73 protein-coding genes and 4 tRNA genes (2 of these 77 cut by a window edge) are annotated in these 115,343 nt (G+C 41.2%); 39 read left to right on the top strand and 38 right to left on the bottom strand.

Annotated features, from left to right (window positions below; translation table 11 throughout):
* Both ACEXOE_RS07290 and ACEXOE_RS07285 read left to right on the top strand, forming a co-directional pair.
* On the top strand, positions 1-228 hold the final stretch of the coding sequence (locus ACEXOE_RS07290; protein ID WP_394748080.1) for a DUF4199 domain-containing protein. 312 nt of this gene lie to the left of the window's left edge; the window shows 228 of its 540 coding nt (coding positions 313-540); its start codon lies beyond the left edge, outside the window; it ends in the stop codon at positions 226-228.
* A gap of 72 nt (positions 229-300) precedes the next feature.
* Positions 301-1,131, top strand: coding sequence for an MBL fold metallo-hydrolase (locus ACEXOE_RS07285; RefSeq protein ID WP_394748079.1), 831 nt, complete (start codon positions 301-303; stop codon positions 1,129-1,131).
* Positions 1,132-1,153: 22 nt separating this feature from the next.
* Here the strand turns inward: ACEXOE_RS07285 and ACEXOE_RS07280 are convergent, their stop codons facing one another.
* From ACEXOE_RS07280 to ACEXOE_RS07270, 3 genes are all read right to left on the bottom strand, one after another.
* Positions 1,154-2,395 (bottom strand): S41 family peptidase, encoded by a 1,242-nt coding sequence (locus ACEXOE_RS07280; protein WP_394748078.1) that lies wholly within the window; start codon positions 2,393-2,395, stop codon positions 1,154-1,156.
* Between the two features lie 23 nt (positions 2,396-2,418).
* Positions 2,419-2,916 (bottom strand): DUF2911 domain-containing protein, encoded by a 498-nt coding sequence (locus ACEXOE_RS07275; protein WP_394748077.1) that lies wholly within the window; start codon positions 2,914-2,916, stop codon positions 2,419-2,421.
* A 156-nt stretch (positions 2,917-3,072) separates the two neighbouring features.
* Entirely contained in the window at positions 3,073-4,191 is a 1,119-nt protein-coding gene (locus ACEXOE_RS07270) for a helix-turn-helix domain-containing protein (protein WP_394748076.1), read from the bottom strand.
* Positions 4,192-4,312: 121 nt separating this feature from the next.
* On the opposite strand from ACEXOE_RS07270, the gene ACEXOE_RS07265 reads away from it, so the two are divergent.
* Genes ACEXOE_RS07265 through ACEXOE_RS07255 form a run of 3 tightly spaced genes read left to right on the top strand, consistent with a single transcriptional unit; the run spans position 4,313 to position 5,363 of the window.
* Positions 4,313-4,834 (top strand): rhodanese-like domain-containing protein, encoded by a 522-nt coding sequence (locus ACEXOE_RS07265; RefSeq protein WP_394748075.1) that lies wholly within the window; start codon positions 4,313-4,315, stop codon positions 4,832-4,834.
* Positions 4,831-5,199 carry a rhodanese-like domain-containing protein gene (locus ACEXOE_RS07260; RefSeq protein WP_394748074.1) on the top strand — a complete coding sequence of 123 codons (369 nt, stop codon included), beginning with the start codon at positions 4,831-4,833 and terminating at the stop codon, positions 5,197-5,199. The genes ACEXOE_RS07265 and ACEXOE_RS07260 overlap by 4 nt, the downstream gene beginning before the upstream one ends.
* 14 nt (positions 5,200-5,213) lie before the next feature.
* Positions 5,214-5,363, top strand: coding sequence for a hypothetical protein (locus ACEXOE_RS07255; protein WP_394748073.1), 150 nt, complete (start codon positions 5,214-5,216; stop codon positions 5,361-5,363).
* An 85-nt stretch (positions 5,364-5,448) separates the two neighbouring features.
* Here ACEXOE_RS07255 and ACEXOE_RS07250 read toward each other — a convergent pair whose 3' ends face one another.
* The 9 genes from ACEXOE_RS07250 to ACEXOE_RS07210 all read right to left on the bottom strand — a co-directional run bounded on the left by ACEXOE_RS07250 (position 5,449) and on the right by ACEXOE_RS07210 (position 31,536).
* Positions 5,449-6,462, bottom strand: a complete 1,014-nt coding sequence (locus tag ACEXOE_RS07250) for a rhodanese-like domain-containing protein (protein WP_394748072.1) — start codon at positions 6,460-6,462, stop codon at positions 5,449-5,451.
* A gap of 464 nt (positions 6,463-6,926) precedes the next feature.
* Entirely contained in the window at positions 6,927-8,855 is a 1,929-nt protein-coding gene (locus tag ACEXOE_RS07245) for a hypothetical protein (protein WP_394748071.1), read from the bottom strand.
* 20 nt (positions 8,856-8,875) lie between these two features.
* Positions 8,876-15,772 (bottom strand): hypothetical protein, encoded by a 6,897-nt coding sequence (locus tag ACEXOE_RS07240; RefSeq protein ID WP_394748070.1) that lies wholly within the window; start codon positions 15,770-15,772, stop codon positions 8,876-8,878.
* Between the two features lie 17 nt (positions 15,773-15,789).
* Positions 15,790-19,098, bottom strand: a complete 3,309-nt coding sequence (locus ACEXOE_RS07235; protein ID WP_394748069.1) for a hypothetical protein — start codon at positions 19,096-19,098, stop codon at positions 15,790-15,792.
* 12 nt (positions 19,099-19,110) lie between these two features.
* On the bottom strand, positions 19,111-22,545 hold the full coding sequence (locus tag ACEXOE_RS07230) for a DUF6603 domain-containing protein (protein WP_394748068.1): 3,435 nt from the start codon (positions 22,543-22,545) through the stop codon (positions 19,111-19,113).
* Positions 22,546-22,547: 2 nt separating this feature from the next.
* Positions 22,548-24,554 carry a hypothetical protein gene (locus ACEXOE_RS07225; RefSeq protein WP_394748067.1) on the bottom strand — a complete coding sequence of 669 codons (2,007 nt, stop codon included), beginning with the start codon at positions 24,552-24,554 and terminating at the stop codon, positions 22,548-22,550.
* 62 nt (positions 24,555-24,616) lie between these two features.
* A complete protein-coding gene (locus ACEXOE_RS07220; RefSeq protein ID WP_394748066.1) occupies positions 24,617-25,594 on the bottom strand; it encodes a hypothetical protein in 978 nt (325 codons plus the stop codon).
* 24 nt (positions 25,595-25,618) lie between these two features.
* The gene (locus ACEXOE_RS07215) at positions 25,619-29,029 is read right to left on the bottom strand and encodes a DUF6603 domain-containing protein (protein ID WP_394748065.1); all 3,411 of its coding nucleotides are present in this window, start codon (positions 29,027-29,029) and stop codon (positions 25,619-25,621) included.
* Positions 29,026-31,536, bottom strand: coding sequence for a metallophosphoesterase family protein (locus tag ACEXOE_RS07210; protein ID WP_394748064.1), 2,511 nt, complete (start codon positions 31,534-31,536; stop codon positions 29,026-29,028). Before ACEXOE_RS07210 ends, ACEXOE_RS07215 begins: the two co-directional genes overlap by 4 nt.
* A gap of 426 nt (positions 31,537-31,962) precedes the next feature.
* Here ACEXOE_RS07210 and ACEXOE_RS07205 point away from each other — a divergent pair, with 426 nt between their 5' ends.
* The 5 genes from ACEXOE_RS07205 (at position 31,963) to ACEXOE_RS07185 (ending at position 35,805) form a co-directional block, all read left to right on the top strand.
* Positions 31,963-32,169: a YgaP family membrane protein gene (locus tag ACEXOE_RS07205; RefSeq protein WP_394748063.1), complete on the top strand. Its 207-nt coding sequence runs from the start codon at positions 31,963-31,965 to the stop codon at positions 32,167-32,169.
* Between the two features lie 264 nt (positions 32,170-32,433).
* A complete protein-coding gene (locus ACEXOE_RS07200) occupies positions 32,434-33,747 on the top strand; it encodes a cytochrome ubiquinol oxidase subunit I (protein ID WP_394748062.1) in 1,314 nt (437 codons plus the stop codon).
* Entirely contained in the window at positions 33,744-34,763 is a 1,020-nt protein-coding gene (locus ACEXOE_RS07195) for a cytochrome d ubiquinol oxidase subunit II (RefSeq protein ID WP_394748061.1), read from the top strand. Before ACEXOE_RS07200 ends, ACEXOE_RS07195 begins: the two co-directional genes overlap by 4 nt.
* Positions 34,764-34,830: 67 nt before the next feature.
* Positions 34,831-35,388, top strand: a complete 558-nt coding sequence (locus ACEXOE_RS07190; RefSeq protein WP_394748060.1) for a YeeE/YedE family protein — start codon at positions 34,831-34,833, stop codon at positions 35,386-35,388.
* A gap of 3 nt (positions 35,389-35,391) precedes the next feature.
* Positions 35,392-35,805 (top strand): YeeE/YedE family protein, encoded by a 414-nt coding sequence (locus ACEXOE_RS07185; RefSeq protein ID WP_394748059.1) that lies wholly within the window; start codon positions 35,392-35,394, stop codon positions 35,803-35,805.
* A gap of 30 nt (positions 35,806-35,835) precedes the next feature.
* Here ACEXOE_RS07185 and ACEXOE_RS07180 read toward each other — a convergent pair whose 3' ends face one another.
* Positions 35,836-36,063 carry a hypothetical protein gene (locus ACEXOE_RS07180; protein ID WP_394748058.1) on the bottom strand — a complete coding sequence of 76 codons (228 nt, stop codon included), beginning with the start codon at positions 36,061-36,063 and terminating at the stop codon, positions 35,836-35,838.
* A gap of 171 nt (positions 36,064-36,234) precedes the next feature.
* Between ACEXOE_RS07180 and dcm the strand changes: the two genes are divergently transcribed.
* Together dcm and ACEXOE_RS07170 are read left to right on the top strand one after the other, a co-directional pair.
* Positions 36,235-37,521 carry a DNA (cytosine-5-)-methyltransferase gene (gene dcm / locus ACEXOE_RS07175; RefSeq protein WP_394748057.1) on the top strand — a complete coding sequence of 429 codons (1,287 nt, stop codon included), beginning with the start codon at positions 36,235-36,237 and terminating at the stop codon, positions 37,519-37,521.
* Entirely contained in the window at positions 37,518-38,039 is a 522-nt protein-coding gene (locus ACEXOE_RS07170) for a hypothetical protein (protein WP_394748056.1), read from the top strand. The genes dcm and ACEXOE_RS07170 overlap by 4 nt, the downstream gene beginning before the upstream one ends.
* Positions 38,040-38,081: 42 nt before the next feature.
* On the opposite strand, the gene ACEXOE_RS07165 is transcribed toward ACEXOE_RS07170, so the two are convergent.
* Complete coding sequence (locus tag ACEXOE_RS07165) at positions 38,082-38,735, bottom strand: haloacid dehalogenase type II (RefSeq protein WP_394748055.1); 654 nt, start codon at positions 38,733-38,735, stop codon at positions 38,082-38,084.
* Between the two features lie 115 nt (positions 38,736-38,850).
* Here ACEXOE_RS07165 and ACEXOE_RS07160 point away from each other — a divergent pair, with 115 nt between their 5' ends.
* Positions 38,851-39,627: a DUF6503 family protein gene (locus tag ACEXOE_RS07160; RefSeq protein ID WP_394748054.1), complete on the top strand. Its 777-nt coding sequence runs from the start codon at positions 38,851-38,853 to the stop codon at positions 39,625-39,627.
* Positions 39,628-39,706: 79 nt separating this feature from the next.
* On the opposite strand, the gene ACEXOE_RS07155 is transcribed toward ACEXOE_RS07160, so the two are convergent.
* From ACEXOE_RS07155 to ACEXOE_RS07125, 7 genes are all read right to left on the bottom strand, one after another.
* A complete protein-coding gene (locus tag ACEXOE_RS07155) occupies positions 39,707-40,846 on the bottom strand; it encodes an ARPP-1 family domain-containing protein (RefSeq protein ID WP_394748053.1) in 1,140 nt (379 codons plus the stop codon).
* 129 nt (positions 40,847-40,975) lie between these two features.
* Positions 40,976-41,731 carry a LytR/AlgR family response regulator transcription factor gene (locus ACEXOE_RS07150; RefSeq protein WP_394748052.1) on the bottom strand — a complete coding sequence of 252 codons (756 nt, stop codon included), beginning with the start codon at positions 41,729-41,731 and terminating at the stop codon, positions 40,976-40,978.
* 1 nt (position 41,732) lies between these two features.
* Positions 41,733-44,747 (bottom strand): sensor histidine kinase, encoded by a 3,015-nt coding sequence (locus ACEXOE_RS07145; RefSeq protein WP_394748051.1) that lies wholly within the window; start codon positions 44,745-44,747, stop codon positions 41,733-41,735.
* A gap of 85 nt (positions 44,748-44,832) precedes the next feature.
* Positions 44,833-45,867: a hypothetical protein gene (locus tag ACEXOE_RS07140; RefSeq protein WP_394748050.1), complete on the bottom strand. Its 1,035-nt coding sequence runs from the start codon at positions 45,865-45,867 to the stop codon at positions 44,833-44,835.
* A 146-nt stretch (positions 45,868-46,013) separates the two neighbouring features.
* A complete protein-coding gene (locus tag ACEXOE_RS07135; protein WP_394748049.1) occupies positions 46,014-46,901 on the bottom strand; it encodes an SH3 domain-containing protein in 888 nt (295 codons plus the stop codon).
* Between the two features lie 69 nt (positions 46,902-46,970).
* A complete protein-coding gene (locus ACEXOE_RS07130; RefSeq protein ID WP_394748048.1) occupies positions 46,971-47,534 on the bottom strand; it encodes a hypothetical protein in 564 nt (187 codons plus the stop codon).
* 316 nt (positions 47,535-47,850) lie between these two features.
* Entirely contained in the window at positions 47,851-50,004 is a 2,154-nt protein-coding gene (locus ACEXOE_RS07125; RefSeq protein ID WP_394748047.1) for a VIT and vWA domain-containing protein, read from the bottom strand.
* A 271-nt stretch (positions 50,005-50,275) separates the two neighbouring features.
* Here ACEXOE_RS07125 and ACEXOE_RS07120 point away from each other — a divergent pair, with 271 nt between their 5' ends.
* The 9 genes from ACEXOE_RS07120 (at position 50,276) to ACEXOE_RS07080 (ending at position 57,779) form a co-directional block, all read left to right on the top strand.
* Positions 50,276-50,575 (top strand): hypothetical protein, encoded by a 300-nt coding sequence (locus ACEXOE_RS07120; RefSeq protein WP_394748046.1) that lies wholly within the window; start codon positions 50,276-50,278, stop codon positions 50,573-50,575.
* Between the two features lie 763 nt (positions 50,576-51,338).
* Positions 51,339-52,730, top strand: a complete 1,392-nt coding sequence (locus ACEXOE_RS07115; protein WP_394748045.1) for an RtcB family protein — start codon at positions 51,339-51,341, stop codon at positions 52,728-52,730.
* A gap of 4 nt (positions 52,731-52,734) precedes the next feature.
* Entirely contained in the window at positions 52,735-53,427 is a 693-nt protein-coding gene (prfH, locus tag ACEXOE_RS07110) for a peptide chain release factor H (RefSeq protein ID WP_394748044.1), read from the top strand.
* The gene (locus ACEXOE_RS07105; protein WP_394748043.1) at positions 53,418-53,972 is read left to right on the top strand and encodes a tetratricopeptide repeat protein; all 555 of its coding nucleotides are present in this window, start codon (positions 53,418-53,420) and stop codon (positions 53,970-53,972) included. The genes prfH and ACEXOE_RS07105 overlap by 10 nt, the downstream gene beginning before the upstream one ends.
* Positions 53,973-54,439: 467 nt before the next feature.
* A tRNA-Asp gene (locus ACEXOE_RS07100) sits at positions 54,440-54,512 on the top strand.
* 150 nt (positions 54,513-54,662) lie between these two features.
* Positions 54,663-54,744, top strand: a tRNA-Tyr gene (locus ACEXOE_RS07095).
* A 167-nt stretch (positions 54,745-54,911) separates the two neighbouring features.
* Positions 54,912-54,975: transfer RNA gene (locus ACEXOE_RS07090), tRNA-OTHER, on the top strand.
* 573 nt (positions 54,976-55,548) lie between these two features.
* On the top strand, positions 55,549-56,670 hold the full coding sequence (locus tag ACEXOE_RS07085; protein ID WP_394748042.1) for a slipin family protein: 1,122 nt from the start codon (positions 55,549-55,551) through the stop codon (positions 56,668-56,670).
* Positions 56,671-57,011: 341 nt separating this feature from the next.
* Positions 57,012-57,779, top strand: a complete 768-nt coding sequence (locus tag ACEXOE_RS07080; RefSeq protein WP_394748041.1) for a LysM peptidoglycan-binding domain-containing protein — start codon at positions 57,012-57,014, stop codon at positions 57,777-57,779.
* Between the two features lie 329 nt (positions 57,780-58,108).
* On the opposite strand, the gene ACEXOE_RS07075 is transcribed toward ACEXOE_RS07080, so the two are convergent.
* Complete coding sequence (locus ACEXOE_RS07075) at positions 58,109-58,864, bottom strand: sulfite exporter TauE/SafE family protein (RefSeq protein WP_394748040.1); 756 nt, start codon at positions 58,862-58,864, stop codon at positions 58,109-58,111.
* A gap of 75 nt (positions 58,865-58,939) precedes the next feature.
* Between ACEXOE_RS07075 and ACEXOE_RS07070 the strand changes: the two genes are divergently transcribed.
* Genes ACEXOE_RS07070 through ACEXOE_RS07060 form a run of 3 tightly spaced genes read left to right on the top strand, consistent with a single transcriptional unit; the run spans position 58,940 to position 63,920 of the window.
* Complete coding sequence (locus ACEXOE_RS07070; RefSeq protein ID WP_394748039.1) at positions 58,940-60,772, top strand: sodium:solute symporter family protein; 1,833 nt, start codon at positions 58,940-58,942, stop codon at positions 60,770-60,772.
* Positions 60,773-60,780: 8 nt separating this feature from the next.
* Entirely contained in the window at positions 60,781-61,869 is a 1,089-nt protein-coding gene (locus ACEXOE_RS07065; RefSeq protein ID WP_394748038.1) for an acyltransferase family protein, read from the top strand.
* 14 nt (positions 61,870-61,883) lie between these two features.
* Positions 61,884-63,920: a six-hairpin glycosidase-like protein gene (locus ACEXOE_RS07060; protein WP_394748037.1), complete on the top strand. Its 2,037-nt coding sequence runs from the start codon at positions 61,884-61,886 to the stop codon at positions 63,918-63,920.
* Here the strand turns inward: ACEXOE_RS07060 and ACEXOE_RS07055 are convergent.
* Positions 63,917-65,197, bottom strand: coding sequence for a POTRA domain-containing protein (locus ACEXOE_RS07055; protein WP_394748036.1), 1,281 nt, complete (start codon positions 65,195-65,197; stop codon positions 63,917-63,919). The genes ACEXOE_RS07060 and ACEXOE_RS07055 overlap by 4 nt on opposite strands.
* 263 nt (positions 65,198-65,460) lie before the next feature.
* On the opposite strand from ACEXOE_RS07055, the gene ACEXOE_RS07050 reads away from it, so the two are divergent.
* Positions 65,461-65,967 carry a hypothetical protein gene (locus ACEXOE_RS07050; RefSeq protein ID WP_394748035.1) on the top strand — a complete coding sequence of 169 codons (507 nt, stop codon included), beginning with the start codon at positions 65,461-65,463 and terminating at the stop codon, positions 65,965-65,967.
* Between the two features lie 5 nt (positions 65,968-65,972).
* Here ACEXOE_RS07050 and ACEXOE_RS07045 read toward each other — a convergent pair whose 3' ends face one another.
* Both ACEXOE_RS07045 and ACEXOE_RS07040 read right to left on the bottom strand, forming a co-directional pair.
* Positions 65,973-66,413: a GNAT family N-acetyltransferase gene (locus ACEXOE_RS07045; protein ID WP_394748034.1), complete on the bottom strand. Its 441-nt coding sequence runs from the start codon at positions 66,411-66,413 to the stop codon at positions 65,973-65,975.
* A gap of 37 nt (positions 66,414-66,450) precedes the next feature.
* Positions 66,451-66,882 carry an RpiB/LacA/LacB family sugar-phosphate isomerase gene (locus ACEXOE_RS07040; RefSeq protein ID WP_394748033.1) on the bottom strand — a complete coding sequence of 144 codons (432 nt, stop codon included), beginning with the start codon at positions 66,880-66,882 and terminating at the stop codon, positions 66,451-66,453.
* Positions 66,883-67,497: 615 nt separating this feature from the next.
* Here ACEXOE_RS07040 and rnr point away from each other — a divergent pair.
* The 3 genes from rnr to ACEXOE_RS07025 all read left to right on the top strand — a co-directional run bounded on the left by rnr (position 67,498) and on the right by ACEXOE_RS07025 (position 71,147).
* On the top strand, positions 67,498-69,684 hold the full coding sequence (rnr, locus tag ACEXOE_RS07035; RefSeq protein ID WP_394748032.1) for a ribonuclease R: 2,187 nt from the start codon (positions 67,498-67,500) through the stop codon (positions 69,682-69,684).
* 110 nt (positions 69,685-69,794) lie between these two features.
* The gene (locus ACEXOE_RS07030; RefSeq protein WP_394748031.1) at positions 69,795-70,478 is read left to right on the top strand and encodes a head GIN domain-containing protein; all 684 of its coding nucleotides are present in this window, start codon (positions 69,795-69,797) and stop codon (positions 70,476-70,478) included.
* Between the two features lie 9 nt (positions 70,479-70,487).
* Positions 70,488-71,147: a LysE family translocator gene (locus ACEXOE_RS07025; RefSeq protein ID WP_394748030.1), complete on the top strand. Its 660-nt coding sequence runs from the start codon at positions 70,488-70,490 to the stop codon at positions 71,145-71,147.
* A gap of 125 nt (positions 71,148-71,272) precedes the next feature.
* On the opposite strand, the gene ACEXOE_RS07020 is transcribed toward ACEXOE_RS07025, so the two are convergent.
* The 8 genes from ACEXOE_RS07020 to ACEXOE_RS06985 all read right to left on the bottom strand — a co-directional run bounded on the left by ACEXOE_RS07020 (position 71,273) and on the right by ACEXOE_RS06985 (position 96,966).
* Positions 71,273-71,899, bottom strand: coding sequence for a hypothetical protein (locus tag ACEXOE_RS07020; protein WP_394748029.1), 627 nt, complete (start codon positions 71,897-71,899; stop codon positions 71,273-71,275).
* Positions 71,896-72,615, bottom strand: coding sequence for a phytanoyl-CoA dioxygenase family protein (locus ACEXOE_RS07015; RefSeq protein WP_394748028.1), 720 nt, complete (start codon positions 72,613-72,615; stop codon positions 71,896-71,898). Before ACEXOE_RS07015 ends, ACEXOE_RS07020 begins: the two co-directional genes overlap by 4 nt.
* A gap of 130 nt (positions 72,616-72,745) precedes the next feature.
* Positions 72,746-72,816, bottom strand: a tRNA-Cys gene (locus ACEXOE_RS07010).
* Between the two features lie 49 nt (positions 72,817-72,865).
* Positions 72,866-73,225, bottom strand: coding sequence for a dihydroneopterin aldolase (gene folB, locus ACEXOE_RS07005; protein ID WP_394748027.1), 360 nt, complete (start codon positions 73,223-73,225; stop codon positions 72,866-72,868).
* Between the two features lie 136 nt (positions 73,226-73,361).
* Positions 73,362-74,312, bottom strand: coding sequence for a PorP/SprF family type IX secretion system membrane protein (locus tag ACEXOE_RS07000; RefSeq protein ID WP_394748026.1), 951 nt, complete (start codon positions 74,310-74,312; stop codon positions 73,362-73,364).
* A 29-nt stretch (positions 74,313-74,341) separates the two neighbouring features.
* Positions 74,342-92,419: a T9SS type B sorting domain-containing protein gene (locus tag ACEXOE_RS06995; protein WP_394748025.1), complete on the bottom strand. Its 18,078-nt coding sequence runs from the start codon at positions 92,417-92,419 to the stop codon at positions 74,342-74,344.
* Complete coding sequence (locus ACEXOE_RS06990; RefSeq protein WP_394748024.1) at positions 92,419-94,707, bottom strand: PorP/SprF family type IX secretion system membrane protein; 2,289 nt, start codon at positions 94,705-94,707, stop codon at positions 92,419-92,421. Before ACEXOE_RS06990 ends, ACEXOE_RS06995 begins: the two co-directional genes overlap by 1 nt.
* A gap of 6 nt (positions 94,708-94,713) precedes the next feature.
* A complete protein-coding gene (locus tag ACEXOE_RS06985; protein ID WP_394748023.1) occupies positions 94,714-96,966 on the bottom strand; it encodes a T9SS type B sorting domain-containing protein in 2,253 nt (750 codons plus the stop codon).
* 290 nt (positions 96,967-97,256) lie between these two features.
* On the opposite strand from ACEXOE_RS06985, the gene ACEXOE_RS06980 reads away from it, so the two are divergent.
* Entirely contained in the window at positions 97,257-98,942 is a 1,686-nt protein-coding gene (locus tag ACEXOE_RS06980; protein ID WP_394748022.1) for a glutamine--tRNA ligase/YqeY domain fusion protein, read from the top strand.
* 282 nt (positions 98,943-99,224) lie between these two features.
* Here the strand turns inward: ACEXOE_RS06980 and ACEXOE_RS06975 are convergent, their stop codons facing one another.
* Positions 99,225-100,145: an SPFH domain-containing protein gene (locus ACEXOE_RS06975; RefSeq protein WP_394748021.1), complete on the bottom strand. Its 921-nt coding sequence runs from the start codon at positions 100,143-100,145 to the stop codon at positions 99,225-99,227.
* 111 nt (positions 100,146-100,256) lie between these two features.
* Between ACEXOE_RS06975 and ACEXOE_RS06970 the strand changes: the two genes are divergently transcribed.
* Positions 100,257-100,604, top strand: a complete 348-nt coding sequence (locus ACEXOE_RS06970) for a n-acetylglutamate synthase (protein ID WP_394748020.1) — start codon at positions 100,257-100,259, stop codon at positions 100,602-100,604.
* Positions 100,605-100,625: 21 nt separating this feature from the next.
* On the opposite strand, the gene gltX is transcribed toward ACEXOE_RS06970, so the two are convergent.
* Positions 100,626-102,140: a glutamate--tRNA ligase gene (gltX, locus tag ACEXOE_RS06965; protein WP_394748019.1), complete on the bottom strand. Its 1,515-nt coding sequence runs from the start codon at positions 102,138-102,140 to the stop codon at positions 100,626-100,628.
* A gap of 116 nt (positions 102,141-102,256) precedes the next feature.
* A complete protein-coding gene (locus tag ACEXOE_RS06960; protein WP_394748501.1) occupies positions 102,257-103,297 on the bottom strand; it encodes an alkane 1-monooxygenase in 1,041 nt (346 codons plus the stop codon).
* Between the two features lie 86 nt (positions 103,298-103,383).
* On the opposite strand from ACEXOE_RS06960, the gene ACEXOE_RS06955 reads away from it, so the two are divergent.
* The 6 genes from ACEXOE_RS06955 (at position 103,384) to ACEXOE_RS06930 (ending at position 111,422) form a co-directional block, all read left to right on the top strand.
* Positions 103,384-106,839 carry a hypothetical protein gene (locus ACEXOE_RS06955; protein ID WP_394748018.1) on the top strand — a complete coding sequence of 1,152 codons (3,456 nt, stop codon included), beginning with the start codon at positions 103,384-103,386 and terminating at the stop codon, positions 106,837-106,839.
* Entirely contained in the window at positions 106,832-107,251 is a 420-nt protein-coding gene (ybeY, locus tag ACEXOE_RS06950) for an rRNA maturation RNase YbeY (RefSeq protein ID WP_394748017.1), read from the top strand. Before ACEXOE_RS06955 ends, ybeY begins: the two co-directional genes overlap by 8 nt.
* A 7-nt stretch (positions 107,252-107,258) precedes the next feature.
* Complete coding sequence (mnmG, locus tag ACEXOE_RS06945) at positions 107,259-109,127, top strand: tRNA uridine-5-carboxymethylaminomethyl(34) synthesis enzyme MnmG (RefSeq protein WP_394748016.1); 1,869 nt, start codon at positions 107,259-107,261, stop codon at positions 109,125-109,127.
* Between the two features lie 174 nt (positions 109,128-109,301).
* A complete protein-coding gene (locus ACEXOE_RS06940) occupies positions 109,302-109,850 on the top strand; it encodes a hypothetical protein (RefSeq protein ID WP_394748015.1) in 549 nt (182 codons plus the stop codon).
* Positions 109,828-110,655, top strand: a complete 828-nt coding sequence (locus ACEXOE_RS06935; RefSeq protein WP_394748014.1) for a class I SAM-dependent methyltransferase — start codon at positions 109,828-109,830, stop codon at positions 110,653-110,655. Before ACEXOE_RS06940 ends, ACEXOE_RS06935 begins: the two co-directional genes overlap by 23 nt.
* A 263-nt stretch (positions 110,656-110,918) precedes the next feature.
* Positions 110,919-111,422: an OmpH family outer membrane protein gene (locus tag ACEXOE_RS06930; RefSeq protein WP_394748013.1), complete on the top strand. Its 504-nt coding sequence runs from the start codon at positions 110,919-110,921 to the stop codon at positions 111,420-111,422.
* Positions 111,423-111,498: 76 nt separating this feature from the next.
* On the opposite strand, the gene ACEXOE_RS06925 is transcribed toward ACEXOE_RS06930, so the two are convergent.
* Positions 111,499-111,897: a DoxX family protein gene (locus tag ACEXOE_RS06925; protein ID WP_394748500.1), complete on the bottom strand. Its 399-nt coding sequence runs from the start codon at positions 111,895-111,897 to the stop codon at positions 111,499-111,501.
* Between the two features lie 42 nt (positions 111,898-111,939).
* Positions 111,940-113,091 carry a DNA polymerase III subunit gene (locus ACEXOE_RS06920; RefSeq protein WP_394748012.1) on the bottom strand — a complete coding sequence of 384 codons (1,152 nt, stop codon included), beginning with the start codon at positions 113,089-113,091 and terminating at the stop codon, positions 111,940-111,942.
* A gap of 125 nt (positions 113,092-113,216) precedes the next feature.
* On the opposite strand from ACEXOE_RS06920, the gene ACEXOE_RS06915 reads away from it, so the two are divergent.
* Positions 113,217-114,404: a phosphoglycerate kinase gene (locus ACEXOE_RS06915; protein WP_394748011.1), complete on the top strand. Its 1,188-nt coding sequence runs from the start codon at positions 113,217-113,219 to the stop codon at positions 114,402-114,404.
* Positions 114,405-114,527: 123 nt separating this feature from the next.
* Positions 114,528-115,343 carry the start of a lytic transglycosylase domain-containing protein gene (locus ACEXOE_RS06910; RefSeq protein WP_394748010.1) on the top strand. The gene runs 822 nt beyond the window's last position, so the window shows 816 of its 1,638 coding nt (coding positions 1-816); its start codon is at positions 114,528-114,530; the stop codon falls past the right edge of the window.

Below are 115,343 nucleotides of genomic sequence, written 5' to 3'. Positions count from 1 at the left end.
GATTATTATGCTACTTATTCTGAAGTTTTTCGTCCGGACCATGCCAGAAACCATCCCCAATTGAGCCCTGAAGAGGTAGATGCGGACGTCAAAGCCGGTTTGGCCTCAGCTTGGCAAGTAGCTATTGTAGCTCTTGTATCGACGACCCTTACAGCGACAGTACTAACACTTTGTTCGTATTGGATACTAAAAAAGACTGCTTTTTTAAGTCGATATAGAAAGGGTTAAAAATCTTAAAAGCTAAGGAAAACTGTATTTGATCTTGTAACTTTAAGGATAAACGTTTTATTCGAAAAAATTATGAGACTCCTTCTCTTTGTTATGCTATTTGTTATTGCTGGTCAAATCGTCAAAGCCCAAACAGCGACCCGGGAAATCACCAAAATTAAAGGAGATCTGTACCGATTTCAAAACAACGCCCATTACGCAGTTTTTCTTGTCACTAAAGATGGGGTCATCACTACAGATCCAATTGATGCAGAAGCCTCAAAATGGTTGAAATCGGAGATAAAAAAACGCTTTGATCAGCCTATAAAATATGTGATTTACAGTCACCACCATGACGATCATATTACGGGCGGCGAAGTCTTTGAAGATGCAACATTTGTGGGCCATGAATTGACCAAAAAGAACATTCAGGACAAAAAAATGGACGTGCCCTTGCCACAAGAAACTTTTACTGAGAAAAAAACCATTTCCTTGGGCGGAAAAAAAGTAGAATTGATCTACCCTGGGAAAAGTCATTCAGAAGATTGCATTGCCGTATACTTTCCTGAGGAAAAAACGGTCTTTGCCGTAGATTTCATTAGCGTGGACAGATTGCCCTATAGAACGTTGAACAATGCCTATGTCAGCGATTGGATAAGCGCTATCAAAACTGTGGAAAAACTAGACTTTGACATCATGGTGCCAGGCCATGGGAAGGTGGGCAATAAAAAAGACGTCAAGGAACACAGAATCTATTTAAAAGCCCTGTACCAACAAGTTAAAAATGCCTATGATCAAGGGCAGTCTTTGGTAGAAATGAAAAAGAAGATTCGGCTTAGGGCCTATAAAGATATGGGGCAATATGACAACTGGCGTGAAATGAATATTGAAGGGGTTTACAACTTTCTTATCTCCCAAAAATAATCTGGCGCAGCATATCGCTACGCTATTCCCTATTTTTAAAGGGATATGAACTTACCAACTCATGGATAAAACGATCATTGGCCGTTTTTTCCCTGGAAAGCTTAATATCCGGGACACATCCATTCCCTTCCAATTTTATACCGTTTAGGCGAACGGATTCTCCATTGGGATACATTAAAGTCATTCCTTTCTCCAAGCCCATACGATCTCCGTGCAACACCATCCCCAGGGATTTTGTGCCTACGATCAATCCTCTTTTGGTATCTTGAACGCAAATGGGAAAAATATCTGCGCCACTACCACTACGTTCGTCAATGAGTACCATAATTTCGCCTTGGTACAGGGTCGCGTTCCAACGATATTTAGGGGTAAATTCCCGACCTCGATACGCAATCAGCTCTTTTATGGTATATGGAAAACGACCGAATTTATTGACAAAGGCGTTGTGGTCTTTTCGATATACAAAATACTGACATACACGATCACTGGGAAGAATCATACTCAGCAGATGCCTTACATTGGTATCTAGTCCGCCTCCATTACTACGTAAATCCAAAACAATTCTTTCTGCATGTTGCGCTTTGGCAAAAAGTGAGGCGATATAATCGCGATCATAAACCCCTTTCCTAAAGGTATGCACTTTGATTACGGCCGTACTTTGGTTCAAAAAATAGAGCGTGTCCATGGAAAACAAAGGGTGTTTGAAATACCTTACCTTAACCTCCTTTTGTATACCTCCCCTTATCAATGAAATTACACTCTTCTCCGATATCTTGCCCCTTAGCTGCCTCGACGAGGGGATTGGATGTCCATTTTTAAGCAACAAGATATCCCCAGTACGCATGCCCGCTTGATCCGCTACACCCCCCTGAACGATTCGGGTTACAAAATACCCTTTATTGGTCTTCGTTACATTGGCGCCAAGGTTGACACCCAATCCTTGTTTTCGAACAAACATTTCGTCTGGCGTATTGATCCATAAATGTGATAGATTGTACTCGTTCAATACTGCTTTCATGGTTTTTACAAAGGAGCCAATATGTGTGGTGGTATCAATATAGCTTTTATGCCTGGCAATACGATCTTCAATATCTTGAAAGGTTTGATTAAAGGCATATCCCGATTTTTTCAATTTTTTAGAAAGCTGTTTTAACACCACTTCTTTTTCTTCCTTGCTGATGGCATCCGCATCTCGAAATCTTTGTTGGCAAGAGACTGTGCCAAAAAGGAAAAGAGCAAGGAGAACACTTCTACAACTGCTCATATAGACCATTTTTAAAGTATTTTTTAGTTAAGGTGTATAGGGAGTTCTATTTTTGTTTGATCCCACTGTAGGACCATAAGTAATTGCGAAGTTTCTTGGAACCCTATGGTGAACATTTCTACAATAGCTGTCGTGTTTTGTGGTGCAACGCCAGTAACGAGCACATCAAAATCCCTGTCCAGCGATACTTTGGAAGGGTCTTGCATCTTAATTCCCCAGAAATATTCCTTACTATTAAAAATAACTTCCCAATGGTCTTTTCCCGGAATCGTGTAAAGCGAATATTTCCCTGCAGGAAGCAATTTCCCATTGATTCGGATGTCCTTGTTGGTCTCAAAAGTAGTGGCTTCGTTTGCCCCTGTGCGCCATACCTTATTATAAGGCACTAATTTTCCAAAGACTTTTCTTCCCCGTTTGGACGGGCGATTGTAAAAAACAGATAACTGTGTGCCTCCTTCATCATAGATTACGGTATCTTCCGGACTGGCTTTCTTGGTTTCTGAAATCATATATCTAAACATGCCAAAGATTCCTAAAGCGGCTATAGCAATAAGAATAAGGGATCATTTTAAAATTTTTCTCATAGGATTGTTTTTGTGATCGATGAATAATTTAAAGCATCAAATAACAGCACAATTCCCATAAACAAGGGCTCAATGGATCAGATGAGACCTATTTTAATCTATTTTGTTTCGATTTCTGTATTGAGAAGGGGAAAAACCGGTTTCTTTTTTAAAAATCCGATTAAAGCTGGCCTTGGAACGGAAACCACAGTCGTAGGCGATTCCGATCAAAGAGAGGTTTTCATAGGTGCCCGAATCTATTTTCTCCTTTACCGCCGACACCCGATAATGATTGACGATATCATAAAAAGAAATCTTCATGTACCCATTGAGAAAAGCGGAAAGCTTCTTATCCGTAGTCGGAATTTCCTCCGCCAATTTTATCAAAGTCAACCCCTCATCCAGGTACATTTTCTTAGTATCCAGAAGATAAATCAAACGTTCCTTTAGTGCCAAAAGCTCCCTTTCATTTGTAGTGTAGAGAGGTGGATTTCCATTTTCCTTCAACAAAAAATCGGGCAATAGAATCTTGGACTGGTGGACGCCGTAGTAGCCTAAATAACCAATAAAAAGAATCAAGGCAACAATAGAAAGCACTCCTGAATTAAAACTGGTTACCCCTATACTATATTGATATAACTGTACGCCCAGATCAACACCAAGAATGATACTCCCTCCAATAAGGATATGCTGCACCCAACTTAAATCCTGTCCTGAAAGGGAAGCATAATTTGCTTTGATCTTGGTTCTAAATCGCATCAGCAAGTGGTAGGAAATGCCCAAGTAGAACAAGGTATATCCACTGGAGAGATTCCCAAAAAAAGGAAGATGTTTTGCATAGAATACCAAATAATTTGGCTTAGGGCTTTCATTTAGTATGTGCCATAATGTTGGAGCCGACACCCCCAAAACACAGATGATGGCCGGAATAAAATGTAGTACCCCGCCTTTAAATATGTTCTCTTTTTTAAGAAATAAGGCTTTTATGTAGAGATAAAGCAATGGTCCCAACACCCATCTAGCCACATCGTGCGGTATATAGGTGACATACCAGAGAATATCAATATTGTGGATATCGGCATAAAGACTGGCTATGATCAAAAAAAGAATTACGAAGAAAAAAACCATAATCCATTGTGGCACCTGTTTCTTTTGCTGTTTGAAAATCAAAAACAGTACAATTCCAGTAACCGTAAGACCGGAAGCTAAAATAAAATCTAAAAATAAGCGCATATGCAGGGACGCTATAGGAATTATAGTTCATACAAAACTAGAGAAAATCCCTTATGTAACTTCAGTTACTTTTAAAGATAATTAACATGGGTATCTTTGAATAACGTCTTATCTTTATACTATGCGGAAAAAAATACTTGCTGTAGTATTGATGCTTTGCTTGGGTGGTATCTCAACCGCAATGGCACAGCATAAAGTTAAGGATAGCATTTTTGACCAAATGCTTCAAAAATTATTGACCCATAATGTCAATGAATTGGGACCCACAGATATCCTGCCATTAGAAGATGTATTGCTCTTGGATGCCCGTGAAAAGGAGGAATATAATGTCAGCCATATCAAGGGAGCACTTTGGGTTGGGTATGATGATTTTAAAAAAACGCGTTTAAAGGCAATTCCAAAAAATAAAAAGATCGTGGTCTATTGTTCAGTGGGATATCGGAGCGAAAAAATTACTCAAAAACTCCTAAAGGCTGGTTATACCGATGTTTCTAACCTCTATGGAGGCATATTTGAATGGGTGAACCAAGGGCATCAGGTTGAAAATAAAGAAGGAGCAACGGCAAACGTGCACACCTTTGATGAAACATGGGCCAAATGGCTTTTAGTAGGCAATAAAATATATAAGACAGAGAAGCCATGAGAAAAGCATGCTTTATTTTCATTATGATCCTTGGGTTTTCCTGTAAACCCCAATCCAATTCCAAAACTACGGTTATTGACTTGGAAGCCTTTAAAGCTGCAGTTATTGGGAAAGACGTACAGCTAATTGACGTGCGCACAAGCCAAGAGTATAATGCAGGTCATATTGATAATGCCCTTCATATGGATATTTCCAATTTAGAGCAATTTGCCCAAAAATCCGAAAAGCTCAATAAGAACAAACCCGTTTACATCTATTGTCAGGCTGGGGTTCGCAGTCACAGGGCTAGTAAACAGCTGGAAAAAATGGGGTTTATAAGCATTTTTGACTTTAAGGGAGGCTATAGTGCCTGGAAAAAACAATGATAAAAACCGTGTAAATGACCGATAAAGAACAATATGAAGCCATTGCCAAAGAAATTCACAGTGAAACAAGCCCTGTGGGTATCGATGCCAAAAAAACGCATATCCTTATTCTTCAAAAACTCATTGCGATAGAAGAACGCTTGGCACGACTGGAGAACAAATAACGACCTTCTGTACGCAGTTAGTACTACGTGGCTCATTTCACCTGTTTGCGTTGTTCCTAGAAAAAGGGACTTCCTTCGGAAAATCTTAGTTCGGTAAAAGACTCGCTTGCTCTTCTATTGCTTTAATCATTTCATCAATATCGACCCTTGAAAAATGGAGTTTGATACTACTTTTAGAGGCATACACACGGTAGAGCGCACTATGGTCATAGTACGAAATTAGCAGTGTTACCAATGCTTTCCTATTCCCTTTCTCTAAGTACGTTAGGGCCTGTTCATAGTCTTTGGGAGATAATCGCGATTGTATTTTTTGCAGGCCCTGGAGTATCATGGCTTTATCTAAATGAGCATATTCCTCCATTAAATGTAGCACTCTGGCGGTCTTTGGAATTTCCAAATGGATGATTTTAGCATTTTGAAGCAGCGTATATATGGGCTTAGGCAGGTGGACAGTTCCAATAAAAGGACCTTCAGCTTCCGTAAAAATGGCTTGTGAAGGATCAAAATTTCTACATAATCCAAAGAGTTGATGCGAAAATTGCGTGGAAGTGGGTTGCCCAAACTTCTCATTTCGGCCAAACACAGATCCACGATGATTTGCCAGTCCCGATAAATTGACAACCTGTCTTCCCTTTGCTTTTAGGGCTTCCAAAAGCGCTGTTTTCCCAGAACCCGTCCAGCCCGATAAAACATACAATTCCGGGAATTGTAGCTTTTCAAAAAAGCCCTGTTGAAAGTGACAATATCCCTCATATCCTTTTTCCAAAAAATAAAGCTGCGTCCTGTAAGTATTCCACAATTCGGAAAAATAAAAAGAGCGTAATCCACCAGATTGGCAATAGATATAGGAAGGCGTATCCATAGATAAATAGGGTTTTATGGTGACCTTCCATTCCTCATAGTCTTGAATAAAGGATTTTACATCCCCCATAGGGGCCCCAGAACCAAATTGCTTTCTAAGTTTTTTTAGTTGAATAGGAAAGGGTAGATGTATGGCATCTGGAATATGGCCATCCATAAATGCTTCTTTTGTTCTAATGTCCAGTATTTTTATTTTTTTTGGACTCTTGATAAATGGTAGTACCTCCAAACTATGCATTGAAAAAAAAAATTTACTCGACAATCGAGATTTAAATGTTACAACTCTTGGGCCAAAACAAATTGATGAATTTTCCTTTAACGACTCTCGGACACTTCCTAAGGTAATTTGCTAAAAATAAAAGCTCCGATCTTTTAGGATCGGAGCTTTTATTTAATTTTTAAACCTGTTAAAAAGAGAATTTTAGCACTAATAAAGGTTTCTGAAGAAATCTGAGCTTCCACAACAGAAGAACTACGGGACTCCGCCCGAAGGACTGAAATGTGCCATCAATACATCATACACACAATAATACGAAGAGCGACTACTTATCAAATTTTATCTCAGGTGCTTTGCCTCTTATTGCCTCAATAACAACCGTGCTTTTAACACTGAACGACTCCACTAAATTATACCTTAAAATAACTAAAAATCAACGAATTATACAAGTATTTCCAGAAGATAATTGTTGTTTTTTACATTTTTTAAGCTTCTTTTTTCGATACAAACTCGGTATGGTCATATTGCAGGCCACTAGACCCCTCTCCTCTTCCTAAAGTTTTACGTCTTCCCTGCCAATTATAGGTCTTGCCAGAATACCATCGTGTACGTTGATGAGTACTGGTGAGGTGCACTCCCGACTTTGTAATTTCCTCTTCAATAACAAAATACGGTGCTTCCTGTTCTTCAGCAGTTTCGTTTACAAAAGGAGATACGGCCTGGGTCATGTCATTTTTCATACCATAGCCTAAAATCTGGGTTCTGGGTCTTACGGGCATATATCCTTCTTTCATAACTCTAGGCATAGACGCTCGTTGCAAGCGTACCTCCCTATGTTGTCCAGGAGAATGTACCGCCATAAAGGGAATCCAGTTTTCCGGTACAGAATTGCCCAAGGTATACTTTAGCATGGCTTCATCGGCAAGCTCAACCTCTTGGGTTTCCAGATCATTGGCCCGGTCCAACATTTCCTTCAAATTCCTTGCGGCCGCATCTCCCTCTTGGCCTTTGCCGATCATATTGGGAATAGTGGTCTCTACGGCCCAAACCAAGTTTGCCATCTCATCCCGAACAAAACGTACTTCTTCCAGAGGTTCGCTCTCCTGGACCCTAGCCACGGTAGGAGGAATAAACAATCGTGTATCTGCCGCAATGGGCAGGTTATTTTTTAATGTGGCTTCATCCTGTGTCTTCCTCGTGCTCAGATTGAACATGCCCCATCCGGACCAGTCTTCGTTCTCACCTTGATTGGCAGCTTGTACCAATGTTTGCTGACCAAATACGTCTTTTACCACGATTCCCTTAATTTTAGAAATACTGCCAACAGGCACACGATAAGGCATGGAAAACCAATCATTCCCATAAACCAAGGCAAATTCAGCAAGAATAATTTTGGCCACATCGGTCGTGGAGGCCGTTAAATTGCCCAAATCTACCTGCCCGTCTTCAAATTCCCACCATCGAGCGTTGGGCATTCCCGGAAACTGCACTTCTGTAGGTATTATGGTCAAGGTTTCCGTACTAATATGGGATTCCCGCTCTGCTGGATTCCCGCCTTGCATTTCATTGACATCCCCATCAATATCAAAGGTATACCAGTCTAAAGTTCCCGTATAATATTCTTCTGCAGTCAAAACCGTATTATCTCCACTTTCATTGGGGAGGGCACAACCAAATTGATACTCCAATTGGGAAGGGTTCCAGGCGCTTTCTGCTACGGCCACCACATCATATTTTTCTCTAAACCAAAGTTTATAGGCTTCCAAGCTGTCTTTTACAAAATTCCGATGCGTATTGTCCTGTGCCAAAAATGCGACCACCCCAGGAACTCCTGCGGCGCCACTAATAGCTTCATACAAGACCACCCCATCAAAAGCTCTTCCCTTCACACTATGAAAGAATTGTTCCAAATCTTTATTGGCCCTCAATTTTGCCTTTTGCACTTGTAATTTTGGGCTGTCATTGGGGTCAAGCTCGGGCAAGACCATGGGAAATCTTTGCAATAAAATAGCTAAATATTCACTTCTTGTATAACCTACATTGGGCAGGGCATGCCGATCTAAAAGTCGCATAAAATGCTTGCCCGACTGCACTCTGGACTTAAAATCCAGGCTATGGGTTTCCCGTTCTACCAAAGTTTCAATAGGCACCTCATCTCCATAAGCTCTAGGCGTTTGTCCTTTTTTCAATTGTAATTGACTGATTTTGGTGTTTTCTATTTGAATCTTGGCAAAAATTGCAGAACCGGTATCTTCTCCTTTAAATTCTCCAAACTGCCATTGACGGGTCAAGAACCAGAGTGGGTCCTGAATCCGTGCCTGTAAGGCTTGATCAAAATCCTCTTTTCGGGTACGCCCTTCCAATCGATTCCAAGCCCTGAAAGGTTCACAAGTTTTATAGTCTTTCCGTAACATAATACTTTATATCTCTTATTCTATTCTTCGTCTTTTAAATTATCCGCAAAATCCAGTACTACCTGTGTGCCCAGTGGATTTCTAAAATCATCACTTCCTATTTCCTCGCGTAGTTGCGGCGGTACTACCTCCGCCATAATGGCCGGAAGTGTTTGGGCAAAAAGTGTCTTTTCCAAATGATCGGGCTCTACTGCCCTGTTTTTAGCAAGATTGAGGGTATCCACCAAAGTCATCACTAAATCGTCCCATTCCCATTTTCCGGTTTCTTGGGGGGTCACGGCCAGTAGTACACTTTGAGGTGCTGTGGCATCTGGTTGATCATAGTGGAATGTTAAGCCCGTAGTGCTTTCCCGTTGTGGGATAATTTCAATCCATTCATCTATAATAAACCCTACTCTCGGACTTTCTGCTACACCCTGTACAAGGTGCTCCGCATGGAGCATTACCAAGGAAAGCTTATCTTCATCAGGTATATAGGATGTTGGATATTCTATCCCTAACCAGTAGTCGTTTTTCGTATGATCCACATGGTTTTCAAAAGGGAATTGAGCAGGTAGTGCATCGGGAAAATCCTGCCCCAAAGTATCACTGAGCATACCCGCCATCTCGGTCGCATACATTTTCTTGCGAACCCTTCCCAAACTCTGCAACCACTCTTCCATGGCCAGGCCGCTGGTATCATGCCGCAGTAATCCTTTCCCTTGTTCATGAAGCTCCCATTGCATTTTAATGGCATCAAAGTTCTCCAGGTCATATTGGGGAAGCACCGTAAATTGCTTTCCAAAAATGCGTTGTCCCATATCCCGATATACTTCCACTTTTCTGGATGCGGGGGCATCATCTGCAAGCCCCGCTTCCAATGATTTTGCCTCTGCCAAACGTTTTATGAGTTGCTTGGAAACAACCCCCAATTGCCGCAACTGATCTCTTCCAACAGCATCGTCCAATTCTATGACCGCATCCGGAATACTATTGGGGATTCCAAATTGGGAAGCTCTCAACAAAAGTTGGGGCATCTGATCCAATGCCGCAGGTGAAAAAGATAGCGTTTCTAAATCCGTATCGGTGGTCAAGGGGGTAATCAAAGCTGACACTTGATCGGATAATTGCTGCTGTTCCTGTAAAGCTATGCTAATCCTATCCTTTAATTCATCGGCATTTACCCCGCCGGGATTTTCTCTTTTGGGCTGCTCTGGAGGAAGTTGCAATTCGGTTGCCGTTAAAGGAATAGCATCGTTGAGCATTTCCAAAATTTGTTGCAACAGGGGTTGTATTTCGTAAAAAGAAACTATGGTATTGTCCCAGCCTGCATCCCTTTCCTTAAACTGCAAATGTAAGGGTACGGATAGGGGTAAATTCTGTTCTTTTCGCACAAAATAGGCAATTTGCTTATTTAAATCACTACTTCCCTCATGGGATGCACTGCCCAAGAGGTATAGAAAATCTATAGGTTGTAGTTTTAAATGGGCAACGGTTACCATTTCTTTTTTAGTGGTGTCCCCATCCATATAGCTAACCAGACATTGTATCTTTTGGGGATTCCCCATAAGCTCCCCCAACCAATTGTTCAAGGAAGGTTCGGCCAATGCCCTAGGCGTCATCTCAAAATCCCAGCCAGCGGGTTGCGCATCCTGCGCTGAGGCAATAGGATCTAAATTCATCGTCACTCGTTGTGTCACTACAGTTCCCGCACGTGGACTATCTATAATTTGAGGTATCGGTGGATTTTTGCCTTCGGCCAACGCATTCACCATGGCCGCTGCCCGTACATGGTTTCCTTGTACAATTTGATACACACTTTCGGACAATGCTAAATCTCCTAAAGCATCAAAGGCATTGGCCATACGGTCAATTTCCGCGATAATGACCCTTAGCTCATTATCACCCCCTCCATGGGTATTCACAAATGTTTTTAACCATTGCGGACATTGTGCAAAATTTCCATCGGTAAACAACTCGTACAAGGTCTTGTCTCCTTTGAAATCTATGCCATCCACAAAATCCTGTATGCGGTCTAAGAAGGTCATTCCATTGACCACTGTTGTCTCTCTAGCAGCACCATTGGCTTCCACTTCAACAGGAATGGTTAAGGGGAATTCTTTACGGAAGGGTTGTATAAATTTGTCCAATTCCGCTATGGCGTAACGATCATGAAGGCCTCTTTCAAATTGAAAGCCCAATACTGCCCCAACTTCCAGGCCGTTTTGAACCCCGCTCAATAGATTTAGGGCCATTCTAACCCTAGAGGAAGATAGGTTCACGGCCATGGTATTGGATAGGTCTTCCGAAGAGGAATTGGCACTGTATCCACTGCGCAATACGGCTGCCGCTATAGCCTGATTCAGGGAAGGCGCATGAATAAAGCCTTCATTATCGGCATCCGTATACACGGGTTCCCCTTTTGCGGTAAGGTCTTTTGGAACATCCGGAGCTTCCGCTCGCTCCCCGCCCGGACGAAGGTCCTCTACCCACCCAAAAGCACCCAAATGAATACCGCTTGCCTGGGAAGATCGTTGTTTTTCCAATCGTTCATTGCCCTGTCCGAGCATCCAGGCATCCAAGCGATAGGTACAGAGATCTAAATGTTCTTTCAACAAGCCATCCAAACTTGCTGTGGATAAGGTATTTAAATGTTTTAAGGCTTCCTGCACTTCTTTTATCCGATCAATGTAGGGAAGATGGGCTGCCTTACCGGAAAAACTATTGAAAAGGGAACTGGTATTCCCAGATACACTGAGACGCAAATAATCTGCCATGGACTTCTTATTGTCCGCAGGCCCCACATTTAAATGGTTGAACAAAGGTTTTCCTTCCAATTTAATATAGTCCAACCCATCCAAACGATCAATATCTTTCATGAGAAAAGTCCAACTGGACATATAGGTCATATGACCTTTTTTGGTATGGTATACAGAATATTTCTTTCTATTTCCAATTTCCCGGGCATAGGCTTCTGGGAAAAAGTCCTCTTTTTGCATCACTTTGAGCGCTGCCTCATTATATACCGACATCAATGACTGGCGCAATAGCAGAAACAGAAGGGATCTAGAAGGCAATTCGTCTGCCTGATTGGACGATAAAATCGTATACAAGTTACTTTTCAATAACCAATCAATATAGGTGTCCGTCTCACTTTCCGGTATGGGCGCCAAGGTATTTTGTTCGGAGAGCATTTCTCCATCGATCATCTCTCCATTCAAACGCACATGCTTGTCCAAGAATCGGGAAGTAAACAGGCGTGCACTCTCAAATTGACGTGCAATTCGTGAGGCTTTCAGGTTCTTCTGTGTGTCTTCATGACTGTTGGGAGACTGCTCATCGCTAAAATGGAATGAATTGTAGAAGTATCCTTCATCCAAAAACTTCTTAAAAAGTCCCAAAAGGGCGGATGGGCTGTATTCTTCATCTTTAAAGTTCACATTAAAATCCATATCGTCTCCAGAAGGTCCCCGCATAGCAATATTGACGCCGTATCTAAAGAAATACTCTACTGTAGTAGCATTTAAGCCCAACATTTCCATAAAATGTTGCTGGGGATTTTGATCTTTGACATTCCCCAAATGTTTCACGTTTCCGGCACGGATTAAAGACCAGAGAACGTCCATAAACTGTAGCAATTCATTTTTACGAATATTGTAGCGCAACTGCAGTTGATTTTCGATCGCCGAAGGATTCTCAAAATTAGCTTTGTTCAAGCTAGGTGGTACATCTTTATCGCCAGTATTGGTATATCTCAGTCTCGAAAAAGCTGTTGTGGTCAAAATTCCATAGGGTTGTGTCCCGATTCGAAGGGAAGGCAAATTCCCTCTCCCCAAAACATTTTCGGTGAAAAATTTACGGGTGCGGTCAATATTATCATAGGTGAAAACACTGTCCCATATGTCCGTCATGGTATGCCCAACAGTTGCATGCCAGAGGGCCTTGTTCATGGCTTTGGCATCCGAAATTTGACTTCCATCACTATGTTCCACATTTTGAAAGAACCTTGAACGTACTCCTAGTGCAGCGGCAAGGCGTTGTCCATCCGATATTTCAAAACCTTGAGCCCCATTGGAAAAGAGTTGTTGGCTCATTTCTATATGGAAACTGTCTTCATCATTATCATCCGCAGTATTATATCCGGCCTTACCTTCTTCGGTATTATTGGTGGGTGTTCCTTTTTTCAGCACACTCATCCCGTCTGGAGAAAACCTATGGTTCTCCAAAAGTTTTTCCAATTCATTTCGGGCCTTGGTAGGCGTGATATCTTTAATGCCGATCACCAATACTTTGTCAAAACCTTCTGCGGCTTCCTCAGTGGTCAGGGGAAGTGTAATTCCCATTCCCAATCTAACGGCCTCTTGATAATCGGTCATCCATAGCATTCCTTCATCTACTTGAAGATTTCCCTCTTCATCCAATTGAAAAACATCTTCTAAATCAAACTTCTTGGGATCAAGTCCCAATTGAAGGTTTTGGGGCACGGGTTTTCCGACAGCAATATGTTTATACTGACCCTTTTGAATTGTGATCGCCACAAAACGATCGGGTAAAGTTCTGGCATGGGGAGCCGTGGTCCAGTCTTCTTTCTTCGTAGCTACCCTGGGGAAGGTAAGGGGAATGGGCGTGGTTTCCGCATAATCTTTTGCGCTCAACGCCTTTATTTTGGAAAAATGCTCGCGAATCTGGGAGTAGGTCTCAAAAATGTTCTGCACTTGCATCAAGCTCGCATTATGCACATTCATTGCTTGTTGGTCCAACTTTGCAATGGCCTCTTGGATAAGGTATAAAATACCTTCTATTCGGCGTAAGGGCGTACTTGTTTTTTGTAAAAAATGCAGTTGCTCCTTAACTATGGTCTTTGCCTTGGTCAAAATCGCTTTAAGCTTGTTTTGAACCTGCGCCGTATCAATTTTATGTTCAATATCATCATAAGGATCGTCTATAGTCACTGCTTTTAGCATGCCGTGTACTTCCTTCAACTGCTGCACCAATCCAATTATGGTTTTGGAAGGTACATTTTGAAAAAAAGGACGTTTGTTTTTATAGCGATGTTCCCTGGGTTGTAGCTTTTTTGCGACCCATGCCGCTCTGCGTACCCCTAAAGCCAATCGTAAGCCGCGCCAAGCGGTAGTCTCCAAATCCTTCTCGCCACTAGCCATCCAATAATAGGTCCAAAAGTCTTTTCCCAATCGGATTTCATTCTCCGTAAGGCCTTCTTCATGCGTATGTACATGGATATCATCCGGGAAAATACGCAGCCAAAGCTCATTTTTTGTCTTGGTTGGGTTTACTAAAACCGGGGGGGTGCTGAAGCCTTCAGGAAGACCAGAAACACTGGGTAGTTCAACAAAGTCATTGGCCACCACGGCTTCCATTTCCGCTATACTTTTTTCCGTAGTCGGGCCTACGCTGGCTGCTATGCGCTTCAGAGTCTTTAGATCATTTCCCAGAGTGTTCTTATCCGCTTCGGGAAGTACGACATTCTTACGGGAAGCAATTTTAAACTGATTGCCCACTTGAATCACTTTGGCCGTAAATGCCTCTATTTCTTTTGAAGTTGCATTTCCATTTGCCAATCCTTCCGCCGCAATTTTCAATTCCTGTACCTCTTGATGTGAAGCAAGATAGAAATTGGTACTCTCCTTAATCTCTTGGGGGTTAAAATAGGTGAACTTTTTTGGGTTCTTGCTATTTAAGCCAGCAATGGCCCTTTTTGCCGTAGTATCTACAAAATTGACTGTAAGATTTATTCCAAAGCGCTGGCTGTTATTTGAACTTGGGTGTGTATTTACTTTGGTTTGGTATTGCTCCAGTAAAGGGTTCAAAGATCTCCAAAGTGATTGTATACGCTGTATCTGATCGGGTTGTGCGGATACCGCTTGATCGGTCATTTTTGCTAGGGATTTTACTCTAGCATCTAGTTTTTTTCTTGATTTTTTAACATCTTCATACCCTTTAAAATGATGTTCATTAAACCGTTTCAGGTCTACCATGGTCTGAATCCCCTTGAAATAAATTTCCTTGGCGCTGCTTTGCCTGTATTTTTCCAAGAGTCGCAATCTTGTTCGTATGATTCTTGAAAAATCTTGTGCTTCAGGAAGTATCTTGGTATGGATATTCAAATTCATACGCGTTAAGAATTTTTCCCAATTCCCATCTCTAAAAAAGGATGCCAAGCGTCTTGGAGCGCGCTCCATGTTTGAAGATATCTCTTGAAGCAGTTTTTCAATCTGATCTACTTGATTCTTTCGAACGGCCCTTAGCTCCTCAATAGCATTTTCTCCCAACGCATAAAAGGCTGTTATTTCTGCTAAGCTCGATGATAAATATTGATACAGTCGCTTTTTCATTCTAGGATTGGAATAGGGCATGTTTTTTCCTCCTATCGCACTCCATTTCCTATTAAAATAATGAAGCCTCTCTATAAAATTGCTTGCGGCCCGGTAGGTGTTGTCCTTTGTTTTTCCTAAGCCATCTATGCGCCGTTTAAGGGTAACCAAACCTCGTACCAATGCCAATTGCTGGGTTCTATGGGCTCGAATACGGCGGGCGGCACGGCCCCCTTCTTTCTGTGTAATCGTATGTTGTTGTTTGAGCCAATGTATTTCTTGAGCGGTCATTTTTTGGGCATTCTTCAAACCCAAATTTAAGGCCTTGAGCTGTGCTATTATCTTTACATACTTGTTTCGAACTTGCACAGGAGTCAATTGCCTTTCGCCCTCCAATAAGGAAATATTAATGTTGCCAAACAATTCCAAAAATTGTTCAAACGGACTTACAGGTTCCGAAAAAATCGATTTTTGGACCTTCATAAAACGGGTTTCCAAGCGCACGGGAAGCAACAAAAATGGGATGTTGTCCTTTTTTGTGTTTACCCGGGCCTTTATGCTATCCAATAAGGGGTCTGTATAGTTTGCGGTTATAGGAGTGCTCATTTTTTTAGTTTTTAGATTTACGGCAGCATTTCAGCGGCATGACGTGCAAAGATGACGGGGTTCTGGTATAAAATAGAGGCAAGATCGGCCGAATTGCTACCCCAAGTGGGGTCGGGTATGTCATCGAGCAAATCTGGATTTTCAAGCGCCAAATTCTTCTCAAAATTGATTTGATACTCTTCTAAAGTTTCCATCTCATCCACAAGATGTTCCCAGGCCAAGTCGTTCCAGCTATCCAAGGTTTCCTCCGTATTATTCTCTCCGGGCATCACCCGGTTTCCAAGGTCATCGGTAAAATCATCAAGTCCAAAAGTGATTTGTCCGGGACGTTCTTTGAATACAAAGAACCAACCCGCATCATCATTATTTACTGCGGCATTGTCATTCTGTACACGAATTCCTTTCGCTTCCTCTGCGTCCAGATCAAAGCCAAAAAGCATGATGTCTGGTTCCAATTCTGCAGAAAACAAAGGGAATTTGGTGTTCTCCGGGCTAATAGAACCTGGAAGTTCCCTGGCCTCACTGGGCTTATTGGGATGATACTTGGCTTTTTGGGCATAAACCATAGTGTTGGGGTATTTATTCAGGAGTTCCCCTCGAACGACCAATACAAGATTTGCGGGCTTGTCCTTAGCACTATGCGTTCCTAAAGCACCCTTCCAAGTATGCATTTTTTTGATGTCTAACTGAGAACTGCCCTCTTCAGCCAGAAGATTGTCCTTTACATTCCAAAATTGCCTGAAATAAGTGCCTCTTTTGTCGGTAGGGAATTCTCTCCATACCAATTCTCGCGCCATCTCATGATTTAATCCTGCCATATAAGCTTCAATAAAACGTTGATTGGACTCCAACAAAGTCAAAGAGTTATTGGGCAACTGGTCAATATTGGGAAGAATAAAATTTTGAGAAATCTTCCCTAGATACTCATAAACGGCTTCCGGAAACTCCGGATGTGCCATAATGGGCTTTAGCTTGGGAATAGGCACCAACTTTCCGTTGTCCCAGACTTTGATACGCCTACTGATCTTTCGTTCTACAGTACGTTTGGGGTCTAATTTTTGCCTTAAGTTGAGATAAACACTGTCCAGTTGGTTGATTATGGGCAATGTCTCTGGACCCTGCAATCCTGTAGCCTTTTCGCTTAAATTCCCATACATCTCCTGAAATGATTTCAGGTCCTGCGAAGAAGTGGCAGAGGAGAAACTCTCTTTTCCATTGTCCTCATCTTCCAAAGGACGGCTCACCTTAATGGATTCATAGAATTTTGAAGTAGAAGTCTCCCCAAAAACCTCTTTATAGCGAGCAATTTTTATAGAAATTTCTATGAATCCCAAATTATCTGCATTCTTCTGATACGTAAGAATATCGGTAATTACGCCTTCAACAAGGGTTTTTATGCCAGCCGACGGAACGGGGTCTGTGAGATTGTTGAGCGTATTCCTCAAACTGTTCCTGTTCAGCGTGTCCATGTCCGCTATTCCAACAATCCTAAAAAAAGTTTCTTGGGCAATATTCTTATCATCTGTCTGATAGTTCGTTACCGCATCGTCAATCGCGGCATCTACAGCAGCTAGGGTAAGGGTATTTTCCGGGGCTTTCTTAAGTCCTGCAGCCATGAGGGCAACGGAAGCATTATCTGCATTGAAATTCAGCAATAGGTTTTTTTGAAAGTCAATGGTGGGGTCGCTTAACTTGTTCATAATTTTATTCCCTTTTTTCCCTGGCCTTGTAAGACGTTTAAAAGCGGCACTTTTTGCCGCTAAAGGAACACGACTCTCCTCAAAATCGGTCTGTATGGTTTTTGTTCCCGTTTGGTTTAAAATACGCTTGTGAAAGGCCGAAGTTCTAGCCAGTCCTTTATCAAAAGTAGCCGAAGTAATATGTTTGTTGAAAAGGGCACGACTCGCCATTTTGGCCAATTCGGCCTCCCTTATTTTTTGATTGGCATCATTTACCTCCCCGATCTGCTGCCAAGCCCTGTGCATTAGATGCTCTTGTTTATCCTGTACGGTTTTAGTTCCCAATCCCGCAGTAGCGCGAAGTGTTGGGTTTTTGTTGAGGCTTTCGATCCATTTGGGATTCCGTTGTCCTCGCCTAGATCCCAATTTTTTGATCATGGCGTGATGTAAACCGTAGGTGGGGGGTACCAAAACCGGGTCTTCTTGTAGCGGTATACTGTAAAAAGGATTGTTCGTTAAATGCCCGCTAGCAGGATTCTTTTCTGTACTGTCATGGGAAAAATTAAGCAGTTGTTGAAGTCCTGTTTCAAAATCTTTGTCTCCTCCAGGTTTAGGCCATACATCTGGCTGCGCCCCGGGCGGTTTTAGCGCACCTTCCATTCCCAACGTTTTGGATTCTGAAACACCATCCAAAGCAAAGCCTGGGGATTGAATGTCCATGGCCATTTTACCAGAATCGTTCTCCATGACAATGGGCTCCAATACGGCCACTAAGCTTTCGAAATCTCCAAATTCTCCGGTATGAAAGGACCATTGATGGTATACCGGAAAATGTCCCGGTCGTGTTTGGGAAAAGGAAACTGTTCCATTCGCTTCCGTACGCCACGAAGGATCTTGCGCTTTTATTCCGGTGACGGCTTCTCCCAATCCGGCCAATCGCCCCGTTTCGAAGGCAGGAATCAAGAACGCACTATAAGCTGTTGATTTTACCAGTTTTCTAGGGCATAATAGCCTTGAAATACCATTGTCCGGGTCTTCTTCGAGCGAATTGTTCACTTCATCCGTAAGGGCATTGCCCTGATTATTTGACAGGGGCTGGTTCATTTGCACATGTCCCCACGCCCAAGTTTCCGTGTGCCTTGGAAAAACATGATCCTTGGCGGTATCATTGATAATCAATGCGGCCAAACCTTCCGGATTTTTCTGAAGCTCAAATTCAGTTTCCTTTAACACCAATAGGGTCAGCCATGGACGCAAACGTCTTGCAGAGAGTGGAGTATCGGTATCCGGATTTGCCGGGGTATAACGCCATAAAAAGTCCTCTTCATAAAAATCGATATAGACCAAACTATTGGCTTCAAAATTCGTGATATTCTTTCTGGGATTGGTCTGTACAATAGCGCGGTCGCTCAATCCAACAATATCACCTGGCCCTACCAAGTGTACATTCTTGCTAATGAAGGTCTCATTGACACTATCATCCTCAATACTGGTATCTTCTACAGTAACATCAACTTTCAAAGTTGCCCTAACAATGGCGTCGTCCAAACCTGTGCCACTTCTTCCAAGGGTGTCTTTCTCCTCAATTTTGGTGGACAGGCCTTGCCGCAACCAGGGCAGAAAGGAATAATGGGCTAAATCACTCATAATATCACTTTTTTATAGTACTTCTTCTAATTCATCTAAAGGAACTACTTGTAGTTTTCCTCGTAACGCTGGTTGTGCTACCAACAATTCTTTCAGGGCTTGATCAGCTTCCGATTGGCTTCCCCTATCAAAATGGGGCAATTGGATCTTTTGCAAATCATAGGTGTTCATAATACTGAAGGGAGGGTCTTCTAGGCTTACTTTGGCGAGATGCCCTTCTTTTTTCTCTCGCAGTTGTATGGATAGGGGCGATTTTCCTACAGCACCGCCTTTAGCCATGTTTCGGAACATTAGGGCATCATCTTCCCAAGTATCCAAACTATAGGGCGAATACAGTGCATAGGGCGTTTCGGATTCCCTGTCATAGTCCGAAACCCGTTGTTCGTAGTTCACCGGTCTGTTTATGGCATAATTCATATGCAGTGCATCTGTACTTTTTGTGCGTACACCACTATCTTCTTCCACATAGGAAGGAGAACTCAATTTGTCCTGATCCTCCATCTCCTTATAGCCGGCAGGAACAAAAGTGTCTTTTACCTTCTCAATTTCCATGATCGATCCTCCGATCCGTACTTGGGAAATGTTTACTCTTTTAATATCCTCTGGTCTGTGATTCCCATATTTGGAAATCAGCAAATCCAAGGGTACGATGGTTTGATTGATCTGTAGGGACCCCATGGATTGCATCAGTAGGGCGCCCTCTTCCATCTCCGCTTCTTTGAGGGACACCAAGAGGTTTTTATTGGTGGTAATGATAGCGGACCAATTGCTGGCTTCTGTAAGGGCATCCAATATTTTAGGAAGTATGGGAATCGTTGCCTCCATAACTTCCCTGCGTTCTCCCCAAGTTTCATTAAAACGCACTTTGATCTTGATAAATAAGACCTTAAAGGAAGCCGTTCCACTGGCCACCCAAGGAGTGGGGCCCTGCAATTCAAAATCCAATGTAATGGAAAAGAGGGTACTGCTTCCCAGTTTTACTTCAATTCCCGCACGGATACCGGCAATAAATCGGAATGGGGAAAATTGGAAAAGTACATCAAAACCAAAATAGCCGATGATACTGAATTTAGAGATCCTAAAGGAAAAATCAATGGCAGCCCCAAATTGTACCGTATTAGAGGTAATGGCAAAATAGCTGGTCAATACCAAGCTGGGGTTACCACTCAAAATACTTAGGGTAAGGCGCTTCATAACGCCTAGGTTGAGATGGGCCGGTGGATTGAAAGAAGGGTGGAAACCGCCTACAGAAAGTACAAAAGCCTTTTTTTCTCCCCAACTTAACCGTAAAGCCATATCCCCTTCCAAGGTAAAGGTGAGAATACGCGAACCTTCCAAACTAGCATCAAAAGAGAGTTCCCCTTTTTCAAAATCGATGACCCCAAGGAAGTTCACTTGTAGCTTTAAAATGGCGGCCTCCTCTGTGGGGATTACGGCCTTAATTACCCCTAAAATGGCAATTCTTACCGGATTGGCGAACTCTACCAAGAGGCCAAACTCTATGCTAATTAGTGTTGGGACACTCCAGGTAATCTTGGCCATAAGGCCAATGATGAATTGATCTTCCTTTGGGGGAAAAATGGCCCTAAGATCGGTGATGATCCTACTGATATTTTCCACCACATCCTCTGGGAACATAATATGATCGATGCCTCCTTGTCGTACCCCTTGTCGCAGCACCTCAACCTCTACTGTTCTGTGGATGCCGATCAAACCGCCAAGACCACTCAAAAAGAAGCCCATTCCCAAGACAATCCCAGGGGTAAACTGTACATTGATCATTAGTAGGAGGGAGAACCCTTTAGAGCCATCTGGCATTCGGGTAGTGATCAATCCTATGGCCGTGACCAACAGTGTTCCCTGAATTTCCAATTCCAAAGCCCCTCCATAACGTTCATTATCAGGGTCAAAGAAGAGATATCCTCCTCCTTTGACGATGCCGGTATCTAAGGAGAGCCCTATTCCTGTAGGGGGTTTAAAACCAACATCTAGATTGGCCACACCCAAATTTCCTTGTTCAAACTCCAATGCGGCTTTCAAGCCAATATTTTCAACTACACCAACAAAGGGCCCTAAAGTGACCTTCATATTCGCTCCCACGTTCAAATCAAACTGTTCTGCACCAGGACTCAAGCCAAGGGTCAATCCCTCAATAGCCAATGGGCCCAATTCGATATGGGTAGGGATATGAATATTAAACTGTGATCCCCCGGAAATACTAAATCCATGCAATAAGCTGATTTTAAAGGCCAAATGCGAATCGATCTGTACATTAACCCCAGAAAGTATCTGCTGTAAAAATCCATCGCCATCTCCTCCCTTGATTACCAATCGAATGACCTGAATTTCTCCCTCTATTCCCAAATCGAGATTCCCACCTGCATTGCCTATAAACCATTTTACGCCCAATCCCTTCAAGGAAAGGCGTGTGCCTTCCCTAGATCCAACGAGAATCAGTTCTTCCGACTTTTCCGGTTTCTCCCGAATCTGGATAGTGGCAAGATAATTTGCCGTAAGACCCAAAATGCCTTCCGCTTGGAACGGGGGTCTTAGGACAAGGCCAATACCTTTAATATCTGCGGTAGACTCAAATAATAGCTCTCCTTTATCGCATACATCGAATTGAAATTCCGCTGCGCCCATGAGATAAGGCAATAATGCGATTCCTCTTTTCTGGGGACCTTGAGCATCCACCGGAGAAAATGTAACCCCAAATTGAGCGTAGGTCTCCGCCGTAAATCCTTTTTGGAAAAAGGGAAATCGCAGTTCTTTCTGATTGGCTATCGTATTTCCCAGAAGTGCTTTGGTAGTCTCGGCTTGGGGATATAGCCCTCCTGGAAGTCCGGATGATTTCATCAAGCGCTCCAATCGGAATAAAAATTTGTCGGCATCAAAATCAGTTTCCCATTGGTAGACCTCATTAAAAATTTGTCGGGGATCGGTAAACAATACTCCAAATCGGTCCCAAAGGATGCTTCTACTCGGTTGTCCGGGCCCTGCTTCGGGTTCCCTTTCCACCAGCCCCAGAAGAAATAGGGTATCATGGAGTTGGGGTTTTTGCACCTCAAAATACTCCAACAGCAGAAAATCTGTCAAACGCCTTGGTAGATCGTTTATATTTGGAATACCTGCATTTCCATTGGATTTTATCTGCTCATTCAATTGCACAATGGCGTTCACCGTAGTGCCAAATCGTACGAGCACTTCGGCCAAGGCCACTACAATCTCTTCATCTTCCGTCGCCGCAACTAAGTTTTGTATGCCAGTAACGAGTTCTGTTACTTCTGTGGCCAAATCCGATAAAGCCGTACCAAAAGCTCCTTCTGGCAGCTCATACCCCAATTTGCGGAAAAATGCCACGGCCTTTTGAGGGCTATCTATAGACCGAATGGGAGCTATGGCAAGCCCTGCTTCGGTCAATATGGATTGTAATGCATCTTGTGGCATAATTATGTTTTTTCTATATTCTCCATATAATTTGGCATCGGTCCCACCGCAACAATGGTATCCGAAGGGTCATTTGCTAAAGCCGAAATGGCCCTATGATCTGAATGTGAGTCATCCAAAAGTGCGCTGGAAATAGCATTTGGAGTTGGCAACACCTCTTCCCACATTTCCCTTAAAAAAATTCGTAACGCATTGTCTTTTTCGCTGGTAAGCGCAAAAATTTGGTTACTGCGATAGTTTCGCTCAAAAAGAATCATTCCTGGCAGTCCGAACCTCAGATATAAGTGGTACTTCCCGTTAGGGCCATTTATATGTGTTTGTGCATTTGCTAACAATGATTTAATATGAGGGAGTCTATTGTCATCAATAAAATCTATAAGTTCAGTTTGAAATTGTCTAAGTTGATCGGCATCCAAATCGGATGGTGCATTATTGGGCACAACAGAAGCTGCTAATTGTTGCGAGATAGTTAAGAGTTCATCAAAAATAGGGCTCAGCGTATCCGAATCTGAAATTTCTCTGGTCAGGGAAGCCATATGCCCTGGCAAATCACTGCTGACAAAAGTTCCGAGGGCATTCAAGGTGCTCTCCCTAGGTTCACTTCCAGAAGGGACTCCAAAAATAGCTTTGATTCGGTTTATTGTATTCTTAAAATTCAAGGTGGAAATTCCATGCTGTTTTCCCTCACGAATTACAATGGAATTCGGAATAGTTGCCTGCCAATTCAGAAGGCAAAATTCCGCAGCCTTTTTGTTAAGAGCTGTATGCCACACATCAAAATAGGCGTCCGTATACAATATCACCTCTAGCCAGTCATCAAAAACACTTTTTATCGTTGTTCCCGAAATGTTCAAGCCATCATGTCCAGATATTCCATTGTTCAAGACTTCCTCTATGGCTGTAAAATCATCTAACAGGTTAAATCCTGTAGTAGGAAACTTTTGAAACCATCGTGGGCCACTTACATGAGGTATATTTGCTGCTCTTCCAAAAAACTCACCGACTGCCACCAGATAATCTCTATCTACACCTGCTCGACATCCGCGTATATCAATCCATGAAGAACTTGAAAAACGTCCTTGTACTTGTTCTAGGTTTCCTCTAAAGTTATTGTTAAGAGCAGTCATAGAACGTTCAAGAGTGCTGAACGTATCACTAGAAATATCTGTACTCCCTGGAGTAAAACCATAGTTAGCAAAAGAGAAACTACGAATGGCGTCACGAAGGAGGTTTAATTGTGCTATGGCGACATCTGGATAATTATCTCCATCAATTATATTTTGCCGACATAATTCTAAAATCTTCTCATAAATACTTATAAAAACGTTTTTACGGGAGGTATTTAAATTTGAACCATCCCTTTTAATAAAATTCCCCTGTACCACCATTGGAGTAAGTGCACAAAGGGTAAACCGAATCAAATCTTGCCTTGGATGGGACATATTGGTATATTCAAAGGGAACAAGCACCGCCTGATGTGTAGCATCTCCTAGTATATGCCCTAATACGATTTCAGCTATTTGTGATGCTGTTGCGCCTGTTCCAAAAAAATGAAATAATTGTATTTTAGTAAATAACCAAGCACCATCTCCTTGCAAAAATGCTCTCAATTCCGTTTTTTCAATATTTACTCTGGTATCTCCTTCTACCATAGGGGAAAGAATACCTTCAATTTCAGCATGAGCTATGATACGTATTCTGTTCAGTGGTTCAGTGCTCGCGGCTAACTGCGCAATCATATTCTCAATGGAACTGAAGCGCTTCAATCTTGCTCCTCTAAAACCGAAAAACTCGTGAAAATCTACAGCGCCCTGGACAGTGGGTTCCGCTCCCGGAATTATAAAAACCAAATCCGGAACGTGTTCCCTCAAGATTGTGATAGGCGGAGTTGGATCAGGTACAGGCACTGGTGTTGGATCACCTCCAGGATCTCCAGGTGCCGTATTAGGTGGTATGTCCATTATGGCAGCATTCTTTGCCGATTGTGTCCCTTTTGTTGATTTACACATAGTTTAGTTCAAATTCATTTTCTATAGGAATATGCGTTTTAACATCCCTCTATAATCCTTATTTAATGTACCACGGGTCCTTCTTTGTAATGTTTATTGATCCAAAAAGCCCGTGTCCCGGACATACCTTCCAAAACATCCGTAAAATTGGTCCCATTAAAATACCGATCGCGCAAGGCTTCCAAAATGCGTCCACATTGCACAATATTGCTCTTGGGAAAGCGCAGCAGATTGAACAAATCTATTTTTACATTTTCCTCCAACTGAGCTATGTTTTCTCTTAGTTCCTGTTCTGCCGCGGCTCGCTGACTCCCATTTTCGGGAAGTTCTGTCCAAGCCAAACCATTTTCAACGATCATCGCCAAAACTACCATTCGAATAGCGCAGACGCCCTTACCTCCCATACTCTGCCTAACAAAATCCTCAGTATCTCCATTGATCGATTCCGCCAGAGCTTCTGCATGGTTCTTTCGTTCATCTGGGCTTTGGGAAGCGATGCCTTCACAGGCCATGCTAAAAACAAAGCGCTTGAATCCATTTCCATTTTCCGGGTTTTGAAGAGCTACATTTTGATAATAGATATTATGATCGTTTACCAACTCCCTGGCCACATCGATATTCCCAATACCGGGGCCTGGTGCATTGGCCGCATCCTGGATCATACCTTCAAGTGCTTCATTGGTCTGTACTACCGCTTGATTTAACACTACCGTTCCCTTTATCGCAGCGCTATCGTCCAAAACCCTTACAGTAACCCTTAAATCTGCAGCAGAAGGTGGAGTATAGCTTATCTCACCAAATGAGGATTGCTGGTTTACCGTATCATCCCCATTTTGAAACTCCCATTCATACGAACTTACTTGACCCGCCAGTGTAGTATCTGTAACAAAAACCACGTATTGCTGAAGACGGTTCACGACAATCGGCGAGGAGAGGAAACTCACTAGGACCACTTTTCCATCGGCGGATTGGACAGCCTGTCCCAAATCTTCCGGGGATAAATCAAAAGGCAATCTACTTTCTGTTTTACGAACGGCCATTGACCTTATTTTTTCTTATACTATTTATTCTACCAATTCCAATTCATCCTCGGGCACTACCTGTAGTGTTCCTCTTAAACTGGGGTTGGCTCTTAACAAGCTTTTTAATCGATCATCTGCTTCAGCCTTGCTCCCCACGGTAAAATCTGTTTGTTTAGCCTTGACTAAATCCTTGGTATTTACAATGGTGTACCCCGGTTGTCCCAACTGTACCGATTTCCCGGTCAATACCTGTTTATTGGCCATATTCGTCCGCGACAATGGGGAATTTGCAATGGCTCCACCTTTAGACATTTTCCCAAAGAGCAATTGTTCATCTTGAAACAAGCCCAATTTTAGGGATTGTGACAACTCATAAGATTTTTCGGAAGCCCGATCAAAGTCAGAAGCCCTAACTTCATAGGTTACCGGGCGATTAATGGCGTATTCCATGGTCATGCTTTCCGTATCACTAAGCTGTACCCCATTTTTCTCTTCCACGAAAGAGGGTGATTTTAGCTTATCATCATCTTCCATATCCTTATAGTTGGATGGGGCAAAGCTGCCTTTGATCATCCGAAACGCCAAGGGAATCCCTGAAATATGCACAGCTTTTATGGTGGCCATGGAAATATCCTGCACCTTGTATTGCCCGTACTTGCTAACACCGACTTCAAAAGGCATTACCTTTTGCTGAATCCGCAGACTTCCCATAGGGGCCAGCCGTACCACGCCCTCCTGATCTTCCATTTCCTTAAGGCTTACCAATTGGAATCTACGTGCTGGCAATACTGCGGTCCAACTACTTTGATCTTCCAATTCCCGCATCATGGGTTGTAGCAATGAAACCGAAGTTTCGATACCATCGGCCTCGTTCCCCCAATTCTTATTGAAGCGTACTTTAAAAGAGAAGAACAGAATTTTAAACTTCGCCGTTCCCCTGGCCGACCATGGCTCGGGCCCTGCCAACTCAAATTCCAGACCAATGGCAAAAAGGGTACGACTTCCCAAACGCACTTCTATTCCGGCACGGATTCCAGCAATAAAGCGGAAAGGTGAAAATTGAAACAAGACATCGAAGCCCAGGTATCCAACGACCCTGAATTTTGAAATCTTAAACAAGAAATCTATCGCTGCACCAAATTGCACGGTATTGGAGGTAATGGCAAAATAATTGGTCAGCGTAAGTTTGGGGTTACCTGTCAAAAGGCTAAGGGTAATCCGTTTCATGTTCCCCAGGTTATACCGGGCAGGCGGTGTAAAAGAGGGATGGAACCCTCCTACGGAAAGCAGAAAATCTTTTTGTTCCCCCCAACTGATTCGCAAGGCCATATCACCTTCGAGGGTAAAGGCCAATAAACGCGAATTAAAGATACTGGCATCAAAAGAAAGTTCTTTGTTCTCAAAGTCTATAATGCCCAAAAAGTTTACCTGTAGAATAAGAACCGCTTTTTCCGGATCTGGCAGCGCCGCTTTGATCACTCCTAAAATGGCAAGGCGGACAGGGTTCTTAAACTCCACGACCAAGCCTAACTCGATAGTTAACAAGGTGGGAACGCCCCAATTGATCTTGGCCATTAATCCGATCACGAATTGATCTCTCTTCGGCGGGAAAATGGCTCTTAAATCACTAATGATCTGGGAAATATTGGCGATGACATTCTCCGGAAATAAAATGTGATCCAGAGTATTGTTTTTGATTCCCGCGCGTAGTGCTTCTACCTGTATACTTCTGTTATATCCTATAATAAGACCTATTCCACCCCAAGAAAAGCCCATCCCGAGCTGAATAGCCGGTTCAAACTCCAAACTCACCAGCAGCAACATGGAAAATCCTTTTTCACCATCTGGCAAGCGCGTGGTAATCAATCCTATGGCCGTTAAGACATATTTATCGAAAATTTTAAGCTGTAAAGCACCCGCATAACGCTCATTGTCCGGATCAAAGAACAAATACCCTCCTCCTTTAACGACCTTGGCATCCACAGAAATTCCCACCCCATTGGGCGGTTTAAATTTAACGGAACTGCCTCCCGCTTCCGTTTCATTGACCTTGGCCTCCAAACCTATTTGGTCTACTACCGCAACTACCGGACCTAATGTTACTGTAAAACCAATGGAGGTTTCCAGGGCAAACAAGGCTTGTTTTTCTTTATTTCCCGCTTTTATACCCAGCATTAAGGTATTTAATCGCAAGGGTCCCAAATCTTTATGGATCGGGAAGGTGAAAAAGAGTTTTGCCCCTCCTTCAATAAAAAACCCTTTCTTTTTGGAATAGCCTATCGCCAGATCAAATACTGTTTTTAAACCCTCTGGTGGAAGAATAGCAGAAAGAAAGCCATCACCTCCTTTAATCACTAAACTGTTCTTTTCGGTAAACAGTTTAAATTTATAGTCATCCTCTTCATTTCGTACAGAAACTTTGGCTTCACCTCCTATTTTGCCCAATTTAAAATGAGTGCCATTGGGATTTCCAAACAAAGGCTCCCCTTTATGCGTATAGACGAGCTTCATGCTTACCCCACCTCCCGTGGATCCGGGAACATTTCCTAAATCTCCTAACGAAAGAAGGATATCTGGGGCATCTACATCAATATCTAATTTAAATTTCTTGAGGAAGCTACTGGAGCTATTTTCAAATTTTGTGCTCAAGCCTCCCGAACCATTGATCCGAACCAACATTCCAGGGCCTCCATGGCTTCTAGGGACTGGCGCCAATGAAAAAACGAGTTCTCCTTTTACCTTATTTCCATTGCCATCATCGGTTTTTCCTTTTAAGGCAAAAGTCATGGCCGCCAAGGAAGCCGCATCGGCTATCGGGGAATTGGATTCGGGATCGGCTTCCCAACCGTGTTGGAAAGGCATTTTTAACCAAAAACCAAAAACACCCAATCCTAAAATTGGAAAAAGTAAGCCATTGGAAAAGTTTTGGACATGTTCTGGAGTATCCCAAGTAAATACACCATCATAAAGTGAGTTCAGATAGCCTCCACTATCCCCAAACATATTGTAAATGCCCCCATAATGTATAGCATGCTCTTGAACGATTCCCAAAGCTTCAAAAATAACATAGGCCCCAGGGTTCTGTACCCGCACATGCCCCAGTAGGAGCAAATTGAGCCAAGTGGCCAACATTTCATTCACGATTATGTCTGGATGCTCCGTCTTTACGGCCATGATGAAGGATTCCATGGCATCTACAATTTTTAGAATGTCCTCTAAAAGTTCATAGAATTTCTCTAAATCGGTGTCCTCGGTGTTTTCATCCCCAAAAGCAGCAACCTCATCAAAAATATTGGGAGGCAAATTAATATCCGGAGTAGCATTTCCTTCTCCTAAGGGATGGCCCAGCGTTCTTAAAAAGTCGCGTCTTAAGTGCTCATCTTCTGCCAGCGCCTTTACCGGTTCCAATATTTGGGAAAACCCTTTTCCCAGCTCGTGCAATACATTACTCATAAGGCTCTCGGTATTACGGGTTCCTGGGCATCGCTTGGCGTCAAGGCTGCTTCAAATTCCATATAAGGTTGGGGATCATTGGGCTGTGGTTCCTGGGGATGGTAAAAATAAAGTTGATGTTTTACCTTCAATGTAGTCCCCGTACCGGAAAATGTTACTTTGCCAATATTGGCATTCCAATTGATTCTTCTGGAAAAATTATTCTTGAAAAACTTCTCGTGACGCTGTAAAACTTTGGCGTATCCCATTCCGGCATCTGCAGGGTCAATATCGGTATCGCCAAAGGGGAGTTGTGCTTTGGTCGGACGGTCTTCATCGGCGCGTTCATCTAGTACGAATTCCAAGCGCCAAGACCAATCCGAAGGAACAGCAAGTTGTGTTCCTTCTGGCCAGCCGGAGGTAGGAAGCAGCACGGGATTATCATTTAAACGTACCCGCATCCCATGGGGTATTACCCTTCCATCGGGTACATCCACTTCCTCGATAAGGGTAGTGGCGTTCTTCCAACCTTTCCGTTCCATGGGAATATAAGCCTGTTCAAAGATCTTTTGACTGGTAGCATTGGGAAGAATACTGCGTTTCCAACCTTCAATCTCATTCTTTGCTCCGCTTGCCACTAATTGAACAAAATTGCTGGTTGTTGCTTCGTTTTTCTTCCAATATTCCATTTTAGTGGTAAATCCGTAATGCACATCTCCAGAGAGAAAGACTACTTTTTTAAAGGGCTGGAGGTGTGCTAGGAACTGTTCCAAGTTCTTTGGATTTAATCCCCATGCTTCCACATCGAAATCTTCGTGCCCTTTGATCAATTTTTCATCCGGTCCAGGTTTTTTAAAGTGATGTACCACATCTACAATGCGGGAAGCTATGGGTTGCAGGAGTTCTTCAAAAATTCCTAACCCTAAAACAGGTGCCGTTGCCACTACCAAGAGTACTTCGGCACCAGCCGTTGGAATAAGGGTTTGTGGTAGTTGTTCTAGCAATGAACTTAATTTAATCAGTCCAGGAGGGCTATATTTTCCTTTGAGTTCTCTTTGGGTTCTACTATCCAGTACCGCCGTATTGGTTGGACCACTTTTTACCGTAAAATGCCACTGTACCAAAGAATCGGCATTCGCAAGACCAAAAATAGTGTCCAAACGATCCCCAGGGGCCGCTACGGGTCCTTCGGCTGCGCTATTGGGGAAAAGAGCTTCTGCTTTTTCCAAAATTTCGGCACCAATACCACTTTCGTAGTACTTCGGCATATTGCCCCATGCCTGGAATAGGGCAAAGCTCAATAGTCCATTTCGCAAAACCCGTTTTCCAAAGGGAGCTGCCAATACATCGCTTCGCCATTGGGCGGTAAGATTCCAATCATCTGTGACCTCATGGTCATCGAACATCATATACACGGGAACATTGGCCAATAAACGCATCACTTTAGGCAGGGCTTTGGTGAACGCCTTTAAGTGTTCCTTTTCTTCCTTGAATTTTTCCTTTAAAGCATCTACTTTTTTTTGTCGTTTTTCTTGGCGTTCTGCGGGAGTGTCCTCTTCATCGTCATCCGAATCATCGTCTGCAGGAAGCTTGGAGAGGATTTCCGGCTTGGATGGTGCCGGTACTGGTTCGGTCAAGGCCAGGCTGTCCTCAGGAAGGTCCTCTGTCCACAATGCATTGGACCAATAAAACAGATACAAGGCACAATACTCTCCAAAAGAAAAGGCATGACAGCTTGCGGCCGTACTGGTGAAGTTTGCTGTTTTAAGCGTGGTTTTCATTCGCCTGGCCGTAGGAAGATTGCTTAAATTAACTTCGATATCCTCAGCAGCGCTCAGCGGCATTTTTTCATTTTTCCCCAAGAGCACCTTCCCGGCATCCGTTAGCATGGGTAATAAGGGCATTGCAATGTCATCTGCGTAGACTTGGTCTCCCGTAAGAAAAAGCTGGTGTGGCCTTTTGAAGGGATCTGTTCCTGCTTTTTTTATTAAAACGTCGATTCCCTGCATGGCATCCACATTTCCCAAACCGTGTGCCTTCCTGCATGAGGTATGCAAAATATTTAAATGATCTAGTGCAATGGGGGCTGTCACAAAATTGGGAAGTAATCTAGGCTGATATCCCAAAGCCAAATGTTTGGGGTGGGATGTTTTATCCTTCAACAAACCTAGGGATTTTAGGTCTTTGGTAGGACCATCACCAATAAAGATAAGGTTGTAGGAATATAAGGTTTGCGGTGTTAAGGCCACTTGGGTTTCTGGAATAGTAAGGGTTACCATAGCCAAATGTAAATGCGCTCCAATACGCTTGGTGGAAGTCGTTGCCGTATGTGTTGCTCCGCTATTGTCAAACAATCCGGAACCAGCTCCCGTATCTACAATACCCGGTGTGAGATGCAGGCCAATAGTGCTGGGTTTGGATAAGGCCACCCAAATACTCACACTATGCGGCTCTACCCTACGCAATATGGGTCCCGCTAAAATAAGCGGTAAGTTATTCACTCTATTTTCTAATGAAGTCCAAGGCATTTCTTCGATATATTAAACCGTATGTAATCCTTGGGGGAACTGAAGGGGGAAGATGTCGTATTCCAACGGCTCTCATTCTGCTTTTAGGAAAGCGACATATCGAAACTACGGAAACCAACTCATTTTCCTACAATATAAGTATAAAATGTAAGAATTGCCATAAAAATTGTATAAGTGGTACACTAATATATACACAATGCAAAAATATAATGTTGGCTACATTAACGAGGTGATTCAAATGAACATTTCGAGCCCTAAAATTTGCCTAAAAGCTTCAAAAACGTATTTCAATTCACAACCACATAGGCTTCAATCCAATGTAACCATTGTTACAAACCGCTCATTGCAAATAAATTACCTTTAAACTTTGGCGAAGCATTTTGCATTCCTCCAAATGAAATTGATAATCATTTAAACTCTTATCTTATGAAAAAGAATATGGGCGGCACAGACCGCATTGTGCGTATCATCCTCGCACTGATTGTTATAACACTGTACTTTACAAATGTTATAAGTGGCACTTTGGCCTACGTACTCCTGACCCTTTCCGGTGTTTTTGTTTTGACCAGCTTTATGAGTTTTTGTCCTTTATATTCCATTTTCGGATTAAATACCTGTAAAGTAAAAGAGTAATCGCACTCACTTTAGCAATTATTGGGAGCCATGCACTTTTAAGAGAATATCTCCGAAGAGAGGTATTTCCTCCGTTCACTTTTTCTCCCAATAAATAGCAAAAGCATGACAAGCTTCCAACGCCTGTCCATTAAAAAAGACAGGCGTTTTTTCGCTTATTTCGTTGTACGGTTTTCTGAAAAAAGGACGTTTTTATCACAGTTCTAGACGAAACTGAAATGGGCCTGTAGTACCTTTGTTGGTAATCGTTAAAAACGCAATGATATGGAAAACATAGACGCCGCCCGATTGCAAATGGCCTTCACGTTAATTTTCCATATTGTTTTTGCATGTATTGGCATGGTCATGCCCTTTTTTATGGTCGTAGCACATAAAAAATGGCTCAATACCCGAAACCCTATTTATCTTACCTTAACCAAATCCTGGCAGAAGGGGGTCGCTATTTTCTTTGTTACAGGGGCGGTCTCCGGAACGGCCTTATCTTTTGAATTGGGATTGTTATGGCCAGAATTTATGAAGCATGCCGGCCCAATAATCGGAATGCCCTTTTCATTGGAAGGCGCGGCTTTTTTTGTGGAAGCTATTGCGCTGGGTTTTTATTTGTACGGCTGGGGGAAAATCCCTGAAAAATTTCATTGGTATACAGGAATTGTTGTCGGTATTGCTGGAGTCAGCTCTGGTATCCTGGTCGTAGCTGCCAATGGCTGGATGAATGCGCCTACTGGTTTTGATTATGTTGATGGGAAATTTCTCAATATCGATCCCATAGCTGCCTTGTTGAACCCTGCTTGGTTTACACAAGCCTTACATATGACCTTGGCTGCATTCACGGCTACAGGCTTTGCGGTTGCCGGTATCCATGCCTACCAAGTCTTAAAAAAAAGAAACACGGAACTTCACAAAAAAGCTTTTAAAATTGCTATTGGTTTTGGAGCTATCGCCGCCATTTTACAACCTCTCAGCGGGGATCTTTCCGCCAAGGATATCGCGCAAAGACAACCGGTAAAGTTGGCTGCCATGGAAGCACATTACCATACTGATAAAGGGGTGCCCTTGTATATTGGCGGTATTGTAGATTCCGAAAAACAAGAGGTACATTATAAAATTGAAATTCCAAAGGCACTTTCTTTTCTTGCTTTTGGTGATTTTAATGCTCCTGTACAGGGTTTAAACGACTTTCCGGAAGAGTTGCGTCCTAATGTGCCTATCGTACATTATGCTTTTCAAATTATGATTAGCCTAGGAGGCATATTACTCCTTGCGGGCCTCTATTTTCTGATCACCAACTTCCGAAAACCGCAGTGGTATGATCGTGCTGGCTTCTGGCGGATTTTTGCTATTCTTGCTCCCATGGGGTTCATTGCATTGGAAGCGGGATGGATCGTTACCGAAGTGGGCCGACAACCCTGGATCATTCACAATATCATGAAAACCAAAGATGCGGTAACCCCCATGCCAGGGATCGTGTTCAGTTTCTACATGTACGTAGCCGTATACTCTTGCCTTGCCATTGCCGTCACCTGGCTCATGACGCGACAAATCCGAGCATTAAATGCTTCTAAAACCCTTACTCCATGATTTATGTAGTCCTATTTTTTTTGGGGTTTTCCCTTTTTCTTTATGTGTTGATGGCCGGTGCCGATTTTGGTGCGGGCATTCTTGAGTTGTTCTCCTCCAAAAAAAATCAATCGATTACCAAAAAAACAGCCTATAGGGTGATGGGACCCGTTTGGGAGGCCAATCATATCTGGATTATTATTTTAATTGTCATCTTATGGATCGGATTTCCTATCTATTACAATATCCTGGTCCTATCTTTACATATTCCCATTACTTTAATGCTCTTGGGCATAACGCTTCGTGGGGTTGCCTTTATTTTTAGGCATTATGATGTATATAAGGATCAATCGCAACGCATCTACGATTTTATGTTTAGATTGTCTAGTCTACTCACCCCAGTGTTCATTGGCCTTACGTTCGGCGCTGTGGTGAGTGGAGAAATTACCCGGGTATCCGAAGTATCGGAACTTAGCTTTGCCCAACTATATATAGCGCCTTGGTGGAATATATTTTCCTTACTCATAGGATTGTTTTTTACGGCCCTATGTGCGTTTCTCGCTTCTGTATTCTTGATTGGGGAGGCCTCTTCCGCTACCAAGAAATATTATATCAAAAAAGCCATCATAGCCCTAGTGGTTGTAGTTCTTTTAGGGTTTAGCAGCATCGTTTTTGGTTATTTTAGCCAGATTCCTTTTGTATTGGACTTTATTCAAAACCCCTATTGCATCCTTGCCGTCCTGTTTTCTGGAGTTTTATTGGTGCCTTTATGGCGAAGTATTCATCGAGGTCGAAGAATTTTAAGTCGGCTCTATGTGGGCGTGCAAGTAGTGCTGATTCTATTTGCCGCTCTAGCCACGAACTATCCTTATTTGATCTATACTACAGAAAATCAGATCAATATTCTAACACATACGGCTCCGGATAGTGTTATAAGCGTATTGGGTGTTTCCCTGCTTATTGGGGGCTTTGTTATTCTTCCCGGACTCTTTCACTTGTTGAAATCCTTTAAAATGATTAAAATTCTTGAACAATAAGGGTCTCTTGTAACAAAAGTTACGCCTAAATCCTTGAAAATATGTTTTTTTTGTAAAAAACGGATATATGGATTGGATTCTTGACCCTTGGCCCTGGTATGTTTCGGGCCCCATGATCGCACTGATCATGCTCCTCTTATTGATGGTTGGAAAGAATTTTGGAATGTCTTCTAACTTAAGAACACTCTGCACACTCTGTGGTGCAGATAAGCAATCTGATTTTTTTAAGTTCGACTGGAAGGCGCAACGCTGGAATTTGATTGTGGTTCTTGGTGCGATTATCGGTGGATATCTCGGGGCAACTTTTTTATCGCAAGAGGCCGTTGTTTCCCTACAAACCGAAACCATTACGAAACTGCAGGGTCTAGGATTCCATAGCGCTGGAGAGGCCTATATGCCCATAGAATTATACGGAATGGAAGCCTTTATGAATATTAAAAGTATTCTTGTACTGGCCATAGGCGGTTTTTTGGTCGGTTTTGGTGCCCGTTATGCAGGAGGTTGTACTTCGGGGCATGCTATTTCTGGTCTTAGCAATTTACAACTGCCTTCTTTAATTGCCGTTATTGGTTTTTTTGTTGGTGGTTTGATCATGGTACATTTCATTTATCCTTTTATCTTTTAAGTTATGCGCACTCTAGTTTATCTTCTTATTGGAATTGTTTTTGGCATTACCATGTTTAAATCCGAAGCAGCTTCCTGGTTCCGTATTTATGAGATGTTCCAATTCGATGCTTTCCATATGTACGGCATCATTGGTTCTGCTCTTTTTTTAGGAGTGATTTTAGTTCAACTCATCAAGAAATTTAAGTTGAAATCATTTTATGGGGAACAGATCAAATTTGCACCCAAAGCCAAAGGAGTTGCCCGATATGCTCTTGGCGGGGTTATTTTTGGGCTGGGTTGGGGATTGGCGGGTGCTTGTCCCGGACCTATGTTTACTTTGGTAGGAGCGGGCTTCCTTCCCATTCTTATTGGCTTGGTCTTTGCCATTTTAGGCACTTTTGTTTATGGGGTCTTAAAGGATAAATTGCCGCATTAAGGAAGCACCTAAACGTGTTTCCATATAGGTTTAGCTCTTTTCCCGATTTAGAAAATAGCCACGCAACATTAGCAAAAAATTGATGAAGTGCATCACAGCCAAAAACCAAAGTGAGGTCATTACACAAATTAGCGCAGCCAAAAGTTGACCCCCTGCCATTATGGTATATCCCTTAATGCTTTTGCGATTTAAAAGTTCAAAAGCCACCAAAATCAGAATGGCTGAAGCAATTTCAATGATTGTTTTATAGGGTTCCATGGATCTCCTGATGTTAAGCGACAATCAAATGGTCTCTCTTGTAGCATGAAAATTACAGCTTTTAGCATCAATTTGGGTAAAACATAGGATGAATATCGCTTTTAAGCTAAAGAATCAGAAGAAAAACTGCTATTTTAGACCTGAGCAATACCGTAGTCGAAGAAATTACATATGTCCATTAAAGTAGTAGAACTATTTGCCGGGGTTGGCGGCTTTAGGGTAGGCCTTGAAGGTTATCCCAAAAAAAAGGATGCCAAATATGAGGTATTATGGAGCAATCAATGGGAGCCAAGTACCAAAATACAACATGCCAGCAGCGTTTATAAAAATAGATGGCCAAGGGCCAATCATAGCGAAACCAACATTGAGGAAGTCGTGGAACACCAGTTTGAGCAGATTCCCGATCACGATCTTTTGGTTGGAGGCTTTCCCTGTCAAGATTACTCGGTGGCAACAACTTTAAAAAATGCGAAAGGATTACAAGGTAAAAAAGGAGTGCTTTGGTGGAGTATTGAAGCCATTCTGCGTAGAAAGAAAAAGAAGCCAAAATACCTCTTGTTGGAAAACGTAGATCGTCTGCTACAATCGCCTTCGCATCAGCGGGGCAGGGATTTTGCCATTATGCTATCTTCCCTAAACAATTTGGACTATGCGGTAGAATGGCGGGTCATTAATGCTGCTGAGTATGGCATGCCCCAGCGCAGAAAACGGATTTTCTTTCTGGCCTATCATAAAAGCACAGCGCTCTATAAAAAAATGGCATCCGCCAATGCCGAGGACTGGTTGGATCAGGAAGGTGTTTTTGCACAAACTTTTCCTATAAAAGAATTGACGGAAAGAATATTTGAAGGCGAAATAGGTTCTGATTTAGTAAGGGTCTCCAAAGATTTTAATAGCGACAAAAAATTAAGTCCTTTTAAAAATTCTGGTATAATGATCAATAGTCGATATGTAACGACCAAATCGTACCCAAAATATACCGGCCCCTTCACGACCCTAGAAGATATTTTAATTCCCTTAGACGAAGTTGCCACGGAATTTTTTATCTCCCAAGAAGCTATTGAAAAAGAAAAAGGGTGGAAGTACCTTAAAGGCGCTAAAAATGAACAACGTTACAATAAAACCCAAAACTTCTATTATAATTATGCCGAGGGAAGCATGACATTTCCCGATGCCCTGGATAAAGCATCCAGAACGATCATCACGGGAGAAGGTGGAAAATCACCTTCCCGATTTAAACATGTAGTGCTCCAAGAGGGCCAATATAGACGCCTTACCCCCATTGAACTGGAACGATTGAACATGTTCCCAGACGGCCATACCCAATTGGAGGGTATTTCTGATACCAAAAGAGCTTTTTTTATGGGCAACGCCTTGGTCGTAGGAATCGTAACAAAACTCGGAAAGGCGCTGCACAAGCATATCACTGTTGAAAAAGATAGCAAGAAACCGCTATGAATTGGAAATCTATCTTAGTCATCATATTACTTGTAGTACTCTTCATCTTCATTGTGTACTATCCGTTACAATTTGAGTTTTATGAAAACCTACAGGCAAAAAAATTGGCCGACTTTATATTTATTCCATTTTATGGCATCTTAGTCCTCTATGATTTGTATAAAAACATTGTACAGAAGGAAAGGAAATGGAAAAAATACTTTGTAGATTTTCTGAAAAGTACTGCCATTTTCTCCTTGGCGTATCTCCTTATCCTTCGCTGGTTCTTTTCCTGCTGCCTCTTAGTCCTCAATGCCGTCTTTGGGGAAAAAGAAACGGTAAAAGTTAGCGGTATTATCACCGAAATTGTTCAGCAAAAGGGAAGTGGGAAAGTTTTGGGAACCTATACCATAAATATTCAGGAAGGCGAAAAAAATTACTTTTTCCATTCCAAGGGAAAGGTGCTTAAAAATTATACCGAATACGAATATGTAGAACTACATATGAAAAAGGGTGTACTGAATCTGCTGTATAAATAAACGGGGATTTTTAAAAAATACAGCCCTAAAAATTAGTGGAGGCTATATTAAATGACGTACCTGTGTTAAATTGGACAACACCTCGATCCCCGGTTTTAGAATAATGGGCTCTTGTGTTTTTCCTGAACGATTTATCCACGCGGTCTGCAATCCAAAACTGTGCGCTCCAGCGACATCCCATTGATTGGAAGATAGAAATAGTACTTCGTTTTTGGTCAAAGCCAATTGATTTAATGCCATCTGATACACTTTGGGCGAAGGTTTAAACATCTGAACAGTGTCTACAGACAAAACAGCTTCAAAGTGTAATTGCAATTGCGTATGTGACACCACTTCGGAAAGCATTTTAGGTGATCCATTGGATAAGATTGCGCGTTGTAATCCCTTATTTTTAATCATTTCCAAAGTATCGGGAACATCCTCAAAATAGACTGGAGTAAAGAAGGCTGCCTGCAATATTTCTTGCAGTTCCTGATTGTCAACAGCAGCATTTTTAAATCCAAAATCCAATGCCATTTGGGTAATAGTATCAAAAGATTCATACTTCCCCATAAGGCTGTACAACCAGGTATATTCCAGTTGCTTTTGTCGGCATATGCTTAAAATTTCCTGTGCTTGGGGGTCATGGGCAATGTTATGGGGCAAAGCCATTTTAAACAAGGTACCAAAGGCGTCAAAAATACAAGCTTTTATCATCGGGCAATGTATTGAGGTTGATCGAACAAGTTACTAAAGTATATAAAAAAACAGTAGTGTAAGTTTTCTTTATAAAGAGAGACTATTCCTTCGGAATAAACACAAAAAAACACCCATGAAAACAAACAGAATTATCCTTATGCTGGCTTTCGCAATGATGGCCACAACGCTCCAAGCCCAAGACGCCAAGCAGATTATCGGTGAAGCGGTGGAGGCCTTAGGGGGCAAAAAGAACTTTTTCGGTCTAAAGAACGTAAATTATGATTTGGAATACCGCGCTCCCAAAGGAGCATTGACCTTGATCGCCCATGAAACTTATGTGTTTCACAAGGAGCTATCTACCGCTACTTATACGGAGCATACCCTTTTGGGGAAAAACGGAAAGGTCGTAGAAGGTTACGATGGCACGAATGCCTGGGTGAGCTTTGATGGAAAATTATCTGCAGATGAGCAAGCCAATGGAGTTGCCCGTTTCTTGAGAAAGACCAACTATTACTGGTTTGCCATGTTCTTTAAACTACAGGGCGATGGCGTAAATCTGGAACATACCGGTTCCACAACTGTTAATGGTAAAGCCTACGATATGGTAAAAGTCACCTTTGGCGATGGCGTAGGAGACGGACAGGATACCTATGTGCTCTATGTAAATAAAGAGACCAAATTGATCGATCAATTTTTATTCACTGTTGTTGGTTTCGGGGTTACCGAGCCCAACCTTATGCAGGTGGAATACGAAACGGTTGATGGTATAAAGATCCCTTCAAAAAGAAAATATATTGAATCTAATTGGGATGGTGACATCAAAGGAAAAGAATGGACCATCACCAATTGGACCAACATCAAGTTTAATACTCAAGTGGACAAGTCCATATTTAATAAACCCACAGAGTAATTCGATTTTTTATATTTAGTTCAAATTTAATTGCCCATACTCCGGAAAATGACTCGTTTTCCGGAGTATTTTTTTGCGCTTAATTTACGTTCCTGTAGCGTTGATTCCCTTTTTTCTGGGCAGTTCGTGTATCTCCTTTCATAAAACTCCGATGAATCCATTCCTTTTTGGCAGTATCTTCCGTAATAAAGAGTAGATTTCCTTCTTTGGTATTGGAAATTGTTTTGAAGGTAGTCGTCGCATTGATTTTTTTCATGCTTTGCTGAGCATCTTTGTTCACAGCCTCCATATACGTCTTGATCATCTTTGAAGTGGGCTGGATAAATCCAGAATCTTCGGTTGTACTAATGGCCTCTACAATAATGGATTCCAGCAATTTTTCCCACAAAGCTTCAAAAAGAGCGGTATTATTATAGCGTTCCACACCGTAAATTTCACCATTAATGGCATAGGCATATCCAATGGCATTGGGAATCTGTATTGCATGGGCAAGTGCTTCATAAAATGCCTTTTTTTCTTGCTTTAAACTCTTGTTCTCCAATGCCAGCTGCAGACTGGTATTTGAAGTGCTGTCTGCGACATTCACAGTATACCCATTTTTTTCAGAGAGTTTTTTATTCAGGTGCGACTTTTGTTCGGCTACTTTTCGCCAAACTTTAGCCTGGTCTTTGTCATATCTTGCCGCTAGCTTTAAATCTCGGGAGGATACCATTTTTGTGTTTGAACCAAAAGAAGTGACCGTTTCATTGGCCCGCTGTTGCCAACGTCCCTGTTCGACGCAAAAGCTGGCTAAGCCCACATTTTTAGCCCTTGGCGGAACAATAACATCATAGGCAATGGTTCTGTCTTGTTTTCCTCCCTTGACAATATCTCCAGAGTGGATAAAAATGTAATCATCACTAGTGTTGTCTATGGACAACTCGTTCACTGAGCCCGTTTCATGAACCGTGACCGTCTTCTCCTGCATTGCCCTGGATAAGGTGGTATATATTTTACCTGGGATGGCCGTTTCTCCGCTTAACATAAACAAACTTAGGTTTTGCACCTGAATAGGCTCATGGATCATCACTCCTTCTGTGGTCAATACCTCTTCTATGGAGGGTGTTGCTAGATCTCCTTTGGAAACCCTTCCGGAAATTGTGGTGGTATTCTTTCCATTGCAGCTCAGGGCTGCGATCAAAAATGTAAAAAGTAGGATTGTTGTTTTATTTGCATTCATATCATTGCTTTTCCCAAAGCTACTACGAAGCTTAGCTCACGTCAATCCCTATTGAGGGAGTCTGGGCCTTGATCGAGGGAACCGGTCAAAACAACATATAAAGACACATCACTTCCCAGCGGGCTGGAATTAACGGTGCATACGATCTAACAATTCCATGACCTCTACCTTTTTGCGCACAGAAACCGGCACGTTTTCGCCATTCTTTAACATCAGATAACCTCCATCTGTTTTAATGTAGGCACTGATACATTGCAAATTCACCAAATGGCTTTGATGTACCCGAAGAAACTGATAGTTTTTCAGCATATCGGCAAAATATTTTAAGGTCTTGGTCACAAATATCTTGCGGCCATCCTGTAAATAGAAGATGGTATTATTGCTATCGGAAGCACAACGTACAATATCGTCCAAACTCACAATAATAATTTTATCCAGGGTATGCAGGGAGATTTTATCCGGTTTTTGTTCTGGGGCCGCGAGCGTATCCTTTAAGATGTCCAAACGCTCCTTACTAGGCTGCAATTGTGCCTTGGCCCGCTCTATCGCCTGCGTTAGATCTTCTTGGGCATAAGGTTTTAAAACATAGTCAATAGCAGCAAACTTAAAGGCCCTAATGGCATATTCATCGCTGGCGGTGACAAAGATGATTTTTGAAGAGAGCTGTGGGAAGATCTCTAAAACGTCAAAGCCTGTTCCATCGCCCAACATGATATCCAGAAATAGAATATCCGGTTCCCTTTTTCGCAATAATTTTGCCGCCTCTACCACACTTTGCGCAGTGCCAATGACATTAATTTCAGGATGGTGGGTTTCGATATCGCTTTTTAATAAAGCTAAGGCATCGATCATATCTTCAACAATAATGGCTGTAAGCATAGGCATATCAATAATCGGTTTCTAAAGGTATTTTAAAACGTATCCGTGTTCCGGAAATGCTTTGGTCGGGATTTTTTAATTCTTCGATTTGAAGTGCCCCCTTTCCTGAAATGGATAAGAGGCGTTCTTCGGTTACTTTAAGGGCCATAGATTGATGGTCTGTGGTATTCTTTTGTTTTTGGGATTCGTAGATTCCTATGCCGTTATCGGTAATGGAAACGTGTAAGAAGGAATCGTCCGTGGAAAATACTACCTCCAAATGCCCTTTGGAATTCCCCTTTAAAATGCCATGTCGTATGGCATTTTCTACAAAAGGTTGGATCAACATTGGGGGTATCAAGAGTTCTTCCGGATCTTCTGCCGTATTCACAATTAGATCATAGGCAAAGGATTCTGCCGCCATCAACTGCTCTACTTCAATATAATGCTTTAAGGCCTTAATTTCTTGATCTAGGCTAATGACGTCTTTTCGGGAATTGTATAAGGTCTCTCTGAGCAAGGAGGCAAAACTATTGATCGTATGGTTCATCTTGTCCCGATTATTTGTTCCCAATGCTTTTATACCATTCAGTACATTGAAGATAAAATGAGGATTCATTTGTAACCTCAACGCCTTTTGCTCTAGGGAAAGTAGATGGTTTTCCATCTCCAAACGCTCTTGGACCACAGCATTGCGCCGTTTCACTTTTCGAACATAGGAAAAGCCAAGATAGGCTAAAATCAAGGCAATTAGAGTGAATATTGCCCATTGAAACCAGGTTTTTTGATAAAGAGGTCTATCAATAAAAAACTGAAATCGGATTGGGCTGCTCTCTTCCCATCTATAATTTCTGGATTGGGCCGTAAAGGTATGTTGACCCGAGGCCAAGCCTGCAAAATTTTGACGATTCACTTCGGACCATGGACTCCAATTGTCCTCATTTAATTTAAATCGGTATTGTATTGCTTTGGGGTGATTGATATCTACCGAAGTATACCCAAAAGAGAGCTGCGTCTGATCAGGGCGTAAAAACAGCACCTTGTCACTATTTGTCCAAGAGCGATAGTCTATGCTGTCTATGGCTTTGTATCCTACTTCAACCCTATCAAAATACAACTGTGGTCGCGACGAACCCAGAACGGTTCCTTCGCCCCTGTATTCGGTCAATCCGTATAAGGCCCCAAACCAAAGGTTGCCCTTGGCGTCCTTATCTACGGCATTGAGACAGGTTTCAATGCCTAAAAAACCATCATCCCTGCCGTAATGAAAAATATCCAGAATATTGTTCTCCTGATCCAACAGCAGGTTATCTACACCACGCTCCGTACCTACCCAAAGACGACCATTATTATCAAAAATAAGTTGATAAATGGTATTGGAATAGGAATATTTGGAGCTACTCAACTTTGTAAAATTCGTAGGATCGTCCAGTGTAGTCCACCAAATACCATTCCCAGAAGTACCCAAATACATTTTGTTCTTATGGAAAAGCAAGGTGCCAATGCCTATGTTTTGATCTAAGACCTGACCTAGATCAGTTACTTTCCCCTTCTCAATATAGCCAAGATAGCCATGCTGCGTACTATACCATAGCCTCCCCTGGAAGTCTTCTTTGATATCCCGTATATAGGGGTCTTGTATCCCTTCTTCTTTTCCAAATTTTCGTATGGTTTCAATACTGTCCTTAGTACGATCAAAACGAAACTTTAAGAGGCCGCTAGAATAGCTTGCCGCCCATACGGCATCTCCCTGAACATGTAAACTGCTGATCCAATCCGATAGCAAACCTTTATCCGTATCAATGTGATAGTTCTTTGTCACCCTGGTACGGATCGTATCAATACGGATATTATTCTGATCAATGCTATTAATCACCATACTATCTGCAGCTGTAGTCTCACGATATAAAATTCCTCTTCCATCGGTCCCTGCCCAAATATTCCCCAGAGCATCGGAAGTTATGGTCTTTATTTTGACACCCGTGGCCTGTGGTACCTTTGAAATATGCCGAATCCCTGAAGAATCAATGGTCATGAGTCCCGATTCTGCATTGGAAATCCAAATGGTATTTTCCACGGCATGGACCGCATATACTCGGTTGTCTCGAAGGCCTGTATCCCGATCATAATGCCTAAAACTATTCTCGAAGTACTTGTAAAAACCTCCCCCTGAAGTGGCAATCCATATATTTCCTTGACGGTCTACCATGGTCTTGCGAATATGAAGCACTCCCAATCGCAATCTCTTATCTATTTTATACTTTTCAGTATATTTTTCCAAATCAATAATCGTTAAACCGTCATTGTCCGTGGCAACCCATAATTCATTGGTATTATGAAGGGAAAGGCTATTGATTCTCAGCGGTTCTTTGAGTACAAAATCCGCTTCTTTTTTCATAAGGTCAATGACCAAAATACCATCATGATAGGTTGCTGCGAAAAGGGTGTTTTTGCTTTGAACCAGGGATTTAAAATCATTGTTTTCATACGATTTTAGATCCGCAGTATTGGGCTCCAAAGATGTCGTTTGCCACAAGGCCTTATTTGTGGCGATCCAAAAGGATGTTCCGTCAAAAATAAGGTCGCTAACACTATTCCCATCAATTTCAGTATGTAGTTTTAGTTGTCGCAAGCTTCCATTTCCATAGCTAAAAATTCCCTTTTGCGTCAACAAATAAGTGGTATTCCCTAAGCTTAAAATCCTATTGACTTGAGGAGTAGCCTTATTGAGAAATGTATTTTTTGTTTTAATGGAAAGGCCCTTTTTGGTCCCGATAAAAAGGCTGTCGCCAGTTACGAATAGGGCATGGACATAATTGGATAGTAGGCCTTCCTTTTCTTTGAATACCTTAAAATTCTCCCCATCAAACCTACAAAGTCCTCCCCCCTGGGTTCCCAACCATACGTAACCCATACTGTCCTGTACCATGTCATAGACCTGCGACTGTGAAAGGCCATCTTCCAAAGTATATGCGCGTAATTGGCGTTGTTGAGCCAAGGCCATTGTACTTAGAAAAATAAGGATGTAAGGAATGGTTTTCAACAGGAAAAAATTGGATTTTAGGTCGACATTCAAAGATACTGAAACAGAATATGGTATTTGGTTTATCTTTTTAACGACATTGTTTTTATAATATTTGATATAGTTTTTGATCCCTTATTTCTGGGAAACGATATTCATTGGCATCGTTTTCACTTAAAATGGGTTCCAATACACAGAGCACCGTAGTCTTCCCCTTAATGGTCAATGTATTCTTGTTCACAGCACTCTTCCAGCGGTATTTTTCCAGGGGTATTCCCATTTGAAAAAGTACTTCGGCCATGGCGTCATTGGTCATCAACCAATCCATAATGTCTTCCCTATTCCGGAACACGGGGATATCGGAAACGTCCTCAAAATAAAACTCCCAGTCCACGGGAATATTGAATTTATAGGTATATACCATGCCTTGTTGACCTTCCCTTCTTCTCCTTAAAGCAGACAACCAATCAATATGGGTAGTGCCATAGGCAGCTTCAAAGTTTTTGGCCAAAGCCAATGGGCCGGGCGATTCCCCTGTGGGATAATAGCCGTAATAGGGTTTGGCCAAATAATGTGCTGCAAATTTCCCGCCAAAAACATTGAAATATACAGAAGCGTAGATTTGCGGTGGGGCCTCTGCCGTGAATGCTGCTTTTAGTGCCTGCAACAATTCCTGGTTTTCCCCAAGTCCGCAGGAGTGAAATATAATCTTGGATTCCTTGCCGATCCCCTTATGCAATTTGGGGATTTCACCTGCTTTTAGTGCTTCTTTCAGAGAATTTAAGGTAATACGGGAACCGGAAGGCGTTGTTTTTAAGGACATGCCCCGCCAAGCATTGCTATGGCTTACAATATGAATCTTGTCGTATACCTTATCATCGTAATGCTGCTTCAGCCACAACAAAATTTCCTGAAGTGAAAATAAGGTGTCGATTACACGAACCCCTTGCGCTTTAAAATAAGATCTTGCATTGGCATAGTAGGTATTATCACCCTGGTCAAAACCTGCAATAAAAACTACAGATTGTTTTTCTTTTGGGCAGGGATGATACCCTATTGGACTAAGGTCTCGTTTCTGTATTTGCGAACCCTCACAGGCCATGCAGAGAATCAAGCACCATAGTATTCCTGCTAATTTCATACGATTCTAGTTTTTAGTAGTGTTTTAATATGCTAACCCATGTTTGTATTCTTATCCCAAGAATTTAAGCTCAGCCGAATTATGAATTTTGAGGGATTCGCACTTAGAGTGCTGCATCCCTCAAAATTTATAGGGGTAATACCTTCTCAACTTGCAATCTCATAGGCTAATATAGTAGGGGCGATATCTGACTCCAAGAGTTTATAGCCATCCCAGATATAGTAGGTCTCTGTCATTTTGCGTTTTATCTTCCCCGAGGTATCATCTATAGCTTGTTGGGAATCCAATTTTCCACTTCTTTTAATAATTTTCCCCGTCTTCCCTTCCATATCCGAAGGGAAAATAAAGGCTTCGCTCTCACTATAAGCGGCATCCAAGGTTTCTACCAAATTGGCAACATGATAGAATTTCCCGTTGTTCCAGAACATATAATTCATATTGGTGGCACACCCAAAACTATCATTACAGGGGGTAAATAGGGTGATGATATCTTCCACATTGTACAAGCCTTTGTTTCCGATATTCTTAACGCCCCAAGGTTGGATCTCTTTGGCTGCAAAAACAATTTTATCGAGCTGTATCCCTTGTTTAAAAGCTCTCATCTGATAGCTTTTTACTTGTACTCCGTTGGGGTCTACCAAACTGCTTTCCAGGCCAAAAACGAACTTGACATTAGGTTCTGCCTGACTGCCAAAAGAATGCTGTGCAATGAAGCCGCCCCAAAGCCATCCCTTCTGATCGGCTGTGCTCACCCGGTACCAATTGCTGGTGATACCGTTAATGGTTTCCTGATTCTTGCTTTTTTCCCAAAGAATCAATTTTGATCCTATATCCAATACCGCTCTTTTTTTGCAATCCGTTGTTGGGCAATCGCGTAAAAAGACTTTATCTGCCAATAGGTATTGATAGGATACTTCTTCCGGGAATACCTGGTTTTCCATGGTTGCAAAGTTTACTTCGGGAGTGGTTTGGGCAAAGCTATTTGCCATAACGATCATCCAAAGGATGAACATGCTATTTTTTAAATTTCTCATGCGTTCTAATTTTTGTGTTTAACATTCATTTTTTTGTGCTGTGCACAGGGGGTGAAGATTCTTTTGGACCTATCTTCCTGCATCCCCTTTTACTTCCATTTCAAAGTCATCGTCCTTCCAGACAATACGGTCCAATACGGCTACTTTCTGGATATCAAAGCTATCGTCATAGATTACTTTTGTTTTTAAAATGGTGCCTTCGGTGCCATAGGCCTGATTGGGGAAGATGTACTGAAAATTAGGTTCCGGACCCTCACAATACACATTTTCCAACATGGGCAGTGCCACTAGATCATTGGTGTCGGTCATCATAAAATAATAGGCTTCAACACCAGAACAGCAAGCTGCATACTCCACTTCGATCTTAATAATCTCCAAAACACCTTCTAAATCCGGGGATTCCAAAACGGAAAGTGCTACGCCTTCAAACAAATCATCATCTTCAATAATAATGGTGGAAAGCATTTCAAACGGCATCCCCTGCTGCACCAAATGGAAGGCATAGGACTCGTATTCGCTTTCTTTGTCCGTAGCTTGTTTTACCACAGTGTACTTCTCTGTAGGTAAGAATGCTTGGGCCTGTATCGTGTGAAAACCCAATAAGGCTGCGATAAGGATAAAGATATTCTTCATGATAATTTCTTTTAGTTTTTAGTATTCGTTTCCTCAAAAGTACGTGGGATCCTTCCTTAAATTAGGGCAGTTTTAGTATCCGTAGCCGTTGGTCTAGAATTCGTAAGTACAAACAGAAATCACCCTCATTTAGGTACTATTTTGGACACTATTAAAACACCCCTAGGTCCCCTTGAAGGGACTAGAGGGGTGCATCATCACAGATCATTTCAGCATGTTATGGTAATAGGATTACGAAAAAGAAAAACCCATAGGGCTAAGAATCCCTATGGGTTCTCTCCCCGCCTCAGCGGGAGACACACCAACTAATCAAACACTATTTCTTTAAGGTCAACCGCAATTCTTTGGTTAGTTTTAATTGCGGAACTTTTTTTCTGAGGAGCTCTTCCCATAATTTTTGGGCAAAAACCCATTGACCGTTTTCTTTTTGTTCTACGCGTGTTAGCTCTCCTTTGACGTTAAAGCTAAACCGGAGCTCTGTATGTTGTTCCAGATATTTCTTTGCCCATTTCATATAGGTGGCTTTAAATGCAATTGTTAAATTTCTTTTTTCTGTTTGATCAAATGTTCCTTCCAGATGTACGTGATACGAAGGCCTATATTTTGTTTTTCCTACGATAGTAGCTTCAGCACCCACAGCCATATTAGAAACGCCCTGGGGCATTGGTAGGGGTTGTTTCACCCTTTTACGCTTGCCATCGGGGTTCACCACACTGACATCTACTGCGACAAAGGAGGTATACTGTGTCATTAAATTATAGCGCAGTCCAAGAGCGGTAACCTCCTCTTTTTGATCTTCGTAAAAGAGTTTTCCATAATCGTCCAGTTGTTCAATTTTCTTTCGTGCCCATAGGTAGCGAAGGGCTTCGTTCTTGAGGCTATTTTTCCCTTGTCTTACAGGATATTCCTGCACAAACTTTTGGTTGCCCTGGTATCCGCTCACACGGACAGTACCTTTGGGTTTCCCCTTGTATTTTCCGTATATGAGCACTGGTCTTGCGGCAAAGACATCGGGAATCTTTGCGGGAATCTGATCATATATTTCAAAACCTTCGGTCTCCAATTGTATTTGGGTCAACAATGGACGATCTATATAGTGTTTAAATGTTTGGGCCACTTCCCTTGCTTCTTCCCTTGTTGTAGCGATAAAAGACTCACTTTGGGAAACTTTGGCCATCCCTTCGATCAAATACCGATTTACACTGGATCCTATGCCGAATGTGAACACATTGGCCTGGTCTAAATGTTCTTGAATCAATTGAAAGGCTTTTTTCTCCACACTCACATAACCATCGGTAATCACCACCATAGACCTTGCGCTATTCGTTGCTGTTCTTGGCAATTGGTACGCCGTTTCCAACGCATTCAGCAATTGGGTGCCTCCACCTCCCTGTCCTTCGGACAGAAAGCGTATGGCCGCCTCAATACTATCATTATGAGCTGCTACAGGCGTTGGACTAAACAAGGTGGAGCTCGAGGCAAAGAGTTGCACATTAAACGTGTCCGTGGTTCTAAGGCTGCACAATAAATTTCGCATCAATTCCTTGGATACTTCAAGGGGATATCCATTCATAGAGCCCGAAACATCTACAATAAAAAGGTATTCTCTAGGAGGGATTTCATGCAAAGCGGTTTGTTTGGGCGGTTCCATTAAATAAGCAAAAAAGTGCTCCTCTTGGTCCTCGTACAACAGCAGACCTGTTTGTATTGCATTTCCCCTTAGGCTATAGCGAAGAACAAAATCCCTATTGGCCGGGTTTTCATTGCTTTTGGACAGGAATACCTCTGCTGTTTTTGCATCGGGATACTTGGTGTTGATCGTATGCGAAGGGCTATGGATATGTTGAATAATCATACCAGCATTCAATGCCAGCTGAAGTTCAAAGTCAAAAGTGGTCCTAATTCCCTTCCCTGTATAAGGTTGTCCAAAGACCGTTTCCCCACTGTCCTGCTCCCCAGTAAATCTTGGGCCTACTACCCCTGGAGCTACAAACTCATATTCTCCTTGGGAAGGCACTAATAGTTCTGTATAAAAAATTTCTATGGAAAGCTCATCTCCGGGCATAATGTTCCCCACCTTCATCTTAAAGACATTGGGCCTATGTTGGTCTAGTTTTGCTGCTCGTTTTCCCTCGGATACTGCCTTATCATATACTTTTTTGGCTTCCTCTTTTTCAAAAATTTTCGCTTCAATGCTTCGATCTCCTATGGTCATTTCCATGCGGTGCACCGCAGCCTGGGTACTCATAGGGAATACATATTCAGCTTCAAGGGGAACCTTCCCACTGTTCTGATATACCTGAACCAAGGCCACATGGGCAATAGTTCCTGAAATCTGTACATTGACCTTTGAACTTTTCAAGGGAATATGCGCTTCTTTAGCCTTCACTGCCAAATAAGGGCTGTTGCTTTCTTGGCCCATTGTTGCCAGAGTTACTAGAAAAAAGAAAAGAATGCTGAAGTGTTTCATAGTGTTTAATTTTTGGATAAACTTGGATTTCTTATTTCAAATGTAGCGGTGAAATAAGGCCTAATGGAGATGCTTTTAGAATTCGTTAAGGGAAAACTAGAATTCGTATGGATATTGCTTTTCGTACCGTATTCTGCGTTTATTTTCAGAAAATTTTGAAGATTTCCTCAATATTTAGCATCTTTGCCGCAGTTCATTGAAAATTCTTTTGAAATTCTTTTAAAGCATATGTCCTTCCATAAGGGAGGTACATAATCTTTAAAATCATAACATGATGAATTGGAAAATTCAAAAATTGCAAGATGGTGAGACCATTATTTCAAAGGAACCTGGAAATTCTATGTTGCCCCTTCTAAAATCCAAACAAGCGGTTAGGCTCTCTCCTATCTCTTGGGAAGATTGCGAAGTTGGTGATATTGTCTATTGTAAAGTTCGTGGAAACTGCTTTACGCACCTTGTCAAAGGTAAAAATGACAAAAGAGGGTTGTTAATTGGTAACAATCACGGTAGAATTAACGGATGGACAAAAAATGTATATGGAAAAGTAATTGAAATATTACCCATGCCATAGGCATTTTTCATTTAGATTTTAAATTCAAGAATAAATAAATTATATGACGAGTTATTTTTTACATATACAGGACGCTTATGAGCAACATTGTCATGAACTCGATCGATAGTACGACTGTAATAATGATATAAAAGCTGTAGCGTCCACCAAATTGGACGCTTTTTTTATGTCTTTTTTGAAAAAAGAAAATAAGGTATTGCTATTGCCAATAAATGCTAATCCTATGAGCGCCAATAAGCTAAGAATCCGTGAAATATCGGACAGGGAATCTACATTCTAAATTGAATGTAACTAATTGACTATCAGATAATTAATTTAATTTTTTCTTGTGTATTCCGAGAAATGAATTTAGCTTTGCACCGCAATCAGAGTTATCCCGTTCCATTACCGCCCAGGCGCGGAGCAAAATGCTAACAGATAGGTACGCGATAGCCTCCCTGCGCAAACAAGTAATAACCGTCCTTTACAAAGGACCTCTAACAGAAGTAGTATGCGACATTTAAATATACCTCCGAGTGCCACCACAGGGAAAGACTCCTTTGGTGTGCTGCTTCTGGACTCCTTATAATCCACTTCTTTAGGATTATTCGTTAGGCTCCGAAGCGTTTAGGTTTCGGATTTTTTGTTTTCGCCTATTTCCAGTGCGAAAAATACCGGAAATTTTTATAAAAAACGTGCTGTTCCAAACACTTCGCTTTACGAGCTATTCTTGGCTGTTTGGCGTGCATGGAGCGGGACATCACGAGTTTAGTATTCATAAATCATGGGAAAGAAATTAAGTGGAAAAGACCTCATTAAATTAGGGTTTCCAAAAAATAATAGCATCAACATTACTTTAGGGCAAATCAACAGATACCATAAACGCAAGAAAAAAGAACAGGTGTTGTTGGAAGCCAAGAAGGTATTGCTACATCCGGAACAGTACCAGGGAGATGGCGTTTGGGGTAAAATAGCAGAGAGTTTACTAAAGCCGGTAGTAGTGAAAAAACAGGAATTAAAGACCGTCCGTGCACCCTTTCAAATTTTTGGGGAACATGAAATCGATGATCAGGCAAAATATCAATTGTACGATGCGCTAAAACTACCGATTTCCGTGTCAGGGGCATTAATGCCCGATGCGCATGCCGGCTATGGCCTGCCCATTGGAGGTGTCTTGGCCACAAAAAATGCGGTTATTCCGTATGGCGTTGGTGTGGATATTGGCTGCAGTATGTATTTAAGTGTGTATCCTATTCCGGTAGGTTATCTAAAAGGGAAAAAGCATCAATTGGTCAATATGCTTTCTGAACATTCAAAATTTGGAATGTATGAAACGCATCGTGTAAAACACGATCATGCGGTTTTTGAACGGAAAGAATTTAAAGATATTCCTTTGGTAAAACGCCTGAAAGATAAGGCCTATAAACAATTGGGAACTTCAGGAAGTGGAAATCACTTTGTAGAGTTTGGGGAGGTTGCCATTACCACTATGGATAATGCATGGAATCTAAAACCCGGTTTGTATTTGGGATTGTTATCCCATAGTGGATCTCGTGGTTTAGGCGCCCATATTGCAAAGCATTATACCTATTTGGCAAGCAAGCAATGCCCCTTGCCCAAGCATGTACAACATCTGGCATGGCTGGACCTCAGCACGCATGATGGTCAGGAGTACTGGCAGGCCATGTCCTTGGCAGGGGATTACGCCAGGGCATGTCATGAAGATATTCACGCCCGATTCTCAAAATTGTTGGGAAGCCGGGCCATTGCCCAGGTTGGAAATCTACACAATTTTGCGTGGAAACAGCAAGTGAATGGGGAAGAATGCATTGTACATAGGAAAGGAGCCACTCCTGCGGCAGCAGGGGAATTAGGAATAATTCCGGGGTCCATGACTGCTCCGGGATACATTGTAAAAGGTTTGGGCAACACGGCCAGCTTGGCATCGGCTTCTCACGGAGCGGGGCGTTTGTTCTCTAGAAGGAAGTGCAAAGAACAGTTCACAAAAAGTGCCATTAAAAAGGTTCTAGCCCTGCATGAGGTAAGCCTTATAGGCGGGGGCATAGATGAAGCGCCGATGGCGTATAAGGATATTGAAAAAGTAATGAAAAATCAACAAGAATTGGTAGAAGTCCTCGGGACTTTTACGCCAAAAATTGTCCGAATGGACAAATAGCAGAATGAAAAGGATTGTACAAATAACAGCAGGAAAAGGCCCGGCAGAATGTGCTTGGGTCGTTGCCAAAGTACTAAAATACTTTTTGGTCGAGGCACGGGAACATCAATTGAAAACGGATATCCTTAAAAAAGAGAATGGCCTTCAGAACGGTACCGTACAATCGGTAAGTATCGCTTTGGTCGGGAAAGACCTGGATACTTTCCTGAGCCCTTGGTTGGGTACTATACAATGGATAGGACAATCCCCGTATAGAAAACAACATCAGCGAAAAAACTGGTTTATTGGGCTATTTGAGGTACATGCGAAGGAAAGCTTGGTTTTCCAGGAAACCGATATTGCATTTCAAGCCATGAGGCGTTCGGGACCGGGAGGACAACATGTCAATAAGGTAAGTTCTGCCATACGAGCCACACATATACCAACACGTATAGCCGTAGTGGTTTCCAACAGCAGATCACAACAGCAGAATAAAAAGTTGGCTGTAATGCGCCTTAGGGAGAAAGTATATAGCGCGCAACGCAACGCACAGCAAGAACAATTGAACAAAATATGGGAGAACCATCACCATTTAGAGCGAGGGAATCCCATACGCATATTTAAAGGGACTGATTTTAAGTATAAGAAAGAAATAAAATCCTATAAATCGGTCCGGCAACAATTAAAAAACAATTTAAAAAATACGTCATGGGACTAACTATAGCAGATAGCTACTATTTAAAGGCAAAATCGGCCATATGGGGTTTTTGCGGAGATTGGGAAGAAGCATGTGAAGCTTTAAACTACGCTTTGTCCTATGATGAAACGCATTGCCCATCACTGTGCCTTCTAGGCGAAATCTATGCAAAAAATTTGAGTCGATTTTCAGAAGCCTTTGCTTGTTTTGATCAGGTCATCGCTGTAGATAATAGCTATGTAGAAGTGTATCCGTTATACGTAAAATACTTGATATGGGCAGAGGAACAGGAGCGCGCAAAGAAATTAATTGACTTTGCCTTGACCATAAAAGGGGTAGGCAGAGGTTCTCTATTGCAATTGTCTTCCTATATCCACGAAACACAAGGAGAGTACAAAACTTCTTTAAAGCAATTAAAAGAGGCGAAAAAGGAGGCGTATAACGATAATTTCTTTGGGTATCTAGAGGATGAAGAAGAGCGTATAAAGAAAAAGCGAAAGCTGAATAGGATGAATGGCAAGAAGAAAAAAAAGGTCAAAAAGAGAAACAAGAAGCGAAAAAAATAAAAAGGTTGTTCGTGAAATATTTTAGTAAAAATCATGTAGTGTCAAACAGAGGAATAGGAGTGTATTGAAACAGAAGGCGGTTGATAGACAGGCAATGGTAAAAATGTTCTTTATCTGCATAAAAGCGGACAGGAATCCTATATGCTAATTTTTATTTAACTATCTGATTATCAGTAAAATAAATCATTTTTTTCTTGTGTATTTCAAAAAACAAATGTAGTTTTGCCCCGTCAGAAAAAATAAACAGAATCTGACATCATTTAAAATGTATAAAAAACAAAAAATGAAACATATCGTAAGATATAAAGACCAGAATATTGAAGCCTGGATGCCAAGTTATTTTGGATGTTTATCAGAATTAAATACAGGGAGAAATCGCTATCTCATGCCTTGATAGGAACTATTGATCAAGCGTTGTAAGCATCTCCCCAAAGAGATGCTTTTTTTATGTTCAAAAGCTGTCTTAAAGTATCGTAGTTCAAAGGCTAGAGCACCCGACTGTCTATCGGGAAGGTACAGGTTCGAGTCCTGTCGATACTGCACAAAGTGCTGCGCATAATGTTTGCGTAGTTGTGTTTCAATTTTGAAACAGATTAAAAAATTGATGGAATCATTTTAGTAGTTAGTTAGTAGTGCCCCATGGCAACGAGGCGTGTTGTGGGGCTTATGAAAAATGAATTCCATCGGTATGGAAGTATTGAGCAATTGGCCGGCTCTCCTGACGGTAACTCAGGTCTTTTTAAGCGTATAGGTTCGAATCCTATTACTTCCACATTGAGTGAGTCTTGTTCAGCGTTTCTGTATAGCGCTATTGTATTGGGCATTGCAACTTGTATGATGATCCAATGTGCAACTCGGCTTGAAGGTTTTGATGGTTTCTCCAAAAAACGATCGCCATACTATGGTCATGGGTTCGAATCCCATCTATCCCGTTAAAGGGATTGTAGTTCAGCTCGGATAGAACAATAGTAAGCAAGCACAGGTTCGAATCCTGTCAAAGTCACCCTTTTTGGACTTTGTAGCTCAGTAGGTTAGAGCACCACACTCATAATGTGGGATATGGACTAAAAATCCATTTTCAACAAGCAGATCTCTTGTAAAACGGATCCGAAAGCCCGCCCTGGCTTAATAGGGACAAAAAACAATGGGTTTGGTTCCGTTGGCTGTTTAAAGACAGCTAACAGGTATGAAAATACCTTGAAATAGGATCTTTTTGATGTGTACGGACTTTCCTTTTTGCTAAGGAGATCATTGGGTTAAACCCTCTGGCCTGCTTCAGTAGAAACGATATTCCTGAGCTCCCAAAAACACCGTATTTCCGTATTGGAAGACCGAGCCATTCCCCTTGTTTTGAATGAAAAAATAGCGTAAGGGATTGCGGCCTTGTGAAGCTCTTTCCTAAATGTTGTCTGAGGTGATGCCTCATCAACAGGAAGGAAAAGCGACGGCCAAAAGCCCGACCCCAAAGGGGGCACGCCCAAAATATACTTTAAAACCCTTTTGCGGAATTAAAGTGGACATGACCTCCGTTACAGGCATGTCATCCTAGATTGTTAAATTTTAAAATGCAAAAAAGATGAAAAGAGTACAACTAAAATTGAAACGTGTACGCATCAATGCAGGAAAAGTAGGTTTGGTGTTTAAAAGAGGGGATTACCAAAAGGTACTGACCTCAGGAACGCACTGGATAGGGTACAAACACTTTGTAATGGTCTATGACCTTACCAAACAATTTGTGGCGCCTATTGCTTTGGAGCTTTTGCTACAGGACAAAAACTTGGATGCCATGTTGCACGTTTTGGAAGTAAAGGACAATGAATTGCTTTTGGTCTCCGAAAACGGAAATTTAAAAAAAGTGTTGTCCGCCGGACGTTACGTATATTGGAAAACCTTGATCAACCTAGAGTTTTTGCGTATCTGCTTGGGTAAAATTTACATTACCGAACAATTCAACAAAGCCTTGTTCACACATCCCGAGCTGAGCCCTTACCTTAGGACTTTTGAGGTTGCCTCCTATGAAAAAGCAATGCTCTTCGTGGATGATGTATATACAAAAATCCTAGATGGGGGTACCTATCGCTTTTGGCGAAATGATACCTCCATTAAGATTGCCAGAGCAGATATGCGGCAGCTACAATTGGAAATTGCAGGACAAGAATTGTTGACCAAAGACAAGGCTGCAATACGAATCAATTTTTATACACAGTATAAGATCGTAGACATTGAAGCTTCTCTATTGGTGAACAAAGATTATGAAAAACAGCTTTATGTAGCCTTGCAATTGGCTTTGCGCAGCTATATTGGTCAATATAGTCTAGATGAACTTTTGGAACAAAAAGAACAAATTTCAAAAGCCGTTCTACAAAATATTGTCAACGCAGCGGAGGGCCTTGGGGTTGAGGTATTGCACTGCGGTATTCGCGATATAATCCTGACCGGAGAAATGAAAACTATTATGAACCAGGTTTTGGTAGCGCAGAAAAAAGCGCAAGCCAACAGTATTAGCCGACGAGAAGAGACCGCTGCCACCCGAAGTTTGCTGAATACAGCCAAACTTATGGAGGAAAACGAAATGCTCTTTAGGCTAAAGGAGATGGAATATGTAGAAAAAATTGCTGATAAAATTGGGGAAATCTCGGTTTCCGGAAATGGAAGCATGGTAACCCAATTAAAAGAGATTTTTTCGGTAAATACATAGCGAAATAGAAAACACCGCGATAGGCATCGCGGTGTTTTCACTTTGTTTTTATTGGAAATAAAATACTATTTAAAAAATAATAAAAATCTATTAAACAACTATTAATTAGAATATTATGATTAAATTAACTAAAATTATCTTATGATTTAAAATTTTATTATTTCGTCGAACATAACAAACAGCTGGTCGTATACAGGCAAAGAACTCAGTAAGTACCTATTGGTATTTTTTTGCTTTTTAGCCTCTAGTTTTTCACTAAAAATGCCCAAAAATCATGCATCTTTATATTTTTATTATCTTCAAAATAGATTATCTCTAGGTACTCTTTCTAAAACTAGCCTATGTTTCACCCATTCTATTCCGTATCATTTCGACATATAAAAACGCTGCCTTTACTCCTTTCATTGGTGTATCTGTCCTGTAAGGAAAAAGGGGGTGAAAAAAACACCAACCTTCAACAAGACATCTCAATTTCAAAGTCGCAAAGCACTTTACCAAAACCTGCCGCTGAATCGCTAGATAGCGTAATTTCATCGAATCCAGAGAAAATTCATGTTTTCCGATCTGGAGAAACCTTATGGAAGCTTGGAAAAAGCTACTATGGGAATCGACATTACGCTGCTTTAATGGCAAAATATAATGGTATTGAAGATGTGAATCGTATTCAAGACAGTACCATCCTCAAGGTTCCTTCCATAGGACGGCTAGTACAAAGTGATTCCCTGAAAGTCTATTCCTTGATTCCAGAGACCATTGATCAAATGTTACAAGCACGTACTTATTTTGTATCACATGAAAAGACTTTAAAGGAGATCAGGGACGGTAAAACCCATCAAGAATTGCTTGTATTGCCCGAAAAGACCAAAAAAGAACTGGACTTAGCCATTGCCGCAATCACCCAAGCCATAGAGGAGCTTAAAGCGTTTCCTGAAGATCCTCCCCTTAAAATGATAGGACAACTGCAAAGCCTTTCACAAAATTTAACCCGACTCTCCGAAGGAAAACATGACGGTGTTTATGCCTATGATTTGGATATGGTCCATCAACGTTGGATCAACGCCTTAAAAAATGGAATTGTTTGGGCAAAGCAAAGATCTTCGTTTTTATAGACGGCCTAAAAATCTTACTTTCTTCTATTTTTCTCTTGAAAAAAGGAAAATAGGCTTCTTTTCAATGGTTTTAGCGCAAACCTACGACTTGGTCGGTTTCTACAAATATCCTGTGGTTCTTTGCGCGCCTTCCTTCCTTTTTTTCAATGCTTTTCTCGATAAACGACCCCTTTTATCTTAGAAACATCTGTAAAAACCATCCTTACAAACCGTGGAGTCGGTTTTCCTATGCCTAAAGCCACAGTCCTGATTTCTTTTTCAACAAATAGCTCTGGATATACGGTGTGATAATCCAGACCAAACTACCTTTGGTCATCATGGAAAACACTTTATTTAAAAAAGAGCATTAATGCGCCCAATGCCGTCAAAACCAGAATCATTTTGCGATAAAACCCTTCCTGTATTTTCTTTACCATTTGCGTTCCTACCAACAACCCAAAAACTACGGCCAGAATTAATTTTAAATCTATGAGCAAGCTTTCCAATGTTATGGTTTCCCACACATAGGCATGAAAGGGCAATTTAAATAGGTTAATAAAAAGGAAGAGCCAAGCTGCCGTTCCAATAAATTCGTTTTTAGGCAATCGCATGGCTAAAAAGAAAATGCTGGAAACCGGACCGGCCAAATTTCCTATCATGGTCGTAATCCCAGCCATAATTCCCATAAAAGAGGCAAAAAACCAATGTGTGGGCACTGTTTTGGATTTTTTTCGATCCCACCAGAACATGAGCAATACACTGCCCAGGATAATGGTGGCCATAACCAATTTAAACCAGTATTCCGGAAGATCCTTTCCAACAAATACCCCGATGAGTACCCCTAACATCATCCAAGGCAGAAAACGAACAATGTATTTCCACTGTGTGTGCCTATTGTAGTAACTCACTGCGTAAATATCTCCAGCAATAAGCAAGGGCATCATGATTCCTGTAGATTCCTTTGCCCCAAAAGCCAAAGCCATCAAGGTTACAATAACGATGCCTATCCCTTTAATTCCCGATTTGGAAATCCCCATGATGAATGCAGCCGCAAAAGCAAAAAACCATGACGTAACAGAAATATCCGGAACAGCAAACAATAGCATGTATAGGCTTTAAATGTAGATGGACAAAGGTATTCCAAAAAAACAATATCTTTATGACATAACCAATTTCTCCCTATGGAACTCAGTACACTAGATTACAGCCTCATCATTGGCTTTTTTACCATAGTACTTATCATTGGCGTAGTTGTCTCCAAAAAATCCGGAAAAAATACTTCAGAATACTTTTTATCTGGTCGCAATATGCCTTGGTGGCTCTTAGGTTTTTCTATGGTCGCCACTACCTTTTCCACCGATACGCCCAATTTAGTGACGGACATTGTGCGAAACAATGGTGTTTCGGGAAACTGGGTCTGGTGGGCCTTTCTGTTAACGGGACTTTTAACGGTCTTTGTCTATGCTAAGTTATGGCGCAAATCCAATGTAAATACGGATATGGAATTTTATGAGTTGCGCTATGGAGGTAAAGCTGCCACATTTTTACGTTGGTTCCGTGCAGCATATCTGGGTATTGTTTTTAACATTATGGCCATGTCTGCAGTAACTTTGGCCGCCATTAAAATAGGACAGGTCATGTTGGGCTTAACCCCATTAGAGACCGTTATCATTGCAGGCTCCATAACAATGATATTTAGTGCCATTGGAGGTTTTAGAGGTGTAATCTATACCGACTTTGTACTCTTTTTTGTTGCTATTGTTGGCGCCATAGGTGCCGCCTACTATTTGGTAAATATTCCAGAGGTTGGTGGTGTCTCTAGTTTAATATCGCACGAAAACGTACAAGATAAGCTCTCTATTTTACCTGATTTCTCGGATACTGAAGCCCTAATCGGAATTCTCATTATTCCGTTGGCCGTACAATGGTGGAGTGCATGGTATCCCGGGGCCGAACCTGGGGGTGGCGGCTATATTGCACAGCGTATGTTGGCCGCTAAAAATGAAAACCATGCCATTGGCGCCACTTTCTTTTTTAATATTATGCATTATGCGTTACGGCCTTGGCCATGGATTCTTGTTGCTTTGGCCTCCTTGGTGGTTTATCCCGACATTGCCAGTATACAGGAAGCTTTTCCCAATATTGAAGAAAGTAAACTAGGGCAGGATCTTGCCTATTCCGCTATGCTCACCCGTTTGCCCAGTGGTCTTTTGGGTATTGTGTTGGCTTCTTTGGGCGCAGCCTATATGTCCACCATTTCCACACACCTCAACTGGGGTTCTTCGTATGTGGTGAACGACATCTACAGGCAACAAATTGATAAAAATGCCAGTGAAAAAACTTTGGTCAATGTAGGAAGGCTTACTACGGTAATCCTTATGGTGGCCAGTGCGGCCTTCGCTTTGTTTCTTACCAATGCGCTGCAATTATTTGATATCATCCTGATGTTTGGTGCCGGAACAGGCCTTATTTTTATTTTACGCTGGTTCTGGTGGCGCATCAATGCCTGGAGCGAAATCTCTGCAATGATTTCTTCTGGAATAATATCCATCTTATTTACCTTCACTAGTTTGGGGGATTTTCTATTTGATCATACAGACGATGCCGGAAATGCGGTTGAAGGTGTTTTTGATGCCTGGGCAAAATTTCCATTGATCGTGTTGATTACTTCCATCATCTGGTTGGCTGTTACCTTTCTGACACAGGCAGAAAAGCAGGAAACCCTTTGTCGTTTTTATCAACAAACACAGCCTGGGGGCCCTGGTTGGAAGAAAATTGTGGTTCAAGCCGAAGCAGACGGCATTTCATTGGAAGAAAACAAAGAGAAATGGTCTGTTCCCTCAGGAATCTTGGCCATGATTTTAGGATGTATTCTGGTCTATGGTTGCATGTTCGCTACGGGGAATTGGATCTATGGAAATTACCCTCTGGCCATTGGGCTTACTGTTATGGTACTATTGTCCGGGTTTTTATTGACACGGGTTTGGCATAAAATGAAAGATACGATCTTATAATAGCACTTATGAAAAATAGAGTTGTTTCCGTAGATATTTTTAGGGGCCTTACCATTGTACTCATGATATTGGTAAACACGCCAGGGACCTGGTCCAACGTATATGCACCGCTTTTACATGCCCAATGGCATGGGTATACACCTACGGATCTGGTGTTTCCTTTTTTTATGTTCATTGTTGGGATTTCCATTGTCTTTTCTTATCACGGCAAAACACCAAATTCCGCTACCTATCGTAAAATTGGTGTACGTACCTTAAAACTCATAGGTCTCGGCATTTTTTTGGGTGCGTTTACGATAGCTTTTCCTTTTTTTAAGGATTTTGAGGCTATTCGTTTTCCCGGGGTGTTGCAGCGCATTGCCATAGGTTTCTTCTTTGCTTCCCTATTGTTTCTTCATTTTAATTGGAAAGCATTAGTTTTTATTTGTATTGCCATCTTATTGGGGTATTGGATCTGGATGGGGTATATTCCTTTAAACGGAATTGAACCTACCTATGATAGAGCACCAAACAATTGGGCCAATTATATTGACCTAAAGGTATTTGGAACCCACTTGTACAAAGCAGACTATGATCCCGAAGGATTATTGAGCAGTTTGCCTTCCGTAGCTTCTTCTTTATTGGGCATTTTTACTGGACTTCTTTTGGTTTCCAAAAGACAGAAAAAAGAAGTAATTATGGCCCTTGGAGGTATTGTACTGATTCTTGTGGGCCATCTTTGGGATATTGTTTTTCCCATCAATAAAGCCTTATGGACCAGTAGTTTTGTTTTGGTCACCGCAGGTTGGGCCAATCTGATATTGGCACTAATCTATTTTCTTACAGATGTTAAGGGAATTCATTTTGGCAAGTTGTTCCGCTATGCAGGGGCCAATGCCATTATCTTGTATTTTCTTTCCAGTTTTATTTCAAAAGTCCTGTATTCCGTTAAAATAGATGAAGACAGTTCCGTACATTCTTGGCTATTTGATACCCTGTATGTGCATGACTTTTTATCCCTGGAATTTTCCTCTTTCCTATATGGAATGAGTGTAGTGGGCTTTTATATACTCCTGGCCTATATTTTATATCAAAGAAAGATTTTTATTAAGGTATAATTAGCCCTCGTTCAATGTCAAGATTTTACACGTATCGAATCCTTTTCTTTTTGGTTACCATGGGTCCTCTGGGACAACTATTAGCACAGGAAAATCGATGGCATATTGCTTCTAAAACAGCCATCTCATGGGATATTTCAGAAAAAAAGAATTTACCCCATACGGACAATATTGAAATGTCTGGGAAACGAGTGGCCGCTATTGTTCATTATGCTGTAGATAGTCTTGGAACACTGGCTGTAGAACGCGAAGTGTTTTTTCCGCAACTCCATCCCTATATAAAGGAAAGCGACCCCAATTGGTTCATCTATAGGGCTTATTTTAAAAAGAAGTTTTCCGATGATATTTTACCCAAAGCGTTCATTGCTGGGAAACAATTTGTTCCCGGTCCTTTAAAAAAAACAACGATAAATGGGGTGCTTCATTTTGAACATGCACCTTCGACTTCCGGAATAGTATTGGAACGAAAATTACTCCCTTCCCCTTCTAAACGCCTTTTTTTGGAAGAGCACACCCTTAGGAATACCTCTTCGGCAGACATCAATATCACTGGGACAAACCAACTTGTGAAACATGAAGATCGTGGCGCGGATGGAACTTATACCATGATTGTACACACCGATCTTCCGGAAAGCACGGTATTACGGTCTGGGCATTCCATGACCTATACGATCAAAATCATGGCACATGCTGAAAAGGAGGGTTTACCTCAACAGAACTCACAAGAAATACAGGCCGAAAGAAATGCATTTCTTGAGCAAATGTCCAGTGCTCTTATTTTAGAGACCCCGAATCCTGTTCTAAACACCCTCTTTGAATTTTCAAAAATAAGGGCTTCCGAAAGCATTTTTGAATCCAAACTAGGTTTGATACACTCTCCGGGAGGAGGACGATATTATGTGGGAATATGGGCCAACGATCAAGCGGAATACGTTGGCCCCTTTTTTCCTTATCTTGGGTATCATGAAGGTAATCTTTCCGCCCTTAATGCCTATAGGGCCTTTGCTAAAGAAATAAACCCTGAGTACCAAAACATTCGATATGCCTTTGAAATTGAAGGTTTGGTCCCCCCATTTTCATTGGATCGGGGCGATGCAGCAATGATTGCCTATGGCGCAAGCCAGTATGCTTTGGCTTTGGGTGATTCTAAAATTGCCCAAGAACTGTGGCCCTTAATTTCATGGTGTTTGGAATATTGTAAAAGACAATTAAATACCGCTGGTGTTGTACAATCTGCTTCGGATGAAATGGAAGGGCGTATTGCAACAGGAAACGCCAATTTATCAACCTCTGCCCTCTATTATGGTGCATTGAGACATGCAGCAGATCTTAGCAAATCCCTAAAATTACCTCCTCAAATATCCCGAAGCTATACTTCCGAAGCCAATGCACTGGCCAAAGCGATTGAAGATTATTTTGGGTCTACCGTAGAAGGTTTGGAAACCTATCGTTATTACGAAGGCCACCAGCATCTTCGACATTGGATTTGTTTGCCTTTGGTGGTGGGTCTCCATGACCGAAAAGAGGCTACGGTTACCGCATTGTTCGATCGTCTTTGGACTGAAAATGGGGTGCATGTGGAAAAAAACAGTGAAAATGAAGCCATCTCCAAGATTTTCTGGGATCGCGGAACACTTTATGCTTTGCGGGGTACCTTTTTATCGGGTGCAACGGATACTTCCCTGGAAAAATTAATCCAATTTTCCGAAGCACGATTGCTAGGAGAACATGTTCCTTATGTGGTAGAAGCGTTTCCGGAAGGAAATATGGCCCATTTATCTGCAGAAAGCGGTTTGTACTGTCGGGTATTTATTGAAGGACTTTTTGGGATACACCCCACAGGATTCAACAGCTTTGATTGTATCCCGAGATTGCCAAACGGATGGGACGAAATGGCCTTGAGAAATATCAAAGCTTTTGGAAAAGTTTTTGATCTAGAGGTGCAACGCAAGGGTAAAAAAACCCAGATTAAGGTAATTGATTCTAAAACCAAACAAATATTGGGGCGAAAGACCACAGCGCTTAAGCAAGCGGTCTCCTTTCAATTTTAAAAATATTGTCCAATACCAAATACGATACCATTGGTTGAATTCTCTGAAACTCCAAAACCGTAATCGAGTCGAAAAACGGCGTTAAATATTTTTTTATGGATAAAACGCACCCCAACACCAGGGTATAATCTTGTTGTATTCAAACTAAACAAATCCGAAAAATTTTCTCCTGGATTTCTCCAAGTCCCTGCATCTACAAAGGCATTTCCTTGTAAAACAAACCAACCTTTTTCATATAAGGTATGTCTGTATTCCGTATTCAATACAATTGCTGCTGTTCCCCGATCAACCGTATTTCCAACTCCTCTAATATTCAACTGATTGTCCAAGGTAAATGGTGCAAATGGGGAGCCTTCGTTTCCAAAAGCCGCCGCCAAGCGTACCCTAGACGCCCAATTTCCACGTTCCTTTACCTTTTTATAGTAGATAAAATCATTTCTTAGGGATAAAAAGTCATTTAAAAATTCCTCGGCACGTTCCCCTCCATCCAAGAATTGAAAGTACTGTCCTGTAAACTCATTGGTGACACCATCAAAATACTGATAATCAATATCAATATCTACATAACGATATTGGGCTCTATAGGTAAATTTATCGGCCTGCAAATTAAAAGGCGCGCCTGGCACCGGGTCTTCTCCAATAAAATCATAACTCTCATCAATAAAACTTACCCCAAGTTCCGCTTCATTGTGGAAATCAAAAGAGAAGAGCAGGTTTCCTTCCAGTATCTTACTTTCAAAACGATAATCTTTATCTCCTTGATCAAAGAATACAGGTTCTTGTGTAGATCTGTTCTGATAACTGAAGCCTATACCTAATTTATCACTAAAAAGGAACGGATGTTCATAAAAAGCACCATAAGAATCAAATACATCCCTTTCATAAAACCCTCCAATAAGTTGATTGTTTCCTAAAAAGTTGAATTCAAATACAGAAAGACGAAATGCAAAATCCCCATTGTTGGCCTGAGAAATGCGCAATCCCGGAATGATGGTAAAGTTCTCTACAATATCATAAGTAAGGGCATAAGTGCCTTCTCCTTTTTCTTTTAGTTCAAAAGAAGCGCTGGCAATTCCAGGGAGTCTTTTTAAACGTTCAATATCCGTGGTGACTACAATGGAATCATAGGCTGCATTTAATTTTACCTTGACCAGTTTTCTTAAAAAAGACTCTTTGGTTCTTTTTAAGCCGGTAAAATTTAACTCGTCTACTTGTTTTTGTTGAGAAAAAAGCGAAACAGAAAACAAAAGAAATAAGAGTAAGGTAATTCTTTTCATAGTTAATGGAATTATAATAAGCTCTCCGGTATAAGACGTATTTAAAAGCCATTCCATACTTTTTTAACTGATTTTAGTAAAAATTAAGCCGAATCTATTCAGAATTAGCGGTTTAAACCCTAAACACGAATCTTGTTTTGTAGTTATCCGTCGTTTTTTCTTGAAGCATTTCGCCACTAGTTTCATATTTCAACCCTTTGATTCATACGATATTGGAGATTTAGGCGTTTTTAAAAGCACCAAATCAATTAGAATACCTACGCATGAAACCACAACTCTTTAACTATAAGGAGGACTTTTCCTTTGGCATTTTTATGCCAGCCCTAGCTTTTTTTAGCTTATCGATCTATAGCTACTTTTATCATAGCGGCATTGATTTTAAGAATCCCGAGGAATTAACATATCCTAATATGCCATATGTTCTAGGACTTATTGGTATTGGCTTTCTATTTTATGCCATTCAGCACTATCAAAAATTTGGTACCTCTAAAAGAAACATACAATTGATAGAACTTCAGGGAAACTCGTTTTCTTTTCCGGAAGGGGCATCCAAAGTCATGCATATATCCTATACGGAGGTTCATGATCTTCATATAAAGCCTCAAATGGATGAAGAGGAATCTGTAGTATTGCACATTGGAAATCACTCTAAAACCTATGAATTTCGCAGCACTAATTTTGATTCTCCCGCCGCTTATCAATTGTTTAAGGAAACGCTAATGTCCCATTGTTCCCATGTGGTTTCTATACCGGAATGTGCATGGTCCTAAATGTACTAGCGCACCATTTTTATGTGGGGAATATCATCTTCCAAATATCCCTCCCCTATTTCTGTAAAACCTAGATTGTTATAGAACTTGGTCAGGTATACCTGTGCAGATAAATGAATGGTTTTTGTCTTAAAGTATTCTTCTACTGCTTGTATTGAAGCCTTCATGATATCATAACCATAGCCATATTTTCGTTGGTCTTTGGCGACCACCACTCTTCCAATACTGGCTTCTTCAAAGTAATCCCCTGCTTCAAAAACTCTGGTATACGCTACGATTTTGTCTTCTTTAATACCAAAAACATGCAAGGCTTTTTGGTCTTTCCCATCAACATCCTGATAAGGACAATCCTGTTCAACCACAAAAACAGCTACACGCAATTGTAAAATGGCATAAAGTTCTTCCCTTGTTAATTCCGTAAAGGTCTTTACTTTAATTGTCATCATTGGTATTTAAATAGAAAAGAGCATCTTTTTATGAGGATTATTGACAAGGAATTTTTTCCACTCTTCTTTCGTGGCGCCCACCTTCAAAATCTGTTTCCAAAAAAGTCTTTACCATTTCCAAAGCTTGGGGAAGGGAAATAAAACGGGCGGGAAGACTTAAAATATTAGCATCATTATGTTCCCTGGCCAAAGAAACAATTTCTTTGGTCCAACACAAGGCCGATCGTACCTTTTGGTGTTTATTGGCCGTCATAGAAGCTCCATTTCCGCTACCACAGATAATAATTCCCCAATCAACAGCTCCAGTGGCTACATCTTTGGATACGGGATGTACAAAATCTGGATAATCCACACTATCGGTACCATCGGTACCATAATTGCTTACATCGATATTCATGGACTTTAAGAGTCCAACAATAGCAAGTTTATATTCTGTTCCTGCATGATCATTACCAATAGCTATTTTCATAATATGTACATATTGTTGATACCACAAAGGTACAAATACCTTAGCTTACACCACAAAAATCCTCCTGTTGACAACATATTATTTTATAGGAAAAGATTGCTTTGTTTATTTATTGTTAATTTCGCTTTATAAAGTTGTTAATAAACTACACATAAAAAATCAAGTTATAATTTTGATTTTACACTTTTAAAGTGCCTTATAAAAATTTTAATTCCGACTACATTTTTTTTCTTAGAGAATAGCAGCGAGATATTAAATCAACTTATTCAGTAATTAACATTTTTTTTACACTAAGTTGTCAATAAATTTATGTGAAATGGAGTTATCAATACTCGTTAATAAAAAAGGTAACCTACTGATTCTAAAAAAGAAGTCAATTGTATAACTTGTCAATAAAATACTATTGTTGTCATATGCAATATTTTTTCAAATAAGTTATATCAGCTATTAACACACTATAATAACCACCATTTTTATTTTTAAATTTTAAAAAAGAAAGCATATATCTATAATAGATGTTTATAACATGTATTGGATATCAAAAAATATAAGTTAAACAAAGAAGATCACAGGCTATGAATTATAATTTGTAATTTTCAAAAAATTAAAAGATTAATGTCGAGGAAAAAGACAAGAAGAGATCACAGAAAAAATGAGATAACCAAAGGAATTTTTACCGTATTAGAAAAAAAACCTAAAGAAAGTTTTAATTATAAACAGATTGCCGAAAAAATCGGGGTTACCGATGCTAATGAACGCAATCTTCTCATCAAAAGATTAGTACAACTCAAAGAAAAAAAGAGAATATTAGAAGTATCCAGGGGAAAATACAAAGCTATTTCCAGAACCAAAAGCTATCATCGAGGAACGGTAGATATTACGGGGAGAGGGAATGCCTATATTATTGTTGAAGGAATAGACGAAGATATCTTTGTGCCTTATAACAAATTAAAAAAGGCCTTTCACAAGGACATAGTGGAAGTGTATATTTTCCCAAGAAGGAAGGGCAAAAAATTAGAAGGAGAAATTACCAAGGTAGTAGAACGTTATAAAACTTCCTTTGTGGGTATAGTTGAAATGCAAAAGACCTATGCCTTTATCCGTCCCACAGATTTTAGAATGTATACCGATATTTTTGTACCCAAACAACATCTAAAAAATGCTGAGGATGGGGATAAAGTTATTGTGAATATGACCGAATGGCCCAATGATGCCGACTCTCCTTTTGGAGAAATCACTGAAGTACTTGGAAAACCAGGAGAACACGACACGGAGATCCACTCTATTTTGGCGGAATATGGATTACCCTATAATTTTCCTCCTGAAATAGAAGCATTTGCCAATAAACTGGACACTTCCATAAAGGCTGAAGAAATTGCCAAACGCCGGGATATGCGAGAAGTGCTTACTTTTACCATAGACCCAAAAGATGCCAAGGATTTTGATGATGCCCTCTCTTTTGAAGTGTTGGAAAATGGCAATTATGAGATAGGAATCCATATTGCTGATGTTTCCCATTACCTTCAACCCAATACCATTTTGGATGATGAAGCTTACGAAAGAGCCACATCGGTTTACTTGGTGGATCGGGTAGTTCCCATGTTGCCCGAGGTATTGTCCAATAATGCCTGTTCGCTTCGACCGAATGAAGAAAAATACACGTTTTCTGCCATTTTTGAGCTGGATAAGAATGCTGTGGTCAAAAACCAATGGTTTGGCCGTACCGCTATTGATTCCAATGAACGTTTTGCCTACGAAGAAGCACAACATATTATTGAAACAGGAGAGGCAACCATACCCAAGGAGGTTTCTATCCGAGAGGGAGCATATACTGTTTCGGATGCCGTCGTAAATGCGACCTTGACCTTGGATAAATTGGCCAAGATCATGCGGAAAAAACGCATGGGTGAAGGAGCTATTTCGTTTGATAAGGTGGAAGTGCGTTTTCATTTAAATGCTAAAAACGAGCCGGAAGGTGTGTATTTCAAAGAAGCAAAGGATGCCAATAAGCTCATTGAGGAATTCATGTTATTGGCCAATAGAAAAGTGGCAGAATTTATTGGAAAGCGTAAACCTGTTCAAACTTTTGTATATCGTATTCATGACGAACCCAATGAAGATAAATTAATGGCCTTGAACGGCATTATATCCAGGTTTGGACATAAGTTAGAGCTTAGGGACAGAAAGACCATTAGCAGCTCTCTAAACAAGCTGTTGAGGGATGTGAAAGGACAAAAGGAACAAAATATGGTAGATACGCTGGCCATACGCAGTATGAGTAAAGCTATCTATACCGTGGATAATATTGGTCATTACGGTTTGGCCTTTGATTATTACTCCCATTTTACTTCCCCTATACGTCGTTATCCAGACGTTATGGTACATCGTTTATTACAACACTATTTGGATGGAGGTAAATCGCCAAAGGCGGAGGTTTATGAAGAAAGATGCAAGCATACTTCGGATATGGAAAACCTGGCAGCCAATGCAGAACGGGATTCCATAAAGTATATGCAGATCAAATTTATGGAGGATCATAAGGATCAGGAATTTAAGGGCGTCATTTCTGGTGTGACCGAATGGGGCATTTATGTAGAAATTATTGAAAATAAATGTGAAGGAATGGTCCGCATTCGCGACATAAAAGATGATTACTACACCTATAATGAAAGTGAGTTCGCCATTATTGGGGAACGTACCAAGAATAGCTATCGTTTGGGTGATGAAGTCATTGTAATGGTGAAAAGTACAGATCTTGTAAAACGACATTTGGATTTTTCCTTATTGGGAAAATTTGAATAAAGTAGTACGATTTTGGCCTGAAAATTGTTACTTTATACTATAATTTACTCGATAATCGAGATTTCAATGCTTCGTGGGCACGCCCCGAGCTAGTTTACCTAAAAACGAATATGATGAAAAAGATCATTATTGGTGTTGTTTTACTTTTTGGGCTAAGTGCGGTTACAGCTCAGGAGGAAAAGATAACAAAGGAATTAGAGAAATTTACGAAAATAAAGGGTTTTGACGGTCTCTCTATTAATTTGATAAAATCCGATGTAAATAAGGCCGTGATCACGGGAGCAAATACAGGAAAAGTTGCCATTGTCAATAACAGGGGTGTATTAAAACTGCGCATGCAGATCAATAAGATTTTTAGCGGATACCGCACGTTTATAGATTTGTATTATACAGAGCCCATTGTAGTCATTGATGTGAATGAAGATGCCAGAATAAAGTCGGACGAACCTATAAAACAAGATGTTTTGGAATTAAAATCCCAAGAAGGAGGCGAATTGAACATCAATGCGGAAGTAGAACAATTGCTTATAAAATCGGTTACCGGTGGCGTAATAATAGCAACAGGCTCTGCAGATGTACAGGACATTAATATCAATACTGGAGGGGTGTATAAAGGCAAAGATTTGAAAACCAAATTTAGTACGATCAGTGTGAATGCTGGATCAAATGCCAGCATACATGCCACAGACTATGTAAAGGCAAGAGTGAAGGCCGGTGGGGAAGTAAAAGTTTATGGTAAACCAGATAAAGTGGACAAGAAGACGGTATTTGGTGGAAAAGTAACCATAATGTAATTCATTTCTATGATTGATGATATTCAGGCAGCGATACCTTTAGGCTTTTTGTTGAGCTTTATGGTCGGGCCTGTTTTTTTTGTGCTTTTGGAAACCAGTGCCATTAAAGGTTTTAGAGCCGCGCTCTGTTTTAATGTGGGTGTTATTATTGCAGATATTCTTTTCCTGATCATCGCCTATTTCAGTAGTTTTCAATTACTGGAAAATTTAAGCAATCAACCTGGTCTATTTGTATTTGGAGGTACCATTTTATTGGTGTATGGTATCATTACTTTCTTTAAAAAAGAGACTAAGGAAACTAAAGTAAAGGTCACTAAGGGAGATTATCTCAGTTTATTTGTAAAAGGCTTTCTTCTGAACTTTATTAATATTGGCGTGCTTATTTTTTGGTTGGGTATCATTATCGTTGTAGGGCCCAGTCTCAATAATGATGCAGATCGTATCCTCATCTTTTTTGCTACGATGCTTTCCGCATACTTCTTTACGGACATCCTTAAAATACTATTGGCAAAGCAATTGAAAAGAAAACTCACCCCCAAGCGAATTTATTTGGTCAAAAAAGGTTTGGGCGTGGTTTTGGTCATTTGTGGCTTGGTGCTTATTGTTAAAGGTTTTTTACCCAAGGATAAATTGAATATACAGGAAAAGATAGAGTTGATACGGGAATAGGTGCTCCCCTATTTTAAGCTAATGACTTATCTGGTTGATGCGAATTGAATTCCAAAATAGTCATGCCCGATCAGAGGCTAGAATCAGCGTTTTCATGGCTTTGCAATGATATCATAATACAACACTTATTTCTTTTTGCTTTTTGAACAGTCCCTATTGTACTGCCAAACCAGATCATTAAGGTTATTACCTTCATATCCAATAATTTTCAACTCTTCCAATACTCCTGGACAATCAGCAAAACAACGTTCTAAAATATCCATGATTTTTTCTGAATCATTGAGATCTATAGCAATTTCGGTATTGGCAATTTTGATATATTTTTCAATGGTCTTTTCTCTTTGAAAGCCAACATTAGGTCTTACAGAAATCCCATTATTATCGTAGCCGATCGCAGTTCCTTTTATTAGTGCCAATTTACTTGTATAATGCTGGAAGAGCGAAATATGACCAGTTTCCAAACGCTCCATAAGCAAAAATTTCTTCTTCTTTTTGGATCTTGTCTTGACCTGAACAAATTGAAATATTCGCTCATCCTGAGGTTCATGGAATATCACTTGTTTAAATTCTTCAGCTCCAAAAGAAAACACGACATTACTTTCTGGTAGTTTAAACAGTATCTTTTTTTTAGATTCAATATCACAGTGTCCTTCCGAAATTTCCCCATTGTTTAACGTAATGGAACAGGGGGAATTTTGAGCCAATAAACCGAAGTTTATAAAAAATAAGAATAAGAATAATCCTTTCTTCATGATGTTGTATTTAGTTTATGATATTCCAACCAATGTAATGGCTCATCTAATTTAAGCGTATTGAATTCCATATGAATTACCCGTCTTCTTTTTCCATTGGTGGTTTTATTGGAGGCATGGAAGGTCAATGGTTTCATTATTTGTACCCCTCCTTTTTTTAGTTCGCAATATTCCTTTTTTTCAAGGTCCAATGGTTCTCGGACTATCCCATTGTGATGTGATTTGGGGATTACTTTTAAAGCTCCATTGTTTTTGTCCGTATCATCTAAATGAACTCTTAGTGTAATGGTATTTTCCAAAATATGAAGCGGTGGTTGAACCCCGTATTGGCCTTGCTTAAAGGTCCAATTTTTATAATTTTCCACTTCAGTTCTTTGGTTCACGGAAATACTTAGATCCTGGTGATAGGCGACAAACCAATTGGATGTCCTTGGTTTGTCGAAATAGATGGCTTTGGTCAAAAAACATTCAGATTTGAAGAGTTCTGATAATAAGGATTTTAAGTTCTTGGTAAACAATAAAGCGGATAGATCAGGAATATTTTTGATCAACTGTCGAATAGCAAATACATCTTTGGTTTTACTAAAAGAATTTCCCTTTTCTTCTGTAGCTTCCAAGCAATTCAATATGTGGGTTACCTCTTCTTCTGTATAGAGATTATCCAGGGTGGTATAGCCATTCTGTTCCAATGCTGTTTTGGCTTTTGCGTATTCCATCTTGAATTTTTTCTTTTTTATGAAATGGATATTCGATGCTCTGGGTACCTTACGAAACTAGTGGTTTTTTTACAATTTGAGCCCAACCTTATAAAAACAAAAAACCTCCACGTTTAAGGTGAAGGTTTTGAGGCATCGAGCGGATTCGAACCGCTGTACAAGCTTTTGCAGAGCTGTGCCTAGCCACTCGGCCACGATGCCATTGAGAACTGCAAATGTAGTACTTTTTTTATGGTTGTAAAACGTAAAACTAGGATCTTTTTTGATGAAGTTCAATTGTAACCATCTTGACATCACCGCCAATGGGTGGATTGACTTTTGAAACAGAAACCTCTGCAGCCTGGACCATGGTAATTTCTTTGAAAATACGGTTGATAATACGTTGTGCCACCTGCTCTAATAATTTCGATCGTATGCCCATTTCTTCGGCTACTATGGCATTGATATGAACATAGTCCACGGTATCGGACAAATCATCGGATAGGGTGGACTTTGTAAGATCAGCATCCACACAAACCTGGACTAGATAATCGCTTCCTATTATTGCCTCTTCCTCCAAACACCCGTGGTAGGCATATACTTTGATATCGGTTACACGTATTTTTCCCAAAACGAAGAATTAAATTTCTGCAAACCTACTATAAACCCATGAAAATATCATAGATAACCGGAGAATCTTATAAAACAAAACATCCATCTTTTTAGATGGATGTTCGCGCTATGCATAAATAAGTGTTTAGGCCGGCTTAATATGTACATCTACAATTACTGACGCCTTGGAATAAATCAAATCCAACAGTCAATACGTGTGTTCCTGTACTAAAGCCGATAATTTCGTTTAGGATCACCTGATAAGAATAACCTACATAAAAATTGTTTTTCTTAAGCCCAAATAAAGGAGCTATATACAGCGGACTTCCTATTTGATCATTAAGAAATCTATAGGTAAATCCGGCATAATAATAATCTTCAAAATCGTACCAGCGTAATTTCACATTAAAATCTGTGGACGATCGTCCATCCGATTCAAACAATTGAAAGAATACAGCGGGTTCTATTTCTACGTTACTATTTTTATTTTTTCGATAGCGATATCCGGTGTATACAAAATAGTTCCGCAATTGATTGGGTTCATTGATGGGATCAAATCGCGCCAAATTTTTATTCAGCAAGTTAGAGGCATTCAGACTAAAATAAAACTTATCCTTTCGGTATAGCACCCCAACATCAAAGTTATGGTTGGAGGTGGCCCTGTCCCCATCAAAACCGGGGTCAGCGATAAGGTCTGGCCTATTGTCCGTATCAATTCTAAATTGATTGAAATTGTACGATAGTCCAAAGGACAAAAATTCGTCGTCATAACGGTCTATGGTCAAATGGTGCGCAAAGGAAAGTCGTGCTCCACGCTGTCTGGTAAATCCATTGCTATCATTATACAGCAACAAACCTACTCCCGATTTTTCCCCTACACGCATATCGGCTGCCAATGATTGGGTGTCCGGGGCATCTTTAATACCCACCCATTGGGTAAGTCCATTTAAACGAATTTTCACATGGTCTCCAATACCCGAGTAAGTTGGAGAGAGGACAAAGGGATTGTCCGCCAAAAATTGTGAGAGCTGTGGTAGGGTAAGCTCTTGTGCTTTTAAGCCCAGAAGGCTCAAAAACAGCACAACGGTTAATATTTTAGTACGCATAGCTTGGTAATCTTTAGTAGGTTAAGTTTTTATCGATATAGGGTAAAATTGCCTATAAATTCTCTTTTGTCTTCGGCTCCGTTGAGCTTAATGGTATACCAATAGTCACCGGTTGGGAGGTCGGTGCCCTTGTATTTACCATCCCATCCGGAATCGTTTAGTCCAAATCTATAGATCTCCCTACCATAACGGTCAAAAATGATGGTTATTATCTGAGGGAACGCATCTCGGTTTCTTGGGGTAAAGAAATCATTGACGCCATCTCCATCAGGAGTAAAGAAATCTGGTATCTCAATATCTATAAATTCTGCAAATATCTGTGCCACAGCCTCACAACCGTTTTCATCGACCACTCGTACCGTATAGGTATCCGTTCTGTTGATAATAAAGGTATTGTCGGTTCCATTGTCCACATCTCCAAAGTAGAAGGTGTAATTAGGATTCCCTCCACCAGCCGTAGCGGTAAGTTCATTGATATTACTCAATTCTACCGTAAGGGTCAATGGTGCAAAATCCTCTATCTCAAAGTCTATTCTGTTCATACAACCATTGCTATGGGCAATAGTAATGTAATGGGTACCTGGAGCCATATTGTTGAAATCTGGTGTCAACACCATAGCAGCAGGATCTGTAGAGTCTAGTGCGTAGAGTACATCTCCAGCCACTGTTTGATCTTCAAGCACAATATTGATGCTATTGGTTGGGGTATCCCCTGTACATTGGTATAAGGTTTCTATGGTGGCATTAAGGTTTACACCAGGATTTATTTCAACAATAACGTTCGTATTACAACCTGCGGCATCCCTTACAAAAACAACATAAGTTCCAGCAGACAAATTGCTATAGTTGAATTGATCTTGAACAAAATCAGCATCGGCATTAGTGTTTAAACTAGTGCTGTATGGTGCAGTACCTCCAGTAATATTCAATGCAATAGATCCATCTTCGCTACCGGCACATATTTCTGGTAATGCGGTAAAGTCTACTACTATTGGTGCCGGATCCGTAAGGGTGTATTGGAAGGTCAAGAAACATCCGTTCTCATCCTGTGCAATGACATCATAAGTTCCAGGCGCTAGATCTGTAAAGGTATTCTGGGTGTCGAATTGATTTAAATTCGGAGAAATAGCGTATAAAATAGTCCCTGTACCTCCAGAAACCTCAACGGTAATGGTACCGTCATTTGATCCTGGACAGGTATTGGAAGTAAACGCCTCATTGTCTATTTGCAATGGTGCCGGATCATCTATACGAATCAGACTGGTAATTTCCTCACAATCCTGACTGGTCACTCGTACATAGTAATCTCCTGCAAAAAGATTGCTAAAGATACCATTGGTATTCGTGGCCAAAGGCGTCGTACTGGTCGGGTCATCCAATAATTCATAAGAATAATTGCCCAGACCTCCAGTAGCATCAGCAATAATCGTTGCTGTAGCTTCTCCAGTACAATTTACGATGGCTGCACTATCATCGATAGCAATATTCAATGGCGCAACGGCATCTATACTTACTTGATTGGATATATTGGCCTCACATCCATTGGCATCAATTACATAGTACTGATATACCCCTGCAGTTACTGTAAAGGTATGGGTATCCCCACCAGACATAGGCAAGAAGGTAATGTTATCAACACTATACTGATACGGTGCTGTTCCTCCTGTTGCCGTCAGTTGAATTTGAGCATCTACGGTACAAGTCAGCTGACTCACCTGTACTAAGGAACTGGATACTTCCGTAGGCTCTGAAATGGTCACTTGTACGGTTTCTACATCACAGCTGAAACGGTCCGAAACGCTTATGCTATAGATACCAGCGCCTAATCCTGTGAATACTGGACTTGTTTGAACCCCGCTCGTAAACGTAATGGTGGTTCCTGCAGCATCATAATGGTTGATCTGGTATTGATATACTCCTTCTCCTCCAAGTACGTTTTGTGCCGTAACCGTAGCATTAGTATCTCCAAAACAAGCTAAGGTGGTTACAGAAGCTGTAATATCGGCCGTAATTGGTGTTGGAGCAACTAGATTTTCGGTACCATTGAACACACAACCATTGTCGTCTGTAATCACTACCGTAAAGTTTCCTTCGGAAAGTCCGGTAAAGACCATACTGTTAACATCAGTAGCCGTATACGTCTGCGTAGTCGTAGTATTGGTCAAAACAATATCATAAGGTGCATATCCTCCTGTTGGATCTACAAGAATTTCTCCTTGATCGTTCGTACAGGTTACATTGGCTACATCTTGTATGTTTGCAGTCAACGGCATGTCGGGAGAAGTGATTGTAAATATGTTGGAGTCATCCGTACACAAGGTACTTGCCGCATCTGTTTCCACAACGCGCACAAAGTAGTTTCCTCCGGAGAGACCTGAAATATTCAATGGGTCTGTAGTGGTATTTCCGGTACCGGTAATCCCCGCGGACGTACCATCTTGATTGAACACTTCGTACGAATATCCGCCAGAGTATCCTGCAATTGAAATTGAAACCACGCCATTGGTATCTCCAAAACAAGTTACAGGAGTAAGCTCGGCCGCAGTAACTTCCAATTCATCAAAAGGAGCGATGTCATATGGAAGTGTATCTACGAAACATCCCGTAGCAGTATCCGTAATTCTAAAGGTATAGCTTCCTACAGCAGTTAAATTAAAAGTAGCTGTAGTATTTGTTGGGGTAGCGGTAAGCGCCCCATTTGGATTTCCAATAGGCAATAATTCGTAGGTATATGTATTCCCTGCATTACCATTGTCACTCACCGTAATCGTTACCATTTCCGGACCAACACAAGTGATAGCGGCATCTTGGCTCACTGTTGCGGTAAAGGTGTTCAGCGGTTGTATGGTAACCGTATCGGTTGTTGGACAACCATTGCCATCGCGTACATAAACCGTAAAGTTTTGAACAGTACCATTGTCTACAATATCAAAGGTATTGGAAGATTGGAAGTTGATATTATCCAAACTGTATAGATAAGGAGCAGTACCCGAACTTGTTCCAGGTGTAGTAGCTCCATCCAATATCGCTACAGTGATAGTAGCAACATTCACTGTGTTGTTGGCAGCACAAACAAAGGCAGTTGCCGTAGCATCGATAAGGAGTGCTGTAGGCTCTGCAATGATTTCATTCTTTGTATCTACACATCCTCTCTCAGAAACCACGCGTACTTGATATTCTCCTGCGGGCAGGCCATCAAAGAATGGGTCGTTCTGCAGTGGACGGTTTGGCGCTCCTGCACTTACCCCGATCAGTTCATACTGATATGGAGGATTCGTAGCGGTAGCTCCGTCTAGAACTGCCGTAATACTTCCATTGCTTTCTCCATTACAAAGTACATCGGAAATTATAGCATCCAATAGATTTGGTATCACTGGGCTATCCAGGCTTTGCGTAATTGTTTTTTCGCATACCGGATTGGTGGTATCCAAATCGCGCACCAAGAAGGAATAGGTACCTGCTTGGGACAAGCCTGTAAAAATACCTGTGGTATTGGTTGCCGTTGTAGTCCCGTCAGGGAAGGTTATGGTATATTCAATATTCGTAGATCCTCCGTTTGCTGTAATGGTGATTTCTCCATCTGGAGTGGCTGTACAATCAATGTTTTTGACGACTGCAGCCGTTAAATTAATTTCCTCATATAAGGTTGCGGTACCTACGGTAGCCGTACAACTCCATTGATCCGTGATCACCACCTGGTATTGTCCCTCTCCTAAGCCGTTGAAAACTGTAGTGGTTTGGGAAGCGCCTAAGTTTACGAAAGAGACGCCGTCAAAACGCTGTAGTTGATAGGTATAATTACTTCCTTGTCCGCCAGCAGTACCGATCACTTCAATAATACCTTCTAAATTGGTACAATTTTCCTGATTGATCTGTAGCGTGGCTGTTATTGGAGTTGGGTCTACAAGATTAATGTTGTTTTGTATGAGCTGCTCACAACCGCTGGAATCTATTACCCAGGCTTGGTAAGTGCCTACAGCAAGACCATCGAATAGTGGGTTGGCCACATAATCTCCTGCACCTGTAGGAGCAGCAGTTCCTACGAAATAAGAGTATCCTCCATATCCGCCAAGAACATCAATGATTTCAATAGCACCGTCGTTACCAATACATGTAATTGGAGTGACATCTGTATTAGCGGTTAGGGCCGCGCTTGGTCCAGCTATGGTAAATGCTTCAGTATTCACACATTCTGGCGCGTTTGTCTGAGATATGCTAACAATATAGCTTCCTGCAGCAAGGTTTATGGTTGCTGTTGGGCCATTTGTTGCCTCTGTTCCCGTAAGAACAGAAATATCATCAGCAGTATTGCCGGGCGTACCATTGGTATCAAAGATTTCCCAATCAAATCCACCAGCATAAACCGCATCAACTAATTCTAAGGTAATTTCACCCGTTGTTGTTCCAAAACAGATGACATCTTGAAGTTTCACCACATCTATGGTAAAAGTGTTTGGGTCTTCGATAGTTTCAGATGCCGTAATGATACATCCAGTATCGATATGTCTGATCAAGAAGTTGTGTGTACCGATATCCAATCCAGAAAATACATTGGATGCCTGATAATTGGCGCCGTTATCTATACTATATTCAAATCTACTGGCGTCGTTTACGGTAGAAGTTACCGTAAGGGTAATTTCTCCGTCCAATCCTGGATTACAGCTAATCGGGTTTGTAATTGCTGCTGTCGCCGTCAATAGTGCATCGAAAGGCAATATGGTTGCTGTTGTGGACCCTAAACATCCATTGTCATCATAGACGTTGATGATGTAGGTGCCACCAGCAGTATTGGTTTCGATATATACATTGCTTGTTCCGTCTTGCTCTACGACATCATCCGCTGGGGTTGCCGTACCTTGGTCATTAATAAATTCATAACGAACGTAGGTTCCAGATCCACCGGTAATCGCTGCCATATCAATAGTAATGCTGGCGTTGTCCGTATTGTTTCCTGTAGCACAGGCAAACTCTACTACCGTGGCATTTACATTGGCAATCGCATCTGGTTGCGAAATGGTTTGATCTATTGTTGAGGTACATCCATTGCTTCCGGTTGCAGTAATGGTATAGGTAGTGCCCGTAGTAGCTCCTGCCAAACCGGTAAAGGTAGCCGTAACGGCTGTATTGGATGTTGGCGCAATGGCAGTTCCCAAAGGCGTGCCATCCACGGCAGTGATTTCATAGGAAACCGGGATAATTCCATTGTCGGTAGCAGAAACGGTAATGGTACCATCATCTGCACCATTACAAGTAACATCGGTTGCATTGGCTATACTGATATTCGGAAGAACAATGGGCTCTAAACTTTGGGTGATGGTTTTAACACATGCATGTCCTACCGCTTGATCGGTAACTGTAAAGGTATATACTCCTACTTGCGTAAGTCCGGTAAATATACCCGTTGTATTAGAAGCTGTGGTTGTTCCATCAGGGAAGGTCACCGTATAATCAAAGTTGCCTGATCCACCGGTTTGTGTAATCGTAATTTCACCTCCTGGTGTTGCCGTACAATCAATGGTTTTTACCACTGTGGCCAGAGGTACGATTTCATCAAAAAGAAGGATAGTATTGGTTGTCGCAGTACAACTCCACTGATCATTGATGACAACCTGATATTGTCCCTCTCCCAGACCACTGAAGGTTGTTGTGTTTTGCGAAGCACCCAAGTTTACAAAAGAAGTTCCATCAAAACGTTGCAATTGATAGGTATAGTTACTTCCTTGACCACCTGTTGTTCCGGTTACCTCAAGAACACCGTCCAAGCCATCACAGTTTGGTGTGGTAATCTGTAGGGTAGCCGTTATTGGGGTTGGATCGCTTAAGACTACATCCGTAAGCTCAAAAGGACATCCTCCCTGATCAATTACCCAGATATCATAGGTTCCTGGGGCAAGATTTTCTTCGCGCACATTTGCCGTATAATTGGCTGGATTATTGGGATCAGGATTTGGTGTTGTGCTGATATAGTATAGATATCCGCCTCTACCCCCTGTGGTATTTATAATTTCAATGGCACCATCATTACCCAAACAGGTAATAGGGTCAACTATTGTAGTTGCCGTAATAGCTGCTGGCGGTGCTGCAATATTAAAGAAATCCATGTTGGTACAAGAAGGGTCGGAATCTTGTACGATATCCACGCGATACGTTCCAGGGGCAATGGCAAAGGGAACGGTTGGTCCTACATTTGCAGAGGTTCCCATAGCACCTACCACCATTGCGTCATCAGCTAAAGTAGCGGTTCCTTGTGTATCATAGATCTGCCAAGAGAAACCTCCGGTATATGGATTTACAGGATCGTTTATGGTAAAGCTCACTGTACCGTCATCGCCAAAACAAATAGCATCAGTAGTTACGGTAGTAATTTCAAAGTTATTGGGGTCTGCAATCGTAAATGTCGTTTGTACAGAACAACCGGTGTCTGTGTTTTCAACGGTAACCAAGTAATTGCCCACGCCAATACCGGTAAAGGTGTTTGATGTTTGATTCAATACGCTATAGGCATTGTCCGTTCCAACAACAGAATATTCGATATTAGCTACAGGAGCTCCTGGGTTTTGAGTAATGCCAATTTGAACTTCAGCATCGTTCCCAGGGGCACAAGTTACTTCTTGTGTAACCGTAACTGTTGGATTGCTTATTTCTATATATGGAAGAATCGTTGCCGTGGTAGTACCGATACATCCATTGTTGTCATACACATTGATGATATAAGTTCCACCGGCTGTATTGGTTTCGGTATATATATTGTTCGTACCATCTTGTTCAACCACATCGTCAGTAGTTGTAGCCGTTCCTTGGTCATTGATAAACTCATAACGCACATAAGTTCCAGATCCACCGGTAATCGATGCCATATCAATCGTAATCGTAGCATTGTCCACACTATTTGCCGTTGTACAGCCAAATTCAAGGACGCTAGCATTAACATTGGCGATCGCATCTGGTTGGGTAATGATTTGATCAATGGTTGAAGTACAACTATTGTTCCCAGTAGCCGTAATGGTATAGGTAGTTCCTGTAGTAGCGCCTGCAAGACCTGTAAAGGTGGCCGTTACATCGGTGTTTGAGGTAGGGGCAATAGCAGTTCCTAAAGGGGTACCATCTACAGCGGTAATCTCAAAAGATACTGGAGTAATGCCGTTATCCGTTGCGGACACAATAATGGTGCCGTCATCAGCAGCATTACAGGTCACATTCGTGGCATTGGCAATACTAATGTTTGGCACAACCGCAGCAGGTACGTCTACGGTCTGTGTTAGGAAACAGTTGGGAACAGAAGTGCTCACATCATATACAGTAATGGTATAGGTTCCGGCAACGCTTGCATCGGTCCATACAAATGGAGTAGCAGGCAAGGCGGTTCGTGCTTCGTCTGCAGCACCAGGACCGTCTATTTCATACTCATAGTTTCCAGAACCAGAAGTTACTTCTATAGTAATTTCAGCATTGTTCGCTGGAGCAGTTTCACAATCCAAGAGGGTCGTTAAAGTAGCATTGTATTGCAAAGGGGGCTGGATATCAAAAGTTTCCGATTCCCCACATCCGTTCAAATCTCGGATGGCAATGGTCTGTCCCGATCCGGAATTCAATCCGGTAACGGTGTATTGGAAGGTGGCGTTGAACGTCACTTCTTGGAATGCACCCCCATTAACGCTTAAGAAATAGGGTGTTAATCCAGACTGATCTAATGTCACTAAAACTTCAAAGTTTCCTTCAGTAACACATTCATCAACAATAGTCAAGGAAATCTCTGGGCTTGGATCTAAAAGAACAGTTACAGGATCATTTTGGATACAGTCATTGGCATCCTTAATGTACACAATATAGTCTCCAGCTTCAACATTGGCTGTTGTGCTGCTTGTCCACCCTGCAGAAGCTGCGGTTGGTGCCGGATCCGTGCTCAATAAATATTGGTATTCATAAGGCGCGGTACCAAATTGTCCTACAGCCGTAATAACACCTGCGTTTGTATTACAATTATCATTAGTAGGTGATGTAGCCGTAACATCCAATAAGTTGGAAGATTCCGTAATGGTGATATCTGCAGTACTTACAGAACATCCATTAAAAGGACCTCCTACTTCGCTTAACAGGATGTAATACACACCTTGGGGCAATGGCCCTAGATCTGTGATGGTAATAGCACCAGTAGGTCCAGGAGTATTTACCGTAGAAGATCCCGTGATTCCTGTTGTTACATTAGATTGTGCATTAAATATTTCATAGTTCACTGCAGTTGCTGCAGCATCGTAATTGTCAAAAGTAAAAGTAACATCTCCATCAGCTGCTCCTGTACAGGTAATGTTAGACACCACATCCAAAGATGCGCTCAAATTGGAGGGAGAGTTGATCGGTGTTGCTGCCGTTTCGAGATAATAACAATCCGTGGTAAGATCATGGACCACAAAAGTATAGGTAATACCAGGAGTCAACCCTGTAAATGTTGCAGTATCTCCTCCGGGGGTATCCGCAGGAATGTAGGCTGTAGAATAAGGTACAGCAAAAGTTTCTAAAATGGCAAACTCATAATTTCCACTTCCTACCGCAGAAGATACTGTAATGATGGCAGTTCCACCTACAGTACAGTCCACTGTAGCGGTAGAAACATCAATATCCAGATCATCTGGTGGAGAGGCAATAATATTGGTGGTTCGCAAGGAACAACCGTTGGCGTCTACCACATCTACTTCATAGATACCAAAGTCCAAGATGGCAAAAGTATGGTCTTCTCCTCCTGCTGTTGTGGTATAACTATCATTGAAACCGTTGTTTCCGGTTAAGTAATAGGTGTATTCTGCAGTACCTCCTGTTAGATTCTCTACGGTAATGGAACCTGGGTTGGTTCCCGCAAGCGGATCACAGGTAATGGGAACAAGATTGATGTCATAAACAATGGCATCAGGTTGACTGATACTTACAGCGAATGGTACGGAAACACAACCTTTATCGTCCGTAATGGTAACTTCATAATCGCCGGCAGGTAAACCAGTAGTTTGTGTTCCGAAGTTTGTTGTAGAAAGCGTTTCTACCACGTTAATCGTATAGGGAGGTCTTCCAATGGTATTGTCAATAAGCACATCCAGTGCACCCGTACTTTCCCCATTACATAAAATATTGGTGGGGGTTACTGAGGTGATTACTGGAATATCTGCTGGGTTCACCGTAATTGGACCAGTGACCACCTGACAAGCGGTTGGCGTTGTGGTATCCGTAACTCGGAAGATATAGGTACCAGCGGTATTGGTCGTAAATACGTTGGCCGTGAAATCGGTAGTAAAGTAATTGGTGCCCCCATCATTGGACCACTCATAGGTATACGTACCAGAACCTCCTGTAGCGGTAATGGTCGCCGAAGCATCAACTAAACACGTTAAATCATTATCCAATACTACATTAGCAATCAATTGTGGGTTGATGACCACTGTTTGTACAGCTGCTGTACACCCAAAGGCATCTCTAACAGCAATGTCATAGGAACCTGCTCCAAGTCCCGTAAACGTAAAGGATGTAGCCGTAGCTGGTGTTGGCGTCGTCCAAGGCCCTCCATCCAATTGGAATTGGAAGCCTCCATTACCAGGAATAGAAGTAACATCTACTTGTATCGTAGCATCGTTGTTCCCAGAGTAACACTGTGTTCCAGTTGCAGTGAATGTTGGATTTACAGGGCTGGTCACTGTAATAGCTGTATCTATAGGGTCAGGACATCCGTTGGTGTCACGTGCGCGAATGATATAGTCTCCGGCACCGACCACAAAGGTATCGTTGGCCTGATAAGCGGTTATAATGTTCCCAAGATCATCTTCCAATTGGTATTCATAGTTTGGAATACCCCCAGTAGCCGAAGCAGTGATTGTTGCTCCAGTATTGTTACAAGAGAAAGGATCGGTAATGGATGCCGTAGTGACTACCGGCGTAGGTTCTGAAAGCAACTGTGTCAGGGTTATGGAACAGTTGGTTGCATCCCTAAGGTCCCTAACAACAATGATATAATTCTGTGCTGTAAGTCCAGTTAAGGTTACCGGAGATACGGTTGAAGTGGTGAAACCTCCACCATTCACGCTATATTCAAATCCGGTGGCAAGGTCAAAGTTAGTAGCGTCGAAGCTAATGCTACCATCGGACAAACCATTACAGTTAATATCATCGAAGGCAGTTATTGTAGCATCAAAAGCATTTCCGTTTTCAATAACTACCGTAGTATCTACCGTACATCCTCGCCCGTAATCTACAGTAATGGTATGTGTTCCAATGCTAAGATTGTTTAATACATTGGCCCCGGCACCGGTTTGTCCAGGAAGTACGCCATCTACAATATAGGTAAATGTGGCATCAAAAGGAGTAACCGTTACGTTGCCTGTACCATCACAGTTATAAGCTATGGTCGTTGCAAGTGTTGGAGCAACAGGTAAGGGGTCAATGGTTATAGGCGCCAGTGCAATACTACAAGTAATGGTATTGGCATCGCGTACTTCAATGACATGCGAACCATCGGTAAGATCGGTGAAAACGAATCCTCCTGTTGTAGAAGCGGACCATGCTCCTCCATTAATACGGTATTGATAGTCTCCTGAGCCTCCCGCTGTAGGCGTAATGCTTCCTACGGTGATTTCGCCCAATTGCGCACAAGTATATTGTTGTGTGATTACCGCTTCTGCAGTAATGGCATCGGGCTCATTAATCGTTATGGGGAGCGTAGCATCACAACCATTGGCATCTCTCACACGAACAACATAATTGTTGGCCGCTGCAAGATTGGAAAAAGTATTGGAAGTTTGATACGCCGTTAAGATTGCAGCCGTATTATCTTCCAATTGATATTCGTAAGGTGCGTTTCCGCCAGTGATGGCAAGAGAAATAGCTCCTGTATTTTCACCGTTACAGAGTACATCGGTAATGGTAGGTGTAATTACAATTGGAGCATCTTGTTGAATATTAAGATCAAAGGAAGCTTCACAAAAGGTAACAACCCCTCCATTATCACGTACATAAACATCGTAATCTCCTGCGCCAGTAACGGTCTGTGTACCAGCGGCGCTGAAATCTCCGGCAGTAGGTGTAACACCATCGGCAACGATGGCAAAAACATGATTTCCATCTCCTCCAACAGCTGTTATTGTTACATCAGTATCTGTGCCACATGCTGTTATGTTTGCTGCCGAGGCAGTAAGTTCTAACTGTGGGTTTATCGTTAAGGTTTGTACCCCTGCAGTACATCCAAAAGCATCTCTAACGTCAATGGTATGATTTCCTGCGCCAAGTCCTGTAAAGGTAAAGGATGTAGCGGTTGCCGGAGTAGGTGTTGTCCAAGGCCCTCCATCCAATTGGAATTGGAAGCCTCCGTTACCTGGAATAGAAGTAACGTCTACCTGAATCGTGGCATCGTTGTTTCCAGAATAACATTGTGTTGCTGTGGCAGTAAAGGTCGGGTTTACCGGACTGGACACGGTAATGGCCGTATCTATAGGATCAGGACATCCGTTGGTGTCACGTGCACGAATGATATAATTTCCGGCAGTGACCACAAAAGTATCATTGGTTTGGTAGGCCGTGATAATGTTTCCTAAATCGTCCTCCAATTGATATTCATAGGTAGGGATACCTCCTGTAGCGCTGGCCGTAATCGTTGCTCCTGCATTATTACAGGAGAAGGGATCGGTAATGGAGGCCGTAGTGACTACTGCGGTAGGCTCTGAAATGAGTTGTGTTACACTAGTTGCACAACTATTATCGGCCACTCTACGGATTAATACTGTTTGTGTTCCTGCAGGGAAAACGGCAGCCGTTGTTACAGGTGATGTTGTGGAGACGATATAATTTGTCCCACCATCTACGGAGTATTCAAAGCCTGTAGCGGCATCAAAATTTTCTACTTCAAAAGTGATCGTACCATCTGATAATCCATTACAACTTACATCTGTAAAACCAGTTACACTGGCTTGGAATTCCCTTCCTGCTTCTATGACAACAGGAAGATCAACAGAAGAAGAACATATTTGAGGTGTCTGGAAAGCTCTAATGTCGTCTATAGCAATATCGTTTCCATTCGTAACCGCAGAATTGGTTCTGATAACAATATCTAAATTCGTTTCAGCTCCAGGATTAAGATCAACGGTAAAGTTTTGCCAATCATCCGGCCCTGTGTTTTTTGGAATATTACCTGTGGCAACACTGGCAATAACAGTTCCTCCTGAATTTACAAGCTGTACTTCAATAGTAGGGTCTCCTCCACTGGTGCCGCTTCGCAACAGGTTAAAGGCCTCTAAAGAAATGGTAATATCCCGGTTTGGAATAACTTCAATATTTCTTTTAGCGTAGATAATACCGTTTACTCCGGCAACTCCGCCTACATTGATGGCCAAGAAGCGTCCTCCGGCATTACCGGTATGGTCGTTGGGACTTAACCAAGACCCAAAAGGAGTTGTAATTACTTGGGTAACAGAATACTCTCCATCGTCGATACGTGAAGGTATACCTGGATCACAAGCATGTACAGATCCATCCTGGGGTTCATAACAATACGCAGGATCAATTTCTGTAATGCTCGTATTTGGACCAACACCAAAATCTTCCAATAACAAGTCACTTGGCACCGGAGGGGTGTTGGCAGTATAATTTATCGTAACGGTTTGTGGCCCAACGGGAACATTGGTAAAGACGTTGGAATCATTGGGGGTATTTAATACCCCGTTAAGTTCGTAGGTATAATCAAAATCCGTAGTATTTGATGAATTAATTGTGATTACACCTTCACCATCACATTCATAGGTAATAACAGGTGTAAAAGTAGGTGGTACTACAGGATCTGGAACAATTACGGTCATTGGGAAAGTACAGCCATTGGCATCTCTCACAAAAAGACTATGGGTTCCGGAAAGCAAGAAGTCAATATTGTTGGTACCATAGGAAGCTCCACCATCAAAACTATATTCGTAAGGCGCGGTACCTCCAAGAACATTGGTAATACGTACCTCTGCCCCATCGGTAGGATTACATTCCACTACTTCGGTAACACCTGCAGAAGCAGAAAGGGTAAAAGGTTCGGTAATGGTATAAATCTCAGATACTTCACAGTTATTTGCATCCCGTACACGAATGGTATAACTACCTGCAGCCCGATTCACAAAAGTGTCGGAAGTCTGATAGGTTGCTCCATTATCTATACTATATTCAAAGGGCGCTTCTCCCCCACTCACGCCAACAGTAATATTAGCCTGTGCCTGCCCACTACACAAAATAGGGGTGTTGGTGATATTTAACGCCAAAGGAGCGTCTTGGGCTATGGTTATGGTAATTAAGGCTTCGCAGAAATCTGTATTTCCATTATTGTCACGGATATAAACATCAAAATCTCCGGTAGCGTTGGCGGTAATCGTATTTGCCGCTCCAAAGTCGCCGGCATTGGGCGTTGTTCCATTGGGAACAAGGGTATATACATAGTTTCCATCGCCTCCCGCACCAGTAATGCTGACATCGGTTGAAGTGCCGCAACTAGAAATGTTGTCAGCAGTTGCCGTTAAGGTCAGTTCTGGATTTATGGTAATGGTTTCAGCGTCTGTACAATTATTACCATCCCTAACAGTAATGGTATGGGTGCCTGGAGCCAGTCCACTAAATACATTGGTCGTCCCGAAAGACCCTCCATTAAGACTGTACTCAAAGTTTCCGTCACCACCAGAAATAACATTTGCCGTTAGACTAAGTCCCGCGGCGGCGGTATAACAAGCAGCGTTGGGAACAATTTCCAAAACTGGGGCTACAGCTGCATTTAAATCAAAAGTTGTTGTTACAGTACATCCGTTTGCGTCGGTTACGGAAGCATTGTAAGTTCCTGTTTGTGAAAGGGCCGTAAAAGTCCCTGTAGTATTTGTGGCCGTGGTAGTGCCATCAGGAAAGGTAATGGTAAAGTTATTGCCTCCCCATCCTCCAGTAGCAGTTAATTGTACACTACCATCTGTTGTACAGCTAGGTTGCGTAGGGGCTGCTCCTAAAGTCAATGCTGTTGCGGGTGCTTCAATAGTTACGGTGGTGCTTGCTGTACAATTGGTAGTATTATCCGTTACCGTAATCGTATAGGTGCCATCATCCAGGCTATTGAGAGGAATGGTAGTATTGGTTTCGGCGGTCCCATTAAAGGTAGCCGGCCCTGTTATTTCATAATCGTAATCCCCACCGAATCCAGATACTGTGAAAAGAGCTTCTCCATCGGTGTCATCAATACAGCTGATATTTCGTACCAATTGCCCCACTACGTTAATAGGTGTTATGGGGTCTATAGTAAAGCTTTCATCCAAGGTACAGCCTTTATCGTCAGTTATCCTAAAGGTATATGTGCCTGGAGCGAGGCCTGTAAAGGTGTTACTAGTCCCATTATCGGTAAAATCTGCCGCAGGTGCGATAAGTTGATAGGTAAAAGGAGCGTTCCCGTCGGTTACCGTTAGTGTGACATCTGCGGTGACATCTGGGCAGACCGGTGTGGTAGCCGAAAAACTAATGTCCGTAGGCGGACCAAGAGGGTCCACGGTTACAGCATTGGTGACAAAGGTACACCCATTGGCATCCCTTATGGTGATGGTATAGGTACCATCGGCAAGACCGGTAAAAATTTCTGCTCCGGCACCACTGACAAAATTGATGCCATCAATACTATATTCATAAGGAGCAGTACCTCCCGCTTCACTTTGTAGTTCTATACTAGCGTCCTGTAAACAGGTATAATCTTGAATAAGGACGGCATCTCCTGTTAAGGGGTCACTTGGCCCAGAAATTGTGAAAGTTTCTGTAAAGACACAGGAAGAAGTTCCGTTTAGCTGTGTAATTTCCAAGCTATAATCACCTTGAGGCAAGTTTGTAAAGTTCCCAGAAGTGTTTGTTGCAGTAGTGGTATCTGGATACGTAAGAACATAGGAAAGGGTATACCCAAAACTATTGGTTACATTAATGTCATATGAACCGTCGTTGGCCCCAACGCAAGTTTCGTCCGTCACTATTGGAGTGTATGCTGCGTTTGGCGCAATACCAATAGTAGCCACATTGGTAACATAGAAACAGTTGTTGCCATCAACGACAATAAACTCATAATCCCCTGCTTGGGTATTATCAAATAGAAAGTCGTTACTAACTTGGAATTGGTCTGCTGGAATGTCCGTTAAATCGGTATAAAGATCCGTGCCATTAAAGCTCCAAATAGCATAAACATAATCTGGATTTGGAAAGCCTCCAGTCCCGGTTACCGTAATGATTCCGTCATTACAATCAATAGGTTTTGTGGTAACTGCGGTAGCTTCTAAATCGTTATTGTCTTCTATGGTTACCTGTTCTGTATAAGAACAACCATCATCTGTGGTCAACAGGATATCATAGATTCCAGGGTTCAAATTTTCAAAGGTGTAATTATTGTCGCCCGAAGGTCCAAAAGTGTCCACAACGGTACCTCCCTGGGATATTTGATAACTGTATTGTGGTTCTACGTTCAAGGCAGAAATAGAAATTTCACCAAGTCCGGTACAATCGGTATTTCGGGGTGTAACCTCAACTTGAAAATCACGCGTACGAATACCAATATCTTCCAGGCGGAACACACATCCACCTACAACACCTTGTTGTCTTAATTCTACGGTGTAGGCCCCGTTGCTGTTAATGGTGAAGCTAGGACCATTATTGGCGCTATAAGGCACTAAGATATTCCCGTTGGTAGCATCCAATAGTTGAAAATCGTAATTCGCTGGGACATTCGTTACAGTAATGTTCCCTGGAGTGGTACAAATAAGATCGGTACTATTGTACTGGGGATCTAAAGGATTCTGGAAGACATTGAAAAAGAAACGACTAAAGCATCCATTAGCATAGTTGATCACTACGCGGTATTGACCTGCAGCCGAAGCTTCATAACTATTTCCAGTACTCACCTGATTCCAAGTACAAGAGGTACCCGTATTTGGACAATTTGTAGTGGCGGCAGCACAACTGGCTTCATCCAATTGTTCCCAAACAATACTTGTTGCATCTGGAATATTGATTTCTATTAGTTCCGTATCATTAAGACCGCAAAGGAAAACTTCCGGTAAGTCGGAACCATCATTGGGACAGGTAAGCACTTGTCCCTCAACCGTATTGGTGGTATCGTTGATCAATGCGGCAATAGGGTTGGATTGCGTTGCTCCAAAAAGCTCTACGGTAATGATTTCTTCATAACCGATACATGGATCGGCCACCAATTTATCTACTATATAAATTCCGGTCTGATCTACCAATTGGGTACTGGGGTCTCCATCAGGATCTCCGTCATTGATCACGGGATCTGTGGGATCCACAACTCCGTTTTGGTTCACATCGCGATACCAGATATAGTCGTCAAAGCCATCTCCAGCATCCAATAATACATCATCACCACACAGTAGGACCGTTCTGCTGAAATCACAGTTGGCCAAATCGTCCAATAGGAAGTTCGTGGCACCTGCAGTAACAAAACCACAGTCGTCAAAATCCGTTACAGAAGGGTCATCGGTAATTTCATTATCGTTAATTACCCCGGTATATGTTCCAAAGGCCAGGTTTTGAATGGTATTGGAACAGGCATCTATAAAATCAAAACAGTTTTCGGCCACACGTACCCGCATTCGAATCGTAGAAATGGGGTCGTTCTCTTCCACTAAAGACGGAGGAATGGTGAAAGTCACTTCATTCGTAGCTGCGTCAAAAGTATAGGTAACCCCTGGGGGGAGCACTAAATTGGCCGGTATAAAAGTGGTGTTTATGGGCAATACATCGCGTATGGTATAGGTGGCGGCATCATCATTTCCTATGTTTTGAAAAGACAGGACATAATCCAGCATTTGACCCAAGTTTACCCCTTGATCCGTAATGTCGTTACCTGCGATATCTTCCACCCTTTTTTCCAGTACAATATTGGGTTCAATAATTTCGACCCCAAAAGCCACGAGAAAAGCGCCAAAGAAATCCCCTTGGGTGTTTAGACGCAAGGTCGCGCCCGTTTCTCCATTCCCAATAATGCTATTGGCGGGGTTGTTGATGTCAAAGATATCGGAGTCATAACCCAAAGTATTTTGACTGGCAATGTCCCTGGTTGTGACATGGGCTCCGTCAATGGTAATATTTGAGTTAAAAAAGTTATTTCTTGGATTTAAAGGATTTTCAAGTCGTGTAAAACTGGAATTGCTATTGGATCGGATTCTAAAATTATCTCCGGTCAAATCATTTTCCCCTTCCAACACACTAACCCCTAAACGAGCATTTACGGGTCCTACAGGAATAGTATTAAAGCCATTTACGTTAATATCGGCGGTGGCGGAAGCGGTGGTTTGCGTAGTTACCCCTTCATAACCATCAAAAGTAGAGATATATCTACCAGGCATATTGGGGTTTTCGTAAATAACAACAAGTGTCCAACCCGCTGCCCCATAGGTGGTAAAACCTCTAGTACCGCGCACATTGGCAACGGTATATTCTCCTCTTGGATCGGCCAGTGCCTGTAATTCACTGGTTACGTTTTTATAACATACATAGGGGCTGTCGGTAATCCCATCGGCAAAACCATTTACCAAGATATCGTCTTCCTGCCCTACGGGATCGGCGGCAGTATCTGCTTGAATATCAATATATGTCCCTCCCGGAACTTTGAATTTTATCTGTGTAAAATCGTTTCTGGTAAAATCATTAAAAGGTTCGGCGGGATAAACAAAGTTACTTCGCCGTTCTACATCGTAGTTCCCTGCCCAGTATAGCCCCGCATAATAGATTCTGGTACAGTCGGGGTCGTCAAAATTCAAGGTTGAGCTTGAAGAACTAAAGGTGGTTGGGTCACCGTCAATGTCGATATATTCCCTATGCCAGTTATTGTTTCCAAAATTACCATTGTATGGTTCATTGGCGTTGTTGGCATTTACTACCCAATCTACACGGTTCATGATCCCATTGGACAGAAACGTATAGTCTCCGCGGATATTGATATACCGGAGCGAGGGGTCCGTTTCATTGACCAATCTTGGATTGAAAGGAACCTGTGCTTGCAGGCTAGAAAAGGATAATAGCCCGAAAAACAATAGTAAAAGCCAGGAAATTCTGTTTTTAATAAATAAGATTTTCATTAGGTGATTTGGTTTGGCGAGACACGCATGATCCACATTTTCTTGTCGTACGTGCTATTTAGTTTGGAGTAATAGGATATTAAAGCATTGTTCCAAGAAGCGTGCTTTTTTAAGTACACATAACGGAAGTTATTTTCTGGATTGATGAAATAACTGGCGTTTAAACCTTGGGAATTCAATAATTTTACAAATCGATTGGCGTTGCGTTGACTGGAAAATACATTGGCTATAATGTAAAAACCGGAGCCCACACCATTGATATTGTATGTTTTTGATTTGGTTTGATTGGAAGCCACTTTGTCTTTGACAACAACATTCTTCTGGAGAACATCGGTATCATATTTGGCAGCTTTTTCTTTGATCTTTTTTGTGTTGGCCACATATGCCTTATCTGTATACTGATCGGTATTGTCTACATTCATGATCCACATTTGATCGGTATACGCCCCATTAATTTTGGATTTATGCGCCGCTAAGGCATCTTGCCATGTGTCATAACGCTCTAAATAGACATATTTTAGGCCATTGTTGGTATTGTCAATATAATCGGCTTCAAGACCTTGGTCCTTAAGCTTATTTACAAACTTGTTGAGGTAATGGTTTCCTTTATATACATTGGCTACGATATAGTATCCATCAGCAACTCCTGCTAAATTTTTGAACTTTTTATTTTTTACTTTTTGCCTTTTTGCTGCACGCGTAAAGGCGGTATTTTCTTCGTCTGTAGGCGTATTTCCAAACACTTTCTTTTTAGTGGAAGTACTGGCTATAGCATCGGTTTTTTGCTCTTTTAACGCAAAAGCTTTGTTTTCTTTTTCAGGTTTTGGAGCAATTTTAGAAGCAGGTTTCTTATCTATTTTATTAGCGGCAATAGCGGTATTGTCTTCCTCTTTTAAAACGGACTTCTGATTTTCTATACCGCTTGGTTTTTCTGTAGTGTGCTCCTTAGCGGCAATCATATTCTTGTCATAGTCATTTTCTTCAGCTGTAGTTGCAACCGCAGTTTCTGCCGTAGTATCTGTAGGCGCGATCAACTCAGCAGGAAGATTGCCTTTCTCGTTATTGACATAGTACAATTGCTTTGCCTTTTTCTCTAAATCAGGTCTGTTTCCTTTGGTTTCACTGCGAACCATTCGCATCACCATTTCAAACCTGCGTTCTAAGTCCTTTTGACGGCTGCTTTCCAAAGAGTCTTGACGGAACATTAATTCGGCCAGAATAGCATCGTTTTCCGCAAGGGCCTCCTTTAAACGCTGAATTTCTTCATCACTTGAGGAAAGGACGTCGCTTTTCACTTCTTCTTTAGGGGTATTTTCTACTAGAGAATCCTCAAAATCATCCTCTAACATTACACGATCTTCCGTTAAATTAGGAGTAAAGGAATATGCGAAATTGATTTCATGGGTCAGTCCGAAATTATCGAAGTTATTGGAAAGACCTTTCTCTATGGAATAACCAACGGAAAGCCTTCGGTTAATATTAAAACCTAAACCTCCGGAAGCACCATAAAAACTATCATAACCTCCTTGTACCCATCCAATTTTGGGAAGATCTAAAATAAGACTTCCTCCCAGAACAAGATCTTGTTGACCCACTTTTCGGACACGAGCCAAAGGCATGACTCGAGCCTGTTCAAGAATACCTGTTGTATTCTTTAACTTGTGGGTATATTGTAAATGTGTGGAGAATGTTTTTTCATTGAATTCGGTAATGGACTCACTGCTCTTTATGTTATAGTCGAATAAATTTTCAGCGAAGACCCCAAAATCAAAATTACCATAGGAGATATTGAATCCAGGCTGAAAAGAAAGTAGGGCACTATCCTGGAATCCACTGAGAAGGGGGTCGTCCGTTACTGGATTGGAACGTCCTTCATCAAAACCACTTTGGTAATAGGATAAATTGGCCCCAAAAGTAAAGTTGCTTTTATCGCTTAACTTAATCCCATACGCGTAGTTGGCCAAAACCCCAAAATTACTGATAATCCCTTCGGTTTGACGATATAGGCTAAGCCCCAAACCACTGCGGTCACCAATACGACCACTATAACTTAAAAAGTAAGTTTGATTGTTATCATCAAAAGATACTGATTGGTTTCTGTGGAACAGGTTTACATAAGATTTATCTTCCTGGACCGTTGAAAATGTTGGATTGAGCAAGAATCTATTAAACTTCAAAAGATTCTGTGCTGGGACATCATAGGCTATAAACGGATTCTCATCCTGTGCATTGACCTTCGTCAATGCAAGGAAAAAGAACAACAGGTATATAAATCTTTTTGTAAACATTTTTGGTTAGCGTATAACGGTTATGGTTCCTTGTTTTAGTATCTCATTGGCGTTTCTGATCTTGTAGAAGAACACAAGATTCTGCTGACGGAAATTGGTTGTTGATTCCGGCCAATTGTTTTGATAATCATTCACATTCAATATTTCCTCACCCCTATCATTAAAGATGGTAACATTGATTTCTGGATCATTGGAATAGGTATTCGGAATAACCCATTGGTCATTGATACCGTCTCCATTTACGGTAATAACATTAGGTACTCTAAAAGTATCTTGAAAGCTCACGGTAATAGGAATACTAACTTCACAGTTGTCTATACTGGCAATTAGCATATAAGATCCTTCTTCGGCCAAATTCACTGTGGCCGTATCACTCAATAAAGTATTGTTAAGGTCTAACCAACGGTAGGCAGTTCCTCCACTGGCAGTCACATTTCTTGTTGTTCCCTCGGGTATTACAATATCGGTACTTGGGGTATCCAAGGAAATTAAAGAAGGATCAAGGCCAGAGATTACTACTTCGTTGGAAGGAAGCGGGCAACCATTTCGTGAAACCACCAATTGATAGGTTCCGGGTTGGGTAACGCTAAGTTCGGTACTGGCATCGTTAAGATCAACCCCATCCCTTAACCAGGAAAAACTTGCTGTAGATAAGTCGGTTGTGGTACTTACCGTTATAGGATCTGTACTATTACAACTCAATAAACTTGTACTGCTTATCGTTAGCGTTTCACTGGTAAGTAGTTGAACGGGCAGTGTATTGGAACTTATATTAAAGGAAGTTAACACTCCAGTCAAGGTATAGTCTCCATTTTCGGTAATATCCGTTAAGCTGAGACTTCTAGTTGTTGCTCCGTTAATATTCGTTCCGTTTCTCTGCCAAGCATAGGTGAATTCATCCCTTAGGTCAGTAGTAACATCTGTTCTGGTCCCATCCGAACCAACGGCATTCACGGTGGTGACTTCCAAAATAACATTGGTATTTTCACAAGCGGCATAGGATGCGGCATAATCTATGAGAAGCTCAAAAGAATCTGGGGCGACTACCGTTGTGTTTTCTGAATTTATAGCGGTAGAAGCACATGTCCCACCACTTAAAGTAACTTCTGCGAAGTATACTCCTGGGGAACTAATGCTTAAAGTACGACTTGTAGCACCGCCAATAGGAGAACCATCTCTATACCACTGATAGGTGACTGGACTTACTGAGGTGGTAACACTTAAAGTTTCAGTCTGTGTCGGCAATAAGACAAGACTGTCTGGATTATCGCGGGTAACTGTAAAATCTCCGGCATTGGTTATCGTAATGGCTGCAGATCGCTCTATACAAGTTCCTGTGCCGCTTATTTCTACTTGATAATCCCCTTCAAAACCAGCTATGGATGCATTTACGGTATATGTGGAATCGTCTACGGTAGGTGTAGTAATGGCAATGCCATCTTTAAACCAAGTATAGGTTAATCCTTGTCCTGTAATATTGGCTTCCAGGTCCTGAGTAACGCCTGCGCACAGGGCAGTTTCCGCAGGGGGATTAATGGAAAGGCCTAAACTGGTGCCTGTAGTAATTTCTATGGTATTGGATAAACTGGCAGAACCAGAACAGGAACCATAGTCTATTTCTACCACGTACATCCCTGCATCCGAAGGGTTACCGTTAATGGTAAGAAACTCTCCTTTTTCTGCAAGAAGAGTTCCGCTCCTATACCAATTATACTGATAGGTATTTGAATTTGGAATATTGTGCGGGCCCAAGGTGATGGAGTTGCCATCACATACTTGAATAGTTCCTCCCGAAGGAATAGTTCCGTTGGCATCCTGACTTATAAGAATGGGAGAACTAAAGTCAATGTCGTACATTGGATACGGATCGGAAGGCGGGCTGGTCATGGCAGGACTTGTACTGCGAACGCGTAATCTGAAATTTTCTCCCCGAGTACCGGCAGGTACTGCAAATTGAAAATCGAAATCAAAGTTTACGTTTTTGGTATTGTCACGTACCAATTCAACAGCACTACCAAAATCGCCATTGGCATCTGATAGCTCTAAGATAAATTCGTTGTCGTTGTTTACTAATGGAGGGCTCCAAGTAAAGTTAATGTAATACTCGTTAAAACCATTAATTCCAGAACAAGCTGCCGTAAAAGGAGAAGTGCTGGAAGGACCGGGTTTGTTGAGGGTCTGTGCCATCATGGAGGCTATACCCATTATGAAGCATAAAAGGCATAAAATCGTAATCCTGCGTATGTGGTTAAGTCTCATAGGTAATGTAGTTTTGGGGTTGCTACAATCTTTTTAATTTTGGTCGGTCTTGGTTTTGTTAGTAATTTGTATTTCATCGATCATTAAAATCGAATGTATTTTTGAAAAATGGTTAAATAGCTATATAATCTAGGCTTAAGTAACAAATATGACATATAATTACATCGAGAAAAATTTATTGTTGTCGTTCGTATTAAAAATGTTGTGAAACGCATTTATTGTATGGTGTACCCTTTTTATGAAGGCCGATCCCGGCATTTTTCCTACATTTGCGCTTTAATTTTTATCTGATGAGCGAAGCGACGAAGTCTCTTAATTTTATAGAGCATATTGTGGAGGAGGACTTGAATAATGGTTTTCCAAAAGATCATTTGAGATTCAGATTTCCACCTGAACCTAACGGATTTCTCCATATTGGACATGCCAGTGCCATTTGTCTTAATTTTGGGCTTGGGCTGCGTTATGGCGCACCGGTAAACCTTAGGTTTGATGACACTAACCCAGCCAAAGAGGAAAAGGCCTTTGTAGACGCCATTAAGAAGGATGTGGAATGGTTGGGGTACCAATGGGATACGGAATGCTATGCATCGGATTATTTTCCTAGACTATACGAATGGGCACTACAATTGATCGATGAGGGAAAAGCTTATGTAGATAGCCAATCTTCTGAAGAAATGGCAAAGCAGAAAGGAACACCAACGGAGGCAGGAGTGGCCAGCCCTTTTAGAGATCGGTCCATAGAGGAGAACAGGAAGCTGTTTCAGCAAATGAAGGATGGGGAATTTGAGGAAGGGTCTCATGTTTTGCGGGCTAAAATTGATATGACCTCATCCAATATGTTGATGCGCGACCCCATTATTTATAGGGTGTTGCATAAAGCACATCATAGAACAAATACCGATTGGTGTATTTATCCGATGTATGATTGGACACATGGAGAAAGTGATTATATTGAACAAGTTTCCCATTCCCTATGTACTTTGGAGTTTGCCATGCATCGGGAATTATACGATTGGTTTTTGGACCAAGTAGTAGATAGCACAAAAGTGCGGCCCAAACAGCGTGAGTTCGCTAGGCGTAATTTAAGCCATACGGTAGTGAGTAAACGGAAGTTGTTACGTCTGGTTGAAGAAGGAGTGGTAAAAGGTTGGGACGATCCCCGGATGCCCACAATTTCAGGATTGAGGAGAAGAGGGTATACCCCGGAATCGATACGAAATTTTGCGGATACTATTGGAATTGCCAAGCGAGAGAACCTTATAGATGTTTCTTTGTTGGAGTTTCACCTGAGAGAGCATCTTAATAAGATTGCCCCTAGAGTAATGGCCGTTTTGAATCCGGTGAAGCTGGTGATTACCAATTACCCAGATAATAAGGAAGAATGGTTGATTGCAGAAAATAACCCGGGGGATGAATCCGCGGGTACCAGGGAAGTGCCATTTTCTAAGGAACTTTATATAGAGCAAGAGGATTTTAGAGAGGAAGCCAATCGGAAGTTTTTTAGATTGAAACTTGGTGGAGAGGTACGCCTAAAGAATGGGTATATCATTAAGGCTGAGAGCTGTACAAAAGATACCGATGGGAATATTGTTGAAATACAGTGTATCTACGATCCCAAAAGCAAAAGTGGTAGTGGAACAGCGGAAAGCTTAAGAAAGGTAAAAGGAACTTTACATTGGGTGTCTATAAAACATGCGATGGCCGCAGAAGTGCGATTATATGATAGGTTGTTTTCGGATCCAAGTCCGGATACGCATAAGGATAAAGATTTCATGGAATTTGTAAATCCGGATTCCCTAAAAAGTATTACTGGTTATATTGAACCTAGTTTAAGGGATGCAAACATTGGAGATCGTTTTCAATTTCAACGTTTGGGGTATTTTAATGTTGATCCAGATACCACTAGTGAGAAATTGGTCTTTAATAAAACAGTCGGTTTGAGAGACACCTGGGCAAAATTATCGGAAAAACCATAAAATAGAAATTACCTATTCCTTGCAATAAAACAATTGGTGTTTTCTATTAAAAACGGAGTATTTAAGCGACTTTAGCGTCTGTTTTATTTATTTTTGGTGTAATGGGTTAGCCCTTGCAATGATCTTGCCTTAGAGAGCATCCTGTTCATTTTTTTGAATATTTAGTAGTACTTGTATACTGATGGGTATTGAAAACGATGCAAAAGAAAAATGGACCATCCCTTTTTTTAAAGGATGTTCCATTTTTTGATTTTGAAATGAAAACGAAGTAGAATTCAAATGTTATTCCGTTTTCTTATTCTGTTCTTTCATGGCTTCGCCAATTTGATTGCTAGCCGTAAATGAGGCTACCATATTGTTCAACATGTCACTTCCGGCTTGTGGGGAGTTGGGCAATAGAATTAAATTGGTATTCGTTGCTTCACCAATAGATTGCAAGGTGTCATAATGCTGGGTAACAACAATTAGGGCAGAAGCTTCTTGAGAGTTGATGCCTACTTTATTCAGAACTTCCACAGATTCTTCCAATCCTCGGGCAATCTCCCTACGTTGATCGGCAATACCCTGACCCTGCAAACGCTTGCTTTCTGCCTCCGCCTTCGCTTTTTCTACGATAAGGATACGAGCGGCATCCCCTTCAAATTGCGCAGCAATTTTTTCACGCTCGGAAGCATTGATACGGTTCATAGCTTCTTTCACCTGAGCATCAGGGTCAATATCGGTAACCAAGGTCTTGATAATATCATATCCATAATTTACCATGGCATCCTGTAATTCGGATTTCACCGCGATGGCAATATCATCTTTTTTAACGAAGACATCATCGAGTTTCATTTTTGGAACTTCAGCACGAACAACATCAAATACATAAGAAGTAATTTGATCATGCGGATATTCTAGTTTATAGAAAGCTTCATATACCTTTTCTTTAATGACAACATACTGTACAGACACTTTCAATTTTACAAATACATCATCCAAAGTTTTGGTTTCTACAATCACATCCAATTGCTGTATTTTTAATCCCAGGCGTGCTGCAACGCGATCTACCAAGGGAATTTTCATTTGTAGACCAGAATGTCGAATACTTTGAAACTTACCAAATCTTTCAATAATTACAGCGGTTTGTTGCTTTACGATAAAGAAAGATGATAATAAAATCAGAAGTCCGAATCCGATAAGAGGTATTAAGAAGTATCCCATAATGTACGTTTTTAGTTAGTGAAATGAATTTACAAAACTCTTTACGATATCTGTAGCATTTTTTGAAAGATTGTTACAAAAGCGTATCTTTTTGTCCTAAATCATTACAGTTTGAAAAACCATATCAACTATCATGGAAAGCGTTTTTCGGTGGTGGAGAACTCAGGAAATGGCCAACTGGGAAGCACTACTTTTTTTGAGTATACCCAGAACGGAAATATCTTACATTGTGAATATACCGGAGAGCATATTATATATGGGCAATTGCTGGGTATCGTAGATCAGGAGGGAAAGATTAATATGCGATATCACCAAATAGATAAAGAAGGAAATATCAGGACAGGAATATGCCATTCTAAGCCAGAAATCATGGAAAATGGCAAGATTAGATTACATGAATCCTGGGAATGGACTTCCGGAGATTGTTCAAAAGGAAACTCTATTTTGGAAGAGTGCTAATAGCTGTGATAGGATGTTATTTTAAGCATCCAATAGGGCAATGGCCTTTTGTATTCTGGAAATACTTTCTTCCTTTCCAAGCAAGGCAATAATATCAAAAATATGTGGGCCTTTCATATCACCTACAATTACTAAACGTAAAGGCGGCATAACTTTACCGAAAGATAACTCTTGCTCGGCTATCCATTGCTTTACCCTAGTCTCCGCAGTTTCTGAGGAAAAATCATCAATGGCTTCCAACACAGATACCAATTGGTTCAATATTGCCGCGGTACCTTCTTTCCATTGCTTACGTACGGCTTTTTCGGCATACTGCTGTGGCGCGATGAAAAAGTAATCTCCCAAATTCCAGAAATCAGTAACAAAAGTTGCCCTTTCTTTAATGAGCCCAATAACCTTCTCAATATAAGGGAGATCTTTGGTTCGGATGGCTGTCGGAGCGGTTTCCTGCAATATAGATTGAAACGGGGATACCAAGTCCGAGTTTTTCTTTTGCTGCAGGTAATGCTGATTATACCATTTAGTCTTTTCGATATCAAATCGCGCACCTGCCCTGTTTACACGGCTTAAATCAAAACTTTCTATAAGCTCGTCCATGTTAAACAATTCTTGTTCGGTACCTGGGTTCCAACCCAAAAGGGCTAAAAAGTTGATCACGGCCTCGGAGAAATAGCCGGCTTCCTTATAGCCCTGGGACTCCTTCCAAGACAATGGAAATACCGGAAAACCTAGCTTCTCCCCATCACGCTTACTCAATTTTCCTTTTCCAACAGGTTTCATAATCAGGGGCAAATGGGCAAATTGGGGCGCTTGCCAGGAAAAGGCATCGTAAAGCAGTTGGTGCAACGCCAGAGAAGGCAGCCACTCTTCGCCGCGGATGACATGTGAAATTTGCATGAGGTGATCATCTACAATATTGGCCAAATGGTAGGTGGGCATACCATCACTTTTAAAGAGCACTTTATCATCCAGAATATTGGTGTCGATTTCTATAGTGCCTCGAATCAAATCTTTTAAAAGAAGTTTTTCGTCTTGAGGGGATTTAAATCGAATGACGTAGGATTCCTCTGCGGCTATTTTGTTCTGTACCTCATCCTTAGATAGTGAAAGGGAGTTGGTTAACTTCAAGCGGTTGTGCCAATTATAGATGAAGGTCTTTCCTTTTGCTTCATGATCCTTTCTGTGGCCATCTAAAACTTCAGGAGTGTCAAAAGCATAATAGGCATGCCCTTTGGCAATAAGTTGATCTGCATATTCTTTGTAAAGGTGTTTGCGTTCACTTTGACGATAAGGCCCAAAACCACCATCTTTAGTGGGCCCTTCATCAAAGGGCATAGCACACCACTCCAAGGCATCTATAATATACTGTTCGGCTCCTTCAACATACCTATTTTGGTCGGTATCTTCTATGCGCAAGATAAAATCACCACCATGTTTTTTGGCAAACAAATAGTTGAAAAGCGCTGTCCGAACACCGCCAATATGTAAGGGGCCTGTTGGACTTGGCGCAAAGCGAACACGTACTTTCTGGCTCATAGGAAAAAGTTTAGAGAACAAAGATAGGATTAAGCCCTAAAGCGGGCAACAGAAATTAGAGTTTTGAAAAGGGAATACCACTAGCTATTTTCTTCTTAGGAATGGAATAGCTGATTTTAGATATGCATTTCTTTCGGAATACGTGGATTCATGATTTTAAACCATAAAGGGGGTACAAAAGATAGCACCATGGAAGTGGGATACCCATAGGGCATCTGAGGGGAAATATCATGGTAGTCCAGTATTTGGTATTTTTTGGAGGATTTATAATGGTGATCACTGTGACGGGTGAGCTCATAAAGTACAATTCGGCCCATAACATGGTTGCTGTTCCAGGAATGGACTTCCCGTACGCGCTCATACCTCCCCGAGGCTAGTTTTTTGCGGAGAAGACCATAATGTTCAATATAATTAACAGTTTCAAGCAGCAAAAAGCCTACGATGCCAGCGGCTAGAGCAAAAACCAGTCCTGTTGTTCCAAAGAAGTAAAAGAGTAAACTACTATAGGCCAGCTGAAAAATAGTGTACCAGAGCATATCGTTCTTGTACGATAAAAAGGAAAGCTTGGCATTTTTTAGGAGACGATTCTGAAGTTTCCACGCTCCAATATATTGGCGAAAAACAGAAGTGAACCAAAAGGAATATACAGATTGGTTAAAGGCCGCAGTGGCCGGGTCTTCCTTGGTGGCCGCATTGGCATGGTGACCAAAATTGTGTTCTATGTAAAAATGCATATAATAGGAAGGTAGAAGCAATAGCTTGCCAAGATAGCGTTCATGGGTGGTTTGCCTATGCCCCAGTTCATGGGCAACATTAATGCCATTTACGCCCAAAACGATGCCTAATGATATACATAGGCCTACGGTTTCATATAGGTGTATTGAAGTGAAGGCGACCGTATATAGCGTAAAGCCGAGTAGCCCAAAGACTATAGGGATATTTGCATAGAGCAGCAGATCAAATAGCACACTTTTTTCTTTTTCATTACGTTCTTCTCCTTCAAAGTTATCAGTATTCTGAGGCAATAAAAGCTCCATAATAGGGATAAGAACAAAAGTATACATTGGAGTAAAAAAACTCCAATATCCTTTAAAGTAAAGGCTTAAGAGGGCAGAAATAGGGATACTAAAGGCTGCTAAATACTTTAAATCGTTAATTCTGCTCATTGGCGTATGCTTTTTAACAAATTTTTCGGTGCCCAATTCTATGGTATCCGGTATATTGGTATTAAATATAAAGGATTTTGAATAGTTATCATAACATACTGGATAAGCTGAATAGGTTCGCAAGGAAGTATTATGTGAAGATATTGATTAAAGGGGTACTCCTTTTTTTATCCCTGGGGCTGTTGTTTTTTTTGGCAGTGGTTGGCATTGAATATTTTTTATGGCTGAATTCCACAGGAAGGTTCTTATTGTTCTTAATTTTTGTGCTTGCCGCTTTGTTCTTATTGTACCGCTATATTACTATTCCACTTTTTTATCTTTTTAGAATTAAAAAGGGAATAAGCCATCGAGAAGCTTCCGTGCTCATAGGCAAGCATTTTCCTCAAGTAGGGGATAAATTATTAAATCTTATTGATTTAGCACAAGATGATAATCAATCGGAATTACTATTGGCCAGTATTGAGCAGCGGTCAAAACAAATGGACCCTATTCCTTTTATTGGGGCAGTAAACCTTCGTGAGGGTTATGTTTACGCAAAATACTTGCTCATTCCTGTGATCATTATTTTACTTCTTTTGATATCGGGGAACTTAGCATCATTTTTCGGATCCTATGAACGGGTAGTCAACTATGATTTGGCCTATGAGCCTCCGGCACCTTTTTCCTTTGAGTTATTGGCTGGAGATGCCAGGGTGTTGGAGACGGAATCTTACACCATTCAAGTTACGACTAAGGGAAGCATTCAACCTGAAGATATTTATATAGTAATAGACGGTAAAGAACGCTTATTGCAAAAGAATAAGGGAGTATTTGAATATGTTTTTCAGCCCCCACTTAAGGATGTACAATTTTATTTTAAAGCAAATGGAGTAGTGTCCAGAAATTTTGAATTAAAAGCTTTAAAGGCTCCGGCCATTCAAGGGTTTAATATGGTCTTGGAATACCCTTCTTATATCAATAAACCTAATGAATCATTAAAAGGTACTGGAAATGCAAGCTTTCCGGAAGGAACAAAAGTAACTTGGAAGATTGAAGGGGAAAATACAGAAACCGTGCGTTATATTGCCCCAGATACCAGCCTTGTTTTTGAGCGTAATGGAAAAGAGTTTAAACTTTCAAAGAAGGTATTTTCAAAACTCAATTATCAGCTGGCTACTTCCAATGATAATGTAGAAAATTATGAAACCCTTGATTATGAATTTACGGTGATTAAGGACGGCTATCCTACTATTAGAGTCGCTGAAGTATTGGATTCCCTGAATCCTAATGTAGCGTATTATAGTGGAGAGGCTTCGGATGACTATGAATTAGCCAGTATCAGCCTGGTGTGTTATCCAGATCGAGATGAGGAAAATATACAGCGGATACAGCTTACGCGGCCTAATAAGAATTTTGAGAAGTTTTATTATACATTTCCTTCTGGACTTGAATTAGAAGAGGGAGTGGCCTATAGTTTTTATTTTGAAGCACTCGATAATGATGGTATACGAGGAGGTAAGTTAAGCAAAAGCGAAGTATTTAGTTTGGCCTTATTAAATGATAATGAGTTGAAAGACAAGCAATTAGATGACCAAGAATCCATTATAAATAATATAGACAATTCCTTAGATAATTTTAAGAAACAAAAAGAGGAGTTAAAGGAAATCAACAAAAATCAGAAGGAAAAAAAGACCCTTAATTTTAATGATCAGAATAAAGTAAAGGATTTTTTGAAGAACCAACAGCAACAGGAACAGCTGATGGAAAAGTTCAGCAAACAACTAAAAGAGAATTTGGAAAAGAGTGATGCGGATGATCCCTTGAACAAATTGTTAAAGGAACGTTTGGAACGACAGGAGATTGAGGCGAGAAAGAACGAGAAGCTTTTGGAGGAATTGAATAAGGTTGCAGATAAAATCAATAAAGAGGAGTTGTCTAAGCGGTTAGAGGAGGTTGCTAAAAAACAACAGACCAGTGAACGTAACTTGGAACAACTTTTAGAGTTAACGAAGCGATACTATGTAACGGAAAAGACGGCCCAATTGGCAAAGGATTTGGAAAAGTTAGCTGAGGAGCAAAACGAACTATCTGAATCTGAAGAGAAGACAGGGGAAATAGAAAAGGAACAGAAGGAGTTAAATGAAAAGTTCCAGGAGCTAATTAAAGAGTTAGAGGAACTAAAGAAAGATAATGAGGCTTTGAAAAAGCCATTGAAGATAGGTGAGGACAAGGAAACCGAGAATGAGATCAAAAAGGACCAGGAGGAGGCCTTGGAGGAATTAAAGAAACAACAGCAGAGTGATGATGGACAGGGTGACAAGGGCGCGGCAAGTAAGAAACAGAAGTCTGCGGCACAGAAGATGCAGCAGATGAGTCAACAACTTCAACAATCTTCTTCAGGAGGGGGAGGTGGACCCAGTGTAACTGAAGATGCTGAAATGCTACGTCAAATATTGGACAATCTTATTACTTTTTCGTTTAAACAGGAAAAGCTATTGAATAAGTTAAGTACAAATGAAGTTGATGTGACTCAATTTTCGAATAATGTAAAAAAGCAACAGGAGTTAAGGGAGCTATTTGAACATGTTGATGACAGTTTGTTTTCTTTATCGTTAAGAAGGGCTGAATTGTCAGAGTTTGTAAATGAACAGATAACCGAAGTGTATTATAATGTGGATAAGGCCTTGGAGAATATGGCCGAAAATAGAATATATCAGGGTGTATCCTATCAAAAGTATGTATTGAATGCATCTAATAGTTTGGCTGATTTCTTGGCGAATATTTTAGACAATATGCAACAGAGTATGCAATCGGGACAGGGTTCTGGTGGAGGAGAAGGATTTCAATTGCCAGATATTATCCAAGGACAAGGGCAGATCGGAGAACAATTGGGGCAGATGGGTAAGTCCGGAAAAGGAAAGGAACAAGGAAGCGAAGGGGGTAAACAGCAGGGCAATGAAGGAAAAGGTCAGGATGGTCAGGATGGAGAAGGAAACAATGAGGGTGAAGGCGAACAACAAAAAGGTAAAGGAAAAGGAAAGAATGGCGAGGGAGAGCAGAATGGAGAAAATGGGGGAACTGGCAAAGATGGTAAGGGTGAAGGTTCGAATGGTGGGGAGGGAGAGCTCTCCGAGGAAGAACTTAAGGAGATTTACGAAATCTACAAAGAGCAACAGCGTATACGACAGGAATTGGAAAAACAGTTAGAGAATTTTATACAGAAGTCGGACAAGGAACTGGCAAAGAAATTGGTGCGGCAAATGGAAGACTTCGAAAATGATTTATTGGAGAATGGAGTAACCCAACAAAACTTGAATAAGGCAAATAATATACAATATCGGTTATTGAAACTCGAGAAGGCAGCCTTAAAACAGGGGGAAAAGGAAGAACGCGAAAGTGATACGAATAGAAAGAATTTTGATAACCCTATTACTACAAAGCCTTCATTATTGGAGAATTATAAAAATGAAATTGAAATTTTAAATAGACAAGCACTACCTTTGCAAAATATTTATAGAAATAAGGTAAAGCACTATTTTAATAAGAATGATTGAATTTCATTTTGAAGGCAAGTTTCAACTAGAACATAAAAACTATTACTCCGATTGGATAAGTAGAATTTTGAGTTCAGAGCTTTTCGAATTAGGGGAGTTGTGTTATATTTTTTGTGATGACGACTATCTACATCAAATAAATTCAAAATACCTTAAACATGATACCTACACGGATATTATCACTTTTGATTACACCAATGGAAATTGTGTTGGTGGCGATGTATTTATCTCTGTAGAAAGAGTAAGGGAAAATGCCATTGATTTTGATGTTGATTTCACCGAAGAATTAAAAAGAGTGATGGCACATGGAGTTTTGCACCTCATGGGATATAAGGATAAGTCCGAGGGTGAGCGCCGTGAGATGAGAAAAAAGGAAAACGAGAAAATAGAATTGTTCCACGTGGAACAATGAGAGGGATATGTTTGATAAAACTTATGATGTTATTGTCGTTGGCGCCGGTCATGCTGGAGCTGAAGCTGCTGCTGCTGCTGCTAATATGGGGTCGCAAACCTTGTTGATTACCATGAATCTGCAGACGATAGGGCAAATGTCCTGTAACCCTGCCATGGGTGGAATAGCTAAGGGACAAATTGTTCGGGAAATTGATGCCTTAGGCGGGTATAGTGGTATTATCACAGATAAGTCCGCCATACAGTTTAAGATGCTCAATAAATCTAAGGGACCTGCGATGTGGAGTCCTAGAGCTCAAAGTGATCGCATGCGTTTTGCTGAGGAGTGGAGATTGGCTTTGGAGAATACCCCGAACCTGGATTTTTACCAAGAAATGGTTTCTGGCTTAGTTGTGGAGAACGGAAAGGTTATCGGAGTTAAGACATCCTTAGGTTTAACCGTACGTGCTAGAGCTGTCGTGTTGACGAATGGAACTTTTTTGAATGGATTAATTCATATTGGAGAGAAGCAATTTGGAGGGGGAAGAGCTGGCGAAAAAGCAGCAACAGGAATTACGGAGCAGTTGGTAGCCCTGGGATTTGAAAGTGGCAGAATGAAAACCGGTACGCCACCACGTGTTGATGGAAGGTCTTTGGATTATACTAAAATGATTGTTCAGCCTGGGGACATGCAGCCTGAAAAATTTTCATATACCAACACTCCTTTTTTGGATAGGCAGCGGGATTGTCATATGTCACATACGAGTGCCTTAGTGCACGACTTGCTGCGAGAGGGCTTTGACAGATCTCCTATGTTCAATGGAAGCATTAAAAGTATAGGGCCCAGATATTGCCCTTCTATAGAGGATAAGATAAACAGGTTTGCAGATAAGAATAGCCATCAGCTTTTTGTAGAACCGGAAGGTTGGAATACCGTGGAAGTGTATGTAAATGGCTTCTCTACTTCTTTACCGGAAGATGTTCAGTTTAAGGCGTTGCGTTCAGTAGTTGGTTTTGAAAATGTAAAATTCTTTAGGCCTGGGTACGCTATTGAGTACGATTACTTTCCGCCCACGCAATTAAAACATACCTTGGAGACCAAGCTTGTAGATAATCTATACTTTGCAGGTCAAATAAATGGGACAACGGGTTACGAAGAAGCAGCATCTCAGGGAATTATGGCGGGTATTAATGCCCATTTAAAATTGAAAGGAGAGGATCCTTTTATTCTTAGTAGGGACGAGGCGTATATTGGCGTGCTTATAGATGATCTTATTACCAAAGGAACCGAAGAACCTTACCGAATGTTTACGTCCAGAGCCGAGTATAGAACCTTGCTTCGACAGGATAATGCGGATTTAAGATTAACGCCAAAGGCGCATGAAATTGGTTTAGCAAAGGAGGAGCGTCTTGAAATGATGGAAAAGAAGGAAAGAGAGTCCAATAATTTTATTCAATTTTTTAGGAGTACAAGTGTAAAGCCTGAGGAAATTAATCCGATTTTGGAGAGTGTAGATTCAGCTTTGGTGAAACAATCGGACAAGATGTTCAAGGTTTTTTCAAGACCACGGGTTACTATGGAACATATGCTGAAATTGAATGCCGTTTCGGACTACGTAGAGGAGCATGAGCTTAATAGAGAGGTAATGGAGCAGACGGAGATTCAGGTGAAATATGCGGGGTATATACAAAAGGAAAAACTAAATGCGGATAAACTGCAGCGTCTGGAAAATATTAAAATACCGGCAAACTTTGATTACAGCCAATTGAAATCCCTTTCATATGAAGCTAGGGAAAAGCTTAGTGAGATACAGCCTGTGAGCATATCCCAAGCATCACGCATTAGTGGAGTCTCCCCGAGTGACATAAGTGTTTTGTTGGTTTTTATGGGAAGATAGATGCCCATGCTCTTGGGTAACAAGCATTAAACATCCTTTATGTTCCACGTGGAACATAAAGGATGTTTTGTATATTGATGAAGATTGCAGAGAGGACCCGCATATTTCTTAAAGAAGAAAGGAACTTTGGCTTGCTTTTTGATGACTAATGGACATCAACCAAAATAATCCACTATGCACAAAATTACGCTGACAATACTTATCCTAGTATTTTTGCAATCTTGCATTCCGTTAAAAGTAGCCCCGAAAATAGAGAATTACAAAGTGGTCAAAGGGAAAAAGTTTAAACGCTGGTTGCCCAAAAGACAAATGTTCATTTTTGAGGACAATAAGGATAGCAATCAGTTCTATCACTATGTCAACAACAAATTTCAATTGGGAGACCTTAATGTTGAGGATAATGTGCCTTTCACCCTACAAGGGAAACAATATTTCTTTTCCTTCTATGAAGTTTCCAAGGATGATCAAGCCCTGAATCTTGCACCAATGATTATTGAGGCACTTATAAGTTCTGCCACGAAACAAAGTTACGATGCGATAAATGGGCCGGAAGTTGTCGGGAAGGGAAATTTTTATATCGCCATAGAAGTGTATAGTGATGATGAATTTGATTGCCTTGAGGAAAATTCGTTTTCAAGAACAGCAGTTTTGGAGTACCTTAGCGCCTTGAAAAACGAATATCTTTCTACTGAGAATTACAATGGACTTGTATTTAAAAACTAAGGATTATAGTGTTTCTGGAGAAACTTTTGAGTTGTACCATGATCCTGATGCTGATATGCTCGTTACTTCTCCACAACCGCAAGACTTGGGAAAATACTATGAAAGTGAAGCCTATATTTCACATACCGATGCAAGGGAAGGCTTTATAGATCAATTATATCAAGGTGTAAAAAAGTATAGTCTTTCCAAAAAAGCAAAACTTATAGAAAAGTACAAGCATGGTCATTTAACACTTTTAGATGTTGGTGCCGGCACAGGGGATTTTTTGGCGACCACCCAAAAAAGAGGATGGACGGTTTCGGGAGTAGAACCCAATACCGCTGCCCGTGAGAGAGCAAAGCAAAAAGGAATAAACTTGAGTACCACCTTGAAAGAGCTCTCCGGAAAACAATTCGACGTAATTACCCTGTGGCATGTTTTGGAACATCTTCCGGATCTAAAAGATCAAATTAAGGAATTCAAGAATCTATTGTCGGATGATGGCATTTTAGTGATAGCCGTTCCAAATTTTAAATCTTATGACGCAAGCCACTATAACAAGTTTTGGGCAGCCTATGATGTGCCAAGACACTTATGGCATTTTTCCCAAAATTCCATTGCCTCTCTTTTTGCAAAAGAAAGAATGCATGTTTTTCAGACAAAACCCATGTTGTTCGATTCGTTTTATGTATCCCTACTTTCAGAAAAGTATAAGACCGGAAAACAGAATTTGATCAAAGCATTTTGTATAGGCTTGCTTTCCAATTTCAAAGCTTGGCGCAGCCGGGAGTATTCTTCATTGATTTATTTGCTCAAAAAGGACTGAAACTTATTTTAAAGCCATTTAAGGGCTTTTAAGGAATGGCGACAGCAATTGATATTAAAGGATTTTTATTCGCTTAAAATACCCGTTTAAACAGCATCTTTTCTATAACTAAAAGATATTAATATCTTCTACTCCCATAAATTTTAACTATGGCGTACTGAAGCTAAGAATTTTGTGAAAAAACAAAAAAACGCTTTGCAGAAGAAGACACTTCTTTTTTAAAAAAGCTTTCCTATTTTTGCCCAACGATAAAAACCGAAGAAATGAAAAAACTTATTTTGGCATTGGTCCTTTTGGTGAGTGTAGCCTGTCAACAAGACAAAATTGCCTATGTAGATTATACGAAACTATTGAACGATTATCAAGAGAAGATAGATATCGAGGCAAAGTTTAAGACCAAATTGGAAGCGATGAACAAAAAGCGCGATAGTCTTGGGCAAATGATTCAATTGGAAGCCCAAACTATTCAAACAAAGAATGCTTCACAAAAAACCAAGCAGGAAGAGATGAACGTCTTACAGCAAAAAAGTCAATTCCTTGGGCAACAACTACAGCAGGAAGAACAGCTTTTACAGCAAGAGGGCAGAACGGAGACGGATACGCTGATCAGTAAAGTGAAGAAAGAAGTTGCAGATTACGGAAAAGCAAATGCCTATACGTATATCTTAGGTGGAGGTGAAGGAGGTACCGTATTATACGGAGATGACACTAAAGATATCACTGATGCCATACTTAAGATTTTGAACGATAAGTATAAGAAGAATTAAGATATAGTAGACCAACTAAAAAGCCCGAACTACATAGTTCGGGCTTTTTTTATTACATATGATTTAGGGATGTTTTCTAGGCCTGTAACAAAAACACTAAAAAGATTGCTGGAATAAAATAGATGGCAATGGTTTTTGCTCCCTCGTAATCTTTGGCGATTCGTTGTCCAAACAAAAGCATTAATAAAGATAAACAAGCCATAATTGCGCCATAAAATGCCAAAGGACTTTTTCCTGAATTGAGTATTTGAAACAGCCCGATGCCGCAGCAGATTGCGGCAATCATTTCGGATACCAATACGATTCCCAAAAGTAAGGGCACCATATTTTTAAGGGGAGTTTCGGAAAAATGACCTTTTAGCCAAGAGAGATTGCCTTTCCAATCTAAAATTTTATCGACACCACTTTGCAAAAAAGTAATGATTATAAATACCAATAAGAGAAGTACAGTTGCATGGGAAGAAAGATAGGTCATCATAAATCAATTGTTTTAAAATTGTAAAGTTCACACAAAAAATCAGGCTGCCTTTTTGTGCAATAAACGTGTTAGTTTTATAGAGAGATCTGTAAATATTATTTTGGCGTTGCCATTGCGTTCTATGTGGTACATGGCCTTCTCCAGTTCTTCAATAATGACCAAGACATTGCCTTCATGGATAAAGGGAGCGAATTTTTCCAATTGAAAGCCTTCCATATGAATGCGCATATAAGCAAGCTCCTTTACATTATAATTCAACAGCATGGCCTGGCGGATAATGGCAAGGCAATAGTGTAGAAACTTTTTTTGAGTTTCCCTGCCGTTTTTGGACAGCTCCTCTCCCCAAAGAATTAGATCGTGTATGGCCGTCTTATTTCCCTTGGCCTTAAACGCGCTCCGTACCCATTGCACAAACCATTTTTCAAAAACCAAATCTTCGGAATCCTTGTTCATAAGATCCAAGGCCTTATTGAAATTCCCATTTGCTTCATGCGCAATGCGCAAGGCTTCTTCGCGAATCAAACCCTTTTCGGTCAGTGCCTGGGCAATAGGTTCTTCCGCCAAGGGCGGGAAATGTAGAATTTGGCATCGGGAAAGAATCGTTTGAATAATTTGCTCTTCATCCTCAGCTAAAAGCAGAAAAACGGTCTTTGCCGGAGGTTCTTCCAACAATTTTAAAAGTTTGTTGGCCGCGGCGATATTCATTTTGTCCGCCATCCAAATGAGCATTACTTTATATCCTCCCTCATAGGATTTTAAAGACAATTTTTTGACAATATCCTGGGCCTCATCAACCCCAATTTGTCCTTGTTTCTTTTCTATGCCGATCAAACGGTACCAATCAAATAGATTTCCATAGGGTTGCTCCTGCACAAATTGTCGCCATTCTTCCATGTAATGATTGCTCACAGCATGACTTTTCACCTTATTGGAATTCGCCACAGGAAAGGCAAAGTGGAGATCGGGATGCGAAAGGGAATTGCACTTTATATTGCAGGCCTCAAGGCCACTCTCGTTCTCTCCTTCGCTATTTCCGCACAGAATATATTGCGCATAGGCCAGAGCCATGGGTAAGGTTCCGCTTCCTTCTGGCCCTATAAATAGTTGGGCGTGTGATATACGCCCTGCATCTGCACTCAAAGCAAGATGATTCTTAATATGGGAAAGTCCTAAAATCTCCTTGAACAACATAGCTCCAAAGATAGTTTTTTGTAATCAAACGATATAGTGCATAAATTCAAATAATTATGGCTACGGTATAGTATCTACAACACATAAATTTCTACATTTGCTTTTCTCAAAACTCTTATAGCGAAATGACAACAATTGACAATTTTAATTTTGAAGACAAAAAGGCCTTGATCCGAGTAGATTTTAATGTGCCTTTGGATGCCGAATTCAACGTAACGGACAGTACGAGAATTGAAGCCGCAAAGCCCACAATTATTAAAGTATTGGAAGATGGCGGAAGTGCCGTATTGATGAGTCATTTGGGAAGACCTAAAGGGGCTATTAATCCAGATATGTCCCTTGCCCATATCTGTGATAAAGTATCCGAGCTTATCGGAGTGCAGATAAAATTTGTCAATAGTTGTGTGGGAGAAGAAGCGGAAAAAGCCGTTGCGGACCTAAAGAGTGGAGAGGTCTTGTTATTGGAAAACCTAAGGTTTTATGATGGAGAGGAAAAAGGTGAGCTTACCTTTGCCGAACAGTTGTCCAAAATGGGAGACATTTATGTGAACGATGCATTTGGAACGGCGCATAGAGCCCATGCCTCAACAACAGTAGTGGCCCAATTTTTTCCGGGAAATAAATGTTTTGGATATCTTTTGGCACAAGAGATAAGCTCTATTGAAAAAGTAATGAGCAGTGGCGAGAAACCGGTAACGGCAATATTGGGCGGGGCAAAAGTATCTTCCAAAATTACCATTATCGAAAATATTTTGGACAAAGTAGACCATTTGATCATAGGCGGTGGAATGACCTATACTTTTGTAAAAGCCCAGGGAGGTGAGATTGGAAATTCAATTTGTGAAGATGATAAAATGCCTTTGGCCTTGGAGATTCTAAAACAAGCTAAAGAAAAAGGGGTAGAAGTGCATATTCCGGTTGACGTTTTGGCAGCGGACGACTTCAGCAATGATGCCAAGACCACCATAGTGGATGTGGATAAGATTCCGGAAGGATGGCAAGGTTTGGATGCTGGGCCAAAAACACTGGAAAATTTTAAAGCAGTCATATTGGCCTCAAAAACTATTCTTTGGAACGGGCCTATAGGGGTTTTTGAAATGCAAAGTTTTGCAAAGGGGACAATCGCTATCGGAAATTTTATTGACAAGGCAACGCAGAAAGGTGCTTTCTCTTTAGTGGGAGGCGGGGATTCTGTTGCGGCGGTAAAGCAATTTGGTTTTCAGGATAAAGTAAGTTATGTTTCTACCGGAGGCGGGGCCATGTTAGAAAGTCTTGAGGGCAAGACTTTGCCTGGAATTGCCGCAATAATGTAAGGATAAACGAGTTATATCTATACTAGGAATTCTTTGTTTCGGGGCTACTTTACTGAGTAAAATTTTTGGGTCTCGAAAAAAAGTGCGATTTTCGCTAGTCCCCTATAGGGTAAAGGACCGTTTATGATTGGAATTAAGAAAATAGCTTTTGCTACAGCATTACTGCTCTCCACAGCTTCTCTGCTGGCACAACAAACCGATACTATTCCCTCAAATAATGCGAACCTTATGGTGAAGGATAGTCTCGTGGATTCTCTGCGAACCAGTGCAGCCCAGAAAAATTTAACGCTGAAATCAGCCCCTGGAGCGCTAAAAGATAATAAGATTGTTTTCAATGCTGTAAAGGAAGGGAAAACATATGACCTTCAAGATTATTCCCAAGCAGCTAAATACGATAGTCTATGGTTGAACGAACTGCATAATAGCGCCGCTCTTTTTGATTCCATGCATGCTACGGTAAGCTCTCTAGAGATTGATTCCGTCTATCATCAGAGCTTGGATACTGAAGTACTAAAGAAAAGGCTGGAAGCCTTGGATCAAAAAACACCTTTTAATATTGCGTATAATCCTTCGCTTGAAAATGTCATAAAATCCTTTTTGACCAGGAAAAGAGATTTAATGGAGCGTATGCTTACCGTAAGTCAATTTTATTTTCCACTTTTTGAACAGGAATTGGACAATTATGACATTCCTTTAGAGATCAAATATTTAGCTATAGTAGAATCTGCATTGAACCCCAGGGCAAGATCAAGAGTAGGTGCAACGGGGCTTTGGCAGTTTATGTATGGCACCGGAAAAATGTACAAATTAGATGTGAGCAGTTATGTGGACGAAAGGAGAGATCCCATTGCGGCAACCAAAGCGGCTTGCGAATACCTTTCCAAGCTTCATGATATTTTTGGAGATTGGGATTTAGCATTGGCCGCCTATAATTCGGGT

The sequence above is a fragment of the Spongiimicrobium salis genome, assembly GCF_043678055.1.
GTDB classification, from domain to species: Bacteria; Bacteroidota; Bacteroidia; order Flavobacteriales; family Flavobacteriaceae; genus Spongiimicrobium; species Spongiimicrobium salis.
The sequence above is the reverse complement of the archived record's forward strand: the minus strand, read 5'-3'. Positions and strand labels throughout refer to the sequence as shown.

Excerpts from the sequence above, each read along its gene's own strand:
- ACEXOE_RS07115 (WP_394748045.1), top strand. The coding sequence starts at position 51,339 with ATGGGAAAGAAATTAAGTGGAAAAGACCTCATTAAATTAGGGTTTCCA.
- ACEXOE_RS07125 (WP_394748047.1), bottom strand. The coding sequence starts at position 50,004 with ATGAAACACTTCAGCATTCTTTTCTTTTTTCTAGTAACTCTGGCAACA.
- ACEXOE_RS07120 (WP_394748046.1), top strand. The coding sequence starts at position 50,276 with ATGATGAATTGGAAAATTCAAAAATTGCAAGATGGTGAGACCATTATT.
- ACEXOE_RS07050 (WP_394748035.1), top strand. The coding sequence starts at position 65,461 with ATGAAACCACAACTCTTTAACTATAAGGAGGACTTTTCCTTTGGCATT.
- ACEXOE_RS07080 (WP_394748041.1), top strand. The coding sequence starts at position 57,012 with ATGTTTCACCCATTCTATTCCGTATCATTTCGACATATAAAAACGCTG.
- ACEXOE_RS07135 (WP_394748049.1), bottom strand. The coding sequence starts at position 46,901 with ATGAGAAATTTAAAAAATAGCATGTTCATCCTTTGGATGATCGTTATG.
- ACEXOE_RS07240 (WP_394748070.1), bottom strand. The coding sequence starts at position 15,772 with ATGAGCACTCCTATAACCGCAAACTATACAGACCCCTTATTGGATAGC.
- ACEXOE_RS07270 (WP_394748076.1), bottom strand. The coding sequence starts at position 4,191 with ATGCGCTTATTTTTAGATTTTATTTTAGCTTCCGGTCTTACGGTTACT.
- ACEXOE_RS07215 (WP_394748065.1), bottom strand. The coding sequence starts at position 29,029 with ATGAGTAATGTATTGCACGAGCTGGGAAAAGGGTTTTCCCAAATATTG.
- ACEXOE_RS07265 (WP_394748075.1), top strand. The coding sequence starts at position 4,313 with ATGCGGAAAAAAATACTTGCTGTAGTATTGATGCTTTGCTTGGGTGGT.
- ACEXOE_RS07205 (WP_394748063.1), top strand. The coding sequence starts at position 31,963 with ATGAAAAAGAATATGGGCGGCACAGACCGCATTGTGCGTATCATCCTC.
- ACEXOE_RS07055 (WP_394748036.1), bottom strand. The coding sequence starts at position 65,197 with ATGAAAAGAATTACCTTACTCTTATTTCTTTTGTTTTCTGTTTCGCTT.
- ACEXOE_RS06995 (WP_394748025.1), bottom strand. The coding sequence starts at position 92,419 with ATGAAAATCTTATTTATTAAAAACAGAATTTCCTGGCTTTTACTATTG.
- ACEXOE_RS07160 (WP_394748054.1), top strand. The coding sequence starts at position 38,851 with ATGAAAACAAACAGAATTATCCTTATGCTGGCTTTCGCAATGATGGCC.
- ACEXOE_RS07065 (WP_394748038.1), top strand. The coding sequence starts at position 60,781 with ATGAAAAATAGAGTTGTTTCCGTAGATATTTTTAGGGGCCTTACCATT.
- ACEXOE_RS07030 (WP_394748031.1), top strand. The coding sequence starts at position 69,795 with ATGATGAAAAAGATCATTATTGGTGTTGTTTTACTTTTTGGGCTAAGT.
- ACEXOE_RS07280 (WP_394748078.1), bottom strand. The coding sequence starts at position 2,395 with ATGAGCAGTTGTAGAAGTGTTCTCCTTGCTCTTTTCCTTTTTGGCACA.
- ACEXOE_RS07250 (WP_394748072.1), bottom strand. The coding sequence starts at position 6,462 with ATGCATAGTTTGGAGGTACTACCATTTATCAAGAGTCCAAAAAAAATA.
- mnmG (WP_394748016.1), top strand. The coding sequence starts at position 107,259 with ATGTTTGATAAAACTTATGATGTTATTGTCGTTGGCGCCGGTCATGCT.
- ACEXOE_RS06915 (WP_394748011.1), top strand. The coding sequence starts at position 113,217 with ATGACAACAATTGACAATTTTAATTTTGAAGACAAAAAGGCCTTGATC.
- ACEXOE_RS07200 (WP_394748062.1), top strand. The coding sequence starts at position 32,434 with ATGGAAAACATAGACGCCGCCCGATTGCAAATGGCCTTCACGTTAATT.
- ACEXOE_RS06925 (WP_394748500.1), bottom strand. The coding sequence starts at position 111,897 with ATGACCTATCTTTCTTCCCATGCAACTGTACTTCTCTTATTGGTATTT.
- ACEXOE_RS07230 (WP_394748068.1), bottom strand. The coding sequence starts at position 22,545 with ATGCCACAAGATGCATTACAATCCATATTGACCGAAGCAGGGCTTGCC.
- ACEXOE_RS07220 (WP_394748066.1), bottom strand. The coding sequence starts at position 25,594 with ATGGCCGTTCGTAAAACAGAAAGTAGATTGCCTTTTGATTTATCCCCG.
- gltX (WP_394748019.1), bottom strand. The coding sequence starts at position 102,140 with ATGAGCCAGAAAGTACGTGTTCGCTTTGCGCCAAGTCCAACAGGCCCC.
- ACEXOE_RS07195 (WP_394748061.1), top strand. The coding sequence starts at position 33,744 with ATGATTTATGTAGTCCTATTTTTTTTGGGGTTTTCCCTTTTTCTTTAT.
- ACEXOE_RS07020 (WP_394748029.1), bottom strand. The coding sequence starts at position 71,899 with ATGAAGAAAGGATTATTCTTATTCTTATTTTTTATAAACTTCGGTTTA.
- ACEXOE_RS07180 (WP_394748058.1), bottom strand. The coding sequence starts at position 36,063 with ATGGAACCCTATAAAACAATCATTGAAATTGCTTCAGCCATTCTGATT.
- ACEXOE_RS07190 (WP_394748060.1), top strand. The coding sequence starts at position 34,831 with ATGGATTGGATTCTTGACCCTTGGCCCTGGTATGTTTCGGGCCCCATG.
- ACEXOE_RS07210 (WP_394748064.1), bottom strand. The coding sequence starts at position 31,536 with ATGCCTTGGACTTCATTAGAAAATAGAGTGAATAACTTACCGCTTATT.
- ACEXOE_RS07025 (WP_394748030.1), top strand. The coding sequence starts at position 70,488 with ATGATTGATGATATTCAGGCAGCGATACCTTTAGGCTTTTTGTTGAGC.
- ACEXOE_RS07255 (WP_394748073.1), top strand. The coding sequence starts at position 5,214 with ATGACCGATAAAGAACAATATGAAGCCATTGCCAAAGAAATTCACAGT.
- ACEXOE_RS07235 (WP_394748069.1), bottom strand. The coding sequence starts at position 19,098 with ATGAGTGATTTAGCCCATTATTCCTTTCTGCCCTGGTTGCGGCAAGGC.
- ACEXOE_RS07075 (WP_394748040.1), bottom strand. The coding sequence starts at position 58,864 with ATGCTATTGTTTGCTGTTCCGGATATTTCTGTTACGTCATGGTTTTTT.
- ACEXOE_RS07060 (WP_394748037.1), top strand. The coding sequence starts at position 61,884 with ATGTCAAGATTTTACACGTATCGAATCCTTTTCTTTTTGGTTACCATG.
- ACEXOE_RS07150 (WP_394748052.1), bottom strand. The coding sequence starts at position 41,731 with ATGCCTATGCTTACAGCCATTATTGTTGAAGATATGATCGATGCCTTA.
- ACEXOE_RS06920 (WP_394748012.1), bottom strand. The coding sequence starts at position 113,091 with ATGTTGTTCAAGGAGATTTTAGGACTTTCCCATATTAAGAATCATCTT.
- ACEXOE_RS06980 (WP_394748022.1), top strand. The coding sequence starts at position 97,257 with ATGAGCGAAGCGACGAAGTCTCTTAATTTTATAGAGCATATTGTGGAG.
- ACEXOE_RS07085 (WP_394748042.1), top strand. The coding sequence starts at position 55,549 with ATGAAAAGAGTACAACTAAAATTGAAACGTGTACGCATCAATGCAGGA.
- ACEXOE_RS07260 (WP_394748074.1), top strand. The coding sequence starts at position 4,831 with ATGAGAAAAGCATGCTTTATTTTCATTATGATCCTTGGGTTTTCCTGT.
- ACEXOE_RS07045 (WP_394748034.1), bottom strand. The coding sequence starts at position 66,413 with ATGATGACAATTAAAGTAAAGACCTTTACGGAATTAACAAGGGAAGAA.
- ACEXOE_RS07285 (WP_394748079.1), top strand. The coding sequence starts at position 301 with ATGAGACTCCTTCTCTTTGTTATGCTATTTGTTATTGCTGGTCAAATC.
- ACEXOE_RS06940 (WP_394748015.1), top strand. The coding sequence starts at position 109,302 with ATGCACAAAATTACGCTGACAATACTTATCCTAGTATTTTTGCAATCT.
- ACEXOE_RS07225 (WP_394748067.1), bottom strand. The coding sequence starts at position 24,554 with ATGTGTAAATCAACAAAAGGGACACAATCGGCAAAGAATGCTGCCATA.
- ACEXOE_RS07015 (WP_394748028.1), bottom strand. The coding sequence starts at position 72,615 with ATGGAATACGCAAAAGCCAAAACAGCATTGGAACAGAATGGCTATACC.
- ACEXOE_RS07185 (WP_394748059.1), top strand. The coding sequence starts at position 35,392 with ATGCGCACTCTAGTTTATCTTCTTATTGGAATTGTTTTTGGCATTACC.
- ACEXOE_RS07165 (WP_394748055.1), bottom strand. The coding sequence starts at position 38,735 with ATGATAAAAGCTTGTATTTTTGACGCCTTTGGTACCTTGTTTAAAATG.
- ACEXOE_RS07105 (WP_394748043.1), top strand. The coding sequence starts at position 53,418 with ATGGGACTAACTATAGCAGATAGCTACTATTTAAAGGCAAAATCGGCC.
- dcm (WP_394748057.1), top strand. The coding sequence starts at position 36,235 with ATGTCCATTAAAGTAGTAGAACTATTTGCCGGGGTTGGCGGCTTTAGG.
- ACEXOE_RS06935 (WP_394748014.1), top strand. The coding sequence starts at position 109,828 with ATGGACTTGTATTTAAAAACTAAGGATTATAGTGTTTCTGGAGAAACT.
- ACEXOE_RS07245 (WP_394748071.1), bottom strand. The coding sequence starts at position 8,855 with ATGTTACGGAAAGACTATAAAACTTGTGAACCTTTCAGGGCTTGGAAT.
- ACEXOE_RS06990 (WP_394748024.1), bottom strand. The coding sequence starts at position 94,707 with ATGTTTACAAAAAGATTTATATACCTGTTGTTCTTTTTCCTTGCATTG.
- ACEXOE_RS07070 (WP_394748039.1), top strand. The coding sequence starts at position 58,940 with ATGGAACTCAGTACACTAGATTACAGCCTCATCATTGGCTTTTTTACC.
- ACEXOE_RS06975 (WP_394748021.1), bottom strand. The coding sequence starts at position 100,145 with ATGGGATACTTCTTAATACCTCTTATCGGATTCGGACTTCTGATTTTA.
- ACEXOE_RS07155 (WP_394748053.1), bottom strand. The coding sequence starts at position 40,846 with ATGAATGCAAATAAAACAACAATCCTACTTTTTACATTTTTGATCGCA.
- ACEXOE_RS07130 (WP_394748048.1), bottom strand. The coding sequence starts at position 47,534 with ATGAAGAATATCTTTATCCTTATCGCAGCCTTATTGGGTTTTCACACG.
- ybeY (WP_394748017.1), top strand. The coding sequence starts at position 106,832 with ATGATTGAATTTCATTTTGAAGGCAAGTTTCAACTAGAACATAAAAAC.
- ACEXOE_RS07040 (WP_394748033.1), bottom strand. The coding sequence starts at position 66,882 with ATGAAAATAGCTATTGGTAATGATCATGCAGGAACAGAATATAAACTT.
- prfH (WP_394748044.1), top strand. The coding sequence starts at position 52,735 with ATGAAAAGGATTGTACAAATAACAGCAGGAAAAGGCCCGGCAGAATGT.
- ACEXOE_RS07000 (WP_394748026.1), bottom strand. The coding sequence starts at position 74,312 with ATGCGTACTAAAATATTAACCGTTGTGCTGTTTTTGAGCCTTCTGGGC.
- ACEXOE_RS06985 (WP_394748023.1), bottom strand. The coding sequence starts at position 96,966 with ATGAGACTTAACCACATACGCAGGATTACGATTTTATGCCTTTTATGC.
- rnr (WP_394748032.1), top strand. The coding sequence starts at position 67,498 with ATGTCGAGGAAAAAGACAAGAAGAGATCACAGAAAAAATGAGATAACC.
- ACEXOE_RS07170 (WP_394748056.1), top strand. The coding sequence starts at position 37,518 with ATGAATTGGAAATCTATCTTAGTCATCATATTACTTGTAGTACTCTTC.
- ACEXOE_RS06930 (WP_394748013.1), top strand. The coding sequence starts at position 110,919 with ATGAAAAAACTTATTTTGGCATTGGTCCTTTTGGTGAGTGTAGCCTGT.
- ACEXOE_RS07275 (WP_394748077.1), bottom strand. The coding sequence starts at position 2,916 with ATGTTTAGATATATGATTTCAGAAACCAAGAAAGCCAGTCCGGAAGAT.
- ACEXOE_RS07140 (WP_394748050.1), bottom strand. The coding sequence starts at position 45,867 with ATGAAATTAGCAGGAATACTATGGTGCTTGATTCTCTGCATGGCCTGT.